Annotated in this window: 107 protein-coding genes, 4 pseudogenes, 1 riboswitch and 4 other annotated features (2 of these 116 running past the window's edge); of the genes and pseudogenes, 30 read left to right on the forward strand and 81 right to left on the reverse strand. The window is 34.8% G+C overall.

Annotated elements, in window-relative coordinates; translation table 11 throughout:
• From EKQ63_RS15615 to EKQ63_RS15665, 11 genes are all read right to left on the reverse strand, one after another.
• A protein-coding gene (locus EKQ63_RS15615) for an ABC-F family ATP-binding cassette domain-containing protein (RefSeq protein ID WP_087953343.1) crosses the window boundary here: on the reverse strand, positions 1 to 306 show its 5' portion. 1,320 nt of this gene lie to the left of the window's left edge; the window shows 306 of its 1,626 coding nt (coding positions 1-306); its start codon is at positions 304 to 306; its stop codon lies off the left edge, out of view.
• A 409-nt stretch (positions 307 to 715) separates the two neighbouring features.
• Positions 716 to 1,564, reverse strand: coding sequence for a P-loop NTPase family protein (locus EKQ63_RS15620; RefSeq protein ID WP_143881234.1), 849 nt, complete (start codon positions 1,562 to 1,564; stop codon positions 716 to 718).
• 471 nt (positions 1,565 to 2,035) lie between these two features.
• On the reverse strand, positions 2,036 to 5,152 hold the full coding sequence (locus tag EKQ63_RS15625) for an MMPL family transporter (protein ID WP_143881235.1): 3,117 nt from the start codon (positions 5,150 to 5,152) through the stop codon (positions 2,036 to 2,038).
• A 210-nt stretch (positions 5,153 to 5,362) separates the two neighbouring features.
• Entirely contained in the window at positions 5,363 to 5,929 is a 567-nt protein-coding gene (locus tag EKQ63_RS15630) for a TetR/AcrR family transcriptional regulator (RefSeq protein WP_061666510.1), read from the reverse strand.
• Positions 5,930 to 6,147: 218 nt separating this feature from the next.
• Complete coding sequence (gene eis / locus EKQ63_RS15635; protein WP_143881236.1) at positions 6,148 to 7,305, reverse strand: GNAT family N-acetyltransferase; 1,158 nt, start codon at positions 7,303 to 7,305, stop codon at positions 6,148 to 6,150.
• A 284-nt stretch (positions 7,306 to 7,589) separates the two neighbouring features.
• The gene (aroA, locus tag EKQ63_RS15640; RefSeq protein ID WP_143881237.1) at positions 7,590 to 8,879 is read right to left on the reverse strand and encodes a 3-phosphoshikimate 1-carboxyvinyltransferase; all 1,290 of its coding nucleotides are present in this window, start codon (positions 8,877 to 8,879) and stop codon (positions 7,590 to 7,592) included.
• Positions 8,880 to 8,895: 16 nt separating this feature from the next.
• Positions 8,896 to 9,996 (reverse strand): prephenate dehydrogenase, encoded by a 1,101-nt coding sequence (tyrA, locus tag EKQ63_RS15645; protein WP_143881238.1) that lies wholly within the window; start codon positions 9,994 to 9,996, stop codon positions 8,896 to 8,898.
• A complete protein-coding gene (hisC, locus tag EKQ63_RS15650) occupies positions 9,989 to 11,089 on the reverse strand; it encodes a histidinol-phosphate transaminase (protein ID WP_087953337.1) in 1,101 nt (366 codons plus the stop codon). Before hisC ends, tyrA begins: the two co-directional genes overlap by 8 nt.
• Positions 11,090 to 11,107: 18 nt before the next feature.
• A complete protein-coding gene (gene aroC, locus EKQ63_RS15655) occupies positions 11,108 to 12,280 on the reverse strand; it encodes a chorismate synthase (RefSeq protein WP_087997195.1) in 1,173 nt (390 codons plus the stop codon).
• Positions 12,281 to 12,333: 53 nt separating this feature from the next.
• Positions 12,334 to 12,553: a binding site (T-box leader), on the reverse strand.
• Between the two features lie 9 nt (positions 12,554 to 12,562).
• Positions 12,563 to 13,639: a bifunctional 3-deoxy-7-phosphoheptulonate synthase/chorismate mutase gene (locus EKQ63_RS15660; protein WP_001273581.1), complete on the reverse strand. Its 1,077-nt coding sequence runs from the start codon at positions 13,637 to 13,639 to the stop codon at positions 12,563 to 12,565.
• A 195-nt stretch (positions 13,640 to 13,834) separates the two neighbouring features.
• Positions 13,835 to 14,071: a binding site (T-box leader), on the reverse strand.
• Positions 14,072 to 14,125: 54 nt separating this feature from the next.
• Positions 14,126 to 14,365: a binding site (T-box leader), on the reverse strand.
• A 108-nt stretch (positions 14,366 to 14,473) separates the two neighbouring features.
• Positions 14,474 to 17,986 (reverse strand): DUF4020 domain-containing protein, encoded by a 3,513-nt coding sequence (locus EKQ63_RS15665; RefSeq protein ID WP_143881239.1) that lies wholly within the window; start codon positions 17,984 to 17,986, stop codon positions 14,474 to 14,476.
• Between the two features lie 150 nt (positions 17,987 to 18,136).
• Between EKQ63_RS15665 and EKQ63_RS15670 the strand changes: the two genes are divergently transcribed.
• Positions 18,137 to 18,574: a YndM family protein gene (locus tag EKQ63_RS15670; RefSeq protein ID WP_087953334.1), complete on the forward strand. Its 438-nt coding sequence runs from the start codon at positions 18,137 to 18,139 to the stop codon at positions 18,572 to 18,574.
• A 126-nt stretch (positions 18,575 to 18,700) separates the two neighbouring features.
• On the opposite strand, the gene EKQ63_RS15675 is transcribed toward EKQ63_RS15670, so the two are convergent.
• From EKQ63_RS15675 to EKQ63_RS15690, 4 genes are read right to left on the reverse strand one after another with little or no spacing between them, the layout of a single operon-like run.
• Entirely contained in the window at positions 18,701 to 19,231 is a 531-nt protein-coding gene (locus tag EKQ63_RS15675) for a cysteine hydrolase family protein (RefSeq protein WP_087953333.1), read from the reverse strand.
• Positions 19,228 to 19,776, reverse strand: a complete 549-nt coding sequence (locus EKQ63_RS15680) for an isochorismatase family protein (RefSeq protein ID WP_087953332.1) — start codon at positions 19,774 to 19,776, stop codon at positions 19,228 to 19,230. Before EKQ63_RS15680 ends, EKQ63_RS15675 begins: the two co-directional genes overlap by 4 nt.
• 5 nt (positions 19,777 to 19,781) lie before the next feature.
• Positions 19,782 to 20,330 (reverse strand): GNAT family N-acetyltransferase, encoded by a 549-nt coding sequence (locus tag EKQ63_RS15685; protein WP_087953331.1) that lies wholly within the window; start codon positions 20,328 to 20,330, stop codon positions 19,782 to 19,784.
• Positions 20,331 to 20,343: 13 nt separating this feature from the next.
• Positions 20,344 to 20,637, reverse strand: coding sequence for a YfzA family protein (locus EKQ63_RS15690; RefSeq protein WP_088328272.1), 294 nt, complete (start codon positions 20,635 to 20,637; stop codon positions 20,344 to 20,346).
• A gap of 111 nt (positions 20,638 to 20,748) precedes the next feature.
• Here EKQ63_RS15690 and EKQ63_RS15695 point away from each other — a divergent pair, with 111 nt between their 5' ends.
• A complete protein-coding gene (locus tag EKQ63_RS15695) occupies positions 20,749 to 21,267 on the forward strand; it encodes a kinase (RefSeq protein ID WP_087953329.1) in 519 nt (172 codons plus the stop codon).
• A gap of 51 nt (positions 21,268 to 21,318) precedes the next feature.
• On the opposite strand, the gene entB is transcribed toward EKQ63_RS15695, so the two are convergent.
• Together entB and EKQ63_RS15705 are read right to left on the reverse strand one after the other, a co-directional pair.
• On the reverse strand, positions 21,319 to 22,806 hold the full coding sequence (gene entB / locus EKQ63_RS15700; protein WP_143881240.1) for a cell wall-binding protein EntB: 1,488 nt from the start codon (positions 22,804 to 22,806) through the stop codon (positions 21,319 to 21,321).
• A gap of 196 nt (positions 22,807 to 23,002) precedes the next feature.
• Positions 23,003 to 23,494, reverse strand: coding sequence for a nitroreductase (locus EKQ63_RS15705; RefSeq protein WP_140168755.1), 492 nt, complete (start codon positions 23,492 to 23,494; stop codon positions 23,003 to 23,005).
• A gap of 225 nt (positions 23,495 to 23,719) precedes the next feature.
• Here EKQ63_RS15705 and EKQ63_RS15710 point away from each other — a divergent pair.
• Both EKQ63_RS15710 and EKQ63_RS15715 read left to right on the forward strand, forming a co-directional pair.
• A pseudogene (locus EKQ63_RS15710) lies at positions 23,720 to 24,055 on the forward strand (VOC family protein).
• A 275-nt stretch (positions 24,056 to 24,330) separates the two neighbouring features.
• Positions 24,331 to 25,668: an FAD-binding oxidoreductase gene (locus tag EKQ63_RS15715; protein ID WP_087953326.1), complete on the forward strand. Its 1,338-nt coding sequence runs from the start codon at positions 24,331 to 24,333 to the stop codon at positions 25,666 to 25,668.
• 97 nt (positions 25,669 to 25,765) lie between these two features.
• Here EKQ63_RS15715 and EKQ63_RS15720 read toward each other — a convergent pair whose 3' ends face one another.
• The 3 genes from EKQ63_RS15720 to EKQ63_RS15730 form a co-directional block, all read right to left on the reverse strand.
• Positions 25,766 to 27,313, reverse strand: a complete 1,548-nt coding sequence (locus tag EKQ63_RS15720; protein WP_087953325.1) for an MFS transporter — start codon at positions 27,311 to 27,313, stop codon at positions 25,766 to 25,768.
• An 11-nt stretch (positions 27,314 to 27,324) separates the two neighbouring features.
• Positions 27,325 to 27,909 (reverse strand): TetR/AcrR family transcriptional regulator, encoded by a 585-nt coding sequence (locus EKQ63_RS15725; protein WP_062822664.1) that lies wholly within the window; start codon positions 27,907 to 27,909, stop codon positions 27,325 to 27,327.
• A 134-nt stretch (positions 27,910 to 28,043) separates the two neighbouring features.
• Complete coding sequence (locus EKQ63_RS15730) at positions 28,044 to 29,090, reverse strand: DUF2332 domain-containing protein (protein ID WP_062822663.1); 1,047 nt, start codon at positions 29,088 to 29,090, stop codon at positions 28,044 to 28,046.
• A 380-nt stretch (positions 29,091 to 29,470) separates the two neighbouring features.
• Here EKQ63_RS15730 and EKQ63_RS15735 point away from each other — a divergent pair, with 380 nt between their 5' ends.
• The gene (locus tag EKQ63_RS15735; protein WP_071725802.1) at positions 29,471 to 30,973 is read left to right on the forward strand and encodes a malate:quinone oxidoreductase; all 1,503 of its coding nucleotides are present in this window, start codon (positions 29,471 to 29,473) and stop codon (positions 30,971 to 30,973) included.
• A gap of 44 nt (positions 30,974 to 31,017) precedes the next feature.
• Here EKQ63_RS15735 and lsrB read toward each other — a convergent pair whose 3' ends face one another.
• The 4 genes from lsrB to EKQ63_RS15755 are packed head-to-tail and all read right to left on the reverse strand — an operon-like array spanning position 31,018 to position 35,475.
• Positions 31,018 to 32,061, reverse strand: coding sequence for an autoinducer 2 ABC transporter substrate-binding protein LsrB (gene lsrB, locus EKQ63_RS15740; RefSeq protein ID WP_087953324.1), 1,044 nt, complete (start codon positions 32,059 to 32,061; stop codon positions 31,018 to 31,020).
• Positions 32,058 to 33,047: an ABC transporter permease gene (locus EKQ63_RS15745; protein WP_143881241.1), complete on the reverse strand. Its 990-nt coding sequence runs from the start codon at positions 33,045 to 33,047 to the stop codon at positions 32,058 to 32,060. Before EKQ63_RS15745 ends, lsrB begins: the two co-directional genes overlap by 4 nt.
• The gene (locus tag EKQ63_RS15750; protein WP_088328212.1) at positions 33,044 to 33,997 is read right to left on the reverse strand and encodes an ABC transporter permease subunit; all 954 of its coding nucleotides are present in this window, start codon (positions 33,995 to 33,997) and stop codon (positions 33,044 to 33,046) included. The genes EKQ63_RS15745 and EKQ63_RS15750 overlap by 4 nt, the downstream gene beginning before the upstream one ends.
• Positions 33,994 to 35,475: a sugar ABC transporter ATP-binding protein gene (locus EKQ63_RS15755; protein WP_140168753.1), complete on the reverse strand. Its 1,482-nt coding sequence runs from the start codon at positions 35,473 to 35,475 to the stop codon at positions 33,994 to 33,996. Before EKQ63_RS15755 ends, EKQ63_RS15750 begins: the two co-directional genes overlap by 4 nt.
• Before the next feature lie 197 nt (positions 35,476 to 35,672).
• Here EKQ63_RS15755 and EKQ63_RS15760 point away from each other — a divergent pair, with 197 nt between their 5' ends.
• Genes EKQ63_RS15760 through lsrF form a run of 4 tightly spaced genes read left to right on the forward strand, consistent with a single transcriptional unit; the run spans position 35,673 to position 39,344 of the window.
• On the forward strand, positions 35,673 to 36,620 hold the full coding sequence (locus tag EKQ63_RS15760; RefSeq protein ID WP_088328211.1) for a sugar-binding transcriptional regulator: 948 nt from the start codon (positions 35,673 to 35,675) through the stop codon (positions 36,618 to 36,620).
• On the forward strand, positions 36,605 to 38,167 hold the full coding sequence (lsrK, locus tag EKQ63_RS15765) for an autoinducer-2 kinase (RefSeq protein ID WP_140421331.1): 1,563 nt from the start codon (positions 36,605 to 36,607) through the stop codon (positions 38,165 to 38,167). The genes EKQ63_RS15760 and lsrK overlap by 16 nt, the downstream gene beginning before the upstream one ends.
• A 25-nt stretch (positions 38,168 to 38,192) precedes the next feature.
• Complete coding sequence (locus tag EKQ63_RS15770) at positions 38,193 to 38,555, forward strand: cupin domain-containing protein (protein WP_048555031.1); 363 nt, start codon at positions 38,193 to 38,195, stop codon at positions 38,553 to 38,555.
• A gap of 6 nt (positions 38,556 to 38,561) precedes the next feature.
• Positions 38,562 to 39,344 carry a 3-hydroxy-5-phosphonooxypentane-2,4-dione thiolase gene (lsrF, locus tag EKQ63_RS15775; protein WP_000219772.1) on the forward strand — a complete coding sequence of 261 codons (783 nt, stop codon included), beginning with the start codon at positions 38,562 to 38,564 and terminating at the stop codon, positions 39,342 to 39,344.
• A 121-nt stretch (positions 39,345 to 39,465) separates the two neighbouring features.
• Here the strand turns inward: lsrF and EKQ63_RS15780 are convergent, their stop codons facing one another.
• A complete protein-coding gene (locus tag EKQ63_RS15780) occupies positions 39,466 to 39,969 on the reverse strand; it encodes a GNAT family N-acetyltransferase (protein ID WP_087953318.1) in 504 nt (167 codons plus the stop codon).
• A 277-nt stretch (positions 39,970 to 40,246) separates the two neighbouring features.
• Between EKQ63_RS15780 and EKQ63_RS15785 the strand changes: the two genes are divergently transcribed.
• Entirely contained in the window at positions 40,247 to 40,849 is a 603-nt protein-coding gene (locus EKQ63_RS15785) for a hypothetical protein (protein WP_143881242.1), read from the forward strand.
• A 153-nt stretch (positions 40,850 to 41,002) separates the two neighbouring features.
• Here EKQ63_RS15785 and EKQ63_RS15790 read toward each other — a convergent pair whose 3' ends face one another.
• The 6 genes from EKQ63_RS15790 to EKQ63_RS15815 all read right to left on the reverse strand — a co-directional run bounded on the left by EKQ63_RS15790 (position 41,003) and on the right by EKQ63_RS15815 (position 45,809).
• Positions 41,003 to 41,398, reverse strand: a complete 396-nt coding sequence (locus tag EKQ63_RS15790) for a VOC family protein (protein WP_088328209.1) — start codon at positions 41,396 to 41,398, stop codon at positions 41,003 to 41,005.
• 202 nt (positions 41,399 to 41,600) lie between these two features.
• Positions 41,601 to 42,302, reverse strand: coding sequence for a nucleotidyltransferase domain-containing protein (locus tag EKQ63_RS15795; RefSeq protein WP_087953315.1), 702 nt, complete (start codon positions 42,300 to 42,302; stop codon positions 41,601 to 41,603).
• Between the two features lie 82 nt (positions 42,303 to 42,384).
• Positions 42,385 to 42,972 (reverse strand): hypothetical protein, encoded by a 588-nt coding sequence (locus EKQ63_RS15800; RefSeq protein ID WP_103627374.1) that lies wholly within the window; start codon positions 42,970 to 42,972, stop codon positions 42,385 to 42,387.
• 98 nt (positions 42,973 to 43,070) lie between these two features.
• A complete protein-coding gene (gene hmoA, locus EKQ63_RS15805) occupies positions 43,071 to 43,397 on the reverse strand; it encodes a heme-degrading monooxygenase HmoA (RefSeq protein ID WP_000469496.1) in 327 nt (108 codons plus the stop codon).
• A 96-nt stretch (positions 43,398 to 43,493) separates the two neighbouring features.
• Positions 43,494 to 44,714, reverse strand: a complete 1,221-nt coding sequence (locus EKQ63_RS15810) for an MFS transporter (protein ID WP_087953312.1) — start codon at positions 44,712 to 44,714, stop codon at positions 43,494 to 43,496.
• 51 nt (positions 44,715 to 44,765) lie between these two features.
• On the reverse strand, positions 44,766 to 45,809 hold the full coding sequence (locus EKQ63_RS15815; protein ID WP_087953311.1) for an ArsR/SmtB family transcription factor: 1,044 nt from the start codon (positions 45,807 to 45,809) through the stop codon (positions 44,766 to 44,768).
• Between the two features lie 164 nt (positions 45,810 to 45,973).
• Here EKQ63_RS15815 and EKQ63_RS15820 point away from each other — a divergent pair, with 164 nt between their 5' ends.
• Positions 45,974 to 47,167, forward strand: coding sequence for a NupC/NupG family nucleoside CNT transporter (locus tag EKQ63_RS15820; protein WP_087953310.1), 1,194 nt, complete (start codon positions 45,974 to 45,976; stop codon positions 47,165 to 47,167).
• A gap of 49 nt (positions 47,168 to 47,216) precedes the next feature.
• Here EKQ63_RS15820 and EKQ63_RS15825 read toward each other — a convergent pair.
• Both EKQ63_RS15825 and proB read right to left on the reverse strand, forming a co-directional pair.
• A pseudogene (locus EKQ63_RS15825) lies at positions 47,217 to 48,463 on the reverse strand (glutamate-5-semialdehyde dehydrogenase).
• 38 nt (positions 48,464 to 48,501) lie between these two features.
• Positions 48,502 to 49,605 carry a glutamate 5-kinase gene (gene proB, locus EKQ63_RS15830; RefSeq protein WP_087953308.1) on the reverse strand — a complete coding sequence of 368 codons (1,104 nt, stop codon included), beginning with the start codon at positions 49,603 to 49,605 and terminating at the stop codon, positions 48,502 to 48,504.
• Positions 49,606 to 49,736: 131 nt separating this feature from the next.
• Positions 49,737 to 49,947 (reverse strand) — a binding site (T-box leader).
• 339 nt (positions 49,948 to 50,286) lie between these two features.
• On the opposite strand from proB, the gene proC reads away from it, so the two are divergent.
• Complete coding sequence (proC, locus tag EKQ63_RS15835; protein ID WP_143881243.1) at positions 50,287 to 51,105, forward strand: pyrroline-5-carboxylate reductase; 819 nt, start codon at positions 50,287 to 50,289, stop codon at positions 51,103 to 51,105.
• A 137-nt stretch (positions 51,106 to 51,242) separates the two neighbouring features.
• Here the strand turns inward: proC and EKQ63_RS15840 are convergent, their stop codons facing one another.
• Entirely contained in the window at positions 51,243 to 52,883 is a 1,641-nt protein-coding gene (locus tag EKQ63_RS15840) for a M20/M25/M40 family metallo-hydrolase (protein WP_143881244.1), read from the reverse strand.
• A gap of 75 nt (positions 52,884 to 52,958) precedes the next feature.
• Complete coding sequence (locus EKQ63_RS15845; protein WP_087953304.1) at positions 52,959 to 53,708, reverse strand: IclR family transcriptional regulator; 750 nt, start codon at positions 53,706 to 53,708, stop codon at positions 52,959 to 52,961.
• 266 nt (positions 53,709 to 53,974) lie between these two features.
• Between EKQ63_RS15845 and EKQ63_RS15855 the strand changes: the two genes are divergently transcribed.
• Positions 53,975 to 55,399, forward strand: a complete 1,425-nt coding sequence (locus tag EKQ63_RS15855; RefSeq protein ID WP_143881772.1) for an amino acid permease — start codon at positions 53,975 to 53,977, stop codon at positions 55,397 to 55,399.
• Positions 55,400 to 55,461: 62 nt separating this feature from the next.
• Here EKQ63_RS15855 and EKQ63_RS15860 read toward each other — a convergent pair whose 3' ends face one another.
• The 4 genes from EKQ63_RS15860 to EKQ63_RS15875 form a co-directional block, all read right to left on the reverse strand.
• Positions 55,462 to 56,649 (reverse strand): RtcB family protein, encoded by a 1,188-nt coding sequence (locus tag EKQ63_RS15860; RefSeq protein ID WP_143881245.1) that lies wholly within the window; start codon positions 56,647 to 56,649, stop codon positions 55,462 to 55,464.
• A gap of 244 nt (positions 56,650 to 56,893) precedes the next feature.
• A complete protein-coding gene (locus EKQ63_RS15865; protein WP_140168750.1) occupies positions 56,894 to 57,925 on the reverse strand; it encodes a Delta(5) desaturase DesA in 1,032 nt (343 codons plus the stop codon).
• Positions 57,926 to 58,221: 296 nt separating this feature from the next.
• A complete protein-coding gene (locus EKQ63_RS15870) occupies positions 58,222 to 60,606 on the reverse strand; it encodes an immune inhibitor A domain-containing protein (RefSeq protein ID WP_087997184.1) in 2,385 nt (794 codons plus the stop codon).
• Between the two features lie 255 nt (positions 60,607 to 60,861).
• Entirely contained in the window at positions 60,862 to 62,535 is a 1,674-nt protein-coding gene (locus tag EKQ63_RS15875) for an alkaline phosphatase (protein ID WP_143881246.1), read from the reverse strand.
• 318 nt (positions 62,536 to 62,853) lie between these two features.
• On the opposite strand from EKQ63_RS15875, the gene EKQ63_RS15880 reads away from it, so the two are divergent.
• Positions 62,854 to 63,336: a DUF2975 domain-containing protein gene (locus EKQ63_RS15880; protein ID WP_087953299.1), complete on the forward strand. Its 483-nt coding sequence runs from the start codon at positions 62,854 to 62,856 to the stop codon at positions 63,334 to 63,336.
• Positions 63,337 to 63,346: 10 nt separating this feature from the next.
• Entirely contained in the window at positions 63,347 to 63,562 is a 216-nt protein-coding gene (locus EKQ63_RS15885) for a helix-turn-helix domain-containing protein (protein WP_087953298.1), read from the forward strand.
• A gap of 40 nt (positions 63,563 to 63,602) precedes the next feature.
• Here EKQ63_RS15885 and EKQ63_RS15890 read toward each other — a convergent pair whose 3' ends face one another.
• The 9 genes from EKQ63_RS15890 to EKQ63_RS15930 all read right to left on the reverse strand — a co-directional run bounded on the left by EKQ63_RS15890 (position 63,603) and on the right by EKQ63_RS15930 (position 69,531).
• The gene (locus tag EKQ63_RS15890; RefSeq protein WP_143881247.1) at positions 63,603 to 63,914 is read right to left on the reverse strand and encodes a hypothetical protein; all 312 of its coding nucleotides are present in this window, start codon (positions 63,912 to 63,914) and stop codon (positions 63,603 to 63,605) included.
• A gap of 108 nt (positions 63,915 to 64,022) precedes the next feature.
• The gene (locus tag EKQ63_RS15895) at positions 64,023 to 64,409 is read right to left on the reverse strand and encodes a DUF3887 domain-containing protein (protein ID WP_087953296.1); all 387 of its coding nucleotides are present in this window, start codon (positions 64,407 to 64,409) and stop codon (positions 64,023 to 64,025) included.
• Positions 64,410 to 64,411: 2 nt separating this feature from the next.
• Positions 64,412 to 65,089, reverse strand: coding sequence for a YhfC family glutamic-type intramembrane protease (locus EKQ63_RS15900; RefSeq protein WP_143881248.1), 678 nt, complete (start codon positions 65,087 to 65,089; stop codon positions 64,412 to 64,414).
• Positions 65,090 to 65,178: 89 nt separating this feature from the next.
• Positions 65,179 to 66,495, reverse strand: a complete 1,317-nt coding sequence (locus tag EKQ63_RS15905; protein WP_143881249.1) for a GHKL domain-containing protein — start codon at positions 66,493 to 66,495, stop codon at positions 65,179 to 65,181.
• The gene (locus EKQ63_RS15910) at positions 66,495 to 67,229 is read right to left on the reverse strand and encodes a LytR/AlgR family response regulator transcription factor (RefSeq protein ID WP_087953293.1); all 735 of its coding nucleotides are present in this window, start codon (positions 67,227 to 67,229) and stop codon (positions 66,495 to 66,497) included. Before EKQ63_RS15910 ends, EKQ63_RS15905 begins: the two co-directional genes overlap by 1 nt.
• A gap of 178 nt (positions 67,230 to 67,407) precedes the next feature.
• Complete coding sequence (locus EKQ63_RS15915) at positions 67,408 to 67,986, reverse strand: HAD-IA family hydrolase (RefSeq protein WP_088327523.1); 579 nt, start codon at positions 67,984 to 67,986, stop codon at positions 67,408 to 67,410.
• A gap of 23 nt (positions 67,987 to 68,009) precedes the next feature.
• Positions 68,010 to 68,591, reverse strand: coding sequence for a kinase (locus tag EKQ63_RS15920; RefSeq protein ID WP_000106116.1), 582 nt, complete (start codon positions 68,589 to 68,591; stop codon positions 68,010 to 68,012).
• Positions 68,591 to 69,133 (reverse strand): GNAT family N-acetyltransferase, encoded by a 543-nt coding sequence (locus EKQ63_RS15925; protein WP_143881250.1) that lies wholly within the window; start codon positions 69,131 to 69,133, stop codon positions 68,591 to 68,593. Before EKQ63_RS15925 ends, EKQ63_RS15920 begins: the two co-directional genes overlap by 1 nt.
• Before the next feature lie 14 nt (positions 69,134 to 69,147).
• On the reverse strand, positions 69,148 to 69,531 hold the full coding sequence (locus EKQ63_RS15930; protein WP_087953289.1) for a VOC family protein: 384 nt from the start codon (positions 69,529 to 69,531) through the stop codon (positions 69,148 to 69,150).
• 283 nt (positions 69,532 to 69,814) lie between these two features.
• Here EKQ63_RS15930 and EKQ63_RS15935 point away from each other — a divergent pair, with 283 nt between their 5' ends.
• Both EKQ63_RS15935 and EKQ63_RS15940 read left to right on the forward strand, forming a co-directional pair.
• Complete coding sequence (locus EKQ63_RS15935) at positions 69,815 to 70,060, forward strand: hypothetical protein (protein ID WP_000433609.1); 246 nt, start codon at positions 69,815 to 69,817, stop codon at positions 70,058 to 70,060.
• Between the two features lie 144 nt (positions 70,061 to 70,204).
• A complete protein-coding gene (locus tag EKQ63_RS15940; RefSeq protein WP_088327524.1) occupies positions 70,205 to 70,501 on the forward strand; it encodes a hypothetical protein in 297 nt (98 codons plus the stop codon).
• Between the two features lie 85 nt (positions 70,502 to 70,586).
• Here the strand turns inward: EKQ63_RS15940 and EKQ63_RS15945 are convergent, their stop codons facing one another.
• Together EKQ63_RS15945 and EKQ63_RS15950 are read right to left on the reverse strand one after the other, a co-directional pair.
• Positions 70,587 to 71,042 (reverse strand): DUF2812 domain-containing protein, encoded by a 456-nt coding sequence (locus EKQ63_RS15945; RefSeq protein WP_306299056.1) that lies wholly within the window; start codon positions 71,040 to 71,042, stop codon positions 70,587 to 70,589.
• Positions 71,043 to 71,121: 79 nt separating this feature from the next.
• Entirely contained in the window at positions 71,122 to 71,439 is a 318-nt protein-coding gene (locus EKQ63_RS15950; RefSeq protein WP_060631323.1) for a PadR family transcriptional regulator, read from the reverse strand.
• Positions 71,440 to 71,649: 210 nt separating this feature from the next.
• Between EKQ63_RS15950 and EKQ63_RS15955 the strand changes: the two genes are divergently transcribed.
• The 3 genes from EKQ63_RS15955 to EKQ63_RS15965 are packed head-to-tail and all read left to right on the forward strand — an operon-like array spanning position 71,650 to position 74,823.
• Positions 71,650 to 72,579, forward strand: coding sequence for an AAA family ATPase (locus tag EKQ63_RS15955; protein WP_087953286.1), 930 nt, complete (start codon positions 71,650 to 71,652; stop codon positions 72,577 to 72,579).
• The gene (locus tag EKQ63_RS15960; RefSeq protein WP_087953285.1) at positions 72,576 to 73,739 is read left to right on the forward strand and encodes a DUF58 domain-containing protein; all 1,164 of its coding nucleotides are present in this window, start codon (positions 72,576 to 72,578) and stop codon (positions 73,737 to 73,739) included. The genes EKQ63_RS15955 and EKQ63_RS15960 overlap by 4 nt, the downstream gene beginning before the upstream one ends.
• A complete protein-coding gene (locus EKQ63_RS15965) occupies positions 73,714 to 74,823 on the forward strand; it encodes a DUF4018 domain-containing protein (protein ID WP_143881251.1) in 1,110 nt (369 codons plus the stop codon). Before EKQ63_RS15960 ends, EKQ63_RS15965 begins: the two co-directional genes overlap by 26 nt.
• A 56-nt stretch (positions 74,824 to 74,879) precedes the next feature.
• On the opposite strand, the gene EKQ63_RS15970 is transcribed toward EKQ63_RS15965, so the two are convergent.
• Positions 74,880 to 76,337: an MFS transporter gene (locus EKQ63_RS15970; protein WP_001186943.1), complete on the reverse strand. Its 1,458-nt coding sequence runs from the start codon at positions 76,335 to 76,337 to the stop codon at positions 74,880 to 74,882.
• Between the two features lie 238 nt (positions 76,338 to 76,575).
• Complete coding sequence (locus EKQ63_RS15975; protein WP_087953283.1) at positions 76,576 to 77,793, reverse strand: aspartate aminotransferase family protein; 1,218 nt, start codon at positions 77,791 to 77,793, stop codon at positions 76,576 to 76,578.
• Between the two features lie 242 nt (positions 77,794 to 78,035).
• Here EKQ63_RS15975 and EKQ63_RS15980 point away from each other — a divergent pair, with 242 nt between their 5' ends.
• Positions 78,036 to 79,445: a catalase gene (locus tag EKQ63_RS15980; protein ID WP_143881252.1), complete on the forward strand. Its 1,410-nt coding sequence runs from the start codon at positions 78,036 to 78,038 to the stop codon at positions 79,443 to 79,445.
• 218 nt (positions 79,446 to 79,663) lie between these two features.
• Here EKQ63_RS15980 and colA read toward each other — a convergent pair whose 3' ends face one another.
• The 15 genes from colA to EKQ63_RS16055 form a co-directional block, all read right to left on the reverse strand.
• Positions 79,664 to 82,300 carry a collagenase ColA gene (gene colA, locus EKQ63_RS15985; RefSeq protein ID WP_143881253.1) on the reverse strand — a complete coding sequence of 879 codons (2,637 nt, stop codon included), beginning with the start codon at positions 82,298 to 82,300 and terminating at the stop codon, positions 79,664 to 79,666.
• A 503-nt stretch (positions 82,301 to 82,803) separates the two neighbouring features.
• The gene (locus EKQ63_RS15990; RefSeq protein ID WP_087953280.1) at positions 82,804 to 83,316 is read right to left on the reverse strand and encodes a hypothetical protein; all 513 of its coding nucleotides are present in this window, start codon (positions 83,314 to 83,316) and stop codon (positions 82,804 to 82,806) included.
• A gap of 113 nt (positions 83,317 to 83,429) precedes the next feature.
• Positions 83,430 to 85,184 (reverse strand): adenine deaminase C-terminal domain-containing protein, encoded by a 1,755-nt coding sequence (locus EKQ63_RS15995; RefSeq protein WP_087953279.1) that lies wholly within the window; start codon positions 85,182 to 85,184, stop codon positions 83,430 to 83,432.
• A 369-nt stretch (positions 85,185 to 85,553) separates the two neighbouring features.
• Positions 85,554 to 86,720, reverse strand: coding sequence for a serine hydrolase domain-containing protein (locus EKQ63_RS16000; protein ID WP_143881254.1), 1,167 nt, complete (start codon positions 86,718 to 86,720; stop codon positions 85,554 to 85,556).
• Between the two features lie 327 nt (positions 86,721 to 87,047).
• Positions 87,048 to 87,557, reverse strand: coding sequence for a DUF3902 family protein (locus EKQ63_RS16005; RefSeq protein WP_143881255.1), 510 nt, complete (start codon positions 87,555 to 87,557; stop codon positions 87,048 to 87,050).
• A gap of 183 nt (positions 87,558 to 87,740) precedes the next feature.
• Positions 87,741 to 88,472: a hypothetical protein gene (locus EKQ63_RS16010; RefSeq protein ID WP_087953276.1), complete on the reverse strand. Its 732-nt coding sequence runs from the start codon at positions 88,470 to 88,472 to the stop codon at positions 87,741 to 87,743.
• A gap of 15 nt (positions 88,473 to 88,487) precedes the next feature.
• On the reverse strand, positions 88,488 to 89,597 hold the full coding sequence (locus tag EKQ63_RS16015; RefSeq protein WP_088327534.1) for a DUF58 domain-containing protein: 1,110 nt from the start codon (positions 89,595 to 89,597) through the stop codon (positions 88,488 to 88,490).
• Entirely contained in the window at positions 89,594 to 90,526 is a 933-nt protein-coding gene (locus tag EKQ63_RS16020; RefSeq protein ID WP_087953274.1) for an AAA family ATPase, read from the reverse strand. The genes EKQ63_RS16015 and EKQ63_RS16020 overlap by 4 nt, the downstream gene beginning before the upstream one ends.
• A gap of 602 nt (positions 90,527 to 91,128) precedes the next feature.
• Positions 91,129 to 91,470: a zinc ribbon domain-containing protein YjdM gene (locus tag EKQ63_RS16025; protein ID WP_000067656.1), complete on the reverse strand. Its 342-nt coding sequence runs from the start codon at positions 91,468 to 91,470 to the stop codon at positions 91,129 to 91,131.
• 370 nt (positions 91,471 to 91,840) lie between these two features.
• On the reverse strand, positions 91,841 to 93,601 hold the full coding sequence (locus EKQ63_RS16030; RefSeq protein ID WP_087997166.1) for a SulP family inorganic anion transporter: 1,761 nt from the start codon (positions 93,599 to 93,601) through the stop codon (positions 91,841 to 91,843).
• A gap of 94 nt (positions 93,602 to 93,695) precedes the next feature.
• Positions 93,696 to 94,136, reverse strand: a complete 441-nt coding sequence (locus EKQ63_RS16035) for a hypothetical protein (protein ID WP_000021479.1) — start codon at positions 94,134 to 94,136, stop codon at positions 93,696 to 93,698.
• A gap of 1 nt (position 94,137) precedes the next feature.
• Positions 94,138 to 94,491, reverse strand: coding sequence for an ArsR/SmtB family transcription factor (locus EKQ63_RS16040; protein WP_001977380.1), 354 nt, complete (start codon positions 94,489 to 94,491; stop codon positions 94,138 to 94,140).
• A gap of 417 nt (positions 94,492 to 94,908) precedes the next feature.
• Positions 94,909 to 95,202 carry a putative quinol monooxygenase gene (locus tag EKQ63_RS16045; RefSeq protein WP_087953271.1) on the reverse strand — a complete coding sequence of 98 codons (294 nt, stop codon included), beginning with the start codon at positions 95,200 to 95,202 and terminating at the stop codon, positions 94,909 to 94,911.
• Positions 95,203 to 95,240: 38 nt separating this feature from the next.
• The gene (locus EKQ63_RS16050) at positions 95,241 to 95,879 is read right to left on the reverse strand and encodes a nitroreductase family protein (protein WP_087953270.1); all 639 of its coding nucleotides are present in this window, start codon (positions 95,877 to 95,879) and stop codon (positions 95,241 to 95,243) included.
• 18 nt (positions 95,880 to 95,897) lie between these two features.
• Entirely contained in the window at positions 95,898 to 96,326 is a 429-nt protein-coding gene (locus EKQ63_RS16055) for a MarR family winged helix-turn-helix transcriptional regulator (RefSeq protein WP_143881256.1), read from the reverse strand.
• A 264-nt stretch (positions 96,327 to 96,590) separates the two neighbouring features.
• Between EKQ63_RS16055 and tet the strand changes: the two genes are divergently transcribed.
• Positions 96,591 to 98,534 (forward strand): tetracycline resistance ribosomal protection protein, encoded by a 1,944-nt coding sequence (tet, locus tag EKQ63_RS16065; protein ID WP_087953267.1) that lies wholly within the window; start codon positions 96,591 to 96,593, stop codon positions 98,532 to 98,534.
• 47 nt (positions 98,535 to 98,581) lie between these two features.
• On the opposite strand, the pseudogene EKQ63_RS16070 reads toward tet, so the two are convergent.
• Positions 98,582 to 98,803 (reverse strand): annotated as a pseudogene (locus EKQ63_RS16070) (alpha/beta hydrolase); the annotation flags it as partial.
• Here EKQ63_RS16070 and EKQ63_RS30715 point away from each other — a divergent pair.
• Positions 98,798 to 99,037: pseudogene (locus tag EKQ63_RS30715) on the forward strand (CPBP family intramembrane glutamate endopeptidase); the annotation flags it as partial. The pseudogenes EKQ63_RS16070 and EKQ63_RS30715 overlap by 6 nt on opposite strands.
• 221 nt (positions 99,038 to 99,258) lie before the next feature.
• Here the strand turns inward: EKQ63_RS30715 and EKQ63_RS16080 are convergent.
• The 4 genes from EKQ63_RS16080 to EKQ63_RS16095 are packed head-to-tail and all read right to left on the reverse strand — an operon-like array spanning position 99,259 to position 102,009.
• A complete protein-coding gene (locus EKQ63_RS16080) occupies positions 99,259 to 100,200 on the reverse strand; it encodes a serine hydrolase domain-containing protein (protein ID WP_143881257.1) in 942 nt (313 codons plus the stop codon).
• 24 nt (positions 100,201 to 100,224) lie between these two features.
• Entirely contained in the window at positions 100,225 to 101,103 is an 879-nt protein-coding gene (locus EKQ63_RS16085) for an AraC family transcriptional regulator (protein WP_143881258.1), read from the reverse strand.
• Positions 101,104 to 101,152: 49 nt separating this feature from the next.
• Complete coding sequence (locus tag EKQ63_RS16090) at positions 101,153 to 101,623, reverse strand: GNAT family N-acetyltransferase (protein WP_088327544.1); 471 nt, start codon at positions 101,621 to 101,623, stop codon at positions 101,153 to 101,155.
• A gap of 17 nt (positions 101,624 to 101,640) precedes the next feature.
• Complete coding sequence (locus tag EKQ63_RS16095) at positions 101,641 to 102,009, reverse strand: DUF3980 domain-containing protein (protein ID WP_223290803.1); 369 nt, start codon at positions 102,007 to 102,009, stop codon at positions 101,641 to 101,643.
• A gap of 129 nt (positions 102,010 to 102,138) precedes the next feature.
• Between EKQ63_RS16095 and EKQ63_RS16100 the strand changes: the two genes are divergently transcribed.
• Entirely contained in the window at positions 102,139 to 102,606 is a 468-nt protein-coding gene (locus tag EKQ63_RS16100) for an NUDIX hydrolase (RefSeq protein ID WP_087953257.1), read from the forward strand.
• Positions 102,607 to 102,624: 18 nt separating this feature from the next.
• Here EKQ63_RS16100 and EKQ63_RS16105 read toward each other — a convergent pair whose 3' ends face one another.
• Positions 102,625 to 103,536: a DMT family transporter gene (locus EKQ63_RS16105; RefSeq protein WP_000832969.1), complete on the reverse strand. Its 912-nt coding sequence runs from the start codon at positions 103,534 to 103,536 to the stop codon at positions 102,625 to 102,627.
• Positions 103,537 to 103,660: 124 nt separating this feature from the next.
• On the opposite strand from EKQ63_RS16105, the gene EKQ63_RS16110 reads away from it, so the two are divergent.
• Together EKQ63_RS16110 and EKQ63_RS16115 are read left to right on the forward strand one after the other, a co-directional pair.
• Positions 103,661 to 105,103, forward strand: a complete 1,443-nt coding sequence (locus EKQ63_RS16110) for a MocR-like pyridoxine biosynthesis transcription factor PdxR (protein WP_143881260.1) — start codon at positions 103,661 to 103,663, stop codon at positions 105,101 to 105,103.
• 80 nt (positions 105,104 to 105,183) lie between these two features.
• The gene (locus tag EKQ63_RS16115; RefSeq protein ID WP_087953254.1) at positions 105,184 to 105,624 is read left to right on the forward strand and encodes a YaiI/YqxD family protein; all 441 of its coding nucleotides are present in this window, start codon (positions 105,184 to 105,186) and stop codon (positions 105,622 to 105,624) included.
• Between the two features lie 76 nt (positions 105,625 to 105,700).
• On the opposite strand, the gene EKQ63_RS16120 is transcribed toward EKQ63_RS16115, so the two are convergent.
• From EKQ63_RS16120 to EKQ63_RS16145, 6 genes are all read right to left on the reverse strand, one after another.
• The gene (locus EKQ63_RS16120) at positions 105,701 to 106,015 is read right to left on the reverse strand and encodes a DUF3892 domain-containing protein (RefSeq protein ID WP_087953253.1); all 315 of its coding nucleotides are present in this window, start codon (positions 106,013 to 106,015) and stop codon (positions 105,701 to 105,703) included.
• A gap of 80 nt (positions 106,016 to 106,095) precedes the next feature.
• Positions 106,096 to 106,920 (reverse strand): DUF2785 domain-containing protein, encoded by an 825-nt coding sequence (locus EKQ63_RS16125; protein WP_087953252.1) that lies wholly within the window; start codon positions 106,918 to 106,920, stop codon positions 106,096 to 106,098.
• 117 nt (positions 106,921 to 107,037) lie between these two features.
• Positions 107,038 to 107,709, reverse strand: a complete 672-nt coding sequence (locus tag EKQ63_RS16130) for a nucleoside/nucleotide kinase family protein (protein ID WP_087953251.1) — start codon at positions 107,707 to 107,709, stop codon at positions 107,038 to 107,040.
• A 109-nt stretch (positions 107,710 to 107,818) separates the two neighbouring features.
• The gene (locus EKQ63_RS16135) at positions 107,819 to 108,562 is read right to left on the reverse strand and encodes a metallophosphoesterase family protein (RefSeq protein ID WP_143881261.1); all 744 of its coding nucleotides are present in this window, start codon (positions 108,560 to 108,562) and stop codon (positions 107,819 to 107,821) included.
• A gap of 13 nt (positions 108,563 to 108,575) precedes the next feature.
• On the reverse strand, positions 108,576 to 109,502 hold the full coding sequence (locus EKQ63_RS16140; RefSeq protein ID WP_143881262.1) for an aminoglycoside phosphotransferase family protein: 927 nt from the start codon (positions 109,500 to 109,502) through the stop codon (positions 108,576 to 108,578).
• Positions 109,503 to 109,516: 14 nt separating this feature from the next.
• Positions 109,517 to 110,314, reverse strand: a complete 798-nt coding sequence (locus EKQ63_RS16145) for a VOC family protein (protein ID WP_087953248.1) — start codon at positions 110,312 to 110,314, stop codon at positions 109,517 to 109,519.
• A gap of 206 nt (positions 110,315 to 110,520) precedes the next feature.
• Between EKQ63_RS16145 and EKQ63_RS16150 the strand changes: the two genes are divergently transcribed.
• Positions 110,521 to 111,423 (forward strand): sulfite exporter TauE/SafE family protein, encoded by a 903-nt coding sequence (locus EKQ63_RS16150; protein ID WP_143881263.1) that lies wholly within the window; start codon positions 110,521 to 110,523, stop codon positions 111,421 to 111,423.
• Positions 111,424 to 111,462: 39 nt separating this feature from the next.
• Here EKQ63_RS16150 and EKQ63_RS16155 read toward each other — a convergent pair whose 3' ends face one another.
• Positions 111,463 to 111,912: a GNAT family N-acetyltransferase gene (locus EKQ63_RS16155; protein WP_087953246.1), complete on the reverse strand. Its 450-nt coding sequence runs from the start codon at positions 111,910 to 111,912 to the stop codon at positions 111,463 to 111,465.
• A gap of 322 nt (positions 111,913 to 112,234) precedes the next feature.
• Positions 112,235 to 112,427: riboswitch (Lysine riboswitch) on the forward strand.
• A 112-nt stretch (positions 112,428 to 112,539) separates the two neighbouring features.
• Between EKQ63_RS16155 and EKQ63_RS16160 the strand changes: the two genes are divergently transcribed.
• The 3 genes from EKQ63_RS16160 to EKQ63_RS16170 all read left to right on the forward strand — a co-directional run bounded on the left by EKQ63_RS16160 (position 112,540) and on the right by EKQ63_RS16170 (position 115,229).
• Positions 112,540 to 114,006, forward strand: coding sequence for an amino acid permease (locus EKQ63_RS16160; protein WP_088327547.1), 1,467 nt, complete (start codon positions 112,540 to 112,542; stop codon positions 114,004 to 114,006).
• Positions 114,007 to 114,119: 113 nt separating this feature from the next.
• Positions 114,120 to 114,425, forward strand: a complete 306-nt coding sequence (locus EKQ63_RS16165) for an iron-sulfur cluster biosynthesis family protein (protein WP_140168747.1) — start codon at positions 114,120 to 114,122, stop codon at positions 114,423 to 114,425.
• A gap of 33 nt (positions 114,426 to 114,458) precedes the next feature.
• Positions 114,459 to 115,229 (forward strand): DNA alkylation repair protein, encoded by a 771-nt coding sequence (locus EKQ63_RS16170; RefSeq protein ID WP_088327548.1) that lies wholly within the window; start codon positions 114,459 to 114,461, stop codon positions 115,227 to 115,229.
• Between the two features lie 65 nt (positions 115,230 to 115,294).
• Here EKQ63_RS16170 and EKQ63_RS16175 read toward each other — a convergent pair whose 3' ends face one another.
• Positions 115,295 to 115,343, reverse strand: partial view of a DUF2716 domain-containing protein gene (locus EKQ63_RS16175; protein WP_087953242.1) — the end only. Its footprint extends 443 nt past the window's final position; the window shows 49 of its 492 coding nt (coding positions 444-492); its start codon lies off the right edge, out of view — the gene reads right to left on this strand; it ends in the stop codon at positions 115,295 to 115,297.

A 115,343-nucleotide genomic window follows, 5' to 3' on the forward strand; every position in this document is an offset into this window, starting at 1 on the left:
AATGGCATTTTTCTCTTGCATTACTTTGTACAGTTGTGTGTGTCCCATAATTACTGTTTCTAATACTTGGAACTCTTCATATTCGAAGTGGTTCTGTTTTAATACTGCAAGACGCTCGCCTGGCGTAATATGTATGTCACCTGTTGATGGTTCGATTTCTCCAGATAAAATCTTTAGAAATGTTGATTTACCAGCACCGTTTGCTCCGATTAAACCGTAGCAGTTACCTGGCGTGAATTTTATGTTAACATCTTCAAACAATTTGCGATCCGCGAAACGCAAACTAACGTTACTTACTGTAATCATTTGTGTCCTCCTACTAATACCGCTTATTTCAGCGTTTTCTCACCGATTGTCTTAAAAAATCGCATATTACGACTCAATTATTGTAGACTATAGCTATTATATAGTAGAAGCTGGATGAATAGCAACGGTTGATTGCTATTCCTTTCTTTCCAAACTCGAATAAAATCTTTGTTTTTAATCATATTAAAGTTACATACACACTTTAAGAAGGATTTATTTTTAAGAAAATATTAATAATTGGAGCATTATGTTTATCTCTTACTTCTTTAACTGCATGTAGTAATAACACAATAATTTATATGCATTTCGCACCCCGTTTCGTATTATAAATAGCAAACTAAAACGCTCAGAAAATATTCTGAGCGTTTTTATTTCCTTCTTCAAATAAAGCACCAGTTAGTGTAAAAAGCTATTTCACCATTTGTATTGTTAACTTATCTTTTAACATTGACCTATATGAGTCAATTTCATATTTTGTATTATTGATTTTTTCTTTTTTCATTTTTAACATATCAAATATTTCTAACTCTAAATTCCTTCTAGCCTCAAGAACTTTTATCGCTCCTTCTACACCTGAATGGTTATGTTTTTTCCCATAGCCTTGGTTCGTGTAATAGTCGACAATTCCTGTAGACCATTCTGGAGTTCTTTCTTTTAATGCCTTCCTAAATGAAAATTCAAGATTATCTTGTTCTACATACAATAACATTGGATTTAACTTCTCTATGATTTTTGCAACTTTCATTACATAATTTATTATTTTTTCTTTTTGTTCACCATATTTAATCATCCCAATCGTTAATGGGTTTTGTATGAAACAACATTCAAAGATATAAACCTTATTGTCTTCTACAGCAATTTCAGCAAAGTCCTGCCATTTATCAGCAATTAATTCAACATTTTTATCGAATGGTAATTCGTATATATCGTTTTTAAAAATATCATTACATAATTCGTCCGAAAACTGGTCACCAAACTCATTTTTTATCTTTCTGTATGGTAATAAGTAATTGCTTCCTTTTTTTAGAACTCTTTTAAGAAGCACTTCTTTAAAATCTCCACTGTTAGATACTAATCTATCGAATTCAAATTTATTAAAACAAGATACACCATCATAGTCGGCTGGATGGTTCAAATTTCCCTCTAAAAATAGTTCAACTTCAATTTTATTTTGGCTTAAAATTTCATTTATTAGCTTTGCAGTGGTCGATTTTCCAAATCCAGGTAAACCTTCTACTATTATTAGTTTTGTATTCATATTTATAAATCCCTTCCTTCAAAGTATTTAACCAAGATCAAAAAAATTACTTACTCCACTGCAATCACTCCTTCAAAATACGATATTCAACATTTCCTTTGAAAAATCCTTCTTAAAGTAACGTGATCGCTAGTTTAAGAACATTTTTTCACAATCCCTATCATTATTTTAACATAAATTTTCCATTTATCTTGTAAAAAAGATAGTCCACCATTATTTGAGTGAACTATCTAAAGTAAATTATATCTTTTAAATCACATACTTTGTCAGTAATCCCCAATCGTTGCACTGGTGTTTTTACTGTTTTCTTTTTCTCTCCCTTTGCAATTTAACTATATAAAAGTGCTTAAATAATGTAATAACAATTAAAAAAGGGATGCTAAATCATATGTGATTTACATCCCTAATTTGTGTGTTATTTTATATGTTCTCTCCCATAACTGAAACAGTTACTTTTAAAAGGGGATTCTTTTATTTCCTTTCACTTAATTTCTTTGCATAATTCTTCATTTTACTCGTTAAACCTATTAAAGCAGGTAGCAATATCGGCATCACAATAATAGCTAATAGTAACAGTGCAACACCAACAACGGATGCTACTTGTATAAGCGTTAATACACCTGAAGGGATTAATGCAGCAAATGTACCCCCTAAAATAAGTGCCGCTGATAATACGACTCCTCCGATATGACGAGAAGCAGTTACAATTTTCGTCGCTGGGTCCCCTTCTAACTCATTGTATCTCATCATTACAAAAATACTATAATCTACTCCTAAAGCGACAATCATTATGAAACTAAAGAATGGAACATTCCAGCTTAATGAATCTACATGTAAAATATGCGTACTAATTTGTTCACTTATCCCTAATGATGCAAAGTAAGCTAATAGTAACGATCCAATAATAAAGATGGTGTTTAATAATGAACGTGTAATCACAATTAATACAATCGCGATTCCAATTAACATAATTATAGCTGTACGTAAGAAATCTTGCCCAGTTACTTCTTTTAAATCAACGTTTCTAGCTGTCGTTCCTCCGATTGCTGTTTTCGCATGATTTAATTCCGACCCCTTCAAAATACCATCTATTGTGTTATTGATTTCTTGAATAATTGGCATCGCTTCTTTTGAATACGGATTTACGTCTAAAATGATTGTCATTTTAGCAGTCTTTCTATCATGTGACATGTACGTATTCAAAGCTTTTTGGAAATCTTCTCCCTCCAAAACTTCTTTTGGAATATAGAATTTCTCAGAGCTTTTTGATTCATTCAGTTCTCCTAAATATTTCTGAGCATCCCCTAGGCCATTACTTACCTTTTCAAGGCCTTCTGTACTTTTAGTTAGTCCGGATTGTAATTGACCCATCTGTTCTTGCAAGTCTTTCAGTCCGGTTAATAGCTGACCTTGCCCATCGTTTATTTTCGTTAATCCGGTTTGTAACTCAGATGACTTGTTTGCAATTTGTTTTGAACCTGAAGCACCTTCATTTAATCCATTTTTAAGATCAGCTGCTCCTTTTTGTAACTTAGTAACTCCATTGTTCATTTCTTTTAAGCCATTATCCACTTTCAATAACGATTGATTCGCTTCTTTAAATGATCCCATCGCCGCATTGTGCTGCGTTGCTAATTGATTTAATTCATTTGACAGCCCACCTAATTGCTTTTGAGCCTCTTTAGCAATTCCTATTGTCTGCAGAATGTTAGGATCATTTGCTGATTCTGGTTTCGTTTGAATGAAATTGGTCATTAACATTTCAATTTGTTCATAACCTTTCTTCGCACCGTCAATCGCTTGAGAAATACTTCCGAAGTATTGACCGTAAGAACTTAAACCTTTTTCTAACTGTGTATAGCCAGCATGAAGTTGTGAAGTTGCATGAGATAATACACTTATATTTGCATTTACTGAAGTTAACCCACTCTCAATTTGCTGCGCACCTTGTGCTCCGTCATTTATGCCATTTGATAGTTGATTTAAAGCTGTTCCTAATGCTGATACACCACTTTTCGCTTCATTTGTTCCATCAATTAACTTTTGAACGTTTGCAAGACTATTTGAGTCCTTATTACCCATCTTATCTTTCGCAGTAGTTAATCCATCATTAATTTCCTTTATACCACCATTGGCATCTCCTAAACCTGTATTTAGTTCACCCGCTTGTTTATTTATATATAGTTCTTTAATCCTATCACCAGTTGGACGTGTCGGTGAATATACTTCTGAAACACCTTTCACTTTCAAAATCTTATCAGTTAGTTCATCTAAAGTTTGAAGCGAACTCGCCTCATCTAACTTGTTATTCGATTGAATGACTAACGTACTTGGTGAAGAAAAACCAGGTGGAAAATGTTCTTCTATTACGTTAATCCCCATTTTCGACTCATATTTATTGTCTACTTCAAATAAATCGTTGTAATTAAGTGTATTAGAATACTTTAATATGAAAGGAATCGATATCACGAATACAATAATTAAAGCTACAAATGGTCTTACTACTGAGTTTTTCGCAAAGAATCCCCATAGACGACTGTCTTCATGACCTTTAAATGTTTTAACGGGATAAAACATCCCTTTTCCTAAAAGCACCATAAAAAACGGATTTAACGTAGTTAATACTAGTAATAAAACTGCGACACCAATTGCTACCGCTGAAGTAGATTGATATAATTTAAAACTAGCTAAAGCAAGAGATGCAAAACCAATTAGTACTGCTATCCCGCTATATAAAACGGTTTTCCCTGCCGATTTAAATGTTTCTTTCGTAGCCAAAAATGCGTTTTCTTGTTTACTTAATTCTTCTTTAAATCTCGTAAATAATAAAATGTTATAGTCTGTTCCAACCCCAAACAGGACAACAACGACAAACACTTGTGTAAAGTTAGAAAATGGAAAATTAAATTGATCTACTAAATGAGCAATAATCCCCATTGAAACTAAATATGATACCCCAACAGTAAGAAGAGAAACAATTGGAACAATAGGTGAACGGAATACAATGATTAATATTACAAGAATGAAAATGATTGAAATAACTTCAGTCTTTTTCACTCCCTCTTGAGAAGATGTAAGAAAATCTCCCGCGATTAAATCACTTCCTGTTAAGTACGTTGTTACCCCTTTCGTTTTCACTTTATTATGAAGGTTATTTGTAACTTTCGATATTTCACCATGCTTTTTATCTATCGATATTTGCGTTAAAATAGTTGTATTATCTTTAGAAACTAATTGTTTCTCTAAGTCTTTATTATCTAAATGTGAAACAACTTCTTTAATTCCTAATTGTTCTTTTTCATTTTGCAAAGCGTTGATTGTTTTTATTATTTCCTCTTTTTGCTCAGTCGTTAGAGCTGTTTTACTACCACTATTAAAAACAACTATAATGTCATACTTTTCTGTCCCGTCTTTATCCATTTCTTTTATCATTTTGTCAGCAATACTACTTTGTTCTGTATTAGGAATCGTAATGTGCCCTTTTTCTTTCACTAATTTATCCATATTAGGCATTGTTACGATCATTGTAATAGTAATAACTATCCATAATAGAAAAGATAAACTTCTCCAATTTTTCAGCTTGCTCATTTGCATCATCTCCCGCGATTAAAATTTTACGTTAGTTGCGGAATGAATGTTCATTCCCATTACTTTATTACATTGTTTTATAAACTCTATTAAACTACTTTTTCGGAATGAATGTTCATTCCTTTAGTTACACAAATACCCTCTCCTACTCTCATTTTTTAATTCTGTTTAGGAATGAATATTCATTCCTGTCCTTATAAAGCTATAGAATCAAATGATTCTAATAGCGTTCCAAGAGCTTTCTTCCAATTCTTTTACTAACTCTTTCGAGTATTCTAATTGCCCTGTTGCAATTACTTTCGTTAATTTTTCTAACGGTTGATATACAATTATAATTAAAGCAACTGGAGGCAATGGACGAAGAAAACCTTTTGCGATTCCATCTTCAATAATATTCATAAAGAAGCCTATAAAATCGTCAAATATTTTCTTACTCTGCTCGTCAAGAAAATAACTATCGCAGTGAGAATTTGTAAATAAAAAAGCATCCACATTGTTTCTCGCAAATTCAAATAAACGGTTATACGTATGACTAAACTGTTCACGAATATTTGCTTCAACAGGAAAATCTGTTTTTATCATTTCAGAAAGCTCTAACATACTTTTTGAAAATAATGAGTTAACAAGTGCCTCTTTATTTTCAAAATAGCGATAAATAGTACCCGCACCGACTTTTGCCTTTTCAGCGATCATTGGAATTGTCGTACCATCGTAACCACGCTCTGCAAAAAGTTGCATCGCAGCATCAAAAATATCCTCTTGTTTGTTTTTAGCCATTTTTTCCACCTCTATTTCCAGGAATGAAAATTCATTCCGTTTTTAATTATAAATTACAGGAAATAAAAGTCAAGTGTGTGACTACGTATAGTTGTAATTTTATTCCCTTATTTGTGAATAAAATTATATCAGCGCTTTTCAGGATATATCAACTTACCGACAAAAACGACGCCCAAAAAGAAAGCTGTCCCAAATTTGATTTTGGACAGCCCTATTTTTTAAAAGAAATCATAAATAAATGCTTCTCGTACCGGAACTATTTTCTCAAACGCTTGTATTTCCTCTTCGCTTCCGCTAATTAATTCTAATTCATTTAGTTCTAATGGGCGTTTGTATCCAAGCAATATTGTAGATAGTGCATTTATATCTAGCTTGATCCCTTTATCCATGGGTTCTTCTATAATTGTTATTTCATAATTTGCAAGTCTCACCGATACATTATTCCACGGTGCAAATGAATCTGTAATATTTAAAATGACTTCTTGTTGTACATTGTTCCAGTTTAACTCATACTGTTTTAAAAACTGCTCTACATCTACAATTCTTCCCATAAAATATGGTTTTATTTCTGTTTTCACACGTGGTTCTTGCAATGTATATAACAACGGTTCGTTTTTACTTACTGTCATTTCAAGTTCTTTAATCATAGAATCATGCTGGCAAATAAAGTTCCATAGACCATTTCGTGCTTCATTATGCAGTGGAACAAATTCTTCTACTGTCATTTTGTTGTTTTCAATTTTATATAACATGTAGCCTGCTGCCGTTTTATCTTTATCGTAATAAATTGCTAATGTTAAATCATCATAAACTACTTGTAACCACCATTTTTCATTGCGAATTAGCATACCAGAAAAACGTTCTGCAAATGTTTCATAAAGCTTCTCGACCTCTTCTGGATGATGTTCTTTACTGAAACGTTTCACAGTACCATTCACTTGTTTTTTCATAACTAAATCACTCTTTGTCATATGACACACAAGAAGATCCGTACAAAGTTCCCAGCCATATTTACGGTAAAATGCAACAGCAAATGGATGTAGCATCGATACTGTATATCCATCTTTTTTCATCGTTTGTAGTGAGTGTTGAAGCAATTCTTTCACATACCCGCTTCTTCTGTATTCTGGATATGTCGCTACCCCTGCAACGCCACCCATTTTAAATTTTTCTTTTCCTATGTAAATATGAAACGGAATAAGGTGTAGTTTTGCCGCTAAGTCCTCACCTTCCATAATACCGTATACTTCATGACTTTCCTTCATTCTTGTAAGTTGCTGCTGCATTCGTTCCTCTTCTACTTTATATTGAAAAGCGTATTCTGATAAGCGTAATGCTTCTCTAAATTTATCTTCTTTTAATCGTATAACATTCATATATTTCTCCTCCCCCTTTGTTTGAATTGTACCATAATTTAAAATATTACAGTACGGTGAATGAAATTATATTGGCTTAACGACACAAATTCAATATAAAAAAGCAGATACATCTTGTATCTGCTTCTCATTACTTTATCCCGCTTTAACGGGCAGTAAGACCCCCACCTCAAAATTCAGCGAAAGCAAAGAATTTAGGTAGGGGATCAACTGCCCGTAAAAGTCCGATTGGTTCAACTAATAATCAGTGCGGATGAAGAACCCCCACTGATTAAAGTTTCACTTTATTTAGCTAACTTTTGAAGTTCTTCGAAGAATGTAGGGTATGATACACCTACTGCTTCTGCGTCTTCAATTGTTGTTTTTCCTTCTGCAAGACAGCCGGCAATCGCAAGCATCATTCCAATGCGGTGATCACCATAACTATTAACTGTATTTCCTTTTAAAACTGATTTTCCGTAAATAATCATCCCGTCTTCAGTTGCTTCTATGCGAGCACCTAGTTTCGTTAATTCCGCTACGACTGTATCAATACGGTTCGTTTCTTTTACTTTTAATTCGTGTGCATCTTTAATAACTGTAATTCCTTCTGCTTGCGTTGCCGCTAATGCAATTACAGGAATTTCATCGATTAATCTAGGGATAATATCTCCACCGATTTCGATTCCTTTTAATGAAGATGTTTCAATTGTAATGTTTGCAGCTGCTTCTGATGCTCCTTCATTAATTGGCTCTACAGTGAACGTAGCACCCATTTTCTCTAAAACATCAATAATACCTGTACGAGTTGGATTCATACCTACATTTTCTAAGACTAGTTTACTATTTGGAATAATCGCGCCCGCTACTAAGAAAAATGCAGCTGATGATACGTCACCTGGTACTTGAACATCTGTCGCTGTTAACTTTTGTCCACCTGCTAGTTTCACTGTCTTTTCTTCGCGAGTTACTTTAACACCAAATGCTTCAAGCATTCTTTCCGTATGATCGCGGGAAATATGTGGTTCTGTAACAGCTGTTACACCCTCTGCACGAAGTCCAGCAAGTAAAATAGCTGACTTTACTTGTGCGCTTGCTACCGGAGAAGTGTATTCAATTGCTTTTAAATCTCCACCACGTATTGTTAGCGGTGTAAACGTTCCTTCTTCGCGCCCATCAATGTTCGCACCCATTTGTTTTAATGGATTCGTTACACGTTTCATCGGTCTTTTTGCAATAGATGCATCACCTTGTACGCAAGAGAAAAATGGTGTATTTGCCAAAATTCCTGACATTAAACGTATAGTTGTACCAGAATTACCAACATCTAATACAGCTTTCGGTTCTTGTAAACCTTCTAATCCTTTACCAACTACAGTGACTTCATCACCGTTTTGCACGATGTCTACTCCCATTTCTTTAAAACAAGAAATTGTACTTAAACAATCTGCACCGGGCAAGAAACCTTTAATAGTTGTTTTTCCTTCTGCAATCGCGCCGAACATAACAGCGCGGTGAGAAATCGATTTATCTCCCGGAATTGTAATGTTGCCATTTAATCCGTTATTAACAGGTTGTATCGTTCTTTCCTTCACGTTTTCACCTTCTCATTTAAATTGTTTCATACGTTTGGTATTTTTCTTCTCCAAGCGCTAGCTTTGCTTGCGTACGATCTTCTTCTCGTTGGAAGCTAATACGTAATACCCCAAGCAATCCTTCACGCGCTTCTAATATTTGCAAGTTCGTAATACTAATTTCCTCGCGAGCCAAAATACTCGTAATATGAGCCAATGCCCCTACTTTATCTAAAACATCGACGTATAAGTCGTGATAGGCAGGAATTGCCCCTCTCTTTCGTACTGGTAAAGAGTCACGGTATTCTTTCGCATCTGCAAAATAGTTTTGAATCTCGCCTGCATCTCCAGTAGAAACTGTATCATATAAACCTTCCATTTCAGAGATCCACTCTTTTAATAATACCATTAAATGCTCACGATTTTGCTTAACAATATCACTCCACATTTTCGGACTACTAGATGCGATGCGTGTAATGTCTTTAAACCCTCCGGCAGCTAGTTGATGAATGAGTGGATTATCTCCTGCATGTTTCTCCACTTGCTTTACTAATCCAGCGGCAATAAGATGCGGGAAATGACTTACAATCCCTGTTACATAATCATGTTCTTCTGTATTTAAAACAAGGAAATGTGATCCTGTTCCTTTTAACCAATCTTTTAACTCTTCCACATGTTCATTTGGCACATCATTCATTGGCGTTAAAATATAAAATGCATTTTCAAATAAATGCGCTTTTGCACTTTCAACTCCCGTTTTATGAGAACCTGCCATTGGATGTCCACCAATGAAAGAAATTTCGTTTAAAAATAAAGCTTCCGCTTCATTCATAATTGTTCCTTTTGTGCTACCAACATCAGTCACAATAACATCTTTTCGTAAACGAAATGACGCTAATTTGTGTAATAACTTCTTCGTTTCTTCAACTGGTGAAGCAAAAACAATTAAATGTGCTTCTTCACATGCATGTTGTAAATCTACTGCTATTTCATCTACTACGTGTAATTCTTTTGCACGCTCTACTTGTTCTTGAAATATATCATAACCTGTTATCGTTACATCGTGCTCTTTCTTAATTGCTAATGCGAGAGAGCCTCCGATTAAACCAGTTCCAATTAATACTACCTGTTTACGCATTTGCCTCATCTCGAGACTTTCTTTTTTTATTTTCAAAGTGTTGTTGTAACACTGAAATCACTCCTTCATTTTGCTCCCTTGTTCCAACTGTAATACGGACGCCATTTGGAAACGGCCGAATAATAAATCCTGCATGTGCACAAGCTTCATAAATCTCTCCAGCATTCTCAACTGGTAAGAAGATGAAATTTGTTTGCGATGGATAAAATGGAATATCATTTTCCTTACAAAAGCTCTCGTATTGTTGTAATCCTTCTGTATTCACACGAACTACTTCTTCAATAAACTCGTCATCACAAAAAGCAATCGTCGCTGCTTTTTGCGCTAATGAAGATACGTTAAATGGCAAACGTACGACATTTAATTTCTCAATTAGCTCTTCCTGTCCAATCGCATATCCAACGCGGAAAGAAGCTAATCCGTACGCTTTAGAAAATGTTCTAAGCACAAGAATATTTTTATGCTTTTCTAAAAGCGGTAATGTCTCTGGGAAATCTTTTGCTGTTACGTATTCATAGTACGCTTCATCAATGACAATTAACGTATTTTCACTAATACCTTCAATGAATTGAGTCAATTTTCGGTCATTCACATATGTGCCCGTCGGATTGTTCGGGTTACAAATCCATACAATTTTTGTATTGTTATCTACTACTGAAGAAATTTCGTCTAAGTCGTATACACCGTTATTTAACGCAACTTCCTTCACTTCGCAACCTTCTATAATTGCATGATGACGATACTGTGGGAATGTTGCTCCAGCCGTTACGATGTTATCTCCTGCTTTAAGTACTGCTCTGCTTATCATTTGAATGACTTCATCTAAACCACTACCGCAAAGTACTTGTTCCATTTGCACATGTAACTTATTTGCAATTGTTTGACGGAGCGTTGTAGCACCTCCGTCAGGGTATAAAGCATGGTCCAACCACGATTTTTGCAACTCATCTAAAACACGTGGCGAACAGCCGAATGGATTTTCATTCGATGCTAATTTCACAAATGAATGCTCTCCGTACACTTCTTTCATTTGTTCAGGTGATTTACCTGGTTTATATGGTTGTAATGATGATAGTTGATCTTTTACTTGCATGTTAAAACCACCTTTTTATTAAAATTCTTTTGCGTAGTTATTGTGTTGTATAATGTTTTGTTTTAATAATTCCATACGATCTTTTCCGAATTGTTCGACTAGTGCATCTGCAAGTTCCCATGCCACAACAGATTCAGCTACTACACCCGCTGCTGGTACTGCGCAACTATCAGATCTTTCAATACTCGCTTGGAATGCTTCTTTCGTATCAATATCAACGCTTGCTAACGGTTTGTATAATGTAGGTATTGGTTTCATGACACCTCTTACGACAATTGGCATTCCCGTTGTCATACCGCCTTCTAAACCGCCGGCATTATTCGTTTTTCTCGTGTATCCTTGTTCTTCATCCCATAAAATTTCATCGTGCACTTTACTTCCTGGCTGCCTTGCCGCTTCAAAACCAACACCAATTTCAGCACCTTTAAATGCATTAATACTCATAATCGCACCAGCAAGTTTTGCATCTAATTTGCGATCGTAATGAACGTAACTACCAACGCCAATCGGCATTCCTTCTGCAATGACTTCTACAATGCCCCCGATTGAATCTCCGCTACTTTTAGCATGATCAATCGCATCCATCATCACTTGTTCTACTTCTTTATCTAAACATCGAACTGGTGAGTTTTCAGTAATTGTTTGAATTTCTTCAATTGACAAGTTAGAAATATGTTTTGCTTTTACTCCACCAATTTCAAGTACATGTCCTGCAATTTCTACACCTAATTCTTTTAAAATTTGTTTCGCAACCGCACCAGCAGCTACACGAACTGTCGTTTCTCTTGCAGAAGAGCGCTCTAGTACGTTTCTAATATCACGGTGACCATATTTAATTGCTCCATTTAAATCCGCATGTCCTGGACGTGGTTTCGTAATTGTACGTTTCATGTCTTTACTTTCTTTTTCTGAAATTGGTTCTGCCCCCATTACTTTCGTCCAATGTTTGAAATCATCATTTTTTACAATTAACGTAATCGGTGAGCCAAGTGTCATCCCATGACGAACACCACTTACAATTTCAACTGTATCTGTTTCAATTTGCATACGTCTTCCGCGTCCGTGCCCTTTTTGCCTTCTTAATAATTCTTTATTAATATGTTCCGCCGCCAGCGTTAAACCTGCTGGTACACCTTCTAAAATAACTGTTAACTGCGGTCCATGTGATTCTCCAGCTGTAATGTATCTCATTTCTCTTGCCCCTTTACTATTTTTTTGTACAAAAAAGTCCCTACTGAGCGCTCAGTAGGGACGATGTTCATCGCGGTACCACCCTAGTTGTAGACTTTTTTCGTCTACCTCTCTTCTTCTTTAACGATCATTAGACCGTCTTTCCCATCAAAACTTGACGAAAAAGATGCTCCAAGGCTGTAATTCATGCTTACCTTTGTACTGATTCACACCGACCATCAGCTCTCTTTAACAGGGAGGTAAGCACTACTGTTTCCTCTTCAGCGCATATATGATATGGAATTAAGATAATTTATTTTTGAATCCTTTTAACTCTTCCATGAATTTATGGAATTCTGGAATATCCATTTGTTGTGCAGAATCTGATAATGCCACTGCTGGGTCTGGGTGTACTTCAGCCATTACTGCATCTGCGCCAATTGCAAGAGCCGCTTTCGCTGTTGGTAATAATAAATCTCTACGTCCAGTTGAATGCGTTACGTCAACAACAACTGGTAAATGTGTTTCTTTCTTTAAGATCGGTACTGCTGAAATGTCTAATGTGTTACGTGTCGCTCTTTCGTATGTGCGGATACCGCGCTCACATAGAATAATTTGGTCGTTACCTTGTGCAATAATGTATTCTGCTGCATTAATGAACTCATCAATTGTTGCTGCTAATCCACGTTTTAATAATACTGGCTTGTTAACTTTACCTACAGCTCGTAGTAAATCGAAGTTTTGCATGTTACGTGCACCAACTTGAATTACATCAACGTAGTCTAATGCCATTTCAACATCATTTGGATTTAAAATTTCACTAATAATTGCTAAGTCGAATTCATCTGCTACTTGACGTAAAATTTGTAGTCCTTCTACTCCTAAACCTTGGAAATCGTATGGAGATGTTCTCGGTTTGAAAGCACCACCGCGCATTAATTTTAAGCCTTGGTCTTTCATCGCTTGCCCTACTTGGCGAACTTGTTCTAAGCTTTCTACTGCACAAGGTCCCATGATGAACGTTTGTGTGCCGTTACCAATCAATTCACCTTTTACATCAACGATTGTGTTTTCTTGTTTCTTTTTACGCGATACTAGTAATGCTTTACGGTTATCATCTTCTTGTAATTCTAAGCTAGCTTTGAAGATTGTTTTGAAAATATGTTGAACCGTTGATGTTTCGAATGGTCCTTCGTTATTCTCTGCAATCATATCAAGCACTTCACGCTCACGTACTGGATCAAAACGTTTCGTACCTTGTACTTGCTTTTGCTCCCCAATTTTTTGAACGATTTCACCACGTTTGTTTAAAAGGTGTAATAGTTGTAAGTTAATTTCATCTACCTGTTTACGTAATTGATCTAATTCATGATTTGCCATTTGGAAATCCTCCTCTAATGTTTTAAAAGTATAGTAAGAGAATGAAAAATTCTCTATTTTCTGAACTGGTCAATTATACAAATTTAAAGTGGAATCGATCCCTCTTCTTATTTTAAACTAATAATTAGTACAAAGACACTATCTACCAGTTAAAAACCCACTTTTTTTGTACAAAAAATCCCTACTGATTCAATCAGTAGGGACGATATTTATCGCGGTACCACCCTAGTTGTAGACTTCTTTCGTCTACCTCTCTTCATTGTTAACGATCATCTGACCGTCTTTCCCTTCATAAAGATATATACTATCTTTACTACGAAAAAGATGCTCTAGGACTGTAATTCGCTCTTGTTTTTGTACTGGTTCACACCAACCACCAGCTCTCTGTTACAGGGAAACAACAACTACTGCTTTTCCTTTCAACGCATGCATATTTAATTTTCAAGTTGGGCCACTAAAATACAAAAAGTCCCTACTGAATAAATCAGTAGGGACGATATTTATCGCGGTACCACCCTAGTTGTAGACTAACTTTCCGTCTACCTCTCTTCACTGTTAACGATCAATTGACCGCTTTTTCTTCATAAAGACAATACTACTATCTTTACTACGAAAAAGATGCTCCAAGACTGTAATTCATGATTATCCCTGTACTGGTTCACACCAACCACCAGCTCTCTGTTACAGTAAGACTAACCACTACTGTGATCTCTTCATTGCACTTTGTTTATTCAAATGTTTTTTGAAATTGAATAAGTATGATTCGTATTATAGAACGCTTTTCAAAACACTGTCAACAACTTTTTATATATTTTTTAAAATTCCACTTTCGCCCTACATTTCTTCTTGTAAATTCTCCATAACAATTCCGATGCGAATTATCTCATTATCTATTGCATTTATTACACATTTTTCTACTCTATACCCGATTAATAATTCTTTTATTTCAATGATTTCCGTTTCAAGTAAATCCGCTTCCTGAAGCGTTTGCAGTAAAGTGAAAAACACGTGTGCATACAACTCTTTATACATCTTTATACTCTCTGTCTTTTCAAGTATTTCATTAAATAACTGTTTTAACTCCGTTTGATTTCCCTTTCCACTTACGTCCGAAAGTGATGTACAAATTATCGATAAACCTCTTTCTACTATTTCATCCATAAATAAAATAATACGTAAAAGCATTACATATTCTCTAGCTGTGATTTCACCCATTTTCGTTCGTTCTCGCAAAAATATACTGAGCCAAGCTTCCCAAAATTTTTGTTGCTCTTTTGCGCTTAACGTTTTGACGTAATAGCATAAAAACTGCATAAATTTAATTTTATTTTCTTCATTTTCTCGTATCAGTAAAGGGTATAACCAGTCTGTTTTTTGCTCCCAGTACAGGACACATTTAATAAATACAAAACTGAGCCATTTTAAGAAAGCTTCCCTCGTATGCGGATGTAATACTTCCAAATGTTCTACGGCATACTTAATAAATCTCTTCATTTCTGTAAATAAAGGTAAATTGATTTGTGTGTAACATAAGCCGGCCCATGCATATTTCGTAATCTCATTTTCCTTCTTTAACTCTAAGTACGGTAACAAATATTTTCGGCACCATTGCTTCTCAATATGATAAAGAAATGTAATATCTGCTACTAAACGCGCTAACATAAAATTTGTCCGTTCTGTACTAATTCTTACTTGTTCTTCAAACAAAAATAAATATTCATACACATTACGATCGTATAAATGATCATATGATAACAGTTTTAATAATACTGCTGTCATTTTCCCAACAGGATGCTGAATTGATTCATTGTAAAAATCTTGTTTTGCCAGCTTAAAATCCGTGTCACTTTTCATGACTTGAGGGAATACGGAAAAAGCAAACCGCTTTACATTGCGTATACTATTTTCCTCTAACTCTTCTAATCGATTACTAATTTCATATAGAAAACTACTAATTAACCAATGAAAAGCAGTATTTCTAACAAATTTCTGCAACAAAGGAATAACTTTTTGTATTTGTTCATTTGTCAGTCCTCGGTTATTTCGCCACTCTCTAATACAAACAAACCAAACTTCATTACTTATTTCATGCATACCCACTAATTGATAAGCAAATGAAATACTCCATTCTGTATTCAGTTTACATGCTTTCGATAACATCTCTAAAAAATGACGTTGTTCAAACACACCGTCTTGAGAAAATTGGCGAACTCGTTTCATAATTTCCTCATCTTTTAGCTGCAATAACCCATCAGCAGTTACATTACAAGTAATACTTTGTTCTGCAGCCTCTTTCTTTTGTACACTATATCGATCAGAATGAAAGTGAGGATGTTTTTGCTTCATTAACTCATAACCTTTTGCTGTAGATGGACTATTTTTATCACAATTGAATAACAAATCTAAAACGAAACAAACATCAAATGCCCTCTCCTCTGCAAGATCCTTCAGTACAATTTGAATGACTTCTTCTTTTGTTTTTTCTAAAGAAGATGCGAAATGATTTTTTATAAGGTGAAAAACTTCGTGTTTATACGTGACATCTAAAAGAATCCCTTCCTGTAACAACCATTTTATTTTCTCATCAGCGCTAACAAATATATTTTTATTCATCGCATCAATTGCAATTCGGTTTTGAAGTATGCTGTTTGCTTCTATCATTTCTGTAATATAATAATTTGCTTTTTTCTCATTGTTTTCACATAGATACGCTAAACATTCTTTTACAATTTGAATTAAAAATGCAAGATCATTTTGCTGAAACTCTTTTTCCACATTTTCCTTATCCCTTTTTTTTAGTGCCGTTTGCCTTAGTGATAGCATCCGCAACTTCTCTATTCCCATCATCATAATTGGAACGGCGTAATAAGAAATATGCGGTTTCATCTTTTCATTCCAAATTTGCTCCACATAAGAAAATGTAGACACGGGTAAACGACTCGACTCCTCAAGTTCTATTGATTCTTGCGTATCATTTCCCCACTTTCTTTCACGCTTCAACTTAAGTTTTCCGTCCAAAATAAACGTTAATAACAATAAAGCAATTTCTTTATGCTCAGGAAAAGAACATTTTTGCAGTAAGTAAGAAATTGTTTCAATCGATTTACTATCTTTTTCAGCTGTTTCTAACAAAAGCAGTGTCCACCGTGCAAACAACAGTGGGTCCATCTCGATTTTCGTCTCACTTAAGTAACTACAAATTGTTCTCCATAATAACGGAGATAGTTTAGATTGATTTTTAAAAATTAATTGAAATAATTCTTTCTGGTGACTAAAAAGAAATTGTTCCACTAACCATTTTGCAAGTAACTCATCTACCTCGTTATAGTTTGATGTAATTAAAAATAAATTTTGTAATTTTCCTTCCGCTTCAAGCCATTCCACCCATTCATAATCATGAGCAAATTCAACGAAGTAGCGGACTGTTTCAATTTTTTTAATGGATTGTTTTATGTATGATAATTGTTCCTGCTCTACAGAAGGTGGAACTGTTACTATGTCACGAATGCGCATTCGTTTCGTAATATAATTATCACCCATTAACTCCGCCCATCGTTTTACTGCTTTAACGAGAGACTGATGATTATTACCTTTATTCGGATATACAATCGGCCGTATTCCTAAATGCTCCCAATGATATGTATTTTCTCCTTGTGCGACAAATGCATAACGCCTTGTACTTGGTGGTAAACCAGTTGCTAAATATTTCATTACTGGATCATTATGGCTATATCCAACGAACAAAACGGTATAATTCGAGAATAAATCAACTAAAAATCTTCTCGCCCATCCTTCCGTCAAGTAAGCCCTTCCAAAATCACCATCTGTTAAAATTAATGCTTCTTTCTCTTGTTCTATATTGCCATGTATGTAAGCGAGTCCTTTAAACGCTCTACCTGTAGGTAACGCAGGTGCGTAATATACGTTTAATTCTCTATTCATTTCTTTTATCGCAGTTGTAAAATGTCGATCAAAATTTGTCGTTACAATACGAACTTCCGTGTCTAAAGGAAACAACCTCGGAATTGCATAATGAAGCGGATTCGGTTTTGACTTTTCTATATGAACTAGATCTCTTGCAACTTGATGTACATCTTTTGATTTCGCAATTTTACCAAGATAATAATCATGTGGTTCTGTTATTTCACGTTTTTCTACATATAACTTTTTCGCAATTTCATCAACAAGATCATCAAAATTCGGTAAGTTTGATTTCCCTTTCATAGAAACTCCCGCTCCAACAAATAATACTAACTTTCCTTGTTCAAGATGATCAATTAACTCGTCTGGAATTTCTACTTCTGAAGTAATCCACACCCAGGATTCCCCCTTACCTAAAAATGTCATATACTCTCATTTTACTATAACATTTTTTCTTTGTTTTTTTAATATTTAGACAAAAAACGAACGTGGAAAAGTTTTATGTAAATATACTCGTTACAATGTATGAACTTCTAAATTTATTGTAAAACTATGTATAAATCGGAGGTGTATATATTGAATGGTTTTACTGTAGTGCTCATCAAGTTTATATCGTGCATTATCGCATTTAGTATTGGACTCGCTTTATTTTTCCCTGCAACGTTCGTCCAAATTATTTCATTTAGTCTCTTTGTAACAATCGTATCTTATATGTTCGTTGATAAAATCATATTAAATCGAATCGGCAATACCGGTGCCATTATGTCGGATTTCTTACTAACATATTTAAGCGTATGGATTTTCGGTAATATTTTATTAGACAATTACATGCAAATTGCCTGGGGCAGTTTCCTTTCCGCGATTGTCTTTACATTATCTGAAGTAATCGTTCATCGTTTCTCTGGCTCTCACACAAGGCACCACAACGATAATATTCGTATTAATCGTCGCTTCGCATATGGTACGGAGTTTGCGGAAGAACAGAATATATTGGATAAAGATAAGAAGAAGTAATATTTTGATGCAGGAGCGCCCTTTTTAATTATGTGGTGCTCCTTTTTTGTTTTCAATATGGTATGTGAAATTATATCGACTTACCGACATTTTTTGAAACGGTTTCTTCTAATAAAAAACTGCCTCTTATTTAGAGGCAGTCACTATCAAATCTTTTAACGCAACAACATTAGCAAACGCTCCAAACACTACGTTATGATGCTTCACAATGTCTTCAGCACGTAATACTTCTGTATCAAACGTACTATGTGCATCACTCACTAACGTTACTTTATACCCTTCACTACACGCTCGGCGTGTTGTCGTATCCACACAGTATTGCGTTTGCATACCTGAAATAATAACGTGCTCAATTCCTTTTTCTCGTAATACTTCGTTTAAATTGGTTTTATGGAATGAATCTGGCGTCGTCTTTTCAACGATACTGTCACCATCTTGCGGAGCAATTGCCACATGAATTTTCCAACCATCTGTACCTTTTTCCAAAGGATGATCTTTCGGTCCGTTATGTTGTACATAAATAACCGGTATATCATTTAAACGGCATTCCCCAATAAGCTCTTGTAATGTTTGTAAAAACTTTTCCCCATTATGTACAGGCATTCCTACTGTATACATTCCCGTTTGCACATCGATTACAATTAATGCTGTTTTCATTTCGCATAGCTCCCTTTGTTTGTATAGGCCTCTACATATTCATCATAATATAGTACTTCAATTACACTGGACCAATTCAAGATTGATCCGACGAAGTCCTTTATATCTAGCCCAGGCATTTCATATACTTCTTCATCATTAGCCGTTCCCGTCGCATCTTCAATAACTGTAACTTTATATCCTTTTTCAAAAGCAGCGATACTTGTAAATAAACAACAAAATTCCGTATTAAATCCAACGATAACAACATGATCAACTTTATGTTTCGTTAATATTTCTTCAACACTTGTATCTTTAAACGCACTAGGTGTCGTCTTCTCAGCTATATAATCCGCAAACCCAGTAAATTCTTCTACCAATTCACTTCCAGTTGATTCATAATACAACGTACTTTCTGGATTATGATCTCTGTGTTTTAAGAAAATAATAGGTTCATTCTCCGCTTTAAATTGTTTTAAAACATTTGCAATTAACTCTTTTTCAATAGAAAAATCCTTACATTCTAAAATTCCCTTCTGCATATCTAATACAAGTAGCGCCTTCACTTTTATCACCTATCCTCTATACGTTTATATTCCATCATCCAACAATCTTCTAATACCCCTTCATGCAGTTCGTGTTCCTTTAAAATCTTCACCTTTTTAAATCCGCATTTTTCATAACACTTTATTGCACGTTCATTATTTACTTTCGGGTCCATTGCGATTGCTGCTGCTCCCATTTCACTCAAAATGTATGTAATTGCTGCCTTAACAAGTTTTGTTCCAATTCCTTTTCCCCAATAAGTTGGCTCTCCGATAAATTGATCCATTCCCCATACATTTTGTGACGCTTCATAGCCATATAATGTTTTCCACTCAGAATCAATTGGGTACATTTGAATATAACCAATTGGCACATCCTCAAACTCTATTAAACATCTTTTTTCATGACTATTTGGATTATGTATAAAATGATCCAGTACCATTTCTACTGATTGCTGATTATCTCTTCCTTCGTAATACTCCAGTACTTCTTGGTCTGTTAACCATTTTGAAATGATTGGTGCATCCTCTTCTATTACGTACCTAACCGATACATTATCTTTTTGAAATAGCATATAGCACCTCTTTTTAATTATTTATATTTTTTCTTGCTGTGAAATCTTTCATCGCCCCTATTAGTGCGTATGGTAACAATGTAATCGCAAAAAGAGCTGTAAACAAATTAAAATGAGGGATTTTATATGGCGTGAACCATTCCGTGAAAAATTGAGAATGTAAAATTTTATTTAAATACTCTCCACTAGGTTTAAAGTTTGGTGCCCATGCAGTCATTTCACAAATAATAAATAGTAATTGCACAATTAAAAATACCCCTAGATAGCGAAACCATGTTCGTTTCCATATAGGTTGTGCTTTTTTAATTTCTCTCTCATTTAGCTGCCTCCTTTATATTTCCAACATATTGATTATACACTTCCCCCACTTTATTTGTTAAAATTTTCTATATAATCATTCACGTTGGGGGAATATATTATGTCTAATCCTATACTTAAATCAACTTTAATCATCCTTAGAGGAAACTCCGCAAGCGGTAAAACAACAATCGCAAAGCAACTACAAAAATATTTCGGACAAGGTACACTTTTGGTATCACAGGATGTTGTACGTAGAGATATGCTTAGAGTACACGACACGATGGGTAATTTATCACATGATTTACTATTTGAAATTACAAAGTACGGAAAAGGAAAATGTGAATTTGTTATTTTAGAAGGTATTTTAAACAGTCGAAGATACGGTGAAATGTTAAAAGAATTAATACATTATTTTGAAGGAAACGCGTATACATATTACTTTGATTTATCGTTAAAAGAAACTATTCGACGACATAACACAAGAGAAAAGCGGCATGAATTTGGTGAGGATTCCTTACAAAAATGGTATAATCCTCATGATACAATTGAAGTTGCTAAGGAAACTATTTTTACAGATAACTTCACGCAAAAAGATATATTTGATGCAATTCTTAATGCTGTCTTGGTACGAAAATAAGACCGACAGAATATGTCAGTCTTATTTTCATTATGTTATATTCTAGATTTATTATAGAATCTTCACTTTAACAGTTTGTCTTCCCCAATTCATCGCTTTACTTTTTGAACCCATTAATACATCAATGCGATTACCTTTAATTGCACTTCCGGTATCTCCAGCGATTGCTTCTCCATAACCTTCTACCCATACTTTAGATCCTAATGGGATTACTTTCGGATCAACTGCGATAATTCTCATATTCGGATTAGCCGTTAAATCATGCCCCATCGCAGTTAAAACGCGTCCACCATATGTACCATTTTCACTTGGATCAGCAGTATATGCTGTCGCCACCACCGTTAATTCACGTTTAACGGACTGTGTGTTATTTTTAGACTCTTCTTTTGCCTTTATTGCTTCTTCCTTAGCCTTGGCTATTTCTCGTGCTTTCGCTTCTTCCTTAGCCTTGGCTATTTCCTGTGCTTTCGCTTCTTCCCTAGCTTTGGCTATTTCTTGTGCTTTCGCTTCTTCCTTAGCCTTGGCTATTTCTTGGACTTTTGCCTCTTCCCTAGCTTTGGCTATTTCTTGTGCTTTTGCTTCTTCCTTAGCCTTGGCTATTTCTTGGACTTTTGCCTCTTCCCTAGCTTTGGCTATTTCTTGTGCTTTTGCTTCTTCCTTAGCCTTGGCTATTTCTTGGACTTTCACTTCTTCCTTAGGCTTTGCTACTTCTTGGACTTTCACTTCTTCCTTAGGCTTTGCTACTTCTTGGATTTTCGCTTCTTCCTTAGGCTTGGCTACTTCTTGGACTTTCACTTCTTCCTTAGGCTTTGCTACTTCTTGGATTTTCGCTTCTTCCTTAGGCTTGGCTACTTCTTGGACTTTCACTTCTTCCTTAGGCTTGGCTACTTCTTGGACTTTCACTTCTTCCTTAGGCTTTGCTACTTCTTGGACTTTCACTTCTTCCTTAGGCTTTGCTACTTCTTGGACTTTCGCTTCTTCCTTAAGTTTAATTGTTTCTTTTGCTTTTGTTATCTTCTGTGTTTTAGCTTCTTCCTTAGCTTTAACCGTTTTTTGTACTTTCGCTACTTGCTTCGTTTTCTCGTCAGCCTTTTTTTCAACTGGTGCTGTACTTGATAAGAAAGCAACATTTGCATATGCTGTTTTTCCTTTATACTCAAATTGTAGCCATCCGTCTTTTACTTGGTGCGTTGATTCAATTACATCATCTTTTTTCAGTCTGCCAAGAATTTCTGATTCCGTGTTTGATTCAGAACGTACATTTAATAAATCTGCTGTTACATGGTAAATATCTTTCGTAAACTCCGAGCTTACAAATACTTCTTTACCATTCAACTCAATTTTTGACCAGCCATCTTCAGTATTTATGACTTTTAATGCCTCTCCGTTTTTTACTTTTTCGACAACTTTTGATTCCGTAGTCGGTTTTTCACGTACGTTGAGTACATCTGCTGTTACGATCGTTTCTGCGGTAGCAGTTGTAGTAAAAGCTCCCAATCCAAAAACTGTTGCTGTTGCTGCGCCAATTACTTTTTTCATATTAGCCTCCATTATATTTTTTTGAATTCTATCAAATACTTCCATAAATTTACGGAAGCATTTGCAACAGTATATTAGTACCACTTAATATACTGCTATTAAAACTCCTTACTCCAATACTATCAAATTCTTATTTCTAATTCTATATATTATAAGTTTCCTTATTTTCTATAAACGTTTTATACCATTCTTCACACTATATAGTTGTCGCAATTCCCGCCAAAAACAAACTGACGATTGCTAAAAATTGAGTAGCGACTATAGCCCCTCTTAAATGAAACTTATAATCTTTATATCCCTTCATCCCTTCCGTACTAGGAATAACAATAAATTTCGGAGTAATCCAGCAAAAAATTAGCCAATCAATTATAAGTAAATCTACTAAATTGAAAATCATTAAAATACCAAAAGTATGTAAGTAGGCATCAATATATAATAATTTTTCATGTTTATGTAGTATATATGTAGAAACGAAAGGAGTACCGAAAAGAATAGCGTTATATGCAATATTAAAATAAATCGTTTGTTTTTTTTCATGAATCGATTTCGGAAAAACTACTTTTTGAATATCTTTCGGATAATCCGTTAACGAAAGTCGGGGATTATAATATAAGGACCCTAAAATCATTACTGATAGTACAATAGACATCATGACACCAACGTACATCATTTGCTCAAATTGATTCATATGTGTTATTCACCCTTTTCTGTAATTACTATGTTGATCATTCACTTAATTACACATTGTATGTGCATAAACAACCAAAAATTAATAGTCGTGTTTAACACCAAATCAAAATTCTTGAAATAAAAAAATAATTTTTATAAAGTGACAGCCTAATCAGTTAAGTTAGGGCTGGTGAAAACTATGAAAATTGAACATATTGCAATATGGGTAAATAGTTTAAAATAAATGCGTACTTTCTATACAAAGTAGTTTAATGGTAAAGCCAACTCTTTATATCATAATGAAGCGAAACAATTTGAATCTTATTTTATTACGTTCGAATCTGGAACAAGACTTGAACTTATGTGTAAAAAAGGGATTGAAAACGAGCCGAACCTTAATATTATTGGCTATGCTCATATGGCTTTCTCTGTCGGTAATGAAGAACGTGTAAATGAATTAACTACAAGATTAAAAGATGATGGTTATTCTTTATTAAATGGACCGCGTTTCACTGGAGATGGCTATTACGAAAATGTAATAAGTGATCCTGAAGGTAATCAAATTGAAATTACGATTTAACGCCTCTTTTTCTTTTCTGAAAAACAAATGAAAATTGGTTTGGAGGAATATTATGCAACAGCTATATTTTACTAAATTTGAAGAAACAGATTACCTGCGGAGATTTTGAGTACATACATATAATTACAAAAAGGCAGTGCTACATATGAAGCACTGCCTTTTCTTTATTGGCATAATCCTCTTCCCTTATTCATTTACTTATAAAGTATTGTCAGTTCTTTTTTATTTTCTGTATTTCCACATTATATATTTCACGTCAAGGAGAGATATCTGAAATGAATAATCAACAAATTGAACTTACTGGTCGTATCGTTACACCTAATAGTCCTGATTATAATTCCGCTCGTGAGGAATTCAACACCTTCTTCAACAAATTCCCGTTAATCATTGTTTTTGCTCAAAATACGCAGGATGTAGTAAACGCTGTACGCTGGTCAAGGCTACATAATGTCCCTATGCGCATGCGCTCTGGACGTCATAATTATGAGGCATTATCCGTTAGCAACGCTGGCCTTGTAATTGATGTAAGTGAAATGAAGCAATTAGAAATTGATCATGATAGTGGAACTGTAACAATCGGAACTGGATGGAGGAACCTTTCTTTAACTGAAACACTTGCAGCTGAAGGATTAGTTGTGCCAAGCGGAGTTTGTCCTACTCCAGGTATTGCAGGTGTTACTTTAGGGGGTGGACATAGCATACTCTCTCGTCCGTTTGGATTAACCCTTGATCATTTACTTGAATTAGAAATGGTAGACGCAAACGGCTGTGTAATACGTGTGAACAAAAAGTGTAACTCTGATCTCTTTTGGGCTTCACGAGGTGCTGGTGGTGGAAACTTTGGAATATGTACTTCATTCAAATTTCGAACGCATAAAATTAATACAGTAGGCTTCGCAGAAATAAGCTGGGGGATATCAGATTTAAAACCCGTATTAAACTCTTGGCAAGAATACACACTACCTTGCGCTGATAAACGACTTACAACTACACTATTCATGTCTGCAGGATTAGAACCATCTCTATTAATGCAAGGAGTTTTTCTCGGTTCTGTTCAAGAATTGCAGACGCTATTACAGCCATTATTAAAAGCCGGTTCACCTTTCCAAGTAACTATCGAGGAAATTCCTTGGGCAGAAGCAGCAGCGAAAATAGCTGAGAAGCAACCAGCAACTCCTTTACCATTTAAAAGTGTTGGTCCGTATGTATATGAACTATTACCAGAAGAAGGACTATCCATTATCGATCACTTTATTAATAATACACCACCCTTTTCCACCACCTCCGTATTTTTCCATGGATTAGGCGGTGCTGTTGCTGAGGTGCCAAATGAGGCAACTGCTTACTTTTACCGAAAAGCACTATCAAACATGTCAATATTCACTACTTGGGAGCAACCAGAAGGTGCTGGTGGAAGTATTCGATGGGTTGAAGACTTCCGCTTAGCAATGCTTCCATTTACAAAAGGTGTCTATGTTAATACTCCTGACCTATCCATTAAAAATTGGCCAGATGCATACTTTAGTTGCAACTTTGACCGATTAATGGAAGTAAAAGCAAAATATGATCCAAAAAATGTTTTTAACTTCCCTCAAAGTATTCCGCCTTTTTAATTATTTAAATACTATTTTCAAACTGCTAAATAAACATGCATATTATATTGTTTATTTAGCAGTTTAGTATAAATATTATTTTATTTACATAACAATATTATGAAGCATAAGATATAACTCTTTTACTTCTCTTTTTATTTATAATGACTCTTCCTATATTAAAAGTAAAAGGGATAAAAAATATAATACTCCCCATTAAAAATACTAAATTATAACTACGAATAATTCCTTGCTTATATTTTTCCTTTAGTTGCTTGTAAATCTTCCCCTCCTCATCTGTTTTTAATACTATCTGTTGTTTTTTATTTATGGCTTGCAATACCTGTTCCCTTTCTAAATTTGACAAATCACTTTTTTTAATTACAGTTACTGCTTCTCTATTTACCTTCTCTTTTTCAACTAACAACTGATGATTCAGAAACATCACCAGTATAGCTACCCCAACAATACTTCCAACTGTTCTTGAAATATTACATATACTTGCAGCAACACCTGACTTTTCAATAGGCACACTTAAAACTGCCGTTGTTGTATACGGTGCTAATGTGCAGCCAGTTCCAATCCCAACAATCATTAATCGCCAAAGGTAATCCCATGTAGTAAAGTTGGAATCTATTTGACTAAATAAATATGATGCTATGATAAATGTTAGTAGACCTATACTGCCTATTAATGAACTTCCCCGCTTTGCTGCAATTGGTGTTACTATTGTTGTAACAATCATTGAAACAATCGCTAGCGTGCTAATTATTAAACCTGACTGCAATTCAGACATACCTCCTACTTGAACGAAATAAAAAGCAAGTATAAACAAAAAATTCATTAATCCCATTCCAACAAAGAATAAAGAAAAATTCGAGACTGAAAACTCTTTATTTGTGAATAACTGTAATGGCAACATTGGATTTTCAGTTTTCTTTTCAATAATAAAAAATAATATAAAGCCTATGAGTGAGAGTATAAAAAGAAGTATTAAGCTTATCGTGCTTAAATGATTTGTATTTACTTGTATGAGTGCATATACGAGTAAGCATAGTGCAGATGCAGAAGTCATCATACCTGCCCAATCTATTTTTGAGCTTGCAGCATGATCATACGATTCCTTAATACAAAGAATCACGAAGATGAAAGATAAAATACCAACTGGTATATTAATAAAAAACACCCAACTCCAATTTAATTTGTCAGTTAAAACACCTCCAAGTGAAGGGCCAATTGCCGCTGCTAATCCCCCAAAAGCTCCCATGATGCCTCCTATCATACCTTGTTTCTCTTTCGGTACTAAATTAAGGCCTAATGGCATAGCAACTGGTACGATAACTGCGGCGGAAATTCCTTGTATTATCCTAAAAGCTACTAATGTATGAAAAGAAGTGGCTATACCACACATAAACGAACTAACAGAAAACCCCAATAAACCAATAATATACAGCTTCTTGCGACCAAACTGGTCAGCCAGACGTGCTGCAATTAATAAACACGATACAAAGGCGACATTATAACTATTAGCAATCCATGAAATTGTATCAATTGACGTATGAAATGTCTTTGTCATTTCTGGTAATGCGATATTCACAATATTTGAATCTAAAATTGCCATAAAAAAGCCTGCAATTAAAGCTATTAATGCAAATGTATTCTGCAATTCTCTCACCCCTATTCGTTTTCTTTATTTGAAATTCCATTCATAAATAAATTTACACACGTCTCTATATATTCTTCTAACTGAATTTTTTCTTCCGTTATACTAACGTTCATAATGTATAAAAACAGTTGTCCATAAAACATGTTCGCTATCAAACGATAATTACAAGGAGAAATGTGTCCCGCCTCCCCAAGTTGCTTTAAATATTTTTCTAAGTGATTCACTAAATGTGAATTTAACTCATGTAGTAATGTTTTCATTTCACTATTTTGTCTTGATTCTATTAACGCAGCCCAAATATAGTTCAGCTTTGGCAAATTGGTTTGAATATATGTTTCTGCCACTTTCGTAAGGTCCTTTTGTAAATCACCAGTAAATTGCTCTTCTATTTCCTCTAACAAGGCCACTGGTGTCGTCCGTAAAATAATACTCTCCCTAAAAAGATTTTCCTTATTTTTAAAATTACGAAATATCGTTAACTCGCTTACTCCCGCTTTTTCTGCCACTTCACGAATTGTTGTCGCTGTATAGCCCTTTTCTCCGAATAATAGCGTAGCAGCTTCCATAACTTTTTCTCGTGCTGTTAATTTCCCCATTTTTATTCCTCCATTCAATATGTAAGTAAGTAATTACTAACATATTATCACAAAAGAAAAATGAAAGTAACTAGTTACTTTCATTTTCTGGAATTTCATTATCTAATTTCTTGAAAATAAAAATTTCTCAAATATTAACAAAGCGTCTCATTCCCAAGTTTCCAGCTAAACCATCTCCCATGCCCTTCTGTTTCTCCAACCGTTTCACGATATTCGTTTCCGTTAATATAATAATCAATATGAAGGTCACGATCCCACATGTTGTTATACAGGTGGAATACATCACGTTTTGCGCCAATTTCTTGGATTTGTTTTTCTAACTTACGTTTTACTTGTTCAGGTATTTGATTGGCGACGTGTGTATGGAAAATACAGATAACAGCATCGCTACTTATTCGTTCAATAATAGATGGTAATAGGTCCACGCCGTCTCCTTCTACTAATTGAACAGATTCATTTTTTACTAAAGATGCAGCTTTGTCAAAGAGTTCAAGCCTTTCCTTATGTTCTGGCCAAACAAGTGCACGTAGCCATAAATAATCTTCGTTACTATGTAAATCATTTACATGTAAATCTAATCCGATTCTTTCTACGACAGGTGGACTTTCTTTTAAAAGTTGAGGCACATTCTCCCCTCTTATTTCAGAAGTTACATGTACATTCGAATTTATATTTCCGTATGTTTCATCTGTACCGTACGAATAGCTATATTGGTCCCAAAATAGTTGTAATCCAGAACTTGTCCCAATTTCTATTAACGCTAACGGTTTATTCACTTTGTTAAATATGTAACTGAAACTTGGATATAAGTACGCACATCGTCTTACTTCATTCGTTTGAACAAGTTTCGTTTGTAATAAAGTAATGATTTCCTCTCTGTACATTTTACAGAAATCTTTAAAATGACCAAAAGCTTGATCTAAATCTGTATTAGCATGTTCAACTAAGCTACTATAATACGTTTTTAAATGATGTTCTTTCCCTGCTAATAATAAATAATGTACTGCACCTAATAATAAGTTTGGGACTGGTTGACCTGCTTGAGCGTAGGAAGATAGTGTAAGTACTTCCTCATCTTCAGCAATTTGTATTGCTAAGTATTCATATAAGTCACTTGACCCTTTACATTCCTTTATTGAAAAATTTCGAAATAAGTTTGCGATTTGTTCTTGTGTACGCATGTGTATCCCTCCATTTAAATTTCAGAATAATCATACAATAAACAGAGCAAAAAATCCCATAAAAAGATATACTTTCTACCCGCTTTTGGATACGTAAGCTTTTTCGAGATAATTTCAAACTGTAATTTTTTTCTATTTATCACCTTAAAAGAGCTTGTTAAATAAGATTTTTGGCGAATAAAACGTTAAATAGTTTAAAATTATCAGATAACACTAGATATTTTAGTCTATTAATTATTATAATAGAGTATGAGATGGTTATACAATTGAGACAAAAAAGGTAAATACCTAGGTGGGGCCTAGGCGGTGTTTTCTTTTTACGGCTTAGACACAGTAAACACCTACTCTTTTTTGCCAATATAGGGGATGGAGAGATTATCATGAGCAACATGCAGCAAAAAACAGACGTTATCTTAATTGGTGCAGGAATTATGAGTGCAACGTTAGGCTCATTGCTAAAAGAATTAGCACCAGAATGGGAAATTAAAGTTTTTGAAAAACTCGCTAGTGCCGGGGAAGAAAGCTCTAATGAATGGAATAATGCAGGTACAGGGCATTCTGCACTATGCGAACTGAACTATACTTCCGAAAAATCTGACGGATCTATAGATATTGGTAAGGCTGTAAAAGTGAATGAACAATTCCAGCTTTCAAGACAATTTTGGGCATATCTTGTAAAAAGCAAATTAATTCGTAATCCACAAGATTTTATTATGCCTCTACCTCATATGAGTTTAGTACAAGGTGAAAAAAATGTTGAGTTTCTAAAAAACCGTTTTGAAGCGCTTTCAAAAAATCCACTGTTTCAAGGAATGGAGTTTTCCGATTCTCCTGAAACATTAAAAAAATGGCTTCCACTCATTATGGAAGGTCGTACATCTAATGAGCCTATGGCGGCAACGAAAATTGACTCTGGAACAGATGTTAACTTCGGTGCATTAACACGAATGTTGTTTGATTACTTAAAAACGAAAAATGTCGAGCTAAACTACAAACATAGTGTTGAAAACATTAAACGCACGAAAAATGGTTTGTGGGAAGTGAAAGTACACGATATGAATAGTGGTAAAATTGAGCATCACACTGCTAAATTCGTCTTTATTGGCGGCGGTGGCGGTAGCCTACCTCTACTTCAAAAAACTGGTATCCCTGAATCAAAACATATCGGTGGCTTCCCGGTAAGTGGACTATTTATGGTATGTAAAAACCAAAAAGTTGTAGAGCAGCATCATGCGAAAGTGTACGGTAAAGCTAAAGTTGGCGCTCCGCCAATGTCTGTACCTCATCTAGATACGAGATATATAGACAACAAAAAAGCATTACTGTTTGGGCCATTCGCAGGCTTCTCACCTAAATTCTTAAAAACTGGTTCAAACCTTGACTTAATTGGTTCTGTAAAACCAAATAACGTCTTAACGATGTTAGCTGCTGGTGTAAAAGAAATGGGACTAACAAAATACTTAATTCAGCAAGTTATGTTATCACACGAAAAACGTATGGAAGAATTACGCGAATTCATTCCGAACGCTAAAAGTGAAGATTGGGATATTGTAGTTGCTGGTCAGCGTGTACAAGTAATTAAAGATACTGATGCTGGCGGTAAAGGAACACTTCAATTTGGTACAGAAGTTGTTAGTGCGGCTGATGGATCAATTGCGGCGTTACTAGGTGCATCACCGGGTGCTTCTACTGCCGTTCATGTTATGCTTGAAGTATTAGAAAAATGTTTCCCAAGCCGCATGGTAGAATGGGAAGGAAAAATAAAAGAAATGATTCCTTCTTACGGCATTTCATTAACAGAGAATCCAAGATTATTCCAAGACCTTCACACTTCTACAGGTCGTACCCTTGGATTAAATGAAAAAGAAACGGTTCATAATTAATGAAGAAATAAAAACGTCCGATACATTCGGACGTTTTTTCGTTACTAGAAATTATATTTATCAATATTATCCTTCGTAAATACGACTCGCTCTGGCAGTACGATAATTCCATTCCCTTCTGCCTCATAATCATATCCTTGAATGGAGTTTGGCTCTACTTTCACTTTTCCAATGCCTTTTACTTCAAAGCTATCCCCTACTTTTAACTTCTTCCCTTTTACAACAATTTCATTTGCTACATACGTTGCAAGTGCACCTTGTTGTTTGACATCCCATAATCCGAATTGTTGTACTGTTCCTCGTTTTACATAATCACGCATAACGTTCGGTGTAGAAAATCCAGTTACCACTACTTTTTTATCCATTTTCAAGTTTTCAGCTGCTTGCGCCATTGCCGGAAGTGCCGTTGCATCTGGACAAATGATAGCGTTAATATCCGGATACGTTTTTAATATGTTCTCCCCTACTGACAAAGACTTTTGCGCATTATTTTCACCGTACTGCGTCGTTACAATTTCCCATTTCGGATATTTCTTTTTAATAATTTCTTTCGCTTTCGTTACCCATTGGTTTTGATCTGTTACTGTTGGGCTAGAATAAAAAAATGCTACTTTCCCTTTATCTCCAATTTGCTTGGAAGTCATTTCAATTAATAAGTTAGCAAGTTGGTCTGGTGTTCCTTGGCTTATATAAAAGGAACGATCTTTCGGATTCACATCAGAATCCCATGTTAATACCGTCATGCCTTTTTTCTTAGCACGTTGCAGTGACTGCGATAAACCATCAACTGAGGTAGAAGAAACCATAAGTGCATCGTAGTTTTGGTTAATGAAATTGTTTATATATTTTACTTGCCCAGAAACACTCGCTTCAGACGGTCCATCATATTTCACTTGTACGCCTAGTTTATCCCCCATCTCTTTTGCTCCTTCACCACCTGATGTAAAGAAGCCAACCCCAGTTAATTTTGGGATAAATACAAATTTCACATCATTAGCTTTTTTCTTATCTGCGGTTTGACTAGAACAAGCGATAAAGCCGATTAAACAAATGCATACGATTAATACAACCCCTAGTTTTCTCTTCATGACATTTCCCCCTTATGCAAATTCTTTCTTTTCCCCAATGTGAATTGATGTAATTTGAAATGTCTCATAATAACTGAAAGAATAAGGATAATACCAATTACTACGTTGGATTGTTCATTTGTTAAACCCGTCATTTGCAAACCATACTGCATGAGCCCAATAAAAATACTCGCCAGTACAGTACCGATAATGCTTCCTTTTCCCCCTGTAATAAGTGTCCCGCCTAATACGACTGCTGTAATGATTGGTAAAATCGTTTCACTTCCCATATCAGCACGTGCGGAACCGAAATAGGCAGTTAAGAAAGCGCCTCCTAATCCACCTCCTAACCCGGAGAGTATGTAGGCGATGATGACTACTTTTTTCGTTTTAATCCCGGTGTATTTTGCTGCATTTTCGTTCGCACCTGTTAATTTTACGTGGCGCCCGTATATCGTTCGGTGAAATAATACAGTACATACAACTGTTAATACAATCAGTAGCCATAATAAATTCGGTATTCCTATAAAACTACCGCTTGCCAGTTGTACAAATGCGTCTGGTAAACCACTTATCCCTTCATACCCAGAAGCACCTGCCCCTCCTGAAATGACGAGTGCAATTCCTCCGTATAAAAACATCGTTCCGAGTGTAACGATGAGTGGTTCTACATCTGTCATTTTTATAATAATTCCGTTTAAAGCGCCAACTAAGCAACTAATTATTAGGGCGATTATGACAGCAAACAACATAGGTATTCCGTGCATCCAAAGTACACCGATCAAAATCGAAGTGAGCCCCATTATTGAGCCGACCGATACATCAATTCCTCCTGTTACAATAACAAAGGTCATTGGTATCGCCGCAATTGCAATAAATAGGAAATCATTTGTACTAAAAAGGAGATTACTAATATTTAAGAAATCACTATTTATCAAACTAAAGAGAATGAATTCTATAAGAAGTAATACAATTAGAACACCTTCCCATCTGTATATATACTTCATAGATTCATCCTCCTTTCTGCCTTCCACTTTTTCATAACACTATCCAATATGATGATAAGTAATAATAAAAAACCTGAAATAGCATTATTCCAAAATGCTGGTATTTTTAAAAAGACAAGTGAACTGCTTATTGTTTCTAAAAATAATGCTCCTAATGCAGCTCCAAATAAAGATCCTGTTCCTCCTTTTAAATGAATTCCTCCTAGTACAGCGGCTGCGATTACTTGTAATTCTAATCCTGTACCAGTTTGATTTGGAACGAACCCGATATTCATAACAAATATGCAACCAGCGAACGCAGCACTTATGCCTGAAATCATAAACGCATATATTTTCACTTTATTAACAGGTATACCAATAAGTCTCGCGCCATCTTCATTATCACCTACCGCATAAAAGTATCTTCCAAATGGCACTTTCCTTAAAAAGAAGTATAGTAGTAGTAAAATAATAAGAACAACCCATACAATTATCGGCAAACTAAGTATAACGATAGATGACAACTGCTTAAAATCATTTGGAATATCTTCTATCCACTTACCGCCTGTAAAAATTAACATCGTACCTCTAACAATTCCTAGCATTCCTAAAGTCATAATAATGGCTGGTACACGAAACTTCGCAACGCCAATCCCGTTTACGAAACCGATAATAGCGCCAAGTGTAATAGCAGCAAGAATTGACAAGAATGCATTATATTCATTCGTTAACAACATCCCACAAACTGCTGCACTTAACCCCATGCTTGAACCAACTGATACATCTATATTTTTTGTAAATAAGACGAACGATTGGCCGATTGCTAGCACGACTAAAATAACGCTTGATTTCACCATTAAAGATAACGAGTTAAATTCAATAAAACTAGGGTTTATCATTCCTACAATAGCTATATACATTAGTAGTAACAGTATGATAGACGTTTCGTGCATTTTTAGCATGCGTTTCATTCCGCTACACCTCCGTATGCAAGGCGTGTAACTTCATTCACACTCAATTGTTCTTTTTCCATATGAGAAACAAATCGTCCATTTCTCATTACATATACACGATTTACTAATTGAACAATTTCTTCAACATCTGAGGAGATTAATAAAATTGCGAGTCCTTCCCTTTTCATTTTTTCTATCGTCTCATACACTTCAAGCCTTGCTTTCGCATCAATTCCGCGAGTCGGCTCATCAAGAATAATAATTTTAGGATCACATGCGAGATACTTCGCAAGCACGACCTTCTGCTGATTACCTCCTGATAAAGATGCCAGTTCTTTATTCATATTTTGTACAACAATTCGGAACTGTTCTATAAACGAATTAACTAAAGCGCTTTCTTTTTCTTGATTTATAAAAAAGCGATTATTTTGCTGTAAACTTGCTGCTGCAATATTTTCTTTAACAGAAGCAATTGAGAAAATTCCATTCCTCGCCCTATCCTCTGGCACATAAACTAGTCCTTCGTCTAGTCTTTTATGCAAAGAGCATGTATCAATTGATTTTCCATCTAATAAAATAGATCCTGATTTTATAATTTTCAATCCAAAAATCGCTTCTGCTAATTCCGTTCTGCCCGATCCAATAATTCCAGCAACACCTACAATCTCACCAGCATGTACAGTGAATGATATATTTTCGAATGCGTGACCATTTATATCAATCACTTCTAATATTTTTTTCATCCTTGTAGTCTCTTGAACTACTTCTATTTTCTCTTTCTGTTTATACCCTTTTGGCAATAGTCCCTCCATCAGCATGTCATATGTATAGTCACATACATCTCCTTGACTTACAATCATTCCATCTCGTAATATTGCTACTTTGTTAGCAATTTCAAAGATTTCTGGAAAGCGATGTGTAATATAAATCATCCCAATTCCTTTTTCTTGTAAACTTTTCATCAACCCAAAAAGACTCTTAATTTCGTGAGTTGTTAATGTCGATGTTGGCTCATCTAGAATAAGAATCTCAGCTTCTCGTATTAATCCTCTAACAATTTCTACCAACTGTTGTTGCGCAATCGATAATGATCCTCCTAGTTTATTAAGGTCAATATCCCATCCTAAGCTGCTAATCAATTGCTGAATCTGTACTCTTAATTTCTTTTTCTTTTCTTTTAACCCGATACATATATTTTCTTCAATAGTCATATGCGGAAAAATGAGCGGTTCTTGCGGTATTAAATAAATACCTTTTCGGTGTGCTTCTGACGAATTTGAAAACTGTTGCTTCGTTCCTTTTACATACATTTCTCCATCATCATACGAATATAACCCCGTTAATATTTTCATTAATGTTGATTTTCCGGCACCATTTCCCCCAACTAAAGCGTATATATCTCCACGCTCTACTTGTAAGTTCACTTCTTTTAATACAAGTTGATTTAAAAACGCCTTACTCATTTTCTTTACTTGTAATAAAGGTACGTTCTCCACATAATGTCACCTGCCTTTATCCAGAACATTTTTTGAGAAAATGATTATTTGTTCTACTTGTTTTGTAGCATTGTATATTCCTTTTTTTATATCTAGAACACTTTTTTCTACGTACTATTAATCGTTTCAACTGGAATAAACAAAATATATGGCACATATGTTTAAGCTGTGGTCAATTGTTGAAAGGGATGAAGAGTATGACTCAGCTGAACTTTGAAGAGAATTTATTAACGAAAGTAGCTTGGTACTATTATAAAGACCAATTAACACAACAGGAGATCGCTTCACTTCTTCATATTTCAAGAAATAAAGTCGTCCGGTTATTAGATAAGGCGCGGAGTGAAGGTATCGTTACATTTCACGTAAAAGGGACTGGTTTGCACTGTTTAAGTATTGAGCGTGACTTAATGAAAAAATTCCACTTAAAAGATGCTTTTATTATCCCTACCCCAGTAAACAATTATCACGCTTCTCTCGGAAAAGCTGCTGCACAATATTTAGAAACTCAGCTTCAGCAAGGAGGTTTACTCGGTATTGGCTGGGGAGAAACCATTAGCAAAATGCTAGAAAACATTCATTTCGAAAGTGCTATTAATCTCTCAATCGTAACGTTAACAGGCGGAGTAAATCACTATCTCCCGAGAAAACAAAACTATTTACATTACATGCAAGGCGATCTTCACATTATCCCTACCCCGTTTCTAGCGTCTACAACCGAAATGGCACAAAGTATTCTATCAGAACCGAGTGTAAAAGATATGCTTCATGTCGCTTCACTTGCGCATACGGCTGTTGTCGGTATTGGAGGATTATCTCAAGACGCTACGATTGTAAAAGAAGAAAAATTAACACTACGTGAGATGACATATATTCGTAGTCAAAACGGCGTAGGCGATATTTTAGGACAGTTTTATAATACAAATGGCGATTTATTAGAGCTCTCGCATCACAATCGTCTAATTGGCACGCCTCTCTCTATTTTGCGCAATATGAATCATGTCGTCGGTGTTGCTGGAGGTACAGAAAAGATAGATGCAATTTATGGTGCCTTAAAAGGAAAGTTTATTCATACATTAATTACCGATGAGGAGACTGCCCTCTCCTTATTACGAAAGGATGGTGATTGTTCATGTCCCATTTATTAGCTTTCGATGCTGGTACAGGAAGCATTCGAGCAGTTCTTTTTGATTTACATGGTAATCAAACTGCAGTAAGTCAAAAAGAATGGATTCACAAATCTGACCCTCGTTATCCAGGCTCTATGAACTTTGATGTAATAGAAAATTGGAAGCTAGTACAAGAATGCACGAAAGAGGTTCTTCAAAAAAGCAATACCCCTGCCTCTTCTATTCTTGCTATTAGCGCTACAAGTATGCGGGAAGGATTTGTTTTATATGATCAAGATGGGCAAGAAATATGGGCATGTGCAAATGTTGATGGCCGTGCATCCGCTGAAGTTAGTGAGCTAAAAGAAATCCGCTCACATCTTGAAGAAGATTTATACAGAAAATCTGGGCAAACTTTTTCATTAGGTGCTTTACCACGTCTACTTTGGATTAAAAAACATGAACCAAACATCTACAACAATATTCAATCCTTTTCGATGTTAAATGATTGGATTTTGTATAAATTAAGCGGCGTACTGCAAATTGATCCCTCAAACGGATGCACGTCAGGTATTTTTGACTTGCAAAATAGAGTGTGGGATAACGATGTCGCTAAGGAGTGCGGTCTATCTTTGCCATTTTCACCAACAGTAAATGAAGCTGGTACAGTAATTGGCAACGTTACAAAAGAGTGTGCAGCATTAACTGGATTACGTGAAGGAATTCCTATTGTAGCCGGGGGCGGAGATGCTCAAATGGCATCGCTCGGAACTGGAGTTGTGAAACCAAATCAAACCTTAATATGCGGGGGTAGCTTTTGGCAACAAGAAGTGAATGTTACTGAGCCAATAACAGATCCACATGCTGCGATTCGAGTAAATTGTCACGTCGTTCCGAACCTATGGCAATATGAAACGATTGCCTTTTTCCCAGGCCTCGTTATGCGCTGGTTTCGAGACGCTTTTTGCCAAGAGGAAAAGAAACTTGCTGACAAACTCGGTGTAGATGCTTATGAATTACTAGAAGAACAAGCCAAAGACGTACCTGTCGGTTCACATGGCATTATCCCTACTTTTTCAAACGTTATGAACTACATTTCTTGGCGTCATGCCGCACCTTCTTTTTTAAATTTAAGTTTAGATGCTGACAAATGCGGAAAAAAAGAACTGTTCCGTGCTATTGAAGAAAATGCAGCCTTCGTAACACTAGGCAACTTAAAATTAATAGAAAATCTCACAGGGACATTCCCTTCTGAAGTTATTTTTGCTGGCGGTGCCGCTAAAGGAAAACTATGGCCACAAATTTTATCAGATGTCCTTGGTATTCCTGTAAAAGTACCTATTGTGAAAGAAGCAGCTGCTTTAGGAACTGCGATTGCTGCTGGAGTTGGTGCTGGCATATATTCATCTATGGAAGAAACTGCCGAAGAGTTTGTACAGTGGGAGCAAACATTCGAACCAATTACTGAAAATCACGAACTATATAAAGAGTTCTATGAAACATGGAAAACTGTATATGACAGTCAGCTCGCTTTAGCTGATAAAGGGCTCACCTCACATATGTGGATTGCGCCTGGTGCACTGTAACACATTACATAAAGGAGTGAACTGTATGTTAAAAGCGAATGAAAATGACTTCTCCTATCGCTTCGGTGATAACGGGCCGAAATATTTAATACAAGGTCCAAATATTGACCTTGGCCTTGTTGTCATTCAACCGGGCCAGGAGTTTCAAAACCATTATCATACTACGTGCGAAGAAGTCTTCTATGCATTAGAAGGTGAAATAGATTTCTATGTGAATAACGAAAGAGTTCCAATTAAACAAGGTGATGTCCTGCAAGTTCGTCCTCATGAATCTCACTATCTTATCAACCATTCTGACAAACCTTTTAAAGCTATTTTTATTAAGTCACCACATTTACCAAATAAAGATACTGTACAAACGGAAAATCCAACATTAACGAAGGAGTGATTTTAAATGACTTGGGGATTTAAAAATCGATTAAATACTATTTTACCTGATGGCAGAGCGGTAATGTTAGCGATAGATCACGGCTACTTTTTAGGACCAATTCATGGGCTTGAACAGCCACTTGAAACAGTTAAAAACTTACTTCCTTATACGGATTCTCTCTTTTTAACGCGTGGTGTACTTAGCTCCTGCATTCCTGAAAACTGCAGCACTCCGATGGTTATGCGTGTATCTGGCGGGGCTACTGTCGTCGGTAAAGACTTAGCAAATGAAACTATTGTTACCCCTGTAAAAGAAGCAGTAAAACAAAACGCGATTGGCGTAGGTGTGTCTGTTTTCGTCGGTTCAGACTATGAAACACAAACAGTTTCGAATCTCGCAAATGTAGTTTCAGAAGCTCACGATTACGGCCTGCCAGTACTCGGCATTACCGCAGTTGCAAAAGAACTACAAAAACGTGAAGCTCGCTTTCTAGCACTTGCTTCCCGTGTATGCGTCGAAATGGGTGCTGACATTATTAAAACGTATTACTGCGAAGGATTCGAAAAAATAACGAGCACATGCCCTGCCCCAGTCGTCATCGCGGGCGGCCCAAAACTTGATTCAATTGAAGACGCATTAAACATTACGTACAATGCACTGCAAGAAGGTGCAATCGGCGTAGACATGGGCCGTAACATATGGCAATCTGAACATCCAGCTGCAATGATTCAAGCAATACATGGTATTGTGAAGAATGGATTGAATGTGAAAGAGGCGCTGGAATTATATGATGATGTAAAAAACTAACGTAATAGATAGTCTATTACACTTAATAAATACAAAATCAATATTTACTATAAGGAAAAGCCCATATGTAACATATGGGCTTTCTTTTATATTTTTAATTGTTCTGACTCTAATTAGATTTCTACAGATCGCGTACGTTCCAAACAATCTCACCGCGTTCGCCAAACGTACTGTGATGTCGCTTAAATCCTATCTTCTCTAATACCCGGAAAGACGCAGTATTCCAAGCGCCTACAGTAGACCAAAGTCTATGGCGACCCGTAGCAATCGCAGCCTCAAGTACTGCTGATGCTGCCTCTGTCGCATAACCCATGCGATGAGCACTTCGGAACAACTCATATGCAATCTCTGGCTCTTCAAGCGTGGAACGACCTATGATTAAGCCACAGTATCCGATGAAATCGCCTTCTTCTCGCCTACGTATAGTAAGAAGAGAAATACCATTTTCAGTTGCTTTCTTACGCATTTCGATAAGAGAGCTACGAACAGATTCAATGGTTGGCATGTCCACACCACGTTCACCAATTAATTTTCTCAGCCAGACTGCATCAGATTCCTCCCACATATTCAGGTCGAGTCGTTCCGTTTTCAACTGGAACGCCATATTTTTAAATATAGATGTCATAGCGGTAACCTCCTATTTATATCACTGTACTACTTATAATAGTTTCGTACTGTACCATATGGGAAACATGCTGGATTCTCTAGATTTTCTTGCATCAACATACATTATTGTTTTTTATGCATAAGCAATTCCTCTGCAAAATAGACCTTGTTATGAAACTTCATTTTAAATCTATAATACTTGATTTACGAATGGTTTTAGTTTTTCAATTAATTTTTACACTTAAAAATGTATGGTTATTTCTTTTTTGTTAAAATAAAGAAAAGGAGGAATTATTATGCGAAGAATGTCTTTTGAACGCCCTACTGATTATTACGATGAAAGATTATATACTATCGATGAAAAAATTTGTGCACTATTAAAAGAACGAAAAGAACTTTCAGGTGGTAACCCAGGTTTTCCTCATGATGAAGCGATTTATAAATGGGCAAAGCAATACGGATTTTATCCAGACTATCTAAATTCATTATTCTCTTCCATGATGGACGAAGCAGAATTTAAACCTCGCGTTGAACCAACTAATTTTAAAAAACATATACCTGTTTTTAAAGCTTATGAACATAAAGACATCATGTATACCGTAACTTTTATTCGGCAATATGCAAATGCTAGTGTTGTTTATTTATATAGCGATTGGGATTCCACGAATGAAGCTTTTAAAGAAAATAAGCCTCATAGTTTCTTCCAATTATCCATAGATGATACATATGACTGCTGGCCAAAAGGTGGTGGCGGTACTGATGGACATATGAATTATCAATTCGTTGTATCTCCTGCCCTTCCTGATAATTTGTCTGGAATAAGCTTACGATTTACAGAACTCAATATGCCATTTAGGAAAGATCAAACTGTGCTTGAATTTGAAATTCAGATAGATTAAAAAAGAAGCTTTCTCACAAGTCATATTCCTGACTAAAACCCACTTGTTTGTTTACCTTTTATACGCCTAAAAAACAAACAAAATAATCAAGCCCCTTTCCAAACTGGATAAGGGGCTATATTTGCATCTTCAAACAATTACTCTTGTTAATTGCTATTGAACTTTCTTACTATCTTTATAGTCAAGGCAGGACACTTCAATTAATAACCCATTAAACATTGAAAAATAAAAACCATAACTACTACCTCTCATCGTATACGGTTCCTTGTCTATTTCAATGCCACCAGCTACTAAACGATTATATGCTTGATCAACTTCATTTGAAGTATCTACTAAAAAACCAATATGAAACGCTTCAGGATACGTAACTTCCTTATTTCCCTTAAATGCTTTTGGATCGCTTAGCACAAGTATAAATCCACTTTCATCACTCATCACTACTAGTGCCTTTCCCTTTTGCTCCAAAAATTGAAAATCGAAAAATGTTTCAAAGAAATGTCTCGCTTCCGATAAATCATCTACACATAGATTCAAATGATTTAACTTCATTCACTCATCTCCTTTTAAGCAGAGGGTATGTAGACTCATTTTCATAACACTTAAATATGTAAGGTAACATATTCAAGCGTTCTGTCTAGGACTATGCTTTATAGTCTAATACTTTTCTCCATAGCCTAGAACATTTTTTATGACTGTAATTACATAAACCATTCGACGTGAAATATTAATGTACCTATACAAAATAGCCACATTATTTATTTTTCAGATTGTGTAAAACCCACTCAATCAAGACAATTGCTGAAGAAATGCGCTCTGTTGTATCTCCTAAAAATAGTTGATTAAGTAACTCATCTAAATGAATTGGCTTATTCGGCAAAGTTTGAATATACCTTAAAACAGATCCCGCTGGCGGTACTGGCTTATTATTAATAGCCCAAATCCCTTCTAACAATGTCCAAGTTGAAGTTTGAACTATGTATGAAGCTTTTAACTCATCATTTGCTTTTAAAGCAGATTGAATTTTAATTAACGAACTATGCAACCAATGAGAAATGCCCTTCATTTTGTCGCTAGAAACACGATAGTTTTCAAATTCATATGTAGCTATTTCCTTTAACTTTTTTAGCTCACCGCTTTTATCAAACAAAATTTTCCCTTCTAGAAATGAGTATAGTTCCATCGGATTGTTTTTAAAGTTTACTTGAATTTGATTAAAATCCGCACTCTTATATTCAACTAAAATATCTTCTCTCGTTTCAAAATGAAATTTCTTCTTTTGTCCTTCTTTTAAAAGTATATAGAAATCTAAATCCGAATCAGGATATGCGTCACCTCTTGCGACAGATCCGATAAGCATGAATGCATTTACCTTTTCCGTACACAAGGTTTCCGCTACTATTGTTTGCACTAATTTTTTATGTTGTTCATGTTTAAATATTTGTGCTTCTAACATTTGTAACCTCCACACACATTATTAAGGAGTTATTCGTTACCTATATATTTTACTTCTCTTATATCTTTCATCTTCTACATACTTATTCAACAATTGTCAGTTCATATACAATTACATCTTCACTGCTTTTTGTTTTATCTTGAATCGTTACAATATCTCCAGCTTTTATTTTCGAAGCGTTCACTACTTTTACCATCTCTGGCGGAACATATCCTCCATTGTTCTCTTTATTTAGCGGAAACCACTTTACTGATTTACTAGTTGCTTCTAAAATTTTATATTTAATTGTACCATCATATTTTATTTCACCAACAAGATCTTTTACTAATGTAGGTGTATATTTACCCTCTTCTTTTTCCAAAGAAATATGATCACCTATATCTAGGATACCGTTTCTTTTAGGCGCCTTCCATTTTGTTGAGTTTAAATCATTTAAACTTACTTTCACACTGTCTTCTTTATTTGAGCTAGCATCTTTTAGAAATATATCATTATGTTTCTTATCAATAATGATATACTCCTTCTGCTCTACTATTTTTGCACTGCTTTCACGTTTTTCTTCCTCATTCTTAAATACTTCTTTTTTCACATTATTAATACTACACGCTGATAATAATATCGTTGCCAAAGATGTCATTAGTAATATTCTTTTCACTTCATTTACCTCCATTTACAAATAAACATTTATCACATCCATATTTTACTATAAATCAAAAAAGAGGATATTTGTTTATTACTAAACAAATATCCTCTACCTTTACATATATATTACGACTGTTGATAAGCCGCTTTCGATGACTTCACATAATAAACTGCGTGATCCACATTAATGATATGATCTGGTTTTGGTTTACCACGGCCCGCTCTATGTCCAGCTAAGTGTTCTTCACTTGTTTCCCAGTTTTTCCATGCTTCTTCAGATTCCCAGCGAATCATAACGACTACTTCTTCGTCTCCGCGTCTTACTTTTTTCACAAGAACACTCAAGTCGATAAAGCCTTCAAATTTTTCAATAATACCTTCTCCAGTGAAACGTTCTACAACTATATTTGATGTACCTTCTTTTACTGTAAATGTTTTCGTTTCAATAAACATATAATCCACTCCCTCTTTTTATTACGAATACTAGTATTCTTCTATTATAATTGATTATGATAATTATTTTCAATTAAAAAGTTATAATTATTTGAATTATGCTGTTTTCTCTTCAACTGTCTCATCTAAAAATTTGAAATACGGAAGTAATATTCCTATTAAAGAAGTAACACATATAATCGTACCGATAATAAAGTATAGTGCTCTTATTCCCAACATTTCACTTAGTATGCCTCCTAATAAAACACCTAACGGCATAGCGGATCGTATGAAAAATAATCGTACTGAAAATACTTGTCCTATCATCTTATTCGGGACTGACTGTTGGCATATCGTCGTGTTATGAACATTGAAAAATGAAATACAAATGCCTGCTATTACTTCAATTATTATCGCTATAACGATACTATGATTAAACCCTAAAGAAATGTATGTGAGTCCTCCTATAAACAATCCTCCAAGCATAAGTATACGTCGGCTTTTATATGTTACTTTACCAACTAATATAGACCCAACTACATAGCCAAGTGGGAATCCGGCCATAAAATAACCAAATTCCGCATATCCCGCTGATAGCTCATCTTTTATATAAGGAAGGTTTGTTACCATTGTTACTCCTACTCCAAATTGAACGAAAGTTAGAAATATACCGAGCCAAACGATGATTGGTTTTGTGAAAAAATATGTAAAACCGTGAAGAAATTGTTCTAGCCACGTTTTCCGAATAGGTTGCGACATTCTATTTTCTTTTATATAAAATAAGAAAGTGCCACTAACAAATAAACATATACATACGAAAGATAATGTAAGTTCTGTTCCAATGAAATGAATGACTACTCCGCCTAATACTGGTGCAAGAAACATCATAAGGCGAGTCATTCCATCAATGTACGCATTTGCATCTTGAAGTTGTTCTTTCCCTACAATGCTCGGTGTAATTGCTTGACTTGCAGGTGTATAAAGTGGTGTAATAAGTCCCACTACAATTTGAACAACATAAATGTGCCAAACTTCTATACTACCCGAAACTAGCATCACTAAAGGTAATAAAAATACAGACGCTCGTATCCATTGTGAAAATATCATAATCCACTTCCGGCTCCATTTATCAATAAATGGGCCACTTATTAATTGCAATATGAGTGATGGGATGAAATATAATAACCACATACTACTTAAAGCCATTTCTGATCCTGTTAACTCATATACTAGAATTGAATTACATAACGTTCCGAAAGCCCCTCCTAATTCAGAGATTGCACTACCAATCCACATAAAAAAGAACGAACGATTTTTCAATATATTTTTCAATTTCATACACCAACTTTTCTTTTATATTCCTCCCTTTATGTACATTCTCGGTGTTAATTATCTATTCAAAAACATATCTAATTCTTTCGCTAAAGACTGTACTGCTTTCTTTCTTAATACATATTTTCCGTCATGTATATCCACTAACTTCGCTGCACGTAACAATTTCAAATGGTGGTGTACAGTCGATTTACCAAGTTGCAGTCTTTCTGTAATTTCCTGCAATGTTCGTTCTTTTTCGAACAACATTTTTACAATACGTAACCTCGCTTCATCTCCAAGAGCTTTATGCTTTTGAACTAAAAAATAATTCGGTTCATATGGATCTTCAGGATGGATACTTTCGTTTGCAACTGGGTAATGAAATACTTTCGTATCTTCAATATCAGCCTCAATATTCCACGGTCTGTACGTCATTTGCGGAATAAGAAGTACGTGATGAACACTTGGTTCTGGCATATAGTTCACGCCACCAGTGGCCCACTCGACGAACTCTTCTGGTTTCATCTTTTTATTCATTTCAACCTTTGTTTCATAGTCTCGTTTTAATATAGAAAGTATTTCTTCTTCCTCTTTCTGAATAACACTCTCATACCAACCTGTCATTACAGCGATTAAATGAGGTTTCAGCACTTGTACATCAACATTACATATAAAACGAATATATGTAGAGAAAAACTGATGATCTTGTGTCAGCTCCTCTAGTTCATATATTGCAGTTACATCTCCACTTGCTGCTAAATGTCTTTTCTCTTCATACTTCTCCCCTAAAAACGGTAAACATATATATTTCAAATCTACTTCTGAAAGCGAATCGATTTTACCATGAAACTGTGCTAAGTCCTGAAAATCCTCTTCATACAACAACTGAAGTAACGCTTTCCACGTATTATGTTTTTCTACAAACTGTAAGTGCTCTCTAATTTCTTCTGTTAATGATTGCTTCATTTCTTCCCATTCATTTTGACTCTTTTCAAAAGTATCAATTAACCGCTTATGAGTAATTGCTGCAATGCCAAGCGCACACTCGAAAAGTATCGAATATTTCACTTGAACGTTATAAGTTTCCCTCTTTCTACTCGTTATGTGATAGACCTCCATTTTTATCCCCTCCTTGTTTGCTATATATTAAATTCTATTTTCATCGAATTTATCCTTCTATATTTTTAGAATTAATAAATTTTAATTTAAAATACATTCATTCTAAATTAAAAAGAATAGGAGCTTTTTTATATACAAATAATAATCTTCAAGGAGTTGTTGTTATGCATTTCATATTGAATATGTTAGGGATTTTCGTTGTCATATTAATCGTTTTCTTATGTTCGCCTAATAAAAAACATATAAAATGGAGACCAATTGTAATTCTCATCATATTGGAGCTTTTTATTACGTGGTTTATGTTAGGCACAAAGCTAGGCAGTATTATCATTAATCAAATAGCGTCCTTTTTCAGTTGGCTACTGGCATGTGCGAATGAAGGAATTCGATTTGCATTTCCTTCATCTATGGACAGTCCACACATTGATTTCTTCTTTAGTGCATTACTTCCTATCATCTTTGTTATTACTTTTTTCGATATTCTATCTTATTTCGGAATCTTAACTTGGATTATTGATAAAGTAGGTGCAGTTATTTCAAAGATTTCTCGTTTACCAAAGTTAGAAAGCTTCTTTTCGATTCAAATGATGTTTTTAGGAAACACCGAAGCGCTTGCTGTTGTTCGTGATCAATTATCTGTTTTAAAAGAAAATCGTCTGCTGACTTTTGGAATTATGAGTATGAGTAGCGTCAGCGGATCTATTCTCGGTGCTTATTTATCAATGGTTCCAGCAACATATATTTTCAGCGCAATCCCATTAAACTGTATTAACGCCTTAATTTTAGCCAATGTATTAAATCCTGTGGAAGTTTCGAAAGAAGAAGATGTTGTTTACACACCTTCAAAACATGAAAAGAAAGATTTCTTTTCTACTATTTCAAACAGTATGTTAGTCGGTATGAATATGGTTATCGTTATTTTAGCTATGGTAATTGGTTATGTAGCATTAACTGCATGTTTAAACGGGATTTTAAGCTTTTTCGTAACAGGTTTAACAATTCAAAAAATCTTCTCTATTATCTTTAGTCCTTTCGCCTTTTTACTCGGTTTATCGGGCAGCGACGCTATGTATGTAGCTGAATTAATGGGGATTAAAATAACGACGAATGAATTTGTTGCGATGATGGATTTAAAATCAAACTTAAAGTCTTTACAACCACATACGGTTGCGGTTGCAACGACATTTCTAGCTTCTTTTGCTAACTTTAGTACAGTGGGTATGATTTATGGAACTTACAACTCATTATTTGGCGGCGAAAAATCATCAGTCATCGGGAAAAATGTTTGGAAGCTTCTTGTGAGCGGAATGGCTGTTTCCTTATTAAGCGCTATGCTTGTTGGGCTTTTTGTATGGTAAATACTTTTTAAAATAAAAGACACCCAAACGAATTGAGTGTCTTTTATTTTTATTTTCGAATTTGTCCATTTCCACGAATCACATATTTTGTGGAAGTTAATGCTGGAAGCCCCATTGGTCCTCTTACGTGTAGCTTTTGTGTACTGATGCCAATTTCTGCGCCGAATCCGAATTCAGATCCATCAGTAAAACGAGTTGATGCATATGATAAAGTGCCGCCGCATCAACAGAAGTGAAAAATTTGCTGACGTTTTCCTCGTTTTCTGAAATAATCGCTTCAGAATGCATAGATCCATACGTATTTATGTGATGAATCGCTTCTTCTATAGAAGAAACTATTTTAACTGCTAGCGTGAGAGATAAAAATTCTGTCCCCCAGTCTTCTTCTGAAGCAAGTACAATTGAAGAATCCATTGCCAATGCTTTTTGATCACCACGTAGCTCCACGTCTCTTTCCTTCAAAGAAGAAAACAACTCGCTACCATATTGCTGCGCCCAGTTCTCATGAAGTACAATCGTTTCAATGGCATTACATACAGATGGTCGCTGCGTTTTTGCATTTATAATGATATCAATTGCCATTTGCGTATTCGCTGTTTCATCAATGAAAATATGACAATTTCCTGCACCTGTTTCAAGTACCGGAACAGACGCTTCTCTCACTACCGTATCTATTAATTGTTTGCCACCTCTTGGAATAAGAACGTCTAGATAATCATTCATTGTAAACAACTGCTTTGCGCTATCTCGCGTTGTATCTTCTATAAGCTGTACACTTTCTTGAGGTAAGCTCGTTTGTTTGAGCGCTCTGTGAATAACAGCAACGATCGCTTTATTAGAATGAATAGCAGAAGAACTACCACGTAATATAACTGCGTTTCCTGTTTTCAAACAAATTGTAGCAGCATCCACTGTTACATTCGGTCTTGCCTCATAAATCATGCCAACAACACCAAGTGGTACACGCATCTCCTGAATAGATAATCCATTGGGCCTTTCCCATGCACTTACACATTCTCCTACAGGATCACGTAATTCAATTAGCTGCTTAATCCCCTCTGTCATATCAATAATACGATTTTCAGTTAGCATAAGACGATCAAGGAGTGAATCAGAAAATCCTTTTGCCTTACCTTCTTCTATATCTCGTTTGTTTTCCTCTAAAATATAAGCTGTTTCATTTATTAATTGATTTGCAACCATAGCAAGTGCTTCGTTTTTTTCATTTGTAGATTTTAGTACAAGTTCCCTAGCAACCTCTTTTGCTCGTTTCCCCTTTGCCAACACTTCATTCATTTTTATTTCCTCCTTTTTAAGGTTAAAAAACTATATTCTTAAAGTGAAACCCAATGATCCCTATGGATGACTTCATAATTATGCCTTTCGCCTCTTGCTTGAATATGTTGGCTTTGCATACCTTTTATCTCTCTTAATTCCTCTGCGCTATATGTGCATTGTCCTTTTCCAATTACGCGCCCTTGTTGCGTCATTACTTCTACAACATCGCCAACTTTGAAAAATCCTGACACATTTGTAACACCAGCAGGAAGAAGACTTTTACCATGCTGAATGATAGCTGTAGTTGCTCCGGCGTCTATTTCAATTTGACCGCTAACAACCGAATGCAAGGCAATCCATTGCTTGTTCATCTTCATTTCTTTTTGAGGGGCATTTCCGACATACGTTCCGTCACCTTTCCCCTTTAAAACATCAACAAATTTCTCTTGTCCACATCCTGTACCGATAAATACACTTACCCCAAGAGATAGCGCCGTCTTTGCAGCATCAATTTTTGATTTCATACCGCCAGTCCCAAGTTTTGAGCCAGCATCTCCAGCAAGAGAAGCGATTTCTTCTGTAACTTCAGGAAGGAAATAATATTTTTTCGCATCCTCATTTTTTTGAGGATTTTTATCATATAAACCGTTCACATCTGTAAAAATCATAAGCATATCCGCCGAAACAAGTCCGCTTACTAAAGCTGATAGCATATCATTATCACCGAACGTTAGCTCCTCTAAAGAGATGGAATCATTTTCATTAATAATTGGAAGAGCAGAACGGTTTAGTAACTCTCCTAACGTAGCGTATGCGTTACTATATTGTTCTTTTCTAGAAAAATCACTTCTCGTCAGCAAAAGTTGCGCAGTAACAATACCATATTTACGGAATTCCTCCGTGTACGCCTGCATTAACAAACTTTGTCCGACAGCCGCAGCAGCCTGTTTTCCTTTAATTGTTACAGGTCTGCTAGGATATCCTAGGGCAGAAAAACCTGCAGCAACGGCCCCAGATGTAATTAGCAAAACTTCATGCCCTTCCTCTTTCAATCGAGCCAATGCGGCAACATGATCTGAAAGTTGTTCTTTAGAAATGCCTCCGTGACTATCCGCCAAAGAACTGCTCCCAATCTTTACAACTATTCGCTGTTTCTTCACTTTTTTATCCCCCAAGTCTAAAATTAAAGTTTTTTATACATTACACTTCTATTCATACAGCTTTCTTATAAGTGCTGCACCTAGCCTTTTTAAGAGCAAAATAAAAATGACCGCTTCGCCCTTAATAAAATAAAAAGGACGAAACGGTCATTGTTCCGCGGTACCACCTTAATTGATATACATAGATATCCACTTGGTGCCTATAACGCAGGCGAACGCTTAAACTTTCATTTAAGACTCAGGGATAGGTTCGATACATTCTATACGAGGAATCTTTCAGCCGGTGAATTCCACTCTCTTTCGCAAGAAGACATATGTACTATTTCCCTTCAACGATTTTCAATCTAATTTTTTTATATTATGCGATATAGTTTGTTTTTGTGTCAAGAGGTATTTTATAAAATAAATAGAGCGACAAGCTCTTGTATGAAATGATTGCCCTAATGAATGAAAATACAAATCGATATAAGTTTAACACATATACTTAAATATAAAACCTCAAATTATAGTGTATATATTTACAGAATATCGAATATAATTGATTTTTATCTTTTACTGTTGCAAAAAGATATATATTCTCTTAGAATGTTTCTTTATATTGCATGGAGATGTTATTGTTATTTTAAGATAGCAATTTCGAATTGATATAATTTATGATAAAAGGAGCAAGATTGAGTAACTATGGACAAACAAATTGGATTTATCGGATGCGGAAATATGGGGATGGCTATCATTGGCGGGATGCTAAATAAAAATATAGTGTCTTCAAATAAGATCATGTGTTCAGATTTAAACACGACGAATTTAGAAAATGCTAGTGAAAAGTACGGAATAACTACAACTACTAACAACAATGAAGTCGCTAAAAATGCTGATATTTTAATTTTATCAATTAAACCAGATTTATACTCATCAGTAATTAACGAAATTAAAGAAGTGATCAAAAGCGATGTTATTATCATAACGATTGCTGCTGGAAAAAGCATCAAAAGTACTGAGGATTCTTTTAATAAGAAGTTAAAAATTGTTCGAGTAATGCCTAATACACCTGCTCTTGTTGGTGAAGGGATGTCTGCATTATGCCCGAATAAAATGGTGACAGAAAAAGATTTAGAAGATGTACTAAACATTTTCAATAGCTTTGGTCAATCAGAGATTGTAAGTGAAAAATTAATGGACGTTGTAACATCTGTAAGTGGTTCTTCACCAGCATACGTATATATGATTATAGAAGCGATGGCAGATGCTGCTGTACTAGATGGCATGCCAAGAAATCAAGCATATAAATTCGCAGCTCAAGCTGTATTAGGCTCTGCAAAAATGGTACTAGAAACAGGAATACATCCTGGTGAATTGAAAGATATGGTTTGTTCTCCTGGCGGAACAACGATAGAAGCTGTAGCTACATTAGAGGAAAAAGGTTTACGAACAGCTATCATTTCAGCTATGCAACGTTGTACACAAAAGTCTGTTGAACTATCTGGTCAAACGCAAAAGTAAAACTATATAAGAAATCACGTTAACTATGAAGTTAATTAGAAATTCACTACATGATAAACGGCCAAACGCATATATACTTGAGTTTGGCCGTTTCAACTTTTAATTATATTAAAATAATTTCACTTATTCCTTCCCTACTATACTTGTGTAATTTTATTAGAAACAAGTAATTTTTCAATACAAATCGGTAACATATCTAATAGCGTTTCAAATGCATAATTTACATCTAGACGTTCTGTCCATTGATGTGCATCTTTTCCTACCGGTCCCATATTTAATACTGGAACGTCAAACTCTTCTAATTCCTGAAGTGGAATTGAGTAACCTTTATCCCATAATGGCATATTATCTACAAGTGAACTCATTGAATATAATGGATTCTGTAAGCCCACATAGCTCAAATCTGAAATTCCTCCAAAATAGTTTTGGTTTTCAAATGTAATATTATGATTGGAGTGTGCATACTTTTCCATTTCTCCAACTACTTCTTTAATTAACTGGTTATTGCGTGAACTTACAGCTGGATAGTATGGCGGAGCAAAGAAAAGTACAATCATCGGTGCCTTTTCTTTACATAAGATGGCTAATTTATCTACTAAATCAATCGTTACCGCACGATCATCTTTATCTTCTCTATTTTTAATAATGCTAGATTGAATTTCATCTATTTTCTCTTGCCCATGTTGTTCAATTGTATAAGCGATAAGTTCTTCATACGTTAATACATTTACTTTGAGGTTAGGTGGTATAAATGGATTATATTTAGAAAAACGATATGCATGTTTTTCATACGACTCTTCTATTTTCTCTGCTACTTTTGTTACTTTTTGACGCAGTAATGAAACCACATCTGTCATTGATTTTTCTAATAAAAACAAATTAAATAAAGTGACTGCACGATGCGGAATTTGTACAGAATAATCCTCCTTTAAGTCCCTTTGAAGTAAATTAGTTGGCGGAGGACTCGCTTCCCCTTCTACAATGTCACAAAGGTCTGTATTTAACTCTAATTCTGCTGTTATTAATGAAGCCATATAACTCCCATTTAAGCCTGCAAAAGGTTCGCCTACATGTGTCTCTTTTCCGTAGCAAAGAAAACCTGGTAACACTTTACCAATAGAACCAGTATAAATATATTTCTTTTGATCACCAGGGTGCCTCGAAAACATAGGCTCTGAATTTAGTACCGTTTTATACTCCAAGTTATGTTCTCTTGCTAACTCTAGTAATCTTGGAACAGCAGCTCTCATCCCTACAGAGTTTACTTCTTCATCTGGTACAGCCAATAAAAGAACATTCCCATCAAATCTTCCTTCACAAGCTTGCTCAATCATTGCCATTTGTAACGTGAGGCCGCATTTCATATCCATTGTTCCTCTACCAAACAACCAATCTCCATGTTCTATATCTTCACGTACATGATCTGGAAGTTCATCTTTATGAGAATAAAACATAGAAGTTAACTTTTTAGGATTGAATGCATCTTCTTTCCACACTCCGTAATCTTGTACATCTACAACATCAAAGTGACTTACTAGAATTACGGTATTTTTTGTACGATCGCTTTTCTTTACTAGTGCTGTAACAAAATATCGTCCGTCCCCCGTCGGATTTTTTTGCAAATGGTGCGGATTTTCTTTGAAGTACTGTAAATCAGATAATTGTTCCACAACGAAGTCTGGCAATATCACTTCAGCTTCTGTACCTGTAATACTAGGAATTTCAACAAGACTGCTTAATAATTGAATCAATTGTTCTTTTGATTGCCACTTTGACATATAAATCCCCCTATTTTTCCGCATTATGAAAATGAATTCCGGTATATGAATAAAAAATGACGACAGTTATCAAAATTATAGTTCTGATGTACTGCCGATTTTTATTGATATTTCATGAGCTGCTTGTTTCACCTTACTAATAAGAAAAGAAAGTCGATCATCATTAATGCGATGACTAATTAACCCAATACTTAATGCTCCTACTACTTTATGATTAAATCCGATAATAGGTGCAGCTACTGAAGCTGTCCCTTCTGTTTTTTCTCCATAGCTGACAGCATATCCTTCGTTTCTTATTTGCTTTATTTGATCAAGAAGAATTTGCTTTTGTTCTGGTAAAGCAGAAAGTAGCTGCTCAACAATATATTCCATTTCATTCTGTTTCATATTGGCTAACATCGTTTTATTTGCGGCACCAATTGAAAGTGGAATTTGTTCCCCTAAGTTATCGATAACTCGAATTTTTAAAGGGCTATCAATTCTTTCAATAATAATAGAATGTGTTCCATTTGGAATGTTCAAATAAACACTTTCTTCCACTTCATAGGCCAATCGCTTCATTACTTCTCTTGCGACTGATCTGTAGTCTACCTTCTCCAATTGTCGTAATCCTATTTCCATCCACATTGGTCCAATTTTGTACTGTTTCGTCTCTGAAATTTGCGTAACTAGCCCATGCTCGATTAGAGAGTTAAGTAGTCTATGTACTGTACTAACTGGGAGATGTGTTCTGTCCGCTATATCAGAAATGGCCCAATACTCTTTTTCATTAGTAGAATTTAATAACTTTATAATACTTATTGCTCGATCAATGGACTGTACCATAACTCACCTCTACTTGACTTGTAATATGTTAGTACGCTCAATTACCTATCAATTTAACAAAAATTCGAAATGAAATCAATCTATTTATTAAATTTTCTAAAAATAAAATATACTGTGAACAATAATTTGAAAGCGTAAACAAAAAAATATTGACTTTTCTTTTTAATTATCTGAAAATTATAACAAGATTTCACATCACGGAATACATTCCATAATACGGAAAAACATCAAACTTTATTCTATCAACTACGAAAGTGAGGAAAACAATGGCGCAAGTAAATAATACAAACAATGAATTAAAACGTACGATGAAAAGTAGACACTTATTTATGATTGCACTCGGTGGTGTGATTGGAACGGGGTTATTTAACGGATCTGGCTTTATTATAAGTCAAGCTGGACCTGGTGGATCCGTACTTGCCTTTATGGCTGGTGGATTATTAATGTATTTCGTTATGCTATGTCTTGGTGAACTCGCTGTAGCCATGCCTGTTTCGGGTTCTTTCCAGGAATATGCCACTAAGTTTATCAATCCTGCAACTGGTTTTACAATCGGATGGTTGTATTGGTTAAGCTGGGCGAATACGACCGGCCTTGAATTTACAACTGCCGGCATTACAATGCAGCGCTGGTTTCCTGATATTCCTGTGTGGGTTTGGTGTTTAATATTTGGCGTTACAATCTTCACGATTAACGCATTATCTGCTCGTAGTTATGCAGAAACAGAATTTTGGTTTTCAAGTATAAAAGTATCTGCCATTATCGCTTTTATTATCCTTGGCGGCGCCGCTATGTTCAGTTTTATTGATTTAAAAGGCGACGAACCAGCTCCGCTATTATCAAATTTCGTAAATCATGGTGGTTTATTCCCAAATGGACTTGCCGCTATTCTTTTAACAATGGTTACAGTCAATTATTCCTTCCAAGGTACAGAACTTGTCGGGATCGCAGCAGGTGAAAGTGAAGATCCAGCAAAAACTTTACCTCGTTCTATTAGAAATATTATATGGCGTACGATGTTTTTCTTCGTCTTAGCAATCTTTGTTCTTGTTGCTTTAATTCCTTGGGAAGAAGCTGGATTAACAAAGAGTCCATTCGTTGCTGTTTTTGATAATATCGGTATTCCATATGCAGCTGATATTATGAACTTTGTTATTCTTACTGCTGTTCTTTCTGTCGCAAACTCAGGACTATACGCTGCTACTCGAATGCTTTGGTCTTTATCAAAAAACGAAATGGCTCCAGCATTTTTAAAGAAATTATCATCACGTGGGATTCCTCTCAACGCTTTAATCATGACAATAGCTATTTCTGCTTTTTCTCTTTTGACAAGCGTAGTAGCTGCTGAAACTGTTTACTTATGGCTCATTTCAATTTCCGGAGTCATTACCATTATTGTTTGGATGTCAATTTGTGTTTCTCAATTCTTTTTCCGCAAACATTATGTAGCAGACGGCGGAAAATTAGAAGACTTAAAATTTAAAACGCCACTTTATCCACTCGTACCAATTCTTGGTTTTGGATTGTATGGCATTATATTAATCAGTCTTATTTTTATCCCAGAACAACGACTTGGAATCTATTGCACTGTCCCATTTATCATCTTTTGCTACACTTACTATCACTTTAAAGTTAAGAAAAGAATTGCTACTAACACTCAAAGTGAAACTAAAATTAGCGAGACTATGTAATACTATACTTATATATAAAAGACCGCATATGATTTTCACTTCATGTGCGGTCTTTTATCATACTAATTCGCTTTAAAATTATACAACGGCTTAATAATATGTTTTATATCTATCGTTTCTTTTGTATTTTCTATAATTTCATCCATTGGCTTGTATACCATTGGTGCCTCATCAATAGTGCTTTCTACTACTGATGTAGTCCACACCTCTGTCATCGTACTTTGAAATTCCTCTAGACTCAATGATTCTTTAGCCTTCTTACGACTCATGATACGTCCGGCCCCATGTGGACCAGAATAGTTCCAATCTGGATTACCTTTACCAAACGCAATAATTGAACCATCTCTCATATTAATTGGAATAATGACTCGTTCATCTTTCTGAGCTGAAATAGCACCTTTTCGTAGAATCATATTTTCTATGTCTATATAGTTATGTATCGTAGTAAATTGATCCGTTACTTTCCAGTCCATTTTAGCGACAATTTCATCAATCATTGCTTTACGATTCACCTCAGCATACTTTTGAGCAATATTCATGTCATTCATATAATCTTTGAATCCTTGCCCTTCTAAATAAGCTAGTTCTTTACGAATCTTAGGCTTCTGAATTTCACGTAAAGTTTCTTGTATTTCTTTTGCTCTCCCTTCTTCAGTTAATCTCTTAATAATCTCATCTTTCATCGATGTAACATCAATTAATTGTTCATACGCGAAGTTCTGGTAATATTCTGCTATTTGCTTTCCTAAATTACGAGAACCACTATGAATGACAATATATACATTCCCTTTGTCGTCTTCATTTAGTTCAATGAAATGGTTCCCTCCCCCAAGAGTACCTATACTTTTTTGAGCACGTTGTAATGTAAATGGTGCTCTCACACCATCAAAATCAATCATTTTTGAGAATCGATGTTCTTTATCTCGGATACAAAAACCACTTGGAACGAATTTACGAATTGTTTCGTCTAAATAATCGAAATTAATTTCTTCTTTTTTCTTATCAATTACAACCACTTCCATCCCACACCCAATGTCTACCCCTACAAGATTAGGAACAATTTTATCTTGTATTGTCATTGTTGTCCCAATCGTACACCCTGCTCCAGCATGTGTATCTGGCATAATACGAATTTTACTATCTTTTACGAATTCTTGGTTACAAAGATCAATAATCTGCCCAGTTGCAGTTTCATCCACGTTATTAGTAAATACTTTCGCTTCATTGTATTTCCCTCGTAAATTCAACATCTTTCATTTGCCCCTTCCCTTTGAAAGAATTATTTTATTACGTTGTATCTGTTCTTATGATTAATCATTAATCTGCTGCTTTACACTTTATATGTATTATAGCATTCACAATAATAATAAATTATAATGATACTTTGTTTACATAACATATTTATTGTTTTCTACTCTTTATACCTAAACGTACATTTAAAGAAAAATTCCCCTTAAATCAAAATGATTAAGGGGAGTTTTATATATGATGAAATTAAAGTTCTGATTTCACCCGAACAGAAACATTATTTTTAATTATATTTTTGACATCTTTAAAGCTAACAAAATTGTTACTTTTCTCATCCCAAAGACGGAAACGTAGTGATTGTAAGCTTGTAGCAAGTGTAATTGTTGGTACATTTTTTAACGGAAGCGTATTATTGTGTGCCTCTTCTAGTTTATAGTTAGGTACTCTTGGGCTTAAATGGTGAACATGATGGAATCCAATATTACCAGTTAAGAATTGCAAGATTTTTGGAAGTTTATAAAATGAACTTCCTTCTACTGCCGCTTTTACATATTCCCAGTCTTTATCCTCTTCAAAATAAGAATCCTCAAAAGTGTGCTGTACGTAAAACAGCCAAATCCCTACTGAACCTGCTATTAAGAATATCGTACCGTGTACTAACAGAAACGATTGCCACCCTATTGCCCAGCAAAGTATTGCTACTACAGCAACGATAATAATATTCGTCAAATACGTATTCATACGCTCTTTCTGTCTTGCACCTTTTCGGTTAAATCTATTTTTAAGCAAGAAAACATAAATCGGACCTAATCCAAACATAACGAATGGATTGCGATATAAACGATATGCTAAACGAAGTCTAAAAGGTGCAGCTACATATTCATCGACTGTAAGCGTCCAAATATCTCCTGTACCTCGCTTATCTAAATTACCACTTGTAGCGTGATGAATCGCATGCTCATGCCCCCATTGATCAAATGGGAATAACGTTAACACACCCATACATGTACCTACTATTCTATTTGCACGTCGACTTTTAAAGAATGAATAATGGGTACAATCATGAAAAATTATGAAAATTCGCGTCATAAAACCAGCAGCTAACAGAGATGGAACTAATGCTAACAGATAAGAAACAGACAAACTTTTATAAGCGAGGTACCATAAAATAACAAATGGCACGACTGTGTTAATAAGTTGCCACACACTTTTTTTAATCGTTGATTTTTCATACGGAGCAACTTGTTTTTTTAAATTTTTAGTATTTTCAAATGTCATTTTTCTAATTCCTTTCCTTTTTGTTGCTAATTCACATTATAGCATACTATTAGTATCAGGTGTTAAAAGTAGATGTAATAAATATTATATACTATAAAAATCTCTTTTTTCTTACTCAATACTTACAAATTACTTACGCTCAAAATAGCGCTATAATTGAACAGATTGAGCATTTTATTTATCAAATACATTTCCAATCTTTACAATTAAAACCGAGAACTTTTTTACAAGCAGAAAAGAGCTGCTATAAGTCCGTTTCACCGGCTTATGGCAGCTCCTCTTCATTTCACTTTATTTTATCGATGGATCCAAACTGCACCTGCAGACTTGTCTTCAGCTTGACCCACTACTTCAAACTTCAATCCTAGTTTTGGTAACTTACGTCCGGCATCTGGAATAACGCTATTGATGTATTGCTTAGAATCATCAAATTTTGCAACTCCTGGTAATCCTTTATAGTCAAAGATACCACGAGTTGGTGAATTTACTTTCCATGCTGGCGTTTGATCAAATGAGAATGCCGCATCGGCAATTTGATAACGTGTACTGCTCTTCACAGTAGGTTGTCCGTTTAATGTTCCTACGATTGCCTCTGGATGAGAATCTATTACTCCAAGGAACCCTTCACCTGGATGAACGCCTACCCAGTTATCTGTAAAGCTTTGATCCGCATACCATACAACCATTCCTGTATTAAATACTGGACCACGTGCATATTGTAATGCAGTATCAGACCCAGCGTAATTACGCCATTCGATATAGTAGTTATTTTTTTTCTGTTCAAATCCGTTAGACACAGTAAATCCTTTTAGTGTCATTGCTGGCTGACCTTCTGCATCATCAGAGAAAACAACTTTTCCATCTACAGTTAAGGCTGCATTATCTAACGCAAATCCTTTATAAGCTACTGCAATATCTGTTAAGTACTCAAATTGCAGTTTTACTTTCTTTCCTTTGAATTGACTTAAATCGTATGATTTATCAACCCACTTACCATCAGTTGTATCTGTGCCGCCTTTTACATCTTTTTCGCCCATTCTATCAATGCGTGTCTTCGTTCCATCTTCTGCAATCGCATATACGTCAAGGAAATCATACTTCGCTTCAAGTTCGTAAAATGCCTTATAATCAAACTTAGCCTCCTTTGCATTTGTTAAGTCAAATACTGGTGTCTCAAGTGTTGTATGAATGTCATTTCCTTTTGTACTGTAATAGAACTTCTTACCAAACGCCGATTCGATATTTTTTATATCTTTGTCTGGTAAGTTAACACGAACAATTCCTGGTCGTTTTGATTTTGTAACACTTTGATCTAAATATGTTGCAGCACCAATTCCTGTACGAAGTTTATCATAATCTACTTCAAGAATATTCGCCCAATTCCCCTTCATATTCTTTTGGAAAAACTCTTTATTTTGCGGTGAGAAACTCGTTGGTTCTGTTCCTGCAATTTTTCCAGCCCAGCTACCGCCGCTCATAATAGACCATGACTCAACAGGTTCACCTTGTCCAGAGTACTTTGTATCATATTCATCTGGTAAACCTAAATCATGACCATACTCATGCGCAAACACACCAACTGCTCCATCTTCAGGCTCGATTGTATAATCGTATGCAGCCATCTTTCCGCCCCAGTTCGAAACAGAAGATTTTGTACCATCAATCGCATATGGCTTCGACCCTAGTTTTGAACGATGAGACCAAATCGCATCATCTTTCAATTTACCACCGCCAGCTTCTTGACCAACACCAGCATGTACAACCATTAAATGATCAATAATGCCGTCTGGCTCGTTTTTATTTCCATTACCATTTTGATCGTACTGATCATATTGATCAAAGTCTGCTAAATTTATCCCTTTTGCTACCGCTGCTTTTAATGCTTCTTTCACAAGATCTTTTGGTCCTAAAGGTCCCTTGTTATCATGTCCAGTTCCCGCATCAGCACCATAATCTGACGCTTTTCCTGGAACAGTAAGCCATTCCGTTACAGTTCCGTCCACTGTGTAGCTTCCACCAGATTGTTCTTCATAATATTGTTTAAATGTATTAATTTTCGATCCATCAAATAATGTAAATGGTTCATCACCAAATAACATTTTTTGATAATGTTCACGATTAAAGTCTTTAGAATACATATAACCTGGTTCTTGATCAATATTATTATGCTTAAAATCGCTAAATTCTACGAGTAACACAAGTACTTTATCTTTTCGAACAGCTCCATTGTACTCAGCTTGCTTCGCTGGTGTAGTCGGTACTTTTCCATTTAATTTCCCAGAGTTCAATGCTGCACCTTGCCCAGCTACTGGTCCTACCTCGGGCTGCTGCGCTTGTTCATTTTCCTTCATTTTTGCATCTTTTACTTTTTTCATAAAATCTGATGCTTCTTGCGTAAGGTTATCTCCTGTCAAGATTTCTTTCCCAGGATTTTCCCCTTTCTTTTTCTCAACATAATTTTCGACAGCCTTTGATGTCTCAGCTTGTGATGCAGATTGATCAATTACTCCCCGTTGCTTCAGCGCTTCTGCCAAACGCTCCTCAGGTATTAAATGCTCATCAATTGGTAAAGATGGTGGTGCATCAGCATACGCTGCATGACTTCCAAAAGCAAACGTACTACTTAATACTGCCGCTGTTGTTAATACCGCTAAAGGTTTTAATTTCTTTTTCTTTTTCAATGTATTTCCTCCCCAGTGTCTGCAAATTATCGTTTTTTGCCGATAGAAACATAATATTCGTTATAATACGAATATTCAATCTTTTTGAAGAACTAAAATGTTGAGAAATATTTTTTAAAGGGTGAAAAACATAAAATAGATACATTTACAGAAAGTCCATTCTAGAAATTATGATTCTCTTTCCTTTTTTTGAATGAAATTTCATCTACACAAAAAATGCCAATTCCTTAGCTAGTACTTAGGAATTGGCATTTTTTAGCGAGAATGCTTTATGAATAAACGGATTGCTTCTTCTGGTACATAGAACTTGCCATTACTTTCTACAACTACACTACCTAATTCATATTCTTTATTCTTAATACGAATTATATTTTTATTTACAAATAATTGAGCTTTTACATTATTACGTTTCACTATGAGCACCCAGTTTTCTGCATCCCTTTTGTCTATTGTTACTGTTGCACCATCCTGCTTAAAGGCTGATTCACTTTCTACAAATAATTTGTTTGTTACTTCTTCCAAATTAAAGCCCATTGCTTTCGCCATCTTCTTCGCAACGTCCGTGTTTTGGATCAATCCAGATGGCTTTTGAGGACCATATGAATATAAGAATACGTCCTCACCTGTATGCCCTCCTGTTGTGAATCCTATGTTCGCACGGTTGGCCAATAATGTAGTAAGTATTGGGCCTACTTCCGATTTCTTTTTTGGTGCTTTTACTCTTTCTTTTTCATCATAAGTTAAATTGTCCACACCATATAATTTAGCTACATCTTCTACATTCGATAAGTCAGATTTAAGTTTCTTTATAGTTCCTTCAAGTGTCATTTTCGCTTTTTTTAATGGATCAATGTATGCAGAAACCGGCGTAATATTATAACCTTTTGTCGTATTCCTATTCCCGATAGAAATACCGCTGTTACCATGGTCAGCTACGGCTATTAACATCGTATTACCATCTTTTTTTGCAAATTTTAATGCTTCGGCAACTGCGTTATCAAATGCTAATACATCACTAATCATCCCAATTGGATCATTCACATGAGCTGCCCAATCTGGTTTACTTCCTTCTACAAATAAAAAGAAACCAGCTTTGTCTTTTGCTAATGTTTGAATTGCTTTATCTGTCATTTGAGAAAGTGTTGGTTGCTCTGGATTTGTCGCTTCACGATCCATATCGAATGCTAAGGCATTATGTGAGAAAGAGCCCCAAATTTTATTAGATTTGGATTTCAATAATGCTTCTTTCGTTTCAACAAAGTCGTACCCTTTCTTTTGAATCACTTTTACTAAATCTTCACCATCTTTTCGAATCCCACTATCTGTCTCAGGTAGAAGTGCCGCTTTTCCCCCGCCTAATACGACATCTATATTTTGATACACTTGTTGCTCCGCGAGCACTTCAAAATTTTTACGATTCACATGATGAGCAGAGAATCCAGCAGGAGTAGCATGCTGAATTTCAGCTGTAGCAACAATTCCAGTAGCGCGCCCAGTACGTTTGGCACCTTCTAAAACATTGGCAACTGGCCGTAACTTGTCCTCTTCTTTTATTGGTTGTAAACCAGGTGAACTTACAGTAGAAGGTAATACACCTACATATCCTGAATTCGATTTATTCCCCGTCGCTAAAGCTGTAGCTGCTGGGGCTGAGTCTGTTATAGCTGATTCCGCCGAATATGTACGAACTCCTCCTGTTACAATCTCATCTAATGCAAGTGGTTTCCCTTTATACAAACGAGCTAATGTCGTTGCTGTAGAACTCGTTCCGTCCATAACCATTATGATTACATTTTTCGGTTGACGTTCTACTTGTTTCACCTTAGCTCCCACCGTATGATCATTCATCATGCTTTCCGTACATAACATACTTAATGCAATTGTTCCTACTAACAGTAACCTCTTCATGAGTAAACTTAAATTCGACATTGTTCTTCCTCCGTAAATATACAAAAAGATAATTTTCTTTTACATTCCACAACTTATATATGTTTTATTAGTCCCCAATTTCCATGAAGCTAACAATCATTACCTTCACTTTCTTTTATTTAAAAAGCAACGGTACATATCATAGCTTTTTATTTTCAAATAATTAGAAGCCAAACCTCTTTTATAAAAATGTCTTATCATTCTCTTCAATAACATATATTTATCAATAAAAATCCGATTAAAATGAATAAAAATTTATTGTTAAACAATAAATTTTATGTTAAATTAAAAGGATAATTTAAAAATGAGGTGCTTTTTATGAAACAAGGATCAACACTCTTTTTAAAGATAGCTATTATCCTTATCGGTATTCCTGTTTTCGCTTTGTGTATATTTTCAATTCCTAACATCGGGAATTATGCAGCAGAATTGTATCCCGATATTGCATATATAAAATATCTTGTTTTAATCAATCTATATGCAACGGTGATACCTTTTTATTTCGCTCTATACGAAGCCTTTAAACTTGTAAGCTACATTGACAAAGGTAATGCCTTCTCGAAATTATCTGTTAGAAGTTTAAAAAAGATAAAGCAATGCGCTATTACAATTAGTATATTATATGTAGTAGGCATGCCACTCTTCTATCTCGTGGCTGAGAAAGATGACGCACCTGGTATCATTATAATTGGCATGATCCTAATCTTTGCTTCAATGGTAATCGCGGTCTTTGCTGCCGTTCTCCAAAGACTATTAAAAGATGCGATAGATATAAAATCAGAAAATGATTTAACGGTCTGAGGTGAATAATATGGCAATTATTATTAATATTGATGTAATGTTAGCGAAAAGAAAAATGAGTGTAACAGAGCTTTCGGAGAGGGTTGGAATTACAATGGCTAACCTTTCTATCTTGAAAAATGGAAAAGCAAAAGCAGTCCGTTTTTCAACTTTAGAAGCAATATGTAAAGCATTAGAATGCCAACCAGGGGATATTTTAGAATATCAACCGGAAGATACCGAATAAAAAGAGTCCTTCTCATATGAAGGACTCTTTTTATTCGGTATTACGGCGCAAAACTAACTCGGCCAGTCAAAACTAAAATAATCGCGATAATCCAAAATATAAAGAATGATGAGGACAGTATGAATGAAAGAATAGCAATCCCTTTCTTCTCTGTTTTTTTCGTCATTGTAATTACTGAAAGTATGATACCTAAAACTGTCAGAGCGACTGTAATATAATCTCCCACTATATTACCTGCATTCGCTATCCTTGTTGGCGTTATAAAAACGAACAGAAAGCATAAAATGCCGATGAGTAAAGATATGTAGGTTATTATACTGTACTTCTTTTTAGTAACTAGTTCAGTTTTCATACTAGCCCACCCCTTCTATATAGCTATGAGTTCATATTAGCACAAATAACCATAATTTGGTTAAATCAAAAAAACAGATACAGCAGGAACTTCCACTGTATCTGTTTTTTATTTAATAACTAAACCTGCTATTTCTTCTCTATCATTATAAGTTATAATAAATGTCAGTTGTTCTTTACTATATTTCGCTACAAGAATAACCGTGTATAAACCATCGTTTTCTTCAATCGATTGTTTTTCAATTTTTTCGAACGTACCAGCTTTCTCGATTATAGGTGTAAGATCTTTCATCTTTTCTTCTGGCAATGCAGCTTTCATTTTACTATCAAATTTCTCATACACTTCTTTATACTTTGCTTCATTTAATAATGATACAATTTCTTCCGCCTTCGGAATAAATTTTTTTGATGTACTTTCATTTACTTTATTACCGGTACACGCTGCAAGCGCAAACGCCGCGATAGCACTTATAATAATAAGTAACATTTTTCTCATTTTCATACACCCTTTCTTTTTAAAATGAAACTATAACTCAAAACGAGTAACGCACAAATTGCTATTGAAACTTCTGATATAATGATCCCGCTTTTTCCTGGTACATAAAGTGATATAATGCCCGCTATTGCATTTGCAGCCCCATGGATGAGAATTGCATATACAACATAACGAAATTTCTTTTGGACGACAGCTTGCAATACAATGAAGGAAAGCCCAACATGTAATACCATCGCAAAAATACGCTCAATGCCTCCGAAATAGTAACTGTCACCATTTTGAATGACTGTTTGTGAAAATAATAGGGATATTACTGGGATGTCAACTATTAACACTGCTTCAATACCACCATGCCCTGCCCCAAATAAAAAACCAGACTGCCAATCTCGTTGTTTCATAAAATAGCGCATGGCGATAAAACGAGCTACCTCTTCAAAAATTCCAGCTGATAAACTAAGCAAAAGCGCAAATAGGACAGGCTGCATAACAGAAAACATTTGAAAATCTGTACTAGTTCCATTTACATAATTCAGTATTGGTATACGAATCAATATTTGTGATACAACAAAGGCCAATACCCCTAACATATATGGAATATAACGTTTCTTCCAAACAGCATATAAAAGTGCAATAAGCGGTAAACCAAAGCTAATCATTGCTGTAAAAATAAGACCATTCATCTCGCTTCACCTCTTACTTAAAGTGTATAAAAATGAGTGAAGAAAGTATGTAGTTATTTCCTATTCGGTTTCATTTTCATCATAGATGGTTATTTCATCTCTTTTAATATAAATGTTTGGGTGAAATAAGGACTTACATAAGTTGTTTCTAATGTCGCATTATTTGTTTTATTCATGATACGTTTTAATGAGAATAGCCCGTATCCTCTAGTCCCTTCTTTACTTGAATGGTTTTTCTCATAAATTTTTTGCAAATCAATCCCTTCACTCTTTGAACTATTACGCACGATAAAATATTGTCGTGAATCCATTTTAAAGAATGCGATTTGTAATATCTTCTCCTCACTTTGTGCTGCTTCTTCAATTGCATTGTCTACTAAAACTGAAATGATGCGAATAAATGAAATAATCGCCATCGAAACACTTTCAATGTTCTCTGGTATATCGAGCATTACTTTTATTTGTCGCTGCTGGGCAGTACCGACTTTCGCTCTTAATACACTTCTTACTTCAGGAATATGTATGCGAGATAATTTTGCGATATCAAGTTCATGATCATTTATTGTTTTTAATGTGGGAGCAATAACATCGTAGTACACTTGCTCAATTTCTTTCACATTTTTTGTACGTATTCCCTCTTCTAACGATAGTAATACATTCATATAATCATGACGGAAACTAGCAAGCTCATCATGCATATTCTCTAATTTCTCCACATAATCTAATAACTCTTTATCTAAACGTTTTTCATGCTCTTCTCGTAACTTTTCTTTCGATAAATGTGAGCTTATTAGTACAATGATTAGTAATAATAAAAAAATAATAATCGCTGAATTATAACTTATTTCACTGTATTGTTGATTTATTCTTGCTAAAAACTCAGTTGACGGCTGAGTTAAAATTAGTTCAATAATAAACCCGACAATTAATAATATGTAAGTTATATAATATAACGGACTACTTACTATATATCGAGCAATTTTTTGAATTCTTTTACGCGCTAATAGAATACCGATAAAAGTAAGTGTCGTTACGGTAAGATGAATTATACTTCCTGTCCATAAATATAAATTAAATGGCGTTAACATAAAGAGTTTCATTCCTAAATCCAAAAGCAACATTTTTACTAACGTTATAATCACCATGCTCACTAGTGCAAAATATACATTATGCTTAAGTCTTAGTTCATTTTGCATTAGTCCTAGACTTATTAAAAATAACACAATCGTACTATTCAATTCTGGATATCTCGTTACTGTTACGACAATAGCAAGTAAAATAATGAATACCGCACTTAAAGCTATTAACATTCTAACTGACAATCTGTTGTACTGGATTAATTGTATGTATAAAAACGTATGACACATACTAGTAAGCAGTATTGCAAATAAATCATAAATATACATTACATCTCACCCTTTAACATGTTACGTACTTTACTCACTAAACGACGTGATACCGGAATACGTTTCCCGCTTTTTAAAACTATCATTTTCTGCTTCGTATCATAAGAAGACATTTGCTTCGTATTCACGATATATGATTGATGACAACGAAATAAACGTTCATCTATTAATTCAATTTCTCTTAAAGTTCCGTAAAAATAAACGATTCGATCTAACGTCACTAATGCTAACCGGTGTGGTTCATCAGTCATAACATATTCAACTTCATGAAAAGGAACCCGTACAGTCGCATTACTATTTTCAACGATAAAGTCATCGGATGGAATAATATGCTTATTTCTTGCTTCATATTGAAGTAAACATTGTTCAAAAACTTTATATCTCTCCTCGTATGGCAACCCTTTATCAATGAAAGTTAAAGCAGATACCATGTATTGATATGAAATAGGTGCAAATTCAGAATGCGTCGTTACAAACACAATAATTCCTTTCGTATCATACTTTCGTATTTCTTGCGCCACTTGTAACCCTTTTCGCTCTTCTCTTTTTATCTCTATATCTAAAAAATAGATTGGGACATATCTCGCCTTAGAAATATTAGTAATAATATTTTCACTTTTACTAGTCACCTCAATAAAATCAAAGGGCAACCTATATTTCTCGCAAATCTCTTCAACTAGCCGCTTCATTTGCTGTGCTTGTATGACATCGTCTTCTAAAATGAAAATACTCATGTGATCACTCGCTTTATTGAAATCTTTTCATCTATAGATTTATCTATAAATATATAATTCAAATCGTTATACCAATCTCCTTCTAAATTCTTGAAAGGGTTAATTTTCTTTCGTTTTTATAAAGCATAGAAAACAACCTCTACTTTTTGCTTGAAAGTAGAGGTTTTATTTAAATTTTTTATAAAATAACCTCTCTATCAATCACTACCTTAAAAAATTCCGAGTAATACGATAAAGAATAATCCGCTACATCACAATCCCCTTGAAACATACATGTTGAAATACCTAATTCTTTTGCAGGTAATAAATCTAACTCTCTATCACCAATAGCTAAATCAATATTGTGCTTTTTATGCAAATGATCATAAGATAAAGCGTTCGGTTTTCGGGGGAAGCCATCGTCAATTGTAACCATGTCGACGAAGTATTTGTCCCAGCCGTAATATTTTAAAATGTGCATAACCCCTGCCTTATGTTTATGAGTCATAATCACATTTTTATCCGCAAATTTCAGAATTTCCTCCACACCTGCAAAAGGTTTCATATCTTTTGCAGTGATTTTCCCCTTCAAAATTTTAATTTGTTCTTCCTGTTCACATGAAATATTGTAATACTGAATTGCATGAGAGTAAGATATTTTTAAGTTTTTGTATATTTCTTGTTTATCTACTGTATCACCTAATATTTCAGAAAGAATCTTTGTATAAACTGGATACGTATCAAATAACGTACCATCAAAATCCCATAAAATATTCATTATGTTCACCTTCTATTTTCAAATCATTTAATGATTAAATCCGCCCTATCCTTCGGCAATTCCGTTTCTAAGTAATAATCCTCTGCCTTCCAATACCTATTCTCAAACTTTAAAAGGTTCTTCTGCGTTTCCGGACTCTCCCGAAGAAAACGTGTCTCTCTTGGACAATCCAAATACACCATATAGTGAAAGAAATCTCTCCATTCTTTTCGCTGTAGAAAAACACCTTCAATTATAATTACGCCTACTATGGGAATCTGTACTTTTTTCATTTCACATGAGTCTATCTCATCATTATAGAACGGTAATTTTAGTTTTGTTTCATTTTGTAACTTTCGAAAAAATTTCTGCCGAAGCCATTCAATATCCCATTGTAAATAATAGTACTCATACCATTCTTCATATTCAGTGTGATATCGTTTATTACGCTCCACTATATGATCATCAATATGAAAAATATGAAACGGAATGCTTTCCTGTTTCATATTTTCCTTTAAATTTGCAACAAATGTTGTTTTTCCTGAACGACTTAAACCATCTATACCTAAAATGAATCTATTTTCCCTATGTTTCTTCATTATAGTTATAAGTTCGTTTGTACTCATTACTTCTTCCACTCTTCTTTTAATAAAGAATATAAAATCGTATCATGCGCAACTCCATTTTGAACCATATGTTTTCGAAGTAATCCTTCTTCTTGAAATCCTGCTTTACTTAATAATTTTTGAGAAGCTTTATTTTCTACATATACAACAGCAGCAATTCTTATAAGTTGTAATGTTTCAAACCCATAAGTTAAAATTGCCTGTAACGCTTCCGTTGCATACCCTTGCCCCCAATATGTATCATCTAATTCATAACCAATTTCAGCTCGCTTATGATGATGATTAATTAAATGAAATCCGCACGTTCCCATTAATTGGCCCGTCCCCTTTTTCTCAATTCCCCAGCGAAATACAGTTCCCTCTTCATAACGATTTTTAAACGTTTGAATCGTTGTTTTTGCTTGCTCAATATCTTTGAAAGAATCCATTCCGAAATAACGTATAACAGATTCTTTTGAAAAATAACGGAACATCGTTTCTGCATCTAACAGCGTTAATTCTCTTAATTGTAAACGTTCTGTTTCTAGTTTTGGAAACCCCATCTCTTTTTCTCCTTCTATTCTAATGAACTGCAAATTTCAATATAATTCCCATCTGGATCAGCAATGTACGCAATTGTTTGTCCCCACGGCTTTACAATTGGTTCAACTAAAATCGTAATACCATGTTCTCTAAATTGCTCAATCGTTTCTTGTACATTTTCGACAACGAATCCCAATTCAAAATGGGAAGATTGTAACTCACCTTCTGTAAGTGGTAGTCCCGTTAATTCTTTTACGTCTTGCCGCGTATTCATCGCTAATATGGTAGTACCCGTATTAAATTCAATATATGTACCGTGCTCTGCTTTTATCGGTAACTGTAATACATCTTTATAGAATTTTAAACATTCCTCAAACTTTTCTACGTATAAAATGATGTACTTCATTTTTAAATTCATTTTACTTCCCCCTTTATATCCATCCCTAAAATTTCGACAAAAGTCTTATAAAAACCTTGTTTCCTATAGTAATAAGCACAAAAAAATGAGGCCGATTTCTCGGCCCCCCAGCTTATTGGCATAAAACAGGAGATTTGGTTTGGACATAACCAGTTCGTACTTTTATTATATTTTATTTTTTCTGAATTTTAAATACATTAAACACCTATTTATATTGAGAAAGTTTTTTTGTTTGCATAAAATTAATGAGTTTAAGAAATGCTACAAATGGAGGTGTATACATATGGAACCAATGCTATGTCCAAGTTGTAAAACGAACCGCACTCGCTTTAATATTCTTGAGCAACAAGTAAAACCAGTCAAATTAAATCCACAAACTGGTCAAGTAGAAGAGGAATACACAAATGAAACAATGAATGCTTTTCATATGGCTTATCAAGGACCTACTTATCGTGTCCAATGTGCTGTATGTGGGCTTGTTGAAAATCCAGAGCAATTTATTAAACCTGCTCAAAATCAATCTTTCTAATAAAAACATGATTATCCCTTGTAGAAATAGATTTTTCTACAAGGGATTTTTTCGTTTAATAAGTTAATTAAAATGTATTTCTTCCTTATTATATGTTAAAACCCACACCTTTTTGGTAATATTTACATAAGGGAGGTAAAACAAATGATTTTAAATAAAAAGATAATGCTTCCATCAACATTTCTACTATTAATTTGTCACATAGTCATCTTTTACTTTTGGATCTTCGATTGGAAGAAAATAATGACGCCTTACGGTCTAACAATATGGATTGTTTCTACTATTTGTGGTCTTTTACTTTATTACCATTTTAAAAATCAAAAATCTAATAAATTGATATTAATTGCTAGTTCGTTATTATTAATTATTTCTTCTTTATTTATGATTTTTTTAGGTATTGTTACTGGTATCATCTTTGTAACTGTTAGTTCTATGAATTAAAAAGTTGGTCTTTTATTATATAAAAAAGAATGAACAAAATAAACATATATAAAAATTAGAGATGGTGATTCCCATACAACCTTTGTTAAAATATTTCCTTTTTCAACTTTTTAAGCTTCCTAAATAAATTAATAAATGCATATGAATATATAAAAACTAAAAACCCTACCATACCTTTATATAATCCTGATTCTGATACTCCAAGAAAACATAAGTAAAGTACTGGGATTAACGTTACAAACATAATTGCAACGAACTGTATCAATTCAACAAGTTTTTGTATCTTCGTTTCTTTGTCTGAATAAATATCAGGTAACTCATTTTCCTCGTCTACTTCTTTACAAAAATAATTCCATTTCGCAAAACTCGTTACATGTTTCCAGCCACACATTTCATATATATCAATATATTCTTGTTGTTTTTCTTTCGAATCTTTATAATCCAGTCTAAAATCCGCTTTATATATTACATCTTTCGGTTCAGTTTTCTTAAACCTATACATTACATTATACTTTTGTAAAGCCCATCCTTTTTGATGCATTTTTCTTAAAAAAGCTTCTTCTTTTTCCAAGCTCCATATCGCGAAAGGTTTGAATACCTTCTTTGTCTCCATCTCTCATTCACTCCCCTAATATACTATTCCCATTCCTTACAGATCTCTGCAATCTGTTATACTCTAGCTCTAATACTTCTTTACCAAGTGGCGTTAACTCATAGCACTTCTTTCTATCTGTTGAGGCAACTTCAACAATTAATTTCTCTTTTAATAACTTCGTCGTATTCCCGTATAAAGTTCCAGGACCGAGCTTTACTTCTCCATTTGTCATCTCTTCTACCAATTGCATAATTCCGTAACCGTGCATTGGTTTCACTAGTGATAACAATATGTAATATGTTGCCTCAGTTAACGGAATATATTTTCTCGCTTTCGTATTCATTATAACCACCTCCGATACATCGCTTCATGATATATCGACTTGCGATACATCGTATACCGATATTATATATTCACATTCCAAAATATGCAAGAATATAATTTAATAATTGAATATTCATTTATTTATTTGAATTGAAAAACCGTATAAATTTTCTGAATAATTTGTTAAAATATAGAAATATCCGTTTATATTTTGAAAGGAATGATACATATGATAAATAAATTGAAGGAAAATATAGGATCAGTTTTTGTAGGTAAAGAAAATGTTATCGATCTATTAATCGTTTCCTTGCTTGCTGACGGTCATGTGCTTCTTGAGGATGTACCTGGTACTGGGAAAACGTTACTTGCGAAAACACTTTCAAAAAGTATTGGTGGTAATTTTTCTCGCGTTCAATTTACACCCGATGTACTTCCGAGTGATGTGACAGGTATTGAATACTTCAATCCGAAAACGAGCGAATTCGAGTTAAGACTTGGACCAGTCGTGGCAAATATTTTATTGGCAGATGAAATTAACCGTGCAATGCCAAGAACACAGTCTAGTTTGTTAGAAGCGATGGAAGAGCGACAAGTGACGCTTGAAAAGCAGTCAACTCTTCTTCCAAAACCGTTCTTTGTTATTGCGACGCAAAATCCAATTGAATCACAAGGAACGTTCCCTCTTCCAGATGCACAGCTTGATCGCTTTTTAATGACAATTTCTATAGGTTATCCAAATCCTGAAGATGAACTACAAATGATGCGACGTTTCCGTAACGATGCACCACTAGAAAGTGTCACATCTGTTATTACTTTAGATAATATTTTAGAGGCACAGAAACGAGTGAAAGAAATTTTCGTATCAGAACCGTTAGAACATTACATTATTAAACTTGCTCACGCTACAAGAAATCATGATTATATCGCTAACGGTGTAAGCCCACGTGCCACATTAGCTTTAATACGTGCTGTTCAAGCTTTAGCCTTTTTACGCGAGAGAGAATATTGCACACCAGAAGATATACAATTGTTAGTTCCTTCTGTTTGGAATCACCGTATCGCCTTATCAATGGAAGGCGCATTACGCACAACAAAAAATGATATTATGCAAAAGATTTTAAAAGAAGTGGACGTACCAGTGGAGATTGAGCAAGCATGAATGGACAGCGCGTTGTAACTGTACCTTTATTTTTTCAACTTCATATTATTCAACTATCTGTTCCAGGCGCGATACTATTTACATTTTTTATGCCACAACGAATCATTATGTTTTTCTTTTTCTTCTACTATTTATTTGCGATTTTCATTTATAAATATGTCGCATATATAGAGAAAAAGTTTCAAGTGATAAACGAGAAGCAAACAACTCGTTTATTCCCTAATGAATCTGGACAGTTTTTCATTCATTTAAAAAATGGAGCAAACATACCACTCGTTAACGGTGTTTGTTATTTCCATTTAGACCCGTCTCTACTGCCGCATAAAGATCAAGGAATTGATCAAATATCGAAAACATTATTCTCTTTTCCTTTTTCACAACCTGCTCATTCCATGCAAAAATGGGATTTAACATTAACCGCTACGAAGCGTGGTGTGTTTCAAATTGAACAGTTTGAATGCGTTTTGAAAGATCCTTTTCATCTTTTAACTGTACATTTACCTATTTTCGATAAATTACGGACTGAAATTATTGTGTACCCTTCTCCTAAAGAAGTAGCAGGTTTGCAAGAACTTCAGCAACTTTTAAATGGATCTTATCGAACGAATTTTTCTTTTTACAATGATGAAACATCTATTATCGGTGTGAAACGGTACGAACGTGAGTCTTTCCGTTCTATTCATTGGAAAGCATCTGCTAAAATGCAATCATTACAAGCGAAGCAATATGAACCTGTAAAAAATTATAGTTGGACGATTTGTCTTTCATTAGCTGCCGATCGCGGGTTTGGTTGGAAAGATAATATAGAAGACCTTATTTCCTTTGCAACATACATTTGTCAATACGCTACGAAGCATCAAATACCGTTTGAATTATTTATTAGTGTATTAGCTGAAGGTGGTCCTCTGCACTTACCATTAAATGAAGGGCAAACACATTACGCAAAAGCTTTAGAGGAATTGGCACGTATTTCAGACGATAGCACACTAATTCCGAAACAAGGATTTCTTCATTATACAAATAGAAAAGGAGAACGATCCTCTACAATGATTTACATTGGCTTGCAGAAGAATGGCCTCTATCTTCTATCGCAACCTACGTTTCTCATAAATAACGAAGGGATGGTGGAAAAGCTTGAAAACTTGGCTCTATCACGTTAATGACTTTTTTCTGCTGCTCCTCCTTTCGTTATTAACAGAAAGGGACGAACTTATAGCTATTACTATATTTTTAGCACTAAGCTATATTGGTGTATTTCTAATCCATACATTCACGAAGAAAAAAACGACTGGATTTGTCATACTGTTAATGACTCAAATAATCGGTTGTTCTATCTTTCTCCCTTTCTCTCTATTTGGCACAATTATGTTACCGCTTTTCTTCTTTATCGTACATGTAGTTGGACCAGGATATCCAGTTCAAAAATCGTTAGGTGGTATTGTTTGGTTTGGTGTTTCAGCTATATTTTATGCGCCTTTTCCACCACTCTGGAAGCTATTACTATTAGTTATACACATTATGATTACATTTTGGTTAACTGGGGCAAATCGTAATCAACAGTTATTACGTTTCGCTTCTATTATTACAATTGGTGTAATGAGTATAGTACTTATTCAAGTGTTTCCTTTCATTCGGCTTGTTTTTTCATTTATCATAGAAGCAGTTGCATTAGGGTTCGGATACGCTATTAATCCATTATTTTCAGCAGCCGAGTTAAAAGAAACAGATGATTTTTGGTCGAATAAAGGAAATCTAAAAGACCCTACAATTAAGGATGGATTGGAGCCACATCCTTTTGATCCAACTCTTATAAATAGCATAACCATCATAGCCTGTGCAGCCATCGCTATTTACGTCGTTTGGAAAATAATAAAAAAACGAAAACAATTCAGTTTACCAAATATGCCTGCCTTCGAATCTACTATTATTACCGATAAAGAAGGTATAACCCAAAACCGATTTAAACGAAACAAGCCGCCACATAATGAAATTCGAAAAGAAATTTTTAAGCTTGAGAGTAAGTTAATTCCTCCTTTAAATAGAAAGCGAGGAGAAACTGTTGAAACATGGTTAGGAAGAATAAATTGTAAAGAGGATGTAAATATTGAGAGTCATATTATTATAAATGCTTATAATGCAGTGCGTTATTCTAATGAGGAAAACACCGTACTTTTGCAGGAATTTAAGGATGAAATTCATAAGCTTTACATGTATCAGAAGGGTTTAAAAAAAAGGAAGAAATAACACAACAAAAAGACTCCTATTTTCATAGGAGTCTTTTTATACTTCTACGTTACTTTTTAAATTGAGGCGTTTTTTCCTGCTTCAATCTCTAATGACTCTTCATGCCACCAAAGTGTTTCTTCAGGGTCTTCTTTAGCGATTTGGTGTGCTTCTTTCTTCGTTTCTACTGTAGGATATGAACCTTTTAGCGCACGTCCTGATGTTGTAACGAATAGGACACTAAATACAACTAATCCAATAATACTTACACCTGTTAAATAAAATGCCGGTGCGAGCGGGTTACCAGTCGCATGAACTAAGTATGAACATACGAGCGGTGTAGTTCCACCGAATATCGATACTGAAATATTAAATGAGATCGAAAGTGCTCGATAACGTACATCGGTGAAAAAGAGTGATGGTAATAATGAAGGTAATGTTCCTTCATACACACTTAGGAAGAAACCTAATACGAAAATACCTGCAAATATAGCTGCAATATGTCCGTTTCCTATTAGTAAAAATGCTGGAATTGCAAATACAGTTAAACCAAGCAAACCAATTTGCACAACACGTTTATTACCAATTTTATCACTTAATTTACCGAAATATAGTGCTAGTGGAATCATAAGTGCCATCGTAATAGAAATAATTAATAAGCCTGTTGTTTCTTCAACTTTAAGTACTTGAGTTAGATAAGAAGGAATATACGAAAGAATCATATAATTCGTAATATTAAAGAAGGCGACAATTACTGTGCTTAATAAGAAGTCTTTTTTGTGATATTTCATAATATCCATAAATGAAAATTGTTCATTGTCTTCAGATTCCTCTTGTGCTTTTTCCATCTCTTCAAAGATTGGAGATTCATCTAGATGACGACGTAAGTATAAACCGACCAAACCAATTGGTGCAGCTATTAAGAACGGAATACGCCAGCCCCAGCTGAGCATCTGCTCATCTGTTAACAATAACGTCAAAATGGTAACAATTACCGATGCAGCAATGTAACCTGAGAGTGTTCCAATTTCAAGACCACTACCGAGTATACCACGCTTTTTATCTGGAGAAGATTCTGCGATATAAACCATTGCACCTGAATATTCGCCGCCTGTAGAGAAGCCTTGAATCATTCGGGCAACTAAAAGTAGTATTGGTGCCCATACACCAATTTGTTCATAGGTTGGTAGTAATGCGATGAATAATGTAGAAAGTGCCATTAAAATAATAGTAGTACTTAACACGATTTTTCGGCCGTACTTATCTCCTATTCTACCAAAGAATACACCCCCGATTGGTCGAACGAGAAAGGCTGCAGCAAATGTACCAAATGTAAGTACAAGTTGCAATCCACTATTATCAACACCTGAGAAGAATAATTGACTTAAAATTACCGCTAAATACGCGTATAATCCGAAGTCAAACCACTCCATTGCATTCCCTATACCAGTAGCAACTACTGCTTTCCTGGCTTGTTTAGGATTGACAATATTAACGTCTTGAGGTTCAAAATTTAAATCATTATTTTGTTGCATATAATAAAACAGCTCCTTATTTAATTTAACTTCTTTAAGCACACCTTCTCTTATTGAATAAAATTAATTCGAAGCACTTAAGGAAAATTAACGTCTCCTTATCTGTTATTATTGTTTCACATAATTAATTATTTGTCCAATGAGATGCTCTCTAGGTTAAGTAATTTTCTATTTTAAAAAGCTGAAGAAGCCGCTAAAATAGCGCCTTCTTCAGCTTTTTATATTTTTTTATATTTTTTTAAATACTTGCTGTAGTAGCTATGTTATGAATACAGGAAATAAACTCATAAGTGAATGCGTCAATTTCCTCTTTCGTAATAATATACGGTGGAAGTAATCGAATAATATTCCCTTGTGTTACATCGACTAGCATTCCTTTATTCATTAACTCAATCTGTAATTTCTTCACATTTTCATTCGTGTCATTCACACTTATCCCAAACATCATCCCCGCATGACGCACTTCCTGAATATAATAAGAATTTTCTTTCTGAATGTCTTGCAGTTTGTCATTCAAATATAGTGACGTTTCATAAGCTTCTTGCATTAACCCATCATCAATTAATGTATTTAATACAGTTAATCCTAAAGCCGTTCCCATTGATGAATGAGCAAATGTTGTGCCGTGATCTCCTGGCGCAAATACATCACATAACCTTTCACCTACAATAATTCCGCCAAGTGGTATCCCGCCTCCTGCACCTTTACCAATTTGAATAATATCTGGTGTAATATTGAAATTTTGATAAGCGAATAGTTTTCCTGTTCTCCCCATACCACTTTGAACTTCATCAACGATAAGTAGTACATTATATTTCTCACATAAGTTTTGAACACCATGTAAATATTCACCCGATAATGGATAAATCCCCCCGCTTCCTAATACAGGTTCTAACAGAATCGCTATTGGATTTTCATTTATAATTGTTTCTTCTAATTGCTCTATATTCTCGCGCTCAACTTCATATACCGGGATCGATGTTTTAGGAAAATTTTGATACACACTTTCTTGTCTCGTAAAATGAAGTGCTCCTAACGTACGCCCGTGAAAACTATTCTTCAACACTACGATTCCTTCACGTTCTTCCTGCGTAATAGCTCTATATTTATCAATTAATTTCAACGTTGTTTCTGTCGCTTCCGTACCAGAGTTTGTAAAAAAGACCTTTCCGTTTTTTAAAGAGCAATCAACTAATTTCTTTGCATATTCAATCGCAACTGGATTTAAAAAATGAAACGGTAGATGCAACGACTTCGTAACTTGATCCATCGTTGTTTGTACGATTTTCGGGTGATTGTATCCTAATACATTTACTCCGACACCAGAAAATAAATCTATATACTCTTTACCATCCACATCATACAGCTTACACCCTTCTCCTCTTTCTATCGCAAGCTTTGTACGACAGTACGTTGACATCATATACTCTTTATCTAATTGAAACCAATCCGACATGTTACATTCCTCCCAGTTATTTTCCCTGTTTTATTTATGTTCATTTTCTATAAAGTCATGTATAAATTCATTTTTAAGATTGAAATTTTAATAGTAATGTTCTTCCCGATATTCATTTTTCCATAATTTCTTCTATTTCAACAGGTCCACTACATACGCGTTTTTTTCATCTAGCGGTCTGTTACTAGTTTGAACTTAACGTGTTATACATAATCAGGGCTATAAAATCATATTTAGTATCAATGGACAAAAAAGATTTGGAGGCTATATTGATGGATGAAAACTATGAAAAACAGAGGCAATCTTTACTAGGGAAAGACTTTAATGATAATGGAGAACGTAATGAACAAGCTATAATTCACTCTCAAACAGTTGGTTCACGTGGACCTGTTCTAGAGCAAGATAGTGTGCTTCACGAGGCGTTACAAGAATTTATTCACGAAAAAATTTTAGAAAGACCTGTTCATGTAAAAGGATTTGGTGCGTTCGGTTATTTTCAAACAATCTATCCAATGCCCGAACATACGAAACTAAATTTCCTACAAAACGCTAATGAGAAAGTTCCCGTTATGGTGCGATTTTCATTAGCTGTTAGTACGAAAGGAACACCTGATACTGCTAGAAATGTACGCGGTTTTTCTACAAAATTTTATACAAAAGAAGGTATTTTCGATCTATTATGTAATCACATTCCTGTCTTTTCTGTTCGCGATCCGATGCGTTTCCCTGAAACAATTCAAGCGTTGTCACCTTCCCCTAAAAATAACTTAATAGACCCTAATAGATTTTGGAGTTTTGTCGCTAGAGCACCTGAATCCATACATTTCGTTGTCCGTTTGTACTCTGATAATGGTACGGCCAAAAGCCTTCGCCGCATCCCAGGACATAGTGTAAATACATATGTTTGGAGAAATGCAGACGGTAATCGAAAGTATGTAAAGTATCATTGGTACCCATTTGAAGGTGTACAATTCATTACTAGTGAGGAAGCAAATAAACTGGCTGCTGAAAACCCAGATTATAGCGGGAAAGATTTATATGATGCAATTGCAAATGGTAAACCAGTGGAATATGGTTTATATGTCCAGCTCATGGATCCGAAAGATGAAGCACACCTATCCTATGATCCTTTAGATGACACAAAAGTATGGGATGAAAAGACGTATCCTCTTATACCAGTCGGGAAAATGGTATTAAATAAAAATCCTGAAAATTTTATGGAACAAGTAGAGAAAGTCGCATTCTCCCCTTCTAATTTACTGGATGGTGCAGAACTATCAGATGATAAAATGTTGCAAGGACGCGCGAACATTTATAGTGATTCTCAAAGAAGAAGAATTGGTCCCGAATTTCGGAAATTAACGATTAACAAGCAAAAAGATTGGACACCTGCTAATCAAATAACAAGCGGTGACGGAAGGTACGTTGAAGGTAAACTTGAAAGAACTTCTATAACGAAACAAGATGACTTTACGCAGGCTGGTGAATTTTATGCAAAGTTAAAACCAATAGAAAAAGAACATCTTGCTGAAAACTTAGCTGGTGATTTGAAAATTATATCCAATGATATTAGGAAGATAGTTTTGGGGTATTTCAATCAAGTATCAACTGATTTAAAAGCAAGCATTGAGACAAAAATGAAAGAGCATTAAGAAGATTAAAACATGCTTTACGAATGAGAATTCCAAGCAATATTAATTATTTTCTTGTCAAAATCTAATGAGGTTATCTAATTTAACAATATAAAATCAATATACCCTTGTTCTATAATTAGAACAAGGGTATATTGAAGTAGTTTAATGTTTAACATTAAATACCTTACTCAGCTAAAAAATACAATAAGTAGCCTTTCAAAACAAACTATAGTAAACTATTTTACTTGCACCGTATAATTCCCTGCTCCACCACCATACTTATATACACTTAAGTAATATTTCCCTGGCTTTGCATTATAATTTCCAAGCAATTTATTCCCATCACGTTTTGTTGCATAAGCTACATAATTATTTAAATCTGATTCAGAATATAATACCCAGTTCAGTCCAAGATTTTGTTCGTTCGTAACAGAAATCTGTAAATCTTTTTGATCCTTTACATCAATAACAAATTTATCCCCCTGATCTTGATCGCTCAAGGTTCCTCTTAACAAAATATTCAAAGATAGTGGGTTTGCTGTTTCAAATGAATTATTTGGTTCTTTTTCTACCGCCGTACCTTCTTCCGTATTCACTCCGCTAAACACAACATCATATTCATATTGTCCAGCATTATTTACACGGTAATTTACAAAATAAGCAGTCAATGTTTTATATCCAGTCCACTCTTTTCCTGAAAGACGTTTCAACATATCATTTGTTGCTTCATTCATCACTTTCCAGTCCTCAACTTCTCCTTTAGCTGCACTTCCTGTATATGTCCCCTGTAGTGTAAATGTATTAAAGAATTGTGATTTATTCTTTGTTACTTTCACATCTTTTAATTTCGCTTCATTCGTAATATCTGAAGTAACGTCCGAAAGCGATTTTGGATCATGCTGAGTTAAATACTCATCTGATACTTGTGGAATTGTATACTTATCGCGATTATCAATAAGCATTTGCATATAAGATTGATATTCTTCATTTAACTTATTATCTTTGCTTAAAGTAGCACGGTATGCATCGTAACTTGAAACATCATTTGCGCGAATTAAATCATGCACTTTATCAAACATTTCTGGGCGCTTATTATACATATATGATTGCAGTGCAAACGAATAATTATAAAAATCCCACGTTCCATATTTCGCATTTAATGTTTGTGATGCTGTATAACGTTTTGCAGGATCATTAGATAACCCGCCAATTATACTTTTTCGCGGTACTACACTATCTAATCGCGTTGCACCTGCAAAGAACTCTGCATTCCCTTCTTCAAACCATGTTAAACGTTCATTTTGATACATTTCCCCTTGGCCCCATAATCCCTGAACTTCGTACCTTCCCTGTAAGTAGTGCGTAAATTCATGGCGGAACAATTCTTCCAAACTATAAATACTTTGCTCTGGTGTACGTTCATATGTAAAGAAAGTCCCTGTCCCTTCAATATAAATCCCACCATTATTCGTTTCATATCCGTACAGTTGACGATTAAATTGATACTCATCTGGGCTATTATAAATAACCATCGTTAACACATCATCAGCATGTCCACTTTCAAGTGGTTTATCGCTACCAACTGTACGATAAAATTGCGAACGCACTTCTTTTGCCGCCCAGTATAGACGTTTAATTTTCTCTTCACTAACTTTATCCCCAGCTTTAAGGACAATTGCTCCATCATCAAACGTATACGTTTTCGGTAAATATTTCTTTTTACCCTCTTCTCGAATTTGATCTAAATTTACAGTTTTTCCGTTCGCATCTATTCCTCCATAATTTGTAGTAATTTGTTCTGCCGCAACAAAGTATTGCTCCCCTAAATATGGATAAACTCGCATTGCATCTGTAACAACTTGTTGTCCTTTTGTCGGCGTGCTATGAAGCTTGCCCAATCGGCCAGCATAGTAAATTCCATTATTAATTAACCATCCGTTTTTATTTGTTACTGTACCAAGTAGTGCAAAACGATTTACTTCATTAATAAAGTTATCAATATTTCGAAACCACATCGTATCTTTCGGCTCTTTTCCAGTCGTGTACATATCCGTCTGAATATCAAAGTCAATTCCCTTCATCAACTCATATATAGCGTCTCCTTTTGTTCGGTCTTCAATGAAAGTTGCAAGGTTATCGTTATATTGTTTAAAAATTTCACCTGCGTATAAAACCGTTTCAACATCTGCTGATGCATTTCCAATTAATTTTCCATATGATGCAATTACTTTATTTTGTTCTGATGTACCAAGTTTGAAATTTGGATTTTTTGCAATTGTTTTTAAAGCTGGTAAACATTTATCATGGTAGCTACGCTCATTTAGTTTGCTTAATTCATCATGGTAAAAACCTAAATAAAATGCTGCACGTAGAGCTTCTACTAATGTTTCAATCCCTTTTGAATCATCTTTCGTATAAGCTTGTCCTTGTTCTGCTAGTTTATTAATAATTGCTTGCATTCGGCTATCATCTTGATAGAATTTAAGACTATCACTATTAAACTGAAATAATTCCGGAATTTGATACCATTTAATTGTCACAAGAAGATCAGTTAATTGTTTATTATTTAATTGATTTAATTCAGCCATTGAATACTTTTTTTCTTCAATTAACGGTTTAATATTATCGGCTGGTGCTAGTGGACGCTGCGATAAATCCGATAATTTTAACCGTTTTGTAAAAGATGCATTTTCTTGTATTTTTGAAGGGTGTGCCAATTCATCAACAGATTTCTGTATTCCTACCGGTTCCATTTGTAATACGTTCTTCACATTTTTCTCTTTTGTTTCTGCTTGAATTTGCAAACCATTACATGTTATAGTTACTAGTCCAACACCAAGAATCCACTTAGAAATTTTCGAATATTTAACCATACCATTGCCCCCTAATAATTTAAAAGAAAATTCTGAATTTTAATTTCAAAAAACTACTTATTTATATGTATTTACAGTTCCCCTATAAATACAACTATGATTAATAATGCAATAGTAGCTTGTTTTATACTATTACGAGTACAGATTCCTTACATACAATCTCCCTTCCTTACATTTAATATAAGCAAAAACTGTGCCAATCATATTTCTTATGAATAGCTAACATTCTTTTATAAATACTGTAGAATAAAATATACATAGGTGGTTCGGCAATGTATAAATCATTTGACACAAAATCTAATGTTTATGAAAAACAAATTCATTGAATGTTATAAGTTCATTAGCCAGTATATAATTTTCAACTAACAATATCCCCAATTTTTAAATCTCTCAAAAAAGGTAAACAAACATATTCCATAAAGCTAATATGTTCGTTTACCTTTTTCTATTTCAAATTAACAGCAAAATATCGTTGAATAAAAACAGCATTCATAAGTATTTTGTTATTCATTTCTCTTTTTTAAATAATCTTTTTCACATTGTAACGGCTTAAATTTCACTTTTTTCCCTTTCTTCTTTTTCGTTTTTATAACGACCCATTCCCCTTTTTCAACATCTAGGTTTAAGTGTTTCATTACATTTATATTATCTTTTTCTTTATAAAGTAAAAATGCTTCTTGCGCCCTCACAAATAAGCTAGGCTGCTCGCTAAATCCACCACTATCATAAATTTTAGTTAGCGAATTATAATAAGAATCATTTTCCTTTCCACCATACATCAAATGGGCAGCCTCCAGATCTCTTTTACTTACTTCCCAAAAACTATGTTCATCAATATTTAAATTAAATGTGGATTTAATGTCCTGTATTATATTCTTCACATACTTTTCATCTCGAATTTTCCTTTCCTCAAGACAATCCGAAGATAACCTTGGTGCATCTGATTGGGAATGTACAACATGTTGTATTGATACACACAGAATAAATATGCTTAAAATGTATAATGTTTTTTTCATATTTACATATCACCTCAAATGATTTATATACTGTATCATTTGAGGCTTGCAATATTCTTATGCTAGAAATGAGAAAGATCCTATAAAATAAATCTTTCATAGAATCTTTCCGTCTAATATTGATTTATTACATTCACCGGCGAAGCAACTACCCTTCCACTTTTTACGTCATATAGCCCTATAGGCGTTACCCGTATAAAAGGCAAGTGCGTCGCAGAAAAGAATAAAATTGTAAATGCTGGATCATCATACGCGTAGCCACGCTCTTGCAATAATTTCACCATCTGTTTCTCTTCTTGTATTAATTCACTCATTTTTAAATTAGACATAATCCCGAGCAATGGTAATGCTATTTCATGTATTACTTCATTCTTTTCAGCTATGGCCATTCCCCCGCCAAGCTCTTTTATCCTATGAAAAGCTGTAAGCATATCTCCTTTACTCTTTCCAATAAGAATGATGTCACCTGTACCAGAATAAGAGCTAGCAAGCCCACCTAGTTCTTTCGCAAAACCTTTCACAACTGTATTCACTCGCCAACTGCCATCACGAGCAATCATCATAAGGAAACATTCATCATGATCTGTGGACAATTCATCACAGTCTATGTTGATTTCACTAGCATATGGCTTTGTTATAACGTTATTTAATAAGTGTATCCCCGTTTTATTAGAGAAAGTCATATCCTCTTTTTCTATGGACCAATCTAAGGATAATGGAGTTACTTTACATTTACTCCAGTCTATACGTAATGCTTCATGTGTATTTACACCGTCACGCTTCACCCATTTCCCCTTTGCAATAACGCTTGTTGGTACTGGATTTTCTTTACTTTCTAAAATATTGATATTGGCAATTCTCCCTGTTGCAATCGAACCATGTATATGCTCCATATTATAATAACGAGCAATATTATAACTTGCCATATGATACGCATCTATTACTGGAACACCTTGCTTTATAGCAATAGTAATCATTACATTCGTCATTCCGTTTTCATAAAAGGACGGATGGGAACCGTCTGTTGTGAAAATGAATCTATCAAATTGCTTCACACCTAATTCTAGTAATTCTTTCAGTAAAACTTCTAAATCTGGTCGGATCGAAGAGTTTCGAAGAGAAACAGTGTAACCTTGCATAAGACGAGTTAACGCCTCTTGTCCTGTCATCGCTTCATGATCACAGTCTGTACCTAACAGTTTTAATTTTGCTAACGTTGCTTCTGATGCTCCTGGGAAATGTCCTTCTACTTTTTTCTGTAATCGCTTTGTTTCCTGCACCCAAGTTAGCATTTCATCATCGCCATGTAATAATTTTGGCCATGCTGTTAGCTCTCCTCCTTGAAGAACTGCTTCATGCTGTAGCCACTCTATTATTTCTTCACGATTAAATATAGATTCCCCATTTTGCAATTCAGTTTGTCCATCAAAACGGCACCACCAATACATGCTAGCTGGAATCTTTTTAAATTCATCTAATAAATGAAACGATTCTTTACGCTTTAATGTGAAAAATAGAGTTAAATTATCATTAATAAAAGTTGTTGTCCCGGATTGCATCGCATGATTCGCTAACGTCTCTGGATTATATAATTGATATGGATGTGCATGCGGTTCTATGTAACTAGGAACAACATACTTTCCATCACAATCAATGACTTCACATTCATATAGTTGCTCTGGCAACTTTTCTCCTACATATATAATACGGTCATCATAAATCCAAATATTTGCTTGCATCCATTCACGTATATAGGAATTTAAGTATGTTGCATTCTTTAATAATTTGTGTGGACTTCTTGTACCGTCTATTATTTCAACATGTTCTCGTAATTGCTTGTTACTCCATCTAAACTGATTTTGTCCCAATGTATTTCACTCCAAATCAATTTACTTTTTTATTAAAACAAAATAATTAACAAACTAAAGTATTATCCATTCATAACTCCCCTGTATAGCCCCTATACCTCTCATTATATGGAATACTCCCAAAGATAACAATTTTCAAAACAAACAACACCTCTTTGTCCCACAACAAAAAGGATGTCATGCAACTTACATCCTTTTTATACTAAACTATAAGATTGAATTGCACTTTGAAATACACTTGTATCATATTTATGTTCTACATATACTTAATACCATATCATGAATGTTAATACTGTCCTTATTTGTGAAATTTAAAAAGCATCTCTTTTATTTACAACTATTGCAGAAACCTATTCGCTTTTTCTTCATCTATTTATTAAATTCAACTTGCATCATTTTATCAAACTGTGTAAGAATATCAACCGGACCTAAAGAGTTAACATTGACAGCAAATGTATGCTTGCCTCCAATTACTCCACCAGCAAAAGTCATAAACCCAGGAATTGATCCTCCGTGCCCCCATACTGAGACACCATTTGGAAGTTTAGTCTCATAGATTCCAAGACCATATCCATCCCCAACCCCTTTTCCTTCTACAGGAACTGTAGTAAGCATTTCTTTTAACTCGCGTTCCTTCAGTAACTTACCACCGAGTAAAGATGAAAAGAACTTGTTTAAATCATCCGCATTAGAAATCATATCTCCAGCTGCATTAGCTAAACTCGGATTATAATACGTAATGTCTTTCAACTCGCCTGTTTCTTCCATTTTCACATATCCACGAGCATGATTCTTTCCTGGGATGACGGGTGAATTTCCTGGTAAAAACGTATTTGGCAAGTCCAGAGGTTCAATAATTCGCTTTTCAATTTCTTCCGCATAACTATTACCAGTTATTTTTTCAATTAGCATTCCCAATATTACATATCCTGTGTTTGAATACAACCAGTCTTTGCCAGGCGAGAAATCTGGAGGCAGAGAAAGGCCTATTTTCACTATTTCTTCTGCTGTATACGTTTTTTTCGAATTCATTACGTCAGCGTCTTTTGACTTTAAGTATTCAGCGATACCACTCGTATGATTCAAAAGTTGTCGTATCGTAATTTGATTTCCATCATACCCATTTCCTTGCACGAGACCCGGCAGCCACTTTTCAATTGGATCGTCAAGTTGTACGCGATTTTCTCCTACTAATTGAAGAACAGTCGTGGCAGTAAAAGTTTTCGTCACACTACCAATCCGAAAGCGAAAATCTGATTTCACCGGTTTCTTTGTAATTAAATCCGCCACGCCAGCAGTATAACTATTAACTTTCCCTTTATTAGACGTCTTAGCTAATACCCCCGGTGCCCCAATTTGTAGTGTTTCCTGCATTACTTGTTTCCATCCATTCCGATTCTTTTGATTAGGTTCTTGTGACGAATGAGAAATATTTTGAGTAGATTCTGCTTTTACAGTAAAACCAGGTGTAAATAGAGTAGTACCCGCTAATAAAACTGTCAAACTCGCTAACTTCATTGAATTACATTTTTTCATAAGGTTTTCTCTCCCCTATTCATATCGTATTGATTCAAGCTATACTTTTATCCTATATGATAAAACTCTCTTTTTTCTTATCCATTCCTTACGAAATACTTACGTTCAAAGTTTGATACAATCTGCTGAGAAAGAATTATGTATGAAAATAAAAAGGGCATAAAAAATAAGGAAAGTCCCTTAACCTCCCCCGTTTTTATTTCACCTTATCTTAATTATTTTAAGATGAGTCATTGTGTTCGTATTAAAATGAATAAAAAAGAACGTGTTTTCATTTTTTATGTAAACACGTTCTCTTTTATTTAAACAACTAATCTATATTCACCTTTACCATCCTGCACTAGCGTTCATACCATTTCCGATAATAGAAAGTAATAGTGGCCATAATACTGGTCCTAACGTAAGAAGTAGATTTAGAAGTATAAGTATTCTATATACACCGGTGAAATTATGATTTTTATGATTAACAAATACGAGACTGACTAATGATAGTATGGTCGTTAAAAATAACACTAACATTACCAACCAATACCACACCATTAAACTGAGACTCCATGGTGTTAATAGCTCGTGTATGATACAAAATGAGATTCCTAATACAGCAAAACTAAAGCTAGTCACCGCTGTTTTTATAAGCCATTTACTTATTTTTTTATCGTATGTAGTTTTACAATATAAATCTATTAAAGTATATAATAAAGATAAATATGCCATTAATACGCCTATCCAAGACAATAACCAGTCTCCTTCCCCTTTGAATAATAAGAACAGCAACCAACACATACTTACTGCAGAAAAAACAAAGGAAATAAGTATGCTTTTCAATACTGATTTCATTACATTTTCACACCCTTAAAAACTTAAAAATTAAGTATATTTTATAAAAATTAAGTATAGGTTAACACGGAATGAAGTATAAGTAAATAATGTTCATTTTGTTTACCTATTTAAATACGGTTTCATATAAGAAAATAATTCATGTTAATCAAATTTCCGTATAAAAAAAGAAAAGGTGGATATTTACATATCCACCTTCCCACCTCCCTCTACCCACTTCATTATTTCTTCCACATCTATATCCGTATACGTCTTTTCCCCATAACGAACAGACTCATATAACGGGATAATATCCCTTGTTCTACAAATTCTTTTTAACCACTGTTGCATCGTTTCATAGGATCTTCTCTGTTCATGAAATGGTAAAGTTCTTTCCCATTCAACTAACGTTTTTCTTATCGTATTTGGTGGTAACGGCTGTTCTAACTGATGCTTCACTTTCTTATTCTTTTCGATTCTGTCTGTATTTTCATTTGTTATCGATTGTTTATCCTGTTCTATTTCGGATTTCGTTACCTTTTTCCTAACGGATTTATAAAGAAAATATATAATTATCCCTGCAATCATTACATAAAAAACTATACTAATCCATGAATTTGAAAGTACAGAAAACATGTGTCCCCATGAACTTTCCTTTTCAAAACCTTTAAATTTTTTACCCGTTGTCGTTCTCTCCCCATTATCTCCTACTTTCTTCTCTTCTATAGGTGTTCCATACTCTTCAGTATCACCGTAGTTTATAGTCTCCTTATAATTTTTTTCAGATTTCTTTTCACTAAAAAAACGTTCTTTTACTATGTCTTGCACATACACAACACCTTGTGATAACGTTATTGCACTAATCGCAAAGAAAAGTATGATTAAAGCTCTTACACTCCACAACTTCACTTTCATATGCCGCGCTTTATTCACCATGACATAAGCCCCTTCTTATTCTTTCATTACAATCCATTTATTCGTTCTACTGTATTTCTTTGGTGAAGTACCAATAATTAAAGGAACCGCATCCAATTCCTTTCGCCGAAATCCAGCTGTATAAAAATAAGAAGAAGTTATAGGTGTATCTTGATCCGATATTGAGGCAAGTACCTTTAATACATTTTGCAAATGTTTCCGATTATCACCATTTTTTATATGCAATAATCCGTTATCTTTTACACTATTGATCCATACTTCAAATGAACAGTTTTGCATGAGCAGTTGTTTACATATGCCTGCCGTTAATTCAATTAGTTCCTCTATATCATTTCGCAAAGAAATACCGCTTTTATTTTGCAAGTTGAGGTAAATCGCGTATTTATCTGATTGCGTTCGCTCGTACTTTTTCGCAGTTATCGTCCCTGTTTTCGCTGTTGCACTCCAGTGGATGGAACGAAAATCTTCATTTTCATAAGACTTTACTCCCATTACTTTCGTTTCATCATATAAGGGTGATGACATCGCTTTTCGAAATCCTCGTGACCATTCTTGTAATTCAGGAACTTGTATTTTCGGAACAGCTGGTAAGACTAAATAGGAGGGCGTATCAACTTGTTTATATGTGATATGGTTCGTTATAAATCCAAAGAGATCAGTAATAACAATTTCAACCTCTTCCCATTTCGCAATGCCTCTTTTTAACGCTACAGCTTGTAAATCAAATGAAACTGACTCTCTTCCTTTTACATTAAAATTCATATAATAATTTGAACCTGTACTATTATTTTTATTTATTTCATCATGATTCCAAGTTATCTTATTTTCACATTTAAATCGGAATACAACATTAAAAATAGGGAAAATTGATTTGTTTGAAATTTTTATTTTGCACCTGTTCGTTTCACCAATAAAAACATTCGAATTTCCTTGATCGTATTCCCAGTTAACACGAGATACTTTACGTATATAAACATGCATAGCACCTATTAAAATTACATATAAAAATACGAGAGATAATATGAGTAGATTATTTGAAAATACACTTAAAATAACGGCTACAACTGACATAACTCCTATTACGAAAGGCTCCGCTAAAGGTGTATACACAAGTTGTTGATTCATCGTACATTCTCCACCGGCACATTAATCGTATGAATAATTTCTTTCATGATTTGTTCTTTTGTTGTTTTCATCTCCCCTTCAATTGTCAACGTTAAACGATGGGCGCATATAGATGCAGCAAGTATCTTTATATCATCTGGCGTACAGTAATCTCTTTCATTTAATATAGCCCGTGCTTGAATCGCTCTCATAAAAGCCAACGTCCCCCGCGGACTTACACCAATTTCAATTAGCTCATGCTTACGCGTTGCCTCAATAATTTCAAGAAGATAATCTTGCACATCATTTCCTACTAACACTTCTCTTGCACGCTTTTGCATCATAATAATTTCTTCACTTGAAATAATAGAGTGTAATGTTTCTAACGGATCATTCATTTGAAACCGATTCATCATTTCCTTTTCAGCTTCTCTCGTAGGATAACCTTGGCGAATCGTAAGTAAAAATCGGTCTAATTGAGCATCAGGTAAAGGAAATGTACCAGCAGATTCAAGAGGATTTTGCGTTGCAATTACTAAAAAAGGTTCTGGTAATGAATGCGTCTGTTTCGCAATCGTAACAGTACGCTCTTCCATAACTTCAAGTAACGAAGATTGTGTTCTCGGTACAGCCCGATTAATTTCATCCACTAATACTATATTTGCAAAAATAGGACCTAACCTCGTTTTAAAATCCGATTCCTTCACATTAAAATATTCAAGACCAATAACATCTCCGGGCAAAGTATCCGCTGTAAATTGTATTCTTTGAAATTTTGCGTCCACGCTTTTAGCCAAACTTTTCGCAAGTGTTGTTTTTCCTGTCCCCGGTACATCTTCTAATAAAATATGTCCTTTTGCTATTAGAGCTATTGCAGCCAACTCAATCGATTCATCTTTACCTATGATTACCTTTGAAATGTTGTTAATAATCTTTTTCAACGTGCCCATACATCTCCCCCTATCTATTATCCTATATTTTATTTCACTAAATCCCCCCAGGTATTTAGGCGAAAGGTGCCTATTATGTACCTATGACTGTAAATGACACCAGTTTACAACATAAAATAGATGAAATTACCTTTGATAAAAATTCGTAAATTTCAAATAACTATCAATTCCAAATTATAACATTTTATATTTTATAATGCTATTAGGTTCCACTTTATATGATTGTAGTAGAACTTCTTGCGCATCAGTTTTAATGTGGACTACTGATAGAAATCTACATCCTTATGTAGGATTATAGTTGAAATCCCAACATCCGAATAATATAAACCCCATTCTAAGACATTATTCTCAAATGAAAAGCTGATTTTCTTACGTTTAGAAATTCCCATTTTTATGCTCCCAGCTTATTTCGCATCATTTTTTAAATATACGAGTATGTTCAAGGTAAGTTCCAAAAATAAAAAGACCTCATTCTTGATAAGTATCTTTGAATGAGGTCTTTCTATTATAAAAATGGTTAACTTCTACTATCTTAAAAGTATTGCACATCCATTGACTTTAAACAATTAGATCAAATTACTTCTGTTACACGAATCTTACATTTAAACCTTTTTAACAAATTCAGATTTTAATTTCATAGCTCCAAAACCATCAATTTTACAATCAATATCATGGTCACCCTCAACTAAACGGATGTTTTTCACTTTTGTACCGATTTTTACAACTGATGAAGTTCCTTTTACTTTAAGATCTTTGATAACTGTTACAGAATCACCATCGTTCAAGATATTTCCATTTGCATCTTTAATCATCTTTGTATCTTCACTATTTTCAGTTTCTAATTCTAAAGTCCACTCATAGGCACATTCTGGGCAAACAAAAAAATTCCCATCTTCGTAAGTGTACTCTGAATTACATTTTGGACAATTAGGTAAATTAGACATATTTTAAATTCCTCCATTTATTATTCATTATATAGTTTTTAAAAATTTCTTTTTATAATTTCATAAGAATAGTAATTTTATAGTTAAAATTTAACGAATTCTTTCGGATCAGCATAGCCAAAAACTTTTGATAATCTAACTATATAAAGTTCTTTGATAACTTGATATAGAAGGTTGCAGGAAGAAAATAAAGTGCGAAAACCAAGCCATTCGGTTCCTTCGTAAAATATCAACCGTATAAAGAGAGTTTCAAACGTTGGACAACTAGGGGTAAAATGCCCCGAAGTAACGCTCAGGGAGATGAAAGGTTACTTTCGTCGTGGAACTGAGAACCTTCCACTTCAAGCTTTGCTAAGTGGCGAGTAGTTCACTAATCTAATGCATTTGCTTTATTCTTTATTGCATTCATATCCTGAGATTGCTGAGCCAGCTCCGTGCATTCATGAAAAGCAAAGTGCTTACATCCTATACATTTGTTTGTATTCAACTGTCTTAAAGCACAGTTGATTGCTTCCCCTGTATGATCAAAAAAGTTTTCTTCGCCAATCTCCGCGTATAATCCATTCTTATCTAGAGTTGTTTTTAGCTCTGATTGAATTCCTGAAACAAGAATTACGCCACCTTGCTTTTTGAAATGCTGAACAATATTCCTAAAATAGGATTCTCCTGTTGTATCAATAAAAGGAACTTTTCCCATACGCAAAATTAAAACTTTTGGTTTATAATGAATGGTCGCTAGAATGTTTTGTTCAAACGTTTGAGCAGCTCCAAAGAACAATGGTCCTTCTATTGTGTAAATGCTGATTTGTGGACAATCGTGAGCTTTATTTACCACATGTGGCAACAATTTCTCGTTCTTTCTTGTATGATCTGGAAGCACTTTAGATATAACAAGCATGTTGCTCATACGTTTTGTAAATAAAATAACAGCTAAAATAAGTCCGATTTCCACAGCTGTTGTCAAACTTGTAAATACAGTCAGTAGAAATGTTACAAGTAATACAAGTGAATCCCCTGTCTTCATTTTAAGTATGTGAATAAAATGTTTTCGTTCACTCATATTCCATGCTACCACCATTAATATTGGAGACATACTAGCAAGCGGAATATGTGAAGCATATGGGGCTAACAATAAAAGCGTGAATAATACAAATCCCCCATGAATAACACCAGACATCGGGGATACAGCTCCGCTCCTAATATTGGTTGCTGTGCGGGCAATTGCTCCAGTTGCCGGAATACCTCCAAATAATGGTGTAACAATATTAGCAATTCCTTGACCGATAAGTTCTTTATTACTGTTGTGTTTACTATTCGTCATACCGTCTGCTACGACGGCGGATAAAAGAGATTCAATACCACCAAGCATCGCAATAACAAATGCAGGGCCAATTAACTGTTTTATACGCTCTACCGTAATTTCTGGTATACCAAACTGAGGAAGTGTACTAGGAATCGTACCATATGCTGTACCAATAGTAGGTACATGATCTGAGAAAAATACAGTTGCAATTATAGTGGAAACCATAATACCCACTAATGAACCTGGTACTTTTGGCAAAATCTTTGGTGTTATGAGTATGACAAGAAAACAAATCAAAGCAGTTATTACACTGTAAAAATTCGTAGTATTGATATGCGTAAAGATTTCTTTCAGATTTGCTATAAATTCCTCATGTTTTTTTATACCTGTAAGACCTAAAAAACTAGCAATTTGTCCTGTAAAGATAATGACAGCGATTCCTGACGTAAAGCCAATTGTTACAGGACGCGGAATAAACTTTATTAAAGACCCTAGTTTAAAAATTCCCATAAGACATAAAATAATCCCAGCTAATAAACCAGCAAGTAGTAAATCTTCGTATCCATAGGTAATGACAATTCCTAAAAGAATTGGAACAAAAGCACCTGTAGGTCCTCCAATTTGATACTTTGAACCACCAAATAGAGAAATGAGTATCCCTGCAATACATGTTGTATAAATTCCATACTCTGGCTTAACACCAGAGGCTATTGCAAAAGACATAGCAAGTGGAATCGCAACAACTCCAACAATCACTCCTGCAAGAATATCCTTTTGCAAATGCCCCAATGAATATCCTTCAAACCTTCCTGTAAATAACCCTCTCATTATAAACCCTTCTTTTCTATTCTTAATAAATCTAGATTACAAATGTATTTCTCGTTCCCTTATAAAAGAGATTTTCACAAAAGAAAACGCCATCCTAATATTTACTATACGTTTTGCTTAAATGACGCTCTAATTCACCGATATCTCCACCTTGTTGTACATAGGATTCCAATCTTACCGCTAGAAGTTCCCCAGCTCGACTATCTAGCTTCTTTGTGTCTATAAACGATGTAATCCTTATCTGATCTGGAGTAGTATCTCTACGAAACATTTTACCTGGAATTTCAATCCAAAAATGATTCCATTCATCCAATAATCCTATTTGATCAAATAAAAAACCTTGGATTCCACATAACCAAGCTGTACAAGCAGTATTTCTTTTTTGACATCCAACGCCATCTTGTAGATGCTGGCATGAAAAACAACAAGAATTCCCACTGTTAATACATACATTACAAACGTGATAAGCTCCTATTGAGCGAAATATATCAATCCCATGTTGGATAATATCTTCTTTCTGAACTTCAATGCTCAACCTACACCTCCGTAACTATCGTTTCGCCTTCTGTTTCATCTAGCTCTTCTAACATTGAAATCGTATCGATTAAATGGTTGTTAAAAATTTTCCGTGCAACTACCAGTAAATTTATTATCATAGGGTCCCGAAGAGAATATAAAACTCGTTTTCCATCTTTGGTGCCAACAACAATATTTTTAGCACGTAACACACTTAACTGTTGAGAGACAGCTGAACCTTCCTTATTAAGAATACTTTGAATTTCATTTACACTTTTTTCACCTTCTGATAACACTTCTAAAATACCTATTCGTAAAGGATGCGATAAGGCTTTAAAAAAATCAGCTTTAAATTGTTGCATTTCAGTTCCCATTTAAACACCTCTAGTTTTTATTTTAACTAAAACTTAAAAAAGTATCATATACATCTTCAAATGTTTGAATATGTATATGATACTTCTAGAACTTACAATTTTCAATACAAACTTTAAAACGTTATAAAAAGAATCAGAAACGATGGAAACTATACAAAATGAAATTCCCATCAAGTCATGTAACAGTTAAATAGTTGCGAAAATTCTTTCTTCCATTCTCCTTGGATACACCTGCATTATGTGAATTTAGACACCTTTCGCACTCCTTTTCTGGTACCTTCAATTCGTACACTACAATCTGGTATAACCATTTTGCTCATTTGAAACAACTTTATTTTTTCTTTGATCTGCATCACGAATCATTGATATAAAAAAGATGACTACAGCAATACGCTAAAGTCATCTTTTCCAACCATATTATTTTACTAACTCTCCATTATAAGCTTTTATATTAAGAGGAGCAGTTAAAAACTGTGCTGCTTTACTAACGAAAGATGTGAAGTGTTCACTCGTATTATGACTCGCAACTGCTGCTTCATCTTTCCATACTTCTACCATCGTATAAACACTTTCTTTTTCTGTATCTTTATATAAGTCATAAGATACATTTCCACTTTCGTCTCTTGAACCATGAATGAGTGGTTGAATTTCTTCTAAAAATGATTGTTGTTTTGCTGGATCTACTTGAAATATTGCGTGAATAATAATCATGGTGTTTCCCCTTTCATATTCCACTTATTTCTTTGAAATTACTTCCACTCAGCAACTTTTTCAATTGGAAGACGTACTGATTGGTAACCACTGTCAGCAGCTTTTCCGATTGAAATTAACATTACTGGCACGTGACGTTCTTTGTCTAGTCCGAAAGCTTCTGCGATTTGATCTTTCTCAAAACCACCAATTGGACAAGTGTCATAGCCGTGAGCACGAGCTGCTAACATAAATTGCATCGCTACAAGACCACCGTCAATTAGTACTGTGTCTTTCATTACTTCTGGTGTAACCATTGAGAAGTAAGCTGAAAGTTTTTTCATTTGATCTTCTTTTACTTCAGCTGGCATAAGTCCGCGCTCTACTGCTGTACCATAAATTTCTTCTGCATTATCAAAGTTGTTTAAGTCACCGAATACAGCGATCATAGCTGAAGATGTTTCTACTTGAGATTGATTGAATTTCGCAAGCGGTGCAAGTGTTGCTTTTGCTTCGTCACTTTCAATCACAAGGAATCTCCATGGTTGCATGTTTACTGAAGATGGTGCAAGTGTTGCTTCTGTAAGAATTTCTGTCATTTCTTCTTTGCTAATTTTTACTGAAGGATCGTACTTACGAATTGAACGACGTCCTGTTAAAATTTCGTTAAAGTCATTTGTTTTTACTGAGTTAGTCATAGTTGTATTCTCCCTTTTTTAAAGTTCTTTTATATTTTCTTGAATGTGATTTAACATATTTAAAAGATTTTCGCGTTCTTCCTCACTTAATCCTTTAAATGCACATGCTGCAAAACGTTCTTTTTCCTCTTGAAACGCTTGAATTTTATTTCGTCCCTCTTCGGTAAGAGAAACTAACGTAATTCTGTTATCATCTGGATTTTTACGTCTTACAATCATTTCATTAGCCTCAAGCTGCTTTAAATGCCTCGTTATCGCAGCATTATCAATATTCACTTCTTGTTGAAGTGCTTTTTGACTAATTTCACCTACTTCATATAACTGGAGTATAAGCTCTAATCGAGACTGGCTCATACCCGTACACCCTTCAAACTTCGAACTTACTTCTTTATTTAGAAAGTGTAATTTATATAAAATAATCGCTTCTTTTGAGCATGAACTTGTCAAATTACCCCTCCTTTACATCCAATTTAAAAACATTTGATATATCAATATTTGATATGTCAATTAATATAATCTATATCGATTTAGATTGCAAGCTTTTTGTTTTCATTTTTATTTTTCCAAATTAAGGCGCTTTGTAGCGTTACAAAAAATGTAAATTGCATTATAATAGTAATAATTCAAATGACTGGAGAGTGATTGTAATGCGGCAATACACAAATAGAAATGAGGAAATGAAATTGGAAAATGAAATGAGGATATTGACATATGACAACAATAAATATAGGGATTGTCGCGCACGTAGACGCTGGCAAGACGAGTTTGACTGAGCGTATTCTTTATGAAACGAATGTGATTAAAGAAGTTGGGCGAGTAGATAGTGGTAATACGCAAACTGACTCAATGGAATTAGAGAGACAACGCGGCATTACGATTAAAGCGTCTGTCGTTTCTTTCTGTATCAATGACTTAAAAGTAAATGTCATTGATACACCTGGACACGCTGATTTTATCGCTGAAGTGGAGCGATCATTCCGCGTTTTAGACGGTGCAATCTTAGTTATTTCTGCTGTTGAAGGCGTGCAAGCACAAACGAAGATTGTAATGCGGACATTACAGAAACTAAATATACCGACTATACTTTTTGTTAATAAAATAGACCGTAGTGGCGCGAATACTGAAAAAGTTATGAAACAAATAAAAGAGATGCTTTCAAATGAAGCATTCCCCTTCTACTCTGTAGAAAACGAAGGAACAAAGGAAGCACGGATTATTGAATGTAGATCATATGACGATTGTATTGAACTGCTAGCATCATATAATGAATCATTACTTGAGTCATATGTAAATAACGAAATAATACCGGACGCACTTTTAAGAAAAGAGCTAGAAAAACAAATACAGAAAGCAAATGTGTATCCAATCTTTTTCGGTTCAGCCATGACAGGCATGGGCGTACCTGAACTACTTGAAAATATTTCAGCCTTACTTCCAGCTAATATTTCGTCTCAAGATGAAGAATTATCCGGTATTGTATTTAAAATTGAACGTGAACCTTCTGGGGAAAAGATTGCATATGTAAGAGTTTTTTCAGGTAGTTTACACGTTAGAAAATATGTGGATATACAACGGGATCAGTCTCTACCACATAAGGAAAAGATTAAAAAAATGTGCATATTTCATAATGGAGATGCCTTACAAACTTCTACCGTTCCTAGCGGAGAATTTTGTAAAATGTGGGGAGTGAGTGATATAAAAATTGGTGATATTATCGGTAAACGGACGGATTATATAAAGGATATTCACTTTGCCGAACCACAAATGGAAGCTGCTATTGATGCGGTGCCTACGGAACGAATTCATGATTTATACGCTGCTCTTATGGAACTATGTGAAGAAGATCCACTCATTAAAGTGTGGAAAGACGATGTTCATAATGAACTATATATTCGCCTTTTCGGTGAAGTACAAAAAGAAGTCATTGAAACGACTCTTTTTGAGAAATATAATTTGCAGGTTACTTTTTCAAATACACGAGTTGTATGTATTGAAAAACCAATTGGCATTGGGAATTCGGTTGAAGTAATGGATGAAAAAGCGAATCCATTTTACGCAACAGTCGGATTCAAGGTTGAACGTGGTGAGCTAAATTCTGGCATAACATATACATTAGGCGTTGAACTTGGCTCACTACCTTTAGCATTTCATAAAGCGATTGAAGATACTGTATTTCAAACGTTAAAACAAGGTTTGTACGGATGGGAAGTTACGGATATTATCGTTACGTTAACACATACTGGCTATGCTAGTCCTGTTACAACAGCGAGTGACTTTAGAAATTTAACACCGCTCGTTTTAATGGATGCTTTAAAGAAAGCTGAAACATATGTATATGAACCAGTAAATGAGTTTGAATTAACTGTACCTGAGCATGCAATTAGTACTGCAATGTATAAGCTCGCTGCCATTTCAGCAACTTTTGCAGAGCCTATATTCAATAATGATTCTTATCAATTAACAGGCTCATTACCTGTTGCGAAAACAGAGAATTTTAAGCGCATGCTCCATTCATTTACAGAAGGAGAAGGTATATTTACAACGAAGCCAGCTGGTTTCACAAAGATTATGGCTCCCTTCCCTATTCGAAAACGTGTTGATTATAATCCGCTGAATCGTAAGGATTATTTGCTTCATGTTTTGAAGGCTTATTAAATAAAAAAGAGGTGCAAATTGCACCTCTTTTTTTATGTATTGATAGATTAGTTTGTCCTAATAACTTCTTTAAGTTTTTCTAATACTTTTATTATCGCTTCAATTGAATTTTTTGTTTCAAATTCCCCAACATTTACAGAATGATTTGCGTTTTTGACAACTTCAATCTGTAAATTCGTTTTATGTAACTGATCAATTTGGTCCGAATTGTATTGGTGATCTTTATCCCCAATTACTAAAAGCCCTTCATGATTACTATGCAAATAGGAATATTAAGTTATCTCTCTTTATTATTTATATTATCTATAATTTTAACGTACACGAGAGAATATGGCGGTTCTGTAATATCACCCGCAATTTTACATGGTATGTTTAATGTATTTTATTTAACAGATGTCGTACAAAACAAGTGGGATGCCAGCCTAATAGAATTAATTAAATTTACCTTACTAGCAATTGTGCTGGGCACGATTTATCTTATACTTCACAAAGTTAAAAAATAGTTAAACAGCTAAGAAAAAAAGATGTTTCTTCTTTTAGTTGAAAGCAGCTTTAATAGATTATAAAGTACTTCAACACCTTGCAATTATTTAATAATCGTATAGGTGTTGAAGTTTTATAATCTTAGTTACATAATTTTGTTATCACCACACTTTTTTCTATCATGAAGAACAAAACAAGTTTAACTAAACCTTTCATTCTTATTTTTATAAAAATAACCATATTAATCTTTTAAATAAGGAAGTATGCACCCTTTAATCAATTCCCATCTATCCCGTGCATTCGGCATAGCTTTAGAAGCAATTACTACAACCAAATCCTGCTTCGGAATACAACAAATCACATTCCCACCATCGCCCATTGCACAGTATGAAAAGATTCCATCTTCTTCTCGTAACCACCATAAGTAACCATATTGATTTTGGTTCATTTCTGTCGATTCTTTTATCCATGATTTTGATAGTATTTGTTTTCCATTATGATTACCTTCATTCAAATACAGCTGTCCAAACTTAACCATATCTTTAACTGTTAACGCTAGTCCCCAGCCTCCTGTCGAAATACCATTTGGATCATGAACCCATCCTTTTACATCTTTTCCGAATAAGTCATCAAATCCAAACGCTTTCATATTGTAGTTTGGAATTTCTCTCATGCCGAGTGGCTGAAATAGCTGTTCATTCGCAAATTCACGCGCACTTTTTCCTGTTACGCTCGTAATAATTGCTGATAATAAATGAGCTCCTGCAGATGAATATTTAAAAGATCCAATTTCTCCGCCGTTTCCTATCCTATTTAACGTATATTGTATCCAATCTTGTTGTGTACATAGTTCTTCTAACGGTTCCTGCCAGTCTACGAATGGATGTGGAGCTGTCATCGTTAGAAGATGGCGTACTGTTACTTCAGATGAATAAACGTTATATTCCGGGAAAAACTCTATTACTCTTTGAGCAACGCTTTTTATATAGCCCTTATCTATACATATCCCAATTAGCGCAGAGATTATCGTTTTTGTGACTGACGCTATGTGAAATGCATCATCTGGACCATAACCGTTATAATATTTTTCAAAAATAACATTACCTTTCTGCACTACTAACATACCATTCATATTTTCATATTCTTCTTTTATAATCTGATCTAACTTTTCAGCAGTTTTCATTATTCTTTCCCCTTTAACCTATAATTAAAAAGGTTCGATAGGTACATATATGTCAACTATATGTTTATGCTTTGGATGCTGCTTTGGGTCATTTCTATATACTTCAAAAGGATACGAGTCTCTCGGTTTATATCCGCTATTTGGCAGCCACTCACCATATATAAAGTCCCACGCTCCCTTATATTCATCTTGGAATATTTCAAAAAGTCCTACTGCATACTTGCCTGAAGGTATTACCATTATTCCTATGTCGTTCGTTTCTATTACGGATTCATCTGGAATTGTTATACATAAACTTGTTCTTAAATGATAGTCCTCAGTAAATTCATGATGATCGTGGTAAATGGTTAATACTTTCGTATCCTCAAATACATGATAGTTTTGCTCAGATGCGTAATGAAATAGTTTCTCTATCATTTCAGTTAACTCTTCGTATGTACCTGTATGTCTTATGTATGCGACGTTTATATTATCCGCTGTTACGATTTCAACATTACCTCGAACCTTCTTACATTCATTGTATTGAGGAATTCCCCTTACGTCTTTGCAATTCTTGCTATTGTCGTTTCGATATTGAGACGGACTTACTCCATAATAATTTTTAAATGTACGGGAGAAAACTGCTGAATCTGTGAACCCAAAATGATAAGCGATATCAGTAATCGTCATATCCGATCGGTATGTAAGAAGGTTTGTTGCCCTTTCTAACTTCAAGCGATTCACATACCGAGATAACGGCTCGTCTACTATTCCTTTAAAAATTCTATGAAAATGAAACTTTGAAAATCCTGCTACATTGGCTAGCTCTTCAATGGATAGTGAACTATCTATGTTGGATTCTATATAATCTTGAACTGTATGTATGCGTCTTACATACTCATTTCTACTTTGTTTATTCTCCATACTTGTTATCTCCTCACAACAAAAAGGCTAACTTTTCGCTAGCCTACTTTTACACCTGTTTCAAAAATAAAACTCTACTACCGCCGTTCCCATCATAATTTGTATGTACCGATACACCCTCTACCTCATCATCCCCAGCCTCAATTCGAAAACCGATTTCTTGATGAAACTGTATCGATTTTTTATTAACTGGTGACGTAATTGCTTTTACAACTTTACGATTATTTGCACGTGCGACATCAAAGAAATACGAATACAATGTCGATGCAATTCCTCTTCTTCTATACTTCGGATTTACCCCGATAAAATGAACGTACGCTTCCTCTTTATGCGTTTGCGAAAAGAATCCGCATAAGAAACCTAACGTTTCGCCCTCTTCTTCAATGATAAAACTCGTTTCTTGAAAGTGAACGAAAAACAATTTTGGTAACATGGCAGCCATATCTCTCCCGCCCCACCAATCATTTAAAACAGAATGAATCTTTACATAATCTTCCCCTTGTATGTTTCTTACTCGCATATGTTTCTCCCTCTCACTCACTTCATTTTTTCATAAATCTTAATGACTGTTTCTACTAATAAGATGAATACCCAAATACCGCAAAATACAAGTACAGACTGGAATATCGATCCAATAATAATAACACCGACTGCACCTGATCCTGAAATTGATACTTCTCCAAATCCTGGGTCATGTATAAGAGATCCGGCAGAAAAAGCCATTAAAATAGATCCTATTAAATAAATCACACTCATTATTTTTAATATCTTTATAGAAAGATACGAAGTTTGTTCTTGCTCCACTTGTGATAATTCGATTTCTTCACTCGCAATTCCTTTTTGCAAACAGTCTTCACACAAAAATTCTTCCTTAATTTTTTTACCACCGTGCAACGCACCTGTTATTTCTTTACACCTTCAACATTTTCGATTTATCATGTTGTTATCACTCCAATCTATTAAGATTATACTTATATAATCCTATACTTACCTTAATATTCCTTTTATGTATTTTATAGAGAAAGGTCGTGTTTTATAATTTCAAAACTCACGTTTGGCTTGAAAAAACCTACCGTTCATTATGAATTAAGACCTAGTTGTTATGCGATTATTTTTCAATCATCTTCTTTAAAGATTGCTGTTATCCAAAAAGGAGACCGTTATTTTTTACCTGGCGGCGGTATGGAAGGTAACGAAACAAAAGATGAATGTTTACATCGCGAACTACTAGAGGAATTAGGTTGGACAATTGGAATTGATCAATATATCGGTAATGCAGTGCGATATTTTTATGCGGAAAAGGAAGATACATATTATTTAAATGATGGGTTCTTTTATATTGCGAACATGGTGCAGAAACAAACTGAAAGCTGCGAGGAGGATTATGTTCTAAGGTGGATGTCTCCATTACATGCTATAGAATATTTACTTCATGATCATCAAAAATGGGCTGTTGAACAAGCGCTTTTATTACGAAAACAAAAAGGATCTCCTTCTATATGAAAGAGATCTTTTTTACTGTTAACTTACCTTTTTCAAATTGAGAGCTGGCTTTTTGATTCCACCTTTTTTTACAACATATAAACCGATGAAGATAATAAGACCGCCAACGAGTTGCATCATGTTTATTTGCTCTCCAATTGTTACAGCCGCAAAGATAACTGCGAATAATGGAACAAGATACATGTATACCATTACTTTCGTTGAGCCTATTTGACTAATACCGACATACCACATCGCAAGTCCGAAGATTGTCGCGAAGACGATTGAATATGCTAGTGAACCCCAACTTGGCATGTCTACTGGCCACGTTAATGTGTTTACGTTGAATAAACAGTATATAACGAGAGGTACAATTCCAATTAAAGTAGACCATGATGTGACTCTCATTGCGGAGTATTTTGTAATAAGAGGTTGCGCTAATATCGGATACCATCCCCACGCAATTGCTGCGACTAATCCAATTATATTACCGAGCCATGCATACTCGTAAGTAGCTCCTCCCGTATGCCCTGTTAATAAAACAAATGCTGCACCAATAAATGCTACTATTGAACCAATCTGTACTTTCATCGAAAAACGTTCTTGTTTGTGCAATACCGCTAATATCCCTGTAAATATAGGTGACATCGCAATTAATAATGAGGCGTTCGTTGCTGAAGTATATTTTACAGATAGCATAAACATCGTTTGATACATTGTCGTACCAACGATACCGACTGCTACTAATCGTAACCAATCTTTTCTTTCAATGCGTAATGAGCGTTCCATTAAAAATGTAATAAGTAATAATACCGGTGATGCTACTAAAAATCGTAAACTATTAAATTGAATGGATGACATATATGCCACGCCATACTTTCCAATTGTATAATTCGCTCCCCATACTAATGCTACTGATACTAGGAGCCATTCCATTTGCCATCGTTTCATCCGAATCTCCCCTTCCATATTTAGCATAGTAAAATTGGCTGGATATAACACCGTCCAATTGGCTGTTTTTTTACCCAGCCAATTTGTTATACTGAATGTATATAAGAGTTACGGAGGCGTTTTTATGGAATGGAAGCTAGATAGCGACAGTAAAATCCCTATTTATCAGCAAGTTGTTGACTTTATTGAAAAACGTATTACATATGGAGAACTTCCTCCAGGTAGCTTCCTCCCTTCCGAACGGAAATTAGCTACACAGTTAAATGTAAACCGTAGTACAGTAACGACTGCTTATAATGAACTTCGTGCTATGGGAATTGTAGAAAGTACGACTGGTAAAGGAACACGCGTGAGTACACATATGTGGGGTGTTTCTCCAACATTAACGCCGAACTGGAGAAATTTCGTAGAAGGTGGTACGTTCTTACCAAACTTACCGTTACTTCGCCATATTCGGGCAGAAGTACAACAAAATAAAAATATTATTGATTTTGCAAACGGAGAGCTCGGTTGTAATCTTTATCCCCACGATCAACTACAAACAATTTTACGAGAACAACCGTTAACGCATTCATTAAGTTACGATCACCCGCAAGGCTATCTCCCGCTCAGACAAGCGGTCGTAAAATATATGAAGGAATATTTAAAAGTTGAAGCGACTGAACAATCCATTATGATTACATCTGGCGCACAGCAAGCACTTCACCTTATCGTACAATGTTTATTAAATCCAGGTGATGCTGTCGCTTTCGAAAGTCCATCACACTGCTATTCCTTACCGTTATTCCAATCAGCAGGTATTCGTATTTTCCCATTACCTGTCGATGAACACGGTATTAATCCGGATGATGTGCAAGAGCTATATAGAAAGCATCGTATTAAAATGATTTTTTTAAATCCAAACTTCCAAAATCCTACGGGCACAATGCTGCATCCAAACCGTAGAAAAAAACTATTATCACTTTGTGCAGACTTACGAATTGCGATTGTTGAAGATGATCCTTCTAGTTTACTTACGTTAGAAAAGAAACTACCTTGCCCTACTTTGAAATCGATTGATGAAAATGGAACAGTCATTTATGTACATTCCTTATCAAAAATGATTGCGCCAGGATTACGGGTTGGCTGGCTTGTCGCTCCGCAATCGGTAGTTGAGCGTTTATCTGACGCAAGGCACCAAATGGAATTAGGAATGAGCATTTTCCCGCAGTGGCTTATGCAGCAGTTTTTTGAAACTGTACCATTTCAGTCTCATATCGTACCGTTACGAAAACAACTAGCAGAAAAAAGAGACGTTATCGTTCGCGCTCTAAACGAGCAACTTCACGATAAAATCTCTTTTTCAAACCCGACCGGCGGTATATACATATGGGGAAAACTAAAAGAACCGATAAACGAAAAACAACTTATTATGCAAAGTTTAAAACAAGAAATCGCCTTTATGCCGGGGAGTATTTTCGGCGCGAAAGACGGTTATATTCGTTTATCTTATGGAAAAGTGAATATTGATCAAATTGAGGAAGGGATTTCTCGTTTACGTGAGGCTATTTTGGTTTGTGAAAAGTAACTTTAGATACAAACCCTCGTTTGACAAAACCTAAATCTACCATTATCATCAACACGAACCTAGTTATAGGAGTGATACCAATGAAAATCTATGTTGATGCAGATGCTTGCCCTGTAAAAGATGTGATTATTTTTGAAGCTACGAAGGCAGAAATTCCTGTTACCCTCGTTACAAGCTTTTCTCATTATTCTAATGCAGAGCAGCCTAAAGGCGTAGAAACAATTTATGTGGATTCTGGAGCAGATGCTGCGGATTACCGGATTATGCAGTTAGCAAAAAAAGAAGATTTAATCATAACACAAGATTATGGTCTTGCTTCGCTTGCTTTAGCAAAAGGCTGTATCGTACTACACCATAAAGGCTATAAGTATACGAATGATAACATTGAACAATTGTTACAAACACGCTATTTAAGTGCAATGGTTCGCAAAAGTGGTAAACGTACAAAGGGACCGAAACCATTTACAGCAGAAGATAAAGAGAAATTTAGAGTGCTCTTTAAAAGTATGATCGCACTGTAGAAATAAACCGTCTATTTGTAGAGAAAGAAAAGAAGAGAATATCCAAACGAACATTCTCTTCTTCAGGTTTACCCGTTTAAAATGAAGGTAAATTATCTAAGTTATTTTCTTTTATCTCATCAGGTTCACTTCGTATAATATCTCTACCATACTTATGAAATACGTCCACATGAGCTAACTTCCCAGATTTTGCTTCATTAAGAGCAGTCATATAATCTAACTCTCTCCCGCTACTTGTTTTAAACGCTATTAAATCTCCATCATCATTTTTACGAACGGCAACTATTTGTTCTGCTCCTGAAGTAACTTCCTGAGCTATTTCAAATTGAGCTTGCTCTTCCCCTTGATGTAAATAATCATTATACACTTTTTCAAAGTCTTTTTTGTCCATAAAACTCACCTCCAACACATTTTATTAGTATGGTTGGGATGTAGTGGTTTTATGTACTTTTCTCTTAGAAAAACGTATTTTTAATACCTACGCAACCCCTTCAAAGTCTCCAATATATCATCTGTAAAGGCTGTAATACCTTCTGTCTCTAAAACTCTGAAATAAAAACTTCTTAAGAAAGTTCTAATATTTTGTACTAAAATAGCATGCTGCGGATGTCGGATGTCTTCAACAGTTGCTATACTATGTAACCAATTGCTCCACTCTTCTTCAGTTAAAAGATTTTGGTTACGTAACGACATAATTGGCGCTACTAATCTCTCATCCTCAAAGTGAATGTATACGTATTCATGTAAGCGTACCTTCTGACGAACGGCAGCTAGTATTGCATATGAGAACTCACGATTTTGAATTGTACGTGCTAAAGCATCGAGCGCATCCGCTGCATGTGCAGTAGAATGTGCCCAGCCTTTTCCTTCTACGTAACCTCTTACATCTTCTTCTAAATATACATATTCCAACACTTGTTCTGCCACACTGTACAGTTGCTCTTCAGATAACAGTGGTTCTCTTTCATGAACAGATAAAATAAGTGGTGGAATTAATACGGAGAATGCACGTTTAAATACAGAATCTGTTCCCTTTTCACCAATTTTATAAAATAAATAATCAGGGCTAATTGCTTGCAGCATTAATCCTCGTAACTCTTTTTGTCTAAATACATCATTTGTAATCCATTTGTGAAGCGTACTATATATCAAATCATCACGCAGTTCAGCATCAGGTGATCCGATATAATCTAACATCCACTGGGCATATGGATATGCATCTACGTCTTCTGGTACAGCATAATTATTATTTTTAATTTGTAGTAGTTCTTCTTTTAGTTCTAGTACTTCATTCATTATATTTCTTGTCCCCTTTTTGCGTTTTTTATTGTCTTATCCCCTTTTATTTGCTTCATAAAATTAATTTAATTATAACAATAAACAAAAGGCTATACATATATTTCTGATTATGTATTACGCTCTTTCATGAAATATAACTTCTGGATTTTCTAAATCACTATTCTGAAATATAACATCCGTACACTCTTTCGGATTATGCTCATCTATATACATCTTACAGGCCGCATGATATCTGTTTAAAAACATTTTCTCTGCTTCTTCATAACTTCCAAAAGCCTCAGCCTCGCGCTTTGCACCACGTTTTCTCGCAATCTCAAAATCTGTATCTACAAAGATTTTGTAATCAAATAAATGCGCAACGTCTTTTTTCAATAGAAACGTTCCATCTACTATTAATATCATATTTTGCGTGGCCACTAGTGGCTCATTATGTATAGGCATATCTGTTATTAAGTTATGAGAAATCGTTTCATACTGTAAATTCCCGTTAGGTCCTAAAGGCATTAATAATCTTTCTTTGAAAGCTGTATAATCGTGTGCATCTTCATAATACCCTCTTGCAGATTCTTTTCCTTTTGCATAGCGAATCACTCTTGGATTATGAAAATCATCAATACTGGCGCGTGTTACTGGTAATCCTCGTTTTTTTATTTCTTCCGCTAGTTCGTTTGCAAATGTTGTTTTTCCTGATGCTGTAATACCACTTACTCCAACTCTTGTTGGATAGGTTAAGTTTAGCTTTAAAATATGATCTGCAATTTCTTTGATTCGTTGTTTTCGGTTCATGATATCTCCCTTTATAATTAGTTTACATAATATAATTACAAGTAACAATTTATGTCACTATTTGTCGGTAAATCGATATCCTTTGGTGAATCGTTGATATATTATTAGCTTACTTCCCCTTAAACCCTCGATATAAAGCAGTCCGTAACTCTTGTTTGTATTCTGCAATCTCTGGCATATCAATTTCTTCTGCTAATCGAATTGCCAATTCAATATCATACGGTACACGTACGAGTTGTATGGAAAAGCTCGCTGCTTCTTTTTCATTGTAAATCCCTTCGAATATTAAATAAGAAGCTTGTGTAATTTCAAGCGGATTTCCTACACTACCAGCATTACATAATGTTTTCCCTCTGAAATTTTGAACGAATGCTTGGTGAACGTCACCGTAGCAAACGACATCTGGTTTTCTTTCCCCTTCTATATTCTCTGTGAGATCACTATTTTCGAACATACTCATACGTTCTTCTCTTGAAGCGTGTGGTTGAATTCTTTCATATAAACTTCTCGGTGACGCGTGGAACATACGAATGAGTTTGCCGCTCATATAAAACTCAATCGAAAATGGTAAGCTTCTTAAATAGTCATTTTGTTCTTCTGATAATTGTTTTTGATGCCATTTTAACGCTTCAAATTCAGTCGGTTTTGTAATGAAATCATCCCAGTTCCCCATTACAACTCCTTCACATTCTTTACGAATGATTTCAATTACTTCGCTAGAATGAGGACCTTTTCCTACTAAATCTCCAAGACAAATAATGCGTTCGATTTCCCTCAATTTAATATCTTGGAGTACCGATTCTAAAGCTGGAATATTACCATGTATATCTGAAATTACCGCAATTTTTTCCATATGTATTCCTCCTTTATTTATTACATTCACTTGATTGATACCATTTTGGAATATAGGATGAAAAATGATTATGATCTTCTAAAATCGCGTTCAATCTTTCCTTCATATCTTCTACTAAATGCGGCGTGCTTCGGTTTGTCCATACGATATCCGCTGGGAAGGTCATAGCTGCATATAATGAGTACAGTTTCCAAAAATGAAGTGATGGTTCCCCTCCGCAATAACCGTGAACTTGTCCAACCGCAAATGGTTTGCTTATTCTTGTAGTAAAAATCGCTACGTTATAAAAATCATGTATGGGATCGCCAAAATCATATCCACTAAAATCGATAACGATAAACTCCTTATTATGAATCATACTATTTGCTGGATGGAAGTCATCGTGTAAAAATGTGATTGCACGATTTTTTAATAAATCTTTATGATTTTCTACAAATGTTAATACTGGCTTCAAATCTAGAAAATTCACTTCGTAATCTGCTAATGCCTCTACGTATCTTTCGTATTTATTCCATCTAGATGTTTCCCATTTACTACTTGCGCTTTCTTTTTCTAACGAATGAATCCTCTTTAATATTTCTCCTGCTTTCCTTCCTGCATGATACTGTTCTTCCACTGATAGCTTCCCTAAACCTTCTTGACCATTTACACCTTGGGCCCATTCAAATACTTGAACACATTTATTTAATTCCTCAAGTTTTATGAAATGAATTAAATTAGGCGTTGGAATATGTAATGACTCTAATTGTTTCATATACGTATATTCTTCTTGTTTACGTTCAAAATGAACTACATCACATACTTTCACAAAATATGTTACTCTGTTTTCTAATTCTATTTTATATTTCTCTTCATGTGAAAAACCTTTTGAAATAGCTGTACACTTTACAATACGAGGCCATTCTAGTTTTCTCTCTATCTCTCTAAGCATTTCCTTCACAACGTTCACCTCTATTAATATATATACAAACTACCTAACACTTCATGCCCTCGTTTATTTTCCCCTTTAAACTCGACTGCAAATGGATATTCGCCATGATTCTTTAGGTATTCTTGCACTAGACCTTCTCCAATCGGCTCACAAAACTGCACATGAATGTCACCAAATGATACACTTTGACATTCAGCATTCCATTCATCATTTTTCACGACTGAGCCTGCAGTTAGCTCCATTACTTCTTTCCATATTCGCAACGTTTCTCGAACATTTTTCACTGCGTAATGAATCGTTTCAATTTGTTGTACGTTGTTTTTATGTTCCGTGATTGTGCCAATGTTACGTAAATCGTTTCTTCTTTCTTCATCTGTTTCATTCCAATGTATAAAGAAAGGTAATTTCGGTCCGTTCTCTTCTTGCTTTACAAATAACATTTTCCATTCTAAAAGGCGACCATCTTTTCTCATACGTTTCCCTTCAAATGGTCCTATCGTATGTAAACCATGCTTACTAAACTTTACTGCTAGCTCTTCAATTGCATCTGTTCGAATTGCGATTTGAAGCATTCCTTCTCCGTCTTGTAATTTCACTACCGTTTCTTGTACTAATGGATTGTCTGCTTTCTTCGCTTTTTCTTCATGCTGAACTGCCAGAAATTCTATATATGATAAATCAAAATAACATAAACTATTGCAAGTACCCCAATTTGTATGCTCTCCGCCTAGTGTAGTATGAAATCCACGCTCCTGCATTTGTTTTGCTGCTTCCTTCGGTGTACAATTCACCGCATGTACAAGATGATCAAATCGTAACATGTCTTTCTCCCCTTTCTCTCCATCCTTTTATTGTATATTTTATTTTTCTTTCATTCAATTTAAAAAACTTTAAAACCTAGTTGATTTATACGATTAATATGTATTATAATAAAACAAATTTAATTATTGCTGATTGGAAAAACCAAAGGCACTTTTCTCATACGGGAAAAGTGCCTTTTTCATTTATTATTACAGGGGGATAATTTATGCAGAAATTAATTGTCTTTGCTATTATTGGATTTTTCGCTCAATTGATTGATGGAGCACTTGGAATGGCGTATGGGGTAACATCTACCTCACTATTATTAATGTTTGGTATCGCACCGGCTGTAGCTTCCGCTTCTGTTCATTTAGCTGAAGTCGTTACAACCGCCGCTTCTGGTGCATCTCACATCAAATTTGGAAACGTTGATAAATATACCGTTTCCAGGCTTACATTACCAGGAGCAATTGGCGCATTTGTTGGGGCATGTTTTTTAAGCAATTTACCTGGGGATGTCATTAAACCATACATTTCTGTATTTTTATTTACTTTAGGGGTTTATATTTTATTACGATTCGTTATTCAAAAACAAGTTGTTACTTCAAATAAACGTATGTCGGCTAAACAACTTGTTCCGCTTGGCTTATTTGCTGGATTCGTTGATTCAACTGGTGGTGGTGGCTGGGGTCCGATTACGACACCTGTACTTTTAGCAAGAGGAAATGAAGCTAGAAAAGTTATCGGATCTGTAGATACGAGTGAGTTTCCTGTCTCACTCGCTGCAACAATTGGTTTCTTCATCTCACTCGGCTGGGAACAAGTAAGTTGGGTTTGGGTATTTTCGTTAATGCTTGGCGGTATTGTCGCAGCTCCAATCGCTGCATGGTTAGTGCGCATCGTTCCTTCTCATTTACTTGGCGTATTAGTTGGTGGCCTTATTATCTTTACAAACATTCGTACACTACTTACTACATTTAAAGTGGATCCAACGATTATTTCACTTTCTTACGTGGCAATTGGTCTTGTCGTTATTATTGCTATTTTCATTGCTGTTCGCAATCATTCTAATCGTTCTAACGCATCGACCACCGGATATCCGAATGATCAAAAGCAAATGCTACCTTAACGAAAAAAATACCGCCCGATATACTTCGAGCGGTATTTTTTATTTTTCTAATTTCCAATTAATCATTGTTTCTGTAGTACCCACTCTTTTCATATGTAATTTCTCTAATACACGAATCGAGCTAATATTATCAAGAAGTGTCTCTGCAATAATCGTTTCTACCTGTCCTGTTTGAAAAGCCCAATTTATTAATTCTCTTACAGCTTCTGTCGCATACCCTTTATTCCAATATTTCTCAATAAAACCGTAACCAACTTCTACTGTATGTTTCTCGTTCGGTTTCCCTTTAAACCCTATATCACCTAGAACGATGTCATCTTCTTTTCGAATAACATACCACGCCCCCCAAGGTAATAAAGCCACATCTTGTTTTACAGTTTCTACATGCCCTACAATATGTGGACCACTATTAAATCCTTGCTCGTTAGCGACGTGCATCCTTTCTTCTGTACACGGCACTATATAGAGTCTTTCTGTTTCTAATTTCATATTGATTTCCCCTTTTTACTTAAGCTTTACTTTAATTATAACAAAAAATATGACTTTATTATGAATGTCGAATTATATTTTCTGAATTTTCTTTTATTTTTGAAGGGTTTTTTAATATTTTTTGCGAAACATTTGTATAACAATTTATTTCTTTGTTTTTTGTTACATAACAGTAGGTTCGGACGGAGTTTTGCAAGCGTTTCCTAAACAATAACCGATATTTTTTGACTTTTCCTAACAAAAAATCTTGCAATATATTCAGAAAGTCATTACAATTGCCATATATTAAAAATCTTAGCAATATATCAAATCCTCATCAATCCGATGAGGTAGAGGTTGCGACTTTTAAGAGTAAAACGGACGAGACACAGAGAATGTCACCGACTCCGTTTGAAAGGAAAAGTTGCCGAAGTTTCTATTTCTTCTCTGGAAATATGAGCTGGGGCTGTCTCCGAAAGGAACAGAACTGTCACGTTTACAAAATTACCGTGTAAACGTGGGGTGCTATCTTAACGGAAGGGTATGATGGGGTGGTTATTTGTGAAACGTTCCGCCAAATTCCTTTGGCGGTTTTTTGTATTTTTCTCCCCCGCTCCTTCCTATCTTACAAGAAAAGGAGTGTTGAACATGAATAGCGCAACGAATCAAGCTACCTCTAAAACAGAAACTACAAAAGGAAAAGGTGAATTAAGACGCGGTCTAAAATCTCGGCACCTTACGATGATTTCTCTCGGCGGTACAATTGGTACCGGACTATTTCTTGCCAGCGGTGGTGTCATCCATTCAGCTGGACCTGGTGGCGCATTAATTGCATACGCCGCAATTGGAATTATGGTTTACTTTTTAATGACAAGCCTAGCTGAACTCGCAGCTTATATGCCTGTTACTGGATCTTTTAGCACGTACGCAACAAAATTTGTTGATCCATCACTTGGGTTTGCACTTGGATGGAACTATTGGTATAACTGGGCAATTACTATCGCTGCTGAACTAGCGGCTGTAACATTAATTATGAAATTTTGGTTTCCAGATACTCCTTCCCTCATTTGGAGCGGATTATGTTTAGCTATTATTTTCCTTTTAAACTACTTATCTGTTAAAGGGTTTGGTGAATCTGAATATTGGTTCGCACTTATTAAAGTAGTTACTATTATTATCTTTTTAATTGTCGGCTTTATGATGATTTTCGGAATTATGGGTGGCGAAACTGTTGGCTTCAAAAACTTCACTGTTGCAGATGCACCATTTAACGGTGGTATCATGGCAATTATCGGTGTATTTATGGCAGCTGGTTTCTCATTCCAAGGAACAGAATTATTAGGTGTAGCTGCTGGTGAAACATCTGATCCAGAGCGTAATATTCCGAAAGCAATTCGTTCGATCTTTTGGCGTATTCTCTTATTCTATATCCTTGCGATTCTCGTTATCGGTTTATTAATTCCTTATACAACTGAAAGCCTTGCCGCAAGTGATGTAACAGTAAGTCCATTTACACTTATTTTTGAAAAAGCAGGCGTTGCCTTTGCTGCTTCTGTTATGAACGCTGTTATTTTAACGGCAGTACTTTCTGCTGGTAACTCTGGTATGTATGCATCAACTCGTATGCTTTGGGACTTAGCTCGCCAAGGGAAAGCACCAAAGTTTCTTGGTAAATTAGATAGCCGCGGCGTACCTGTTAACGCATTAATCGTAACATCAATTGTCGGTAGTATCGCTTTCATTGCTTCTCTATTCGGTGACGGTGTTGTATACATTTGGTTATTAAATGCATCAGGAATGTCTGGCTTTATCGCTTGGGTTGGAATCGCAATTAGTCATTACCGTTTCCGTAAAGCATATATTGCACAAGGAAAAGATTTAAATGACTTACCTTATAGAGCAAAATGGTTCCCATTCGGTCCACTCTTCGCATTTACGCTTTGTATTATCGTAATTTTAGGACAAAACTACGGCGCATTTATGGGCGAATCAATCGATTGGAATGGTGTACTCGTTTCGTACATCGGTTTACCACTCTTCTTAGTACTTTGGTTAGGATATAAATTTACGAAAAAAACGAAAGTGATTCCACTTGATAAATGTGAACTAAAATAAAGTGAAATGAGCAAACAAATTTGTTTGCTCGTTTTTTGTTCCAAACCTCTTTGCTTCCCTATTGCTCCTGTTTTTGCCATAATAGAAGAAATATAAATAAAGGTTGGGATACCATGAACATTCGCATTACTGATGAAGCAAAAACAGCTATACATAGATTAGAACGTGAAGACAAAAAGATCATTCGCATTAGAGGGATAATGACAAACTCTTGTAGTATTTTCGTTGATGTCGATTTAATTTGGGATACATATAACGCAGATGACGTTGTATATGAAGATGCTAATTTTACCGTACAAATGGATTCATTTACGAAAGACTACACTGGTGATACGGTGAAACTTGATTATAAGACGACTGGTTTTAGTATTACGACTCCGAGTGAGACTTTAGTTTATGGGTTGTCGATTAAAAAATAAAGATTGTTTTTATTTGACCACCGAGGTGAAAAAATGAGTAAATATGTTTCGTTAAAATTTTTGTTTAACGAAGAATTTGCAGAAAAAATGGCTGATTCTATTTGTAAACACGATCCTACTTTCTCTAAAAGAAACTTTGTATCTTCCGTAACATGTAAAGTTAAAAATTTAGAGTTAAAGCAGCGTATTGAAGTAATTGCAGATGAATTACACAATACTTTACAAAAAGATTTTAATGCATCCATACATATATTACTGAAAACATTGGGGCCAGAGAATACAACAGAAGTAGGCACATTTACAAATGGATATATGTACATGCCTATTGCAAAATACGTTGAAAAATATGGGCTTAACGACTTTGAAACCTCATTCAACGCCATGTATGAAATAACGAAACGGAATACTGCTGAATATGCCATTCGGCCTTTTCTTGAAACATACCATGAAGACACACTAAATATATTACAACAGTGGATTCATGACGAGGACAGCCACATTAGAAGATTAGTTTCTGAAGGTACAAGACCAAGGCTTCCTTGGGCTAAAAAAATAGGAGCTCTGAAAGGTGACTTTAAGTACAATTTACAGCTTCTTGAGCCTTTAATGAATGACCCTTCTAAATATGTTCAAAAATCTGTAGCCAATCATATTAATGATATTACGAAAGAAGATAAAGAACTTGTTTTTCAATGGTTGCAGCAATTGCGTGATAAACAGCATCCTGTTAATTCTTGGATTATAAAACATGGGTTACGAACGATTATTAAAAATGGTACTTTACCACAAGATTTTTCTTTTTGAGTATTTTAAATAAAAAGTCCTTATACTTCAAAAATGAAGTATAAGGACTTTTTCTCTCCCAAACATTATCCTTGCCTTAAAATATTTTGAAACATTTCCGGCTTATTTCGTTCA

Source organism: Bacillus sp. BD59S (assembly GCF_007363175.1).
Lineage (GTDB): Bacteria > Bacillota > Bacilli > Bacillales > Bacillaceae_G > Bacillus_A > Bacillus_A pacificus.

What these genes read in the sequence shown, in the direction of transcription:
- EKQ63_RS15620 (WP_143881234.1), bottom strand. Translation starts at nt 1,564, where the DNA reads ATGAATACAAAACTAATAATAGTAGAAGGTTTACCTGGATTTGGAAAA.
- EKQ63_RS15625 (WP_143881235.1), bottom strand. Translation starts at nt 5,152, where the DNA reads ATGAGCAAGCTGAAAAATTGGAGAAGTTTATCTTTTCTATTATGGATA.
- EKQ63_RS15630 (WP_061666510.1), bottom strand. Translation starts at nt 5,929, where the DNA reads ATGGCTAAAAACAAACAAGAGGATATTTTTGATGCTGCGATGCAACTT.
- eis (WP_143881236.1), bottom strand. Translation starts at nt 7,305, where the DNA reads ATGAATGTTATACGATTAAAAGAAGATAAATTTAGAGAAGCATTACGC.
- tyrA (WP_143881238.1), bottom strand. Translation starts at nt 9,996, where the DNA reads ATGCGTAAACAGGTAGTATTAATTGGAACTGGTTTAATCGGAGGCTCT.
- hisC (WP_087953337.1), bottom strand. Translation starts at nt 11,089, where the DNA reads ATGCAAGTAAAAGATCAACTATCATCATTACAACCATATAAACCAGGT.
- aroC (WP_087997195.1), bottom strand. Translation starts at nt 12,280, where the DNA reads ATGAGATACATTACAGCTGGAGAATCACATGGACCGCAGTTAACAGTT.
- EKQ63_RS15660 (WP_001273581.1), bottom strand. Translation starts at nt 13,639, where the DNA reads ATGGCAAATCATGAATTAGATCAATTACGTAAACAGGTAGATGAAATT.
- EKQ63_RS15665 (WP_143881239.1), bottom strand. Translation starts at nt 17,986, where the DNA reads ATGACATTTTTAGGTAAGGGGGAATCCTGGGTGTGGATTACTTCAGAA.
- EKQ63_RS15675 (WP_087953333.1), bottom strand. Translation starts at nt 19,231, where the DNA reads ATGAAAACAGCATTAATTGTAATCGATGTGCAAACGGGAATGTATACA.
- EKQ63_RS15685 (WP_087953331.1), bottom strand. Translation starts at nt 20,330, where the DNA reads ATGCTATTTCAAAAAGATAATGTATCGGTTAGGTACGTAATAGAAGAG.
- EKQ63_RS15695 (WP_087953329.1), top strand. Translation starts at nt 20,749, where the DNA reads ATGTCTAATCCTATACTTAAATCAACTTTAATCATCCTTAGAGGAAAC.
- entB (WP_143881240.1), bottom strand. Translation starts at nt 22,806, where the DNA reads ATGAAAAAAGTAATTGGCGCAGCAACAGCAACAGTTTTTGGATTGGGA.
- EKQ63_RS15705 (WP_140168755.1), bottom strand. Translation starts at nt 23,494, where the DNA reads ATGAATCAATTTGAGCAAATGATGTACGTTGGTGTCATGATGTCTATT.
- EKQ63_RS15715 (WP_087953326.1), top strand. Translation starts at nt 24,331, where the DNA reads ATGAATAATCAACAAATTGAACTTACTGGTCGTATCGTTACACCTAAT.
- EKQ63_RS15725 (WP_062822664.1), bottom strand. Translation starts at nt 27,909, where the DNA reads ATGGGGAAATTAACAGCACGAGAAAAAGTTATGGAAGCTGCTACGCTA.
- EKQ63_RS15730 (WP_062822663.1), bottom strand. Translation starts at nt 29,090, where the DNA reads ATGCGTACACAAGAACAAATCGCAAACTTATTTCGAAATTTTTCAATA.
- EKQ63_RS15735 (WP_071725802.1), top strand. Translation starts at nt 29,471, where the DNA reads ATGAGCAACATGCAGCAAAAAACAGACGTTATCTTAATTGGTGCAGGA.
- lsrB (WP_087953324.1), bottom strand. Translation starts at nt 32,061, where the DNA reads ATGAAGAGAAAACTAGGGGTTGTATTAATCGTATGCATTTGTTTAATC.
- EKQ63_RS15745 (WP_143881241.1), bottom strand. Translation starts at nt 33,047, where the DNA reads ATGAAGTATATATACAGATGGGAAGGTGTTCTAATTGTATTACTTCTT.
- EKQ63_RS15750 (WP_088328212.1), bottom strand. Translation starts at nt 33,997, where the DNA reads ATGAAACGCATGCTAAAAATGCACGAAACGTCTATCATACTGTTACTA.
- EKQ63_RS15760 (WP_088328211.1), top strand. Translation starts at nt 35,673, where the DNA reads ATGACTCAGCTGAACTTTGAAGAGAATTTATTAACGAAAGTAGCTTGG.
- lsrK (WP_140421331.1), top strand. Translation starts at nt 36,605, where the DNA reads ATGTCCCATTTATTAGCTTTCGATGCTGGTACAGGAAGCATTCGAGCA.
- EKQ63_RS15770 (WP_048555031.1), top strand. Translation starts at nt 38,193, where the DNA reads ATGTTAAAAGCGAATGAAAATGACTTCTCCTATCGCTTCGGTGATAAC.
- lsrF (WP_000219772.1), top strand. Translation starts at nt 38,562, where the DNA reads ATGACTTGGGGATTTAAAAATCGATTAAATACTATTTTACCTGATGGC.
- EKQ63_RS15780 (WP_087953318.1), bottom strand. Translation starts at nt 39,969, where the DNA reads ATGACATCTATATTTAAAAATATGGCGTTCCAGTTGAAAACGGAACGA.
- EKQ63_RS15785 (WP_143881242.1), top strand. Translation starts at nt 40,247, where the DNA reads ATGCGAAGAATGTCTTTTGAACGCCCTACTGATTATTACGATGAAAGA.
- EKQ63_RS15790 (WP_088328209.1), bottom strand. Translation starts at nt 41,398, where the DNA reads ATGAAGTTAAATCATTTGAATCTATGTGTAGATGATTTATCGGAAGCG.
- EKQ63_RS15795 (WP_087953315.1), bottom strand. Translation starts at nt 42,302, where the DNA reads ATGTTAGAAGCACAAATATTTAAACATGAACAACATAAAAAATTAGTG.
- EKQ63_RS15800 (WP_103627374.1), bottom strand. Translation starts at nt 42,972, where the DNA reads ATGGAGGTAAATGAAGTGAAAAGAATATTACTAATGACATCTTTGGCA.
- hmoA (WP_000469496.1), bottom strand. Translation starts at nt 43,397, where the DNA reads ATGTTTATTGAAACGAAAACATTTACAGTAAAAGAAGGTACATCAAAT.
- EKQ63_RS15810 (WP_087953312.1), bottom strand. Translation starts at nt 44,714, where the DNA reads ATGAAATTGAAAAATATATTGAAAAATCGTTCGTTCTTTTTTATGTGG.
- EKQ63_RS15815 (WP_087953311.1), bottom strand. Translation starts at nt 45,809, where the DNA reads ATGGAGGTCTATCACATAACGAGTAGAAAGAGGGAAACTTATAACGTT.
- EKQ63_RS15820 (WP_087953310.1), top strand. Translation starts at nt 45,974, where the DNA reads ATGCATTTCATATTGAATATGTTAGGGATTTTCGTTGTCATATTAATC.
- proC (WP_143881243.1), top strand. Translation starts at nt 50,287, where the DNA reads ATGGACAAACAAATTGGATTTATCGGATGCGGAAATATGGGGATGGCT.
- EKQ63_RS15840 (WP_143881244.1), bottom strand. Translation starts at nt 52,883, where the DNA reads ATGTCAAAGTGGCAATCAAAAGAACAATTGATTCAATTATTAAGCAGT.
- EKQ63_RS15845 (WP_087953304.1), bottom strand. Translation starts at nt 53,708, where the DNA reads ATGGTACAGTCCATTGATCGAGCAATAAGTATTATAAAGTTATTAAAT.
- EKQ63_RS15855 (WP_143881772.1), top strand. Translation starts at nt 53,975, where the DNA reads ATGGCGCAAGTAAATAATACAAACAATGAATTAAAACGTACGATGAAA.
- EKQ63_RS15860 (WP_143881245.1), bottom strand. Translation starts at nt 56,649, where the DNA reads ATGTTGAATTTACGAGGGAAATACAATGAAGCGAAAGTATTTACTAAT.
- EKQ63_RS15865 (WP_140168750.1), bottom strand. Translation starts at nt 57,925, where the DNA reads ATGACATTTGAAAATACTAAAAATTTAAAAAAACAAGTTGCTCCGTAT.
- EKQ63_RS15875 (WP_143881246.1), bottom strand. Translation starts at nt 62,535, where the DNA reads ATGTCGAATTTAAGTTTACTCATGAAGAGGTTACTGTTAGTAGGAACA.
- EKQ63_RS15880 (WP_087953299.1), top strand. Translation starts at nt 62,854, where the DNA reads ATGAAACAAGGATCAACACTCTTTTTAAAGATAGCTATTATCCTTATC.
- EKQ63_RS15885 (WP_087953298.1), top strand. Translation starts at nt 63,347, where the DNA reads ATGGCAATTATTATTAATATTGATGTAATGTTAGCGAAAAGAAAAATG.
- EKQ63_RS15890 (WP_143881247.1), bottom strand. Translation starts at nt 63,914, where the DNA reads ATGAAAACTGAACTAGTTACTAAAAAGAAGTACAGTATAATAACCTAC.
- EKQ63_RS15895 (WP_087953296.1), bottom strand. Translation starts at nt 64,409, where the DNA reads ATGAGAAAAATGTTACTTATTATTATAAGTGCTATCGCGGCGTTTGCG.
- EKQ63_RS15900 (WP_143881248.1), bottom strand. Translation starts at nt 65,089, where the DNA reads ATGAATGGTCTTATTTTTACAGCAATGATTAGCTTTGGTTTACCGCTT.
- EKQ63_RS15905 (WP_143881249.1), bottom strand. Translation starts at nt 66,495, where the DNA reads ATGTATATTTATGATTTATTTGCAATACTGCTTACTAGTATGTGTCAT.
- EKQ63_RS15910 (WP_087953293.1), bottom strand. Translation starts at nt 67,229, where the DNA reads ATGAGTATTTTCATTTTAGAAGACGATGTCATACAAGCACAGCAAATG.
- EKQ63_RS15915 (WP_088327523.1), bottom strand. Translation starts at nt 67,986, where the DNA reads ATGAATATTTTATGGGATTTTGATGGTACGTTATTTGATACGTATCCA.
- EKQ63_RS15920 (WP_000106116.1), bottom strand. Translation starts at nt 68,591, where the DNA reads ATGAGTACAAACGAACTTATAACTATAATGAAGAAACATAGGGAAAAT.
- EKQ63_RS15925 (WP_143881250.1), bottom strand. Translation starts at nt 69,133, where the DNA reads ATGGGGTTTCCAAAACTAGAAACAGAACGTTTACAATTAAGAGAATTA.
- EKQ63_RS15930 (WP_087953289.1), bottom strand. Translation starts at nt 69,531, where the DNA reads ATGAATTTAAAAATGAAGTACATCATTTTATACGTAGAAAAGTTTGAG.
- EKQ63_RS15935 (WP_000433609.1), top strand. Translation starts at nt 69,815, where the DNA reads ATGGAACCAATGCTATGTCCAAGTTGTAAAACGAACCGCACTCGCTTT.
- EKQ63_RS15940 (WP_088327524.1), top strand. Translation starts at nt 70,205, where the DNA reads ATGATTTTAAATAAAAAGATAATGCTTCCATCAACATTTCTACTATTA.
- EKQ63_RS15945 (WP_306299056.1), bottom strand. Translation starts at nt 71,042, where the DNA reads ATGCATCAAAAAGGATGGGCTTTACAAAAGTATAATGTAATGTATAGG.
- EKQ63_RS15950 (WP_060631323.1), bottom strand. Translation starts at nt 71,439, where the DNA reads ATGAATACGAAAGCGAGAAAATATATTCCGTTAACTGAGGCAACATAT.
- EKQ63_RS15955 (WP_087953286.1), top strand. Translation starts at nt 71,650, where the DNA reads ATGATAAATAAATTGAAGGAAAATATAGGATCAGTTTTTGTAGGTAAA.
- EKQ63_RS15960 (WP_087953285.1), top strand. Translation starts at nt 72,576, where the DNA reads ATGAATGGACAGCGCGTTGTAACTGTACCTTTATTTTTTCAACTTCAT.
- EKQ63_RS15970 (WP_001186943.1), bottom strand. Translation starts at nt 76,337, where the DNA reads ATGCAACAAAATAATGATTTAAATTTTGAACCTCAAGACGTTAATATT.
- EKQ63_RS15975 (WP_087953283.1), bottom strand. Translation starts at nt 77,793, where the DNA reads ATGTCGGATTGGTTTCAATTAGATAAAGAGTATATGATGTCAACGTAC.
- EKQ63_RS15980 (WP_143881252.1), top strand. Translation starts at nt 78,036, where the DNA reads ATGGACAAAAAAGATTTGGAGGCTATATTGATGGATGAAAACTATGAA.
- colA (WP_143881253.1), bottom strand. Translation starts at nt 82,300, where the DNA reads ATGGTTAAATATTCGAAAATTTCTAAGTGGATTCTTGGTGTTGGACTA.
- EKQ63_RS15990 (WP_087953280.1), bottom strand. Translation starts at nt 83,316, where the DNA reads ATGAAAAAAACATTATACATTTTAAGCATATTTATTCTGTGTGTATCA.
- EKQ63_RS16000 (WP_143881254.1), bottom strand. Translation starts at nt 86,720, where the DNA reads ATGAAAAAATGTAATTCAATGAAGTTAGCGAGTTTGACAGTTTTATTA.
- EKQ63_RS16005 (WP_143881255.1), bottom strand. Translation starts at nt 87,557, where the DNA reads ATGAAATCAGTATTGAAAAGCATACTTATTTCCTTTGTTTTTTCTGCA.
- EKQ63_RS16010 (WP_087953276.1), bottom strand. Translation starts at nt 88,472, where the DNA reads ATGGTGAATAAAGCGCGGCATATGAAAGTGAAGTTGTGGAGTGTAAGA.
- EKQ63_RS16015 (WP_088327534.1), bottom strand. Translation starts at nt 89,597, where the DNA reads ATGAATCAACAACTTGTGTATACACCTTTAGCGGAGCCTTTCGTAATA.
- EKQ63_RS16020 (WP_087953274.1), bottom strand. Translation starts at nt 90,526, where the DNA reads ATGGGCACGTTGAAAAAGATTATTAACAACATTTCAAAGGTAATCATA.
- EKQ63_RS16025 (WP_000067656.1), bottom strand. Translation starts at nt 91,470, where the DNA reads ATGTCTAATTTACCTAATTGTCCAAAATGTAATTCAGAGTACACTTAC.
- EKQ63_RS16030 (WP_087997166.1), bottom strand. Translation starts at nt 93,601, where the DNA reads ATGAGAGGGTTATTTACAGGAAGGTTTGAAGGATATTCATTGGGGCAT.
- EKQ63_RS16040 (WP_001977380.1), bottom strand. Translation starts at nt 94,491, where the DNA reads ATGGGAACTGAAATGCAACAATTTAAAGCTGATTTTTTTAAAGCCTTA.
- EKQ63_RS16045 (WP_087953271.1), bottom strand. Translation starts at nt 95,202, where the DNA reads ATGATTATTATTCACGCAATATTTCAAGTAGATCCAGCAAAACAACAA.
- EKQ63_RS16050 (WP_087953270.1), bottom strand. Translation starts at nt 95,879, where the DNA reads ATGACTAACTCAGTAAAAACAAATGACTTTAACGAAATTTTAACAGGA.
- tet (WP_087953267.1), top strand. Translation starts at nt 96,591, where the DNA reads ATGACAACAATAAATATAGGGATTGTCGCGCACGTAGACGCTGGCAAG.
- EKQ63_RS16080 (WP_143881257.1), bottom strand. Translation starts at nt 100,200, where the DNA reads ATGAAAACTGCTGAAAAGTTAGATCAGATTATAAAAGAAGAATATGAA.
- EKQ63_RS16085 (WP_143881258.1), bottom strand. Translation starts at nt 101,103, where the DNA reads ATGGAGAATAAACAAAGTAGAAATGAGTATGTAAGACGCATACATACA.
- EKQ63_RS16090 (WP_088327544.1), bottom strand. Translation starts at nt 101,623, where the DNA reads ATGCGAGTAAGAAACATACAAGGGGAAGATTATGTAAAGATTCATTCT.
- EKQ63_RS16105 (WP_000832969.1), bottom strand. Translation starts at nt 103,536, where the DNA reads ATGAAACGATGGCAAATGGAATGGCTCCTAGTATCAGTAGCATTAGTA.
- EKQ63_RS16110 (WP_143881260.1), top strand. Translation starts at nt 103,661, where the DNA reads ATGGAATGGAAGCTAGATAGCGACAGTAAAATCCCTATTTATCAGCAA.
- EKQ63_RS16115 (WP_087953254.1), top strand. Translation starts at nt 105,184, where the DNA reads ATGAAAATCTATGTTGATGCAGATGCTTGCCCTGTAAAAGATGTGATT.
- EKQ63_RS16120 (WP_087953253.1), bottom strand. Translation starts at nt 106,015, where the DNA reads ATGGACAAAAAAGACTTTGAAAAAGTGTATAATGATTATTTACATCAA.
- EKQ63_RS16125 (WP_087953252.1), bottom strand. Translation starts at nt 106,920, where the DNA reads ATGAATGAAGTACTAGAACTAAAAGAAGAACTACTACAAATTAAAAAT.
- EKQ63_RS16130 (WP_087953251.1), bottom strand. Translation starts at nt 107,709, where the DNA reads ATGAACCGAAAACAACGAATCAAAGAAATTGCAGATCATATTTTAAAG.
- EKQ63_RS16135 (WP_143881261.1), bottom strand. Translation starts at nt 108,562, where the DNA reads ATGGAAAAAATTGCGGTAATTTCAGATATACATGGTAATATTCCAGCT.
- EKQ63_RS16145 (WP_087953248.1), bottom strand. Translation starts at nt 110,314, where the DNA reads ATGTTACGATTTGATCATCTTGTACATGCGGTGAATTGTACACCGAAG.
- EKQ63_RS16150 (WP_143881263.1), top strand. Translation starts at nt 110,521, where the DNA reads ATGCAGAAATTAATTGTCTTTGCTATTATTGGATTTTTCGCTCAATTG.
- EKQ63_RS16155 (WP_087953246.1), bottom strand. Translation starts at nt 111,912, where the DNA reads ATGAAATTAGAAACAGAAAGACTCTATATAGTGCCGTGTACAGAAGAA.
- EKQ63_RS16160 (WP_088327547.1), top strand. Translation starts at nt 112,540, where the DNA reads ATGAATAGCGCAACGAATCAAGCTACCTCTAAAACAGAAACTACAAAA.
- EKQ63_RS16165 (WP_140168747.1), top strand. Translation starts at nt 114,120, where the DNA reads ATGAACATTCGCATTACTGATGAAGCAAAAACAGCTATACATAGATTA.
- EKQ63_RS16170 (WP_088327548.1), top strand. Translation starts at nt 114,459, where the DNA reads ATGAGTAAATATGTTTCGTTAAAATTTTTGTTTAACGAAGAATTTGCA.